The organism is Hymenobacter setariae, assembly GCF_007713685.1.
Lineage (GTDB): Bacteria > Bacteroidota > Bacteroidia > Cytophagales > Hymenobacteraceae > Hymenobacter > Hymenobacter setariae.
On sequence record NZ_VMRJ01000002.1, the window covers coordinates 749,727 to 863,808 of the forward strand.

The 114,082-nt window shown below is 55.1% G+C and carries 112 protein-coding genes and 4 tRNA genes (2 of these 116 only partly in view); 80 read left to right on the top strand and 36 right to left on the bottom strand.

The annotated features are described in order from the left end of the window. Positions 1–277: the beginning of an SDR family NAD(P)-dependent oxidoreductase gene (locus FNT36_RS09470; protein WP_144846772.1), read on the bottom strand. It extends 593 nt beyond the left edge of the window; 277 of the gene's 870 nt are visible here — the first part of the coding sequence; it begins with the start codon at positions 275–277; its stop codon lies off the left edge, out of view. 69 nt (positions 278–346) lie between these two features. Beyond that, positions 347–1,099, bottom strand: coding sequence for a hypothetical protein (locus FNT36_RS09475; protein ID WP_233635811.1), 753 nt, complete (start codon positions 1,097–1,099; stop codon positions 347–349). Positions 1,100–1,196: 97 nt separating this feature from the next. Here FNT36_RS09475 and FNT36_RS09480 point away from each other — a divergent pair, with 97 nt between their 5' ends. The 6 genes from FNT36_RS09480 (at position 1,197) to nadD (ending at position 5,504) form a co-directional block, all read left to right on the top strand. Beyond that, positions 1,197–1,964, top strand: a complete 768-nt coding sequence (locus FNT36_RS09480; protein ID WP_144846778.1) for a glycosyltransferase family 2 protein — start codon at positions 1,197–1,199, stop codon at positions 1,962–1,964. After that, positions 1,961–3,001 carry a glycosyltransferase family 9 protein gene (locus FNT36_RS09485; protein ID WP_144846781.1) on the top strand — a complete coding sequence of 347 codons (1,041 nt, stop codon included), beginning with the start codon at positions 1,961–1,963 and terminating at the stop codon, positions 2,999–3,001. Before FNT36_RS09480 ends, FNT36_RS09485 begins: the two co-directional genes overlap by 4 nt. Before the next feature lie 315 nt (positions 3,002–3,316). Then, positions 3,317–3,967 carry a sigma-70 family RNA polymerase sigma factor gene (locus FNT36_RS09490; protein WP_144846784.1) on the top strand — a complete coding sequence of 217 codons (651 nt, stop codon included), beginning with the start codon at positions 3,317–3,319 and terminating at the stop codon, positions 3,965–3,967. 47 nt (positions 3,968–4,014) lie between these two features. Then, positions 4,015–4,311, top strand: coding sequence for a hypothetical protein (locus FNT36_RS09495; protein WP_144846787.1), 297 nt, complete (start codon positions 4,015–4,017; stop codon positions 4,309–4,311). Positions 4,312–4,323: 12 nt separating this feature from the next. Continuing rightward, positions 4,324–4,914 carry a guanylate kinase gene (gene gmk, locus FNT36_RS09500; protein ID WP_144846790.1) on the top strand — a complete coding sequence of 197 codons (591 nt, stop codon included), beginning with the start codon at positions 4,324–4,326 and terminating at the stop codon, positions 4,912–4,914. After that, complete coding sequence (gene nadD / locus FNT36_RS09505) at positions 4,911–5,504, top strand: nicotinate (nicotinamide) nucleotide adenylyltransferase (protein WP_144846793.1); 594 nt, start codon at positions 4,911–4,913, stop codon at positions 5,502–5,504. The genes gmk and nadD overlap by 4 nt, the downstream gene beginning before the upstream one ends. Before the next feature lie 52 nt (positions 5,505–5,556). Here nadD and frr read toward each other — a convergent pair whose 3' ends face one another. From frr to FNT36_RS09520, 3 genes are all read right to left on the bottom strand, one after another. Next, a complete protein-coding gene (frr, locus tag FNT36_RS09510; RefSeq protein WP_144846796.1) occupies positions 5,557–6,120 on the bottom strand; it encodes a ribosome recycling factor in 564 nt (187 codons plus the stop codon). Between the two features lie 92 nt (positions 6,121–6,212). Beyond that, positions 6,213–6,938, bottom strand: coding sequence for a UMP kinase (gene pyrH, locus FNT36_RS09515; protein WP_144846799.1), 726 nt, complete (start codon positions 6,936–6,938; stop codon positions 6,213–6,215). Between the two features lie 88 nt (positions 6,939–7,026). Further along, positions 7,027–7,530 (bottom strand): biotin/lipoyl-containing protein, encoded by a 504-nt coding sequence (locus tag FNT36_RS09520; RefSeq protein ID WP_144846802.1) that lies wholly within the window; start codon positions 7,528–7,530, stop codon positions 7,027–7,029. Between the two features lie 316 nt (positions 7,531–7,846). On the opposite strand from FNT36_RS09520, the gene FNT36_RS09525 reads away from it, so the two are divergent. From FNT36_RS09525 to rpsN, 33 genes are all read left to right on the top strand, one after another. Then, on the top strand, positions 7,847–10,210 hold the full coding sequence (locus tag FNT36_RS09525) for a M1 family metallopeptidase (RefSeq protein ID WP_233635812.1): 2,364 nt from the start codon (positions 7,847–7,849) through the stop codon (positions 10,208–10,210). 150 nt (positions 10,211–10,360) lie between these two features. Continuing rightward, positions 10,361–10,440: transfer RNA gene (locus tag FNT36_RS09530), tRNA-Tyr, on the top strand. 23 nt (positions 10,441–10,463) lie between these two features. Next, positions 10,464–10,536, top strand: a tRNA-Gly gene (locus FNT36_RS09535). A gap of 18 nt (positions 10,537–10,554) precedes the next feature. After that, positions 10,555–10,626 (top strand) — tRNA-Thr (locus FNT36_RS09540). A 175-nt stretch (positions 10,627–10,801) separates the two neighbouring features. Continuing rightward, positions 10,802–11,989 carry an elongation factor Tu gene (gene tuf / locus FNT36_RS09545; protein WP_144846808.1) on the top strand — a complete coding sequence of 396 codons (1,188 nt, stop codon included), beginning with the start codon at positions 10,802–10,804 and terminating at the stop codon, positions 11,987–11,989. Positions 11,990–12,211: 222 nt separating this feature from the next. Then, positions 12,212–12,285: transfer RNA gene (locus FNT36_RS09550), tRNA-Trp, on the top strand. A 55-nt stretch (positions 12,286–12,340) separates the two neighbouring features. Further along, complete coding sequence (gene secE, locus FNT36_RS09555) at positions 12,341–12,538, top strand: preprotein translocase subunit SecE (RefSeq protein ID WP_144846811.1); 198 nt, start codon at positions 12,341–12,343, stop codon at positions 12,536–12,538. A 12-nt stretch (positions 12,539–12,550) separates the two neighbouring features. Then, complete coding sequence (gene nusG / locus FNT36_RS09560) at positions 12,551–13,108, top strand: transcription termination/antitermination protein NusG (RefSeq protein ID WP_144846814.1); 558 nt, start codon at positions 12,551–12,553, stop codon at positions 13,106–13,108. A 115-nt stretch (positions 13,109–13,223) separates the two neighbouring features. Continuing rightward, entirely contained in the window at positions 13,224–13,667 is a 444-nt protein-coding gene (gene rplK, locus FNT36_RS09565; RefSeq protein ID WP_144846817.1) for a 50S ribosomal protein L11, read from the top strand. A 20-nt stretch (positions 13,668–13,687) separates the two neighbouring features. Further along, positions 13,688–14,386 (top strand): 50S ribosomal protein L1, encoded by a 699-nt coding sequence (rplA, locus tag FNT36_RS09570; protein WP_144846820.1) that lies wholly within the window; start codon positions 13,688–13,690, stop codon positions 14,384–14,386. A 17-nt stretch (positions 14,387–14,403) separates the two neighbouring features. Then, positions 14,404–14,958 (top strand): 50S ribosomal protein L10, encoded by a 555-nt coding sequence (gene rplJ, locus FNT36_RS09575; RefSeq protein WP_144846823.1) that lies wholly within the window; start codon positions 14,404–14,406, stop codon positions 14,956–14,958. 62 nt (positions 14,959–15,020) lie between these two features. After that, positions 15,021–15,401 (top strand): 50S ribosomal protein L7/L12, encoded by a 381-nt coding sequence (gene rplL / locus FNT36_RS09580; RefSeq protein WP_144846826.1) that lies wholly within the window; start codon positions 15,021–15,023, stop codon positions 15,399–15,401. Between the two features lie 420 nt (positions 15,402–15,821). Continuing rightward, positions 15,822–19,688 carry a DNA-directed RNA polymerase subunit beta gene (gene rpoB / locus FNT36_RS09585; protein WP_144847496.1) on the top strand — a complete coding sequence of 1,289 codons (3,867 nt, stop codon included), beginning with the start codon at positions 15,822–15,824 and terminating at the stop codon, positions 19,686–19,688. A gap of 298 nt (positions 19,689–19,986) precedes the next feature. Beyond that, the gene (gene rpoC, locus FNT36_RS09590) at positions 19,987–24,339 is read left to right on the top strand and encodes a DNA-directed RNA polymerase subunit beta' (protein ID WP_144846829.1); all 4,353 of its coding nucleotides are present in this window, start codon (positions 19,987–19,989) and stop codon (positions 24,337–24,339) included. A gap of 327 nt (positions 24,340–24,666) precedes the next feature. Continuing rightward, positions 24,667–24,993: a DUF3467 domain-containing protein gene (locus FNT36_RS09595; RefSeq protein ID WP_144846832.1), complete on the top strand. Its 327-nt coding sequence runs from the start codon at positions 24,667–24,669 to the stop codon at positions 24,991–24,993. A 132-nt stretch (positions 24,994–25,125) separates the two neighbouring features. Then, on the top strand, positions 25,126–25,554 hold the full coding sequence (gene rpsL / locus FNT36_RS09600; RefSeq protein ID WP_144846834.1) for a 30S ribosomal protein S12: 429 nt from the start codon (positions 25,126–25,128) through the stop codon (positions 25,552–25,554). Between the two features lie 99 nt (positions 25,555–25,653). Further along, on the top strand, positions 25,654–26,121 hold the full coding sequence (gene rpsG / locus FNT36_RS09605; protein WP_144846837.1) for a 30S ribosomal protein S7: 468 nt from the start codon (positions 25,654–25,656) through the stop codon (positions 26,119–26,121). A gap of 110 nt (positions 26,122–26,231) precedes the next feature. Further along, entirely contained in the window at positions 26,232–28,373 is a 2,142-nt protein-coding gene (gene fusA / locus FNT36_RS09610; protein ID WP_144846840.1) for an elongation factor G, read from the top strand. Positions 28,374–28,419: 46 nt separating this feature from the next. Continuing rightward, complete coding sequence (gene rpsJ / locus FNT36_RS09615; RefSeq protein ID WP_144846844.1) at positions 28,420–28,725, top strand: 30S ribosomal protein S10; 306 nt, start codon at positions 28,420–28,422, stop codon at positions 28,723–28,725. Between the two features lie 227 nt (positions 28,726–28,952). Continuing rightward, positions 28,953–29,573, top strand: a complete 621-nt coding sequence (gene rplC / locus FNT36_RS09620; protein ID WP_144846847.1) for a 50S ribosomal protein L3 — start codon at positions 28,953–28,955, stop codon at positions 29,571–29,573. 19 nt (positions 29,574–29,592) lie between these two features. Further along, positions 29,593–30,240, top strand: a complete 648-nt coding sequence (gene rplD / locus FNT36_RS09625) for a 50S ribosomal protein L4 (protein WP_144846850.1) — start codon at positions 29,593–29,595, stop codon at positions 30,238–30,240. Beyond that, a complete protein-coding gene (gene rplW / locus FNT36_RS09630; RefSeq protein ID WP_144846853.1) occupies positions 30,240–30,527 on the top strand; it encodes a 50S ribosomal protein L23 in 288 nt (95 codons plus the stop codon). The genes rplD and rplW overlap by 1 nt, the downstream gene beginning before the upstream one ends. 33 nt (positions 30,528–30,560) lie before the next feature. Next, a complete protein-coding gene (rplB, locus tag FNT36_RS09635) occupies positions 30,561–31,388 on the top strand; it encodes a 50S ribosomal protein L2 (RefSeq protein WP_144846856.1) in 828 nt (275 codons plus the stop codon). 3 nt (positions 31,389–31,391) lie between these two features. Then, complete coding sequence (gene rpsS, locus FNT36_RS09640) at positions 31,392–31,670, top strand: 30S ribosomal protein S19 (protein ID WP_068340444.1); 279 nt, start codon at positions 31,392–31,394, stop codon at positions 31,668–31,670. A gap of 1 nt (position 31,671) precedes the next feature. Next, positions 31,672–32,109 carry a 50S ribosomal protein L22 gene (rplV, locus tag FNT36_RS09645; protein ID WP_144846859.1) on the top strand — a complete coding sequence of 146 codons (438 nt, stop codon included), beginning with the start codon at positions 31,672–31,674 and terminating at the stop codon, positions 32,107–32,109. A 6-nt stretch (positions 32,110–32,115) separates the two neighbouring features. Beyond that, on the top strand, positions 32,116–33,000 hold the full coding sequence (gene rpsC / locus FNT36_RS09650) for a 30S ribosomal protein S3 (protein ID WP_144846862.1): 885 nt from the start codon (positions 32,116–32,118) through the stop codon (positions 32,998–33,000). A gap of 94 nt (positions 33,001–33,094) precedes the next feature. Continuing rightward, positions 33,095–33,523, top strand: a complete 429-nt coding sequence (gene rplP, locus FNT36_RS09655) for a 50S ribosomal protein L16 (RefSeq protein ID WP_144846865.1) — start codon at positions 33,095–33,097, stop codon at positions 33,521–33,523. 4 nt (positions 33,524–33,527) lie between these two features. After that, the gene (rpmC, locus tag FNT36_RS09660) at positions 33,528–33,737 is read left to right on the top strand and encodes a 50S ribosomal protein L29 (RefSeq protein ID WP_144846869.1); all 210 of its coding nucleotides are present in this window, start codon (positions 33,528–33,530) and stop codon (positions 33,735–33,737) included. Positions 33,738–33,739: 2 nt separating this feature from the next. After that, positions 33,740–34,039, top strand: coding sequence for a 30S ribosomal protein S17 (gene rpsQ, locus FNT36_RS09665; RefSeq protein WP_144846872.1), 300 nt, complete (start codon positions 33,740–33,742; stop codon positions 34,037–34,039). 9 nt (positions 34,040–34,048) lie between these two features. Further along, positions 34,049–34,417, top strand: a complete 369-nt coding sequence (gene rplN, locus FNT36_RS09670; protein ID WP_068340463.1) for a 50S ribosomal protein L14 — start codon at positions 34,049–34,051, stop codon at positions 34,415–34,417. Between the two features lie 3 nt (positions 34,418–34,420). After that, on the top strand, positions 34,421–34,684 hold the full coding sequence (rplX, locus tag FNT36_RS09675) for a 50S ribosomal protein L24 (protein WP_144846875.1): 264 nt from the start codon (positions 34,421–34,423) through the stop codon (positions 34,682–34,684). Between the two features lie 12 nt (positions 34,685–34,696). Further along, complete coding sequence (gene rplE, locus FNT36_RS09680) at positions 34,697–35,254, top strand: 50S ribosomal protein L5 (RefSeq protein WP_144846878.1); 558 nt, start codon at positions 34,697–34,699, stop codon at positions 35,252–35,254. Then, positions 35,254–35,523, top strand: a complete 270-nt coding sequence (rpsN, locus tag FNT36_RS09685) for a 30S ribosomal protein S14 (RefSeq protein ID WP_144846881.1) — start codon at positions 35,254–35,256, stop codon at positions 35,521–35,523. The genes rplE and rpsN overlap by 1 nt, the downstream gene beginning before the upstream one ends. A gap of 535 nt (positions 35,524–36,058) precedes the next feature. Here the strand turns inward: rpsN and FNT36_RS09690 are convergent. The 5 genes from FNT36_RS09690 to FNT36_RS09710 form a co-directional block, all read right to left on the bottom strand. After that, entirely contained in the window at positions 36,059–37,171 is a 1,113-nt protein-coding gene (locus tag FNT36_RS09690; protein ID WP_144846884.1) for an efflux RND transporter periplasmic adaptor subunit, read from the bottom strand. A 49-nt stretch (positions 37,172–37,220) separates the two neighbouring features. Further along, on the bottom strand, positions 37,221–40,460 hold the full coding sequence (locus FNT36_RS09695; protein WP_144846887.1) for an efflux RND transporter permease subunit: 3,240 nt from the start codon (positions 40,458–40,460) through the stop codon (positions 37,221–37,223). An 84-nt stretch (positions 40,461–40,544) separates the two neighbouring features. Further along, positions 40,545–41,942, bottom strand: coding sequence for a TolC family protein (locus FNT36_RS09700; protein WP_144846890.1), 1,398 nt, complete (start codon positions 41,940–41,942; stop codon positions 40,545–40,547). Between the two features lie 58 nt (positions 41,943–42,000). Next, positions 42,001–43,389, bottom strand: coding sequence for a sensor histidine kinase (locus FNT36_RS09705; protein WP_144846893.1), 1,389 nt, complete (start codon positions 43,387–43,389; stop codon positions 42,001–42,003). A gap of 30 nt (positions 43,390–43,419) precedes the next feature. Continuing rightward, on the bottom strand, positions 43,420–44,094 hold the full coding sequence (locus tag FNT36_RS09710; protein ID WP_144846896.1) for a response regulator transcription factor: 675 nt from the start codon (positions 44,092–44,094) through the stop codon (positions 43,420–43,422). A gap of 323 nt (positions 44,095–44,417) precedes the next feature. Between FNT36_RS09710 and rpsH the strand changes: the two genes are divergently transcribed. The 23 genes from rpsH (at position 44,418) to FNT36_RS09825 (ending at position 64,547) form a co-directional block, all read left to right on the top strand. Next, positions 44,418–44,816 carry a 30S ribosomal protein S8 gene (gene rpsH / locus FNT36_RS09715; protein WP_144846899.1) on the top strand — a complete coding sequence of 133 codons (399 nt, stop codon included), beginning with the start codon at positions 44,418–44,420 and terminating at the stop codon, positions 44,814–44,816. Between the two features lie 23 nt (positions 44,817–44,839). Beyond that, on the top strand, positions 44,840–45,397 hold the full coding sequence (gene rplF / locus FNT36_RS09720) for a 50S ribosomal protein L6 (RefSeq protein ID WP_144846902.1): 558 nt from the start codon (positions 44,840–44,842) through the stop codon (positions 45,395–45,397). 9 nt (positions 45,398–45,406) lie between these two features. Continuing rightward, entirely contained in the window at positions 45,407–45,757 is a 351-nt protein-coding gene (gene rplR, locus FNT36_RS09725; RefSeq protein ID WP_144846905.1) for a 50S ribosomal protein L18, read from the top strand. Between the two features lie 6 nt (positions 45,758–45,763). Further along, positions 45,764–46,381: a 30S ribosomal protein S5 gene (gene rpsE, locus FNT36_RS09730; RefSeq protein WP_144846908.1), complete on the top strand. Its 618-nt coding sequence runs from the start codon at positions 45,764–45,766 to the stop codon at positions 46,379–46,381. 6 nt (positions 46,382–46,387) lie between these two features. After that, complete coding sequence (gene rpmD / locus FNT36_RS09735; RefSeq protein ID WP_144846911.1) at positions 46,388–46,567, top strand: 50S ribosomal protein L30; 180 nt, start codon at positions 46,388–46,390, stop codon at positions 46,565–46,567. 15 nt (positions 46,568–46,582) lie between these two features. After that, positions 46,583–47,029 (top strand): 50S ribosomal protein L15, encoded by a 447-nt coding sequence (gene rplO, locus FNT36_RS09740; protein WP_144846913.1) that lies wholly within the window; start codon positions 46,583–46,585, stop codon positions 47,027–47,029. Between the two features lie 22 nt (positions 47,030–47,051). Then, complete coding sequence (gene secY, locus FNT36_RS09745; protein WP_144846916.1) at positions 47,052–48,368, top strand: preprotein translocase subunit SecY; 1,317 nt, start codon at positions 47,052–47,054, stop codon at positions 48,366–48,368. Positions 48,369–48,377: 9 nt separating this feature from the next. Further along, positions 48,378–49,160 (top strand): type I methionyl aminopeptidase, encoded by a 783-nt coding sequence (gene map / locus FNT36_RS09750; protein ID WP_144846919.1) that lies wholly within the window; start codon positions 48,378–48,380, stop codon positions 49,158–49,160. A gap of 5 nt (positions 49,161–49,165) precedes the next feature. Then, the gene (gene infA, locus FNT36_RS09755; protein WP_035567874.1) at positions 49,166–49,384 is read left to right on the top strand and encodes a translation initiation factor IF-1; all 219 of its coding nucleotides are present in this window, start codon (positions 49,166–49,168) and stop codon (positions 49,382–49,384) included. 23 nt (positions 49,385–49,407) lie between these two features. Beyond that, positions 49,408–49,524, top strand: a complete 117-nt coding sequence (rpmJ, locus tag FNT36_RS09760) for a 50S ribosomal protein L36 (RefSeq protein ID WP_068340511.1) — start codon at positions 49,408–49,410, stop codon at positions 49,522–49,524. Between the two features lie 116 nt (positions 49,525–49,640). Continuing rightward, entirely contained in the window at positions 49,641–50,018 is a 378-nt protein-coding gene (gene rpsM, locus FNT36_RS09765; protein ID WP_144846922.1) for a 30S ribosomal protein S13, read from the top strand. A gap of 84 nt (positions 50,019–50,102) precedes the next feature. After that, on the top strand, positions 50,103–50,495 hold the full coding sequence (gene rpsK / locus FNT36_RS09770; protein WP_144846925.1) for a 30S ribosomal protein S11: 393 nt from the start codon (positions 50,103–50,105) through the stop codon (positions 50,493–50,495). A 26-nt stretch (positions 50,496–50,521) separates the two neighbouring features. Beyond that, entirely contained in the window at positions 50,522–51,127 is a 606-nt protein-coding gene (rpsD, locus tag FNT36_RS09775; protein WP_144846928.1) for a 30S ribosomal protein S4, read from the top strand. Between the two features lie 184 nt (positions 51,128–51,311). Then, positions 51,312–52,301: a DNA-directed RNA polymerase subunit alpha gene (locus FNT36_RS09780; RefSeq protein WP_144846931.1), complete on the top strand. Its 990-nt coding sequence runs from the start codon at positions 51,312–51,314 to the stop codon at positions 52,299–52,301. Between the two features lie 173 nt (positions 52,302–52,474). Beyond that, a complete protein-coding gene (gene rplQ, locus FNT36_RS09785) occupies positions 52,475–53,053 on the top strand; it encodes a 50S ribosomal protein L17 (RefSeq protein ID WP_144846935.1) in 579 nt (192 codons plus the stop codon). A gap of 189 nt (positions 53,054–53,242) precedes the next feature. Beyond that, positions 53,243–53,818, top strand: a complete 576-nt coding sequence (locus tag FNT36_RS09790; protein ID WP_144846938.1) for an RNA polymerase sigma factor — start codon at positions 53,243–53,245, stop codon at positions 53,816–53,818. A 140-nt stretch (positions 53,819–53,958) separates the two neighbouring features. Then, on the top strand, positions 53,959–54,753 hold the full coding sequence (locus FNT36_RS09795; protein ID WP_144846941.1) for a hypothetical protein: 795 nt from the start codon (positions 53,959–53,961) through the stop codon (positions 54,751–54,753). Next, positions 54,743–55,966: a hypothetical protein gene (locus FNT36_RS09800; RefSeq protein ID WP_144846944.1), complete on the top strand. Its 1,224-nt coding sequence runs from the start codon at positions 54,743–54,745 to the stop codon at positions 55,964–55,966. The genes FNT36_RS09795 and FNT36_RS09800 overlap by 11 nt, the downstream gene beginning before the upstream one ends. A 110-nt stretch (positions 55,967–56,076) precedes the next feature. Continuing rightward, entirely contained in the window at positions 56,077–59,391 is a 3,315-nt protein-coding gene (locus FNT36_RS09805; protein WP_144846946.1) for a toxin-antitoxin system YwqK family antitoxin, read from the top strand. A 93-nt stretch (positions 59,392–59,484) separates the two neighbouring features. Next, positions 59,485–61,437, top strand: coding sequence for a DUF3857 domain-containing protein (locus tag FNT36_RS09810; protein ID WP_144846949.1), 1,953 nt, complete (start codon positions 59,485–59,487; stop codon positions 61,435–61,437). Between the two features lie 59 nt (positions 61,438–61,496). Beyond that, positions 61,497–63,503 (top strand): DUF3857 domain-containing protein, encoded by a 2,007-nt coding sequence (locus FNT36_RS09815; protein ID WP_144846952.1) that lies wholly within the window; start codon positions 61,497–61,499, stop codon positions 63,501–63,503. A 65-nt stretch (positions 63,504–63,568) separates the two neighbouring features. Further along, positions 63,569–64,012 carry a PPC domain-containing DNA-binding protein gene (locus FNT36_RS09820; protein WP_233635813.1) on the top strand — a complete coding sequence of 148 codons (444 nt, stop codon included), beginning with the start codon at positions 63,569–63,571 and terminating at the stop codon, positions 64,010–64,012. A 46-nt stretch (positions 64,013–64,058) separates the two neighbouring features. After that, the gene (locus FNT36_RS09825) at positions 64,059–64,547 is read left to right on the top strand and encodes a DUF4442 domain-containing protein (protein ID WP_233635814.1); all 489 of its coding nucleotides are present in this window, start codon (positions 64,059–64,061) and stop codon (positions 64,545–64,547) included. An 18-nt stretch (positions 64,548–64,565) separates the two neighbouring features. On the opposite strand, the gene FNT36_RS09830 is transcribed toward FNT36_RS09825, so the two are convergent. Together FNT36_RS09830 and FNT36_RS09835 are read right to left on the bottom strand one after the other, a co-directional pair. Next, positions 64,566–66,143 (bottom strand): diadenylate cyclase, encoded by a 1,578-nt coding sequence (locus FNT36_RS09830; RefSeq protein ID WP_144846954.1) that lies wholly within the window; start codon positions 66,141–66,143, stop codon positions 64,566–64,568. A 94-nt stretch (positions 66,144–66,237) separates the two neighbouring features. Further along, positions 66,238–67,089, bottom strand: coding sequence for an energy transducer TonB (locus FNT36_RS09835; RefSeq protein WP_144846957.1), 852 nt, complete (start codon positions 67,087–67,089; stop codon positions 66,238–66,240). Between the two features lie 196 nt (positions 67,090–67,285). Here FNT36_RS09835 and FNT36_RS09840 point away from each other — a divergent pair, with 196 nt between their 5' ends. Continuing rightward, positions 67,286–68,248, top strand: a complete 963-nt coding sequence (locus FNT36_RS09840) for a bestrophin family protein (protein WP_144846959.1) — start codon at positions 67,286–67,288, stop codon at positions 68,246–68,248. Positions 68,249–68,389: 141 nt separating this feature from the next. After that, complete coding sequence (locus FNT36_RS09845; RefSeq protein ID WP_233635815.1) at positions 68,390–69,139, top strand: MlaE family ABC transporter permease; 750 nt, start codon at positions 68,390–68,392, stop codon at positions 69,137–69,139. Between the two features lie 104 nt (positions 69,140–69,243). Here FNT36_RS09845 and FNT36_RS09850 read toward each other — a convergent pair whose 3' ends face one another. Genes FNT36_RS09850 through FNT36_RS09860 form a run of 3 tightly spaced genes read right to left on the bottom strand, consistent with a single transcriptional unit; the run spans position 69,244 to position 72,490 of the window. After that, complete coding sequence (locus FNT36_RS09850; protein WP_144846961.1) at positions 69,244–70,638, bottom strand: ammonium transporter; 1,395 nt, start codon at positions 70,636–70,638, stop codon at positions 69,244–69,246. Positions 70,639–70,695: 57 nt separating this feature from the next. Next, positions 70,696–71,259 (bottom strand): DUF4468 domain-containing protein, encoded by a 564-nt coding sequence (locus tag FNT36_RS09855; protein WP_144846963.1) that lies wholly within the window; start codon positions 71,257–71,259, stop codon positions 70,696–70,698. A gap of 31 nt (positions 71,260–71,290) precedes the next feature. Further along, a complete protein-coding gene (locus FNT36_RS09860; RefSeq protein WP_144846964.1) occupies positions 71,291–72,490 on the bottom strand; it encodes an outer membrane beta-barrel protein in 1,200 nt (399 codons plus the stop codon). 675 nt (positions 72,491–73,165) lie between these two features. Between FNT36_RS09860 and FNT36_RS09865 the strand changes: the two genes are divergently transcribed. The 3 genes from FNT36_RS09865 (at position 73,166) to FNT36_RS09875 (ending at position 79,115) form a co-directional block, all read left to right on the top strand. Continuing rightward, positions 73,166–75,355, top strand: a complete 2,190-nt coding sequence (locus FNT36_RS09865; RefSeq protein WP_144846966.1) for a glutamine synthetase III family protein — start codon at positions 73,166–73,168, stop codon at positions 75,353–75,355. Between the two features lie 133 nt (positions 75,356–75,488). Continuing rightward, positions 75,489–77,657, top strand: a complete 2,169-nt coding sequence (locus FNT36_RS09870; protein ID WP_144846968.1) for an FUSC family protein — start codon at positions 75,489–75,491, stop codon at positions 77,655–77,657. A 138-nt stretch (positions 77,658–77,795) separates the two neighbouring features. After that, the gene (locus FNT36_RS09875; protein ID WP_144846970.1) at positions 77,796–79,115 is read left to right on the top strand and encodes an MFS transporter; all 1,320 of its coding nucleotides are present in this window, start codon (positions 77,796–77,798) and stop codon (positions 79,113–79,115) included. An 18-nt stretch (positions 79,116–79,133) separates the two neighbouring features. Here the strand turns inward: FNT36_RS09875 and FNT36_RS09880 are convergent, their stop codons facing one another. After that, the gene (locus tag FNT36_RS09880) at positions 79,134–79,313 is read right to left on the bottom strand and encodes a hypothetical protein (protein ID WP_144846972.1); all 180 of its coding nucleotides are present in this window, start codon (positions 79,311–79,313) and stop codon (positions 79,134–79,136) included. A gap of 175 nt (positions 79,314–79,488) precedes the next feature. Here FNT36_RS09880 and FNT36_RS09885 point away from each other — a divergent pair, with 175 nt between their 5' ends. From FNT36_RS09885 to FNT36_RS09895, 3 genes are read left to right on the top strand one after another with little or no spacing between them, the layout of a single operon-like run. Then, positions 79,489–79,749: a hypothetical protein gene (locus tag FNT36_RS09885; protein WP_144846974.1), complete on the top strand. Its 261-nt coding sequence runs from the start codon at positions 79,489–79,491 to the stop codon at positions 79,747–79,749. A gap of 40 nt (positions 79,750–79,789) precedes the next feature. Next, a complete protein-coding gene (locus FNT36_RS09890) occupies positions 79,790–80,521 on the top strand; it encodes a hypothetical protein (RefSeq protein WP_144846977.1) in 732 nt (243 codons plus the stop codon). 29 nt (positions 80,522–80,550) lie between these two features. Then, positions 80,551–81,258, top strand: coding sequence for an SHOCT domain-containing protein (locus FNT36_RS09895; protein ID WP_144846979.1), 708 nt, complete (start codon positions 80,551–80,553; stop codon positions 81,256–81,258). Positions 81,259–81,360: 102 nt separating this feature from the next. Here the strand turns inward: FNT36_RS09895 and tsf are convergent, their stop codons facing one another. The 9 genes from tsf to recA all read right to left on the bottom strand — a co-directional run bounded on the left by tsf (position 81,361) and on the right by recA (position 89,003). Next, the gene (tsf, locus tag FNT36_RS09900) at positions 81,361–82,197 is read right to left on the bottom strand and encodes a translation elongation factor Ts (protein ID WP_144846981.1); all 837 of its coding nucleotides are present in this window, start codon (positions 82,195–82,197) and stop codon (positions 81,361–81,363) included. Positions 82,198–82,355: 158 nt separating this feature from the next. Continuing rightward, positions 82,356–83,129 carry a 30S ribosomal protein S2 gene (rpsB, locus tag FNT36_RS09905; RefSeq protein ID WP_144846983.1) on the bottom strand — a complete coding sequence of 258 codons (774 nt, stop codon included), beginning with the start codon at positions 83,127–83,129 and terminating at the stop codon, positions 82,356–82,358. A gap of 21 nt (positions 83,130–83,150) precedes the next feature. Next, positions 83,151–83,537, bottom strand: a complete 387-nt coding sequence (rpsI, locus tag FNT36_RS09910; protein WP_144846985.1) for a 30S ribosomal protein S9 — start codon at positions 83,535–83,537, stop codon at positions 83,151–83,153. 46 nt (positions 83,538–83,583) lie between these two features. Then, positions 83,584–84,036, bottom strand: a complete 453-nt coding sequence (rplM, locus tag FNT36_RS09915) for a 50S ribosomal protein L13 (RefSeq protein WP_144846987.1) — start codon at positions 84,034–84,036, stop codon at positions 83,584–83,586. Between the two features lie 130 nt (positions 84,037–84,166). Beyond that, positions 84,167–84,880, bottom strand: a complete 714-nt coding sequence (locus tag FNT36_RS09920; protein WP_144846989.1) for an RluA family pseudouridine synthase — start codon at positions 84,878–84,880, stop codon at positions 84,167–84,169. 35 nt (positions 84,881–84,915) lie between these two features. Next, on the bottom strand, positions 84,916–86,079 hold the full coding sequence (locus tag FNT36_RS09925; protein ID WP_144846991.1) for a sensor histidine kinase: 1,164 nt from the start codon (positions 86,077–86,079) through the stop codon (positions 84,916–84,918). 30 nt (positions 86,080–86,109) lie between these two features. After that, on the bottom strand, positions 86,110–86,829 hold the full coding sequence (locus FNT36_RS09930; RefSeq protein ID WP_233635816.1) for a response regulator: 720 nt from the start codon (positions 86,827–86,829) through the stop codon (positions 86,110–86,112). Positions 86,830–86,940: 111 nt separating this feature from the next. Further along, a complete protein-coding gene (locus tag FNT36_RS09935) occupies positions 86,941–87,762 on the bottom strand; it encodes a DUF3108 domain-containing protein (RefSeq protein ID WP_144846993.1) in 822 nt (273 codons plus the stop codon). Between the two features lie 152 nt (positions 87,763–87,914). Continuing rightward, positions 87,915–89,003: a recombinase RecA gene (recA, locus tag FNT36_RS09940; protein ID WP_144846995.1), complete on the bottom strand. Its 1,089-nt coding sequence runs from the start codon at positions 89,001–89,003 to the stop codon at positions 87,915–87,917. A 452-nt stretch (positions 89,004–89,455) separates the two neighbouring features. Here recA and FNT36_RS09945 point away from each other — a divergent pair, with 452 nt between their 5' ends. Next, a complete protein-coding gene (locus tag FNT36_RS09945) occupies positions 89,456–90,427 on the top strand; it encodes a hypothetical protein (protein ID WP_144846997.1) in 972 nt (323 codons plus the stop codon). 32 nt (positions 90,428–90,459) lie between these two features. Here the strand turns inward: FNT36_RS09945 and FNT36_RS09950 are convergent, their stop codons facing one another. Then, the gene (locus FNT36_RS09950; protein ID WP_144846999.1) at positions 90,460–91,053 is read right to left on the bottom strand and encodes a GNAT family N-acetyltransferase; all 594 of its coding nucleotides are present in this window, start codon (positions 91,051–91,053) and stop codon (positions 90,460–90,462) included. A gap of 71 nt (positions 91,054–91,124) precedes the next feature. Here FNT36_RS09950 and FNT36_RS09955 point away from each other — a divergent pair, with 71 nt between their 5' ends. Continuing rightward, positions 91,125–92,012 (top strand): SDR family NAD(P)-dependent oxidoreductase, encoded by an 888-nt coding sequence (locus FNT36_RS09955; protein ID WP_144847001.1) that lies wholly within the window; start codon positions 91,125–91,127, stop codon positions 92,010–92,012. 120 nt (positions 92,013–92,132) lie between these two features. On the opposite strand, the gene FNT36_RS09960 is transcribed toward FNT36_RS09955, so the two are convergent. The 8 genes from FNT36_RS09960 to guaB all read right to left on the bottom strand — a co-directional run bounded on the left by FNT36_RS09960 (position 92,133) and on the right by guaB (position 102,351). Further along, the gene (locus tag FNT36_RS09960; RefSeq protein WP_144847003.1) at positions 92,133–92,549 is read right to left on the bottom strand and encodes a hypothetical protein; all 417 of its coding nucleotides are present in this window, start codon (positions 92,547–92,549) and stop codon (positions 92,133–92,135) included. Between the two features lie 83 nt (positions 92,550–92,632). Further along, the gene (locus tag FNT36_RS09965) at positions 92,633–93,598 is read right to left on the bottom strand and encodes an AAA family ATPase (RefSeq protein WP_144847005.1); all 966 of its coding nucleotides are present in this window, start codon (positions 93,596–93,598) and stop codon (positions 92,633–92,635) included. Between the two features lie 85 nt (positions 93,599–93,683). Continuing rightward, positions 93,684–95,075, bottom strand: a complete 1,392-nt coding sequence (locus FNT36_RS09970) for a peptidylprolyl isomerase (protein WP_144847007.1) — start codon at positions 95,073–95,075, stop codon at positions 93,684–93,686. A gap of 122 nt (positions 95,076–95,197) precedes the next feature. Beyond that, positions 95,198–97,573, bottom strand: a complete 2,376-nt coding sequence (locus tag FNT36_RS09975) for a peptidylprolyl isomerase (protein WP_144847009.1) — start codon at positions 97,571–97,573, stop codon at positions 95,198–95,200. Positions 97,574–97,765: 192 nt separating this feature from the next. Further along, positions 97,766–98,182, bottom strand: coding sequence for an ATP-binding protein (locus FNT36_RS09980; RefSeq protein ID WP_144847011.1), 417 nt, complete (start codon positions 98,180–98,182; stop codon positions 97,766–97,768). Between the two features lie 97 nt (positions 98,183–98,279). Continuing rightward, complete coding sequence (locus FNT36_RS09985) at positions 98,280–98,609, bottom strand: STAS domain-containing protein (protein ID WP_144847013.1); 330 nt, start codon at positions 98,607–98,609, stop codon at positions 98,280–98,282. Between the two features lie 21 nt (positions 98,610–98,630). Further along, entirely contained in the window at positions 98,631–100,739 is a 2,109-nt protein-coding gene (locus FNT36_RS09990) for a PP2C family protein-serine/threonine phosphatase (RefSeq protein WP_233635817.1), read from the bottom strand. Positions 100,740–100,872: 133 nt separating this feature from the next. Beyond that, entirely contained in the window at positions 100,873–102,351 is a 1,479-nt protein-coding gene (gene guaB / locus FNT36_RS09995) for an IMP dehydrogenase (protein ID WP_144847017.1), read from the bottom strand. Positions 102,352–102,520: 169 nt separating this feature from the next. On the opposite strand from guaB, the gene FNT36_RS10000 reads away from it, so the two are divergent. Then, positions 102,521–102,700: a hypothetical protein gene (locus FNT36_RS10000; RefSeq protein ID WP_144847019.1), complete on the top strand. Its 180-nt coding sequence runs from the start codon at positions 102,521–102,523 to the stop codon at positions 102,698–102,700. An 83-nt stretch (positions 102,701–102,783) separates the two neighbouring features. On the opposite strand, the gene FNT36_RS10005 is transcribed toward FNT36_RS10000, so the two are convergent. Next, entirely contained in the window at positions 102,784–103,635 is an 852-nt protein-coding gene (locus FNT36_RS10005; protein ID WP_144847021.1) for an FRG domain-containing protein, read from the bottom strand. 114 nt (positions 103,636–103,749) lie between these two features. Between FNT36_RS10005 and FNT36_RS10010 the strand changes: the two genes are divergently transcribed. The 6 genes from FNT36_RS10010 (at position 103,750) to FNT36_RS10035 (ending at position 111,992) form a co-directional block, all read left to right on the top strand. Continuing rightward, on the top strand, positions 103,750–104,430 hold the full coding sequence (locus FNT36_RS10010; protein WP_144847023.1) for a response regulator transcription factor: 681 nt from the start codon (positions 103,750–103,752) through the stop codon (positions 104,428–104,430). Next, entirely contained in the window at positions 104,430–105,701 is a 1,272-nt protein-coding gene (locus tag FNT36_RS10015; RefSeq protein ID WP_144847025.1) for a sensor histidine kinase, read from the top strand. Before FNT36_RS10010 ends, FNT36_RS10015 begins: the two co-directional genes overlap by 1 nt. Before the next feature lie 177 nt (positions 105,702–105,878). Next, on the top strand, positions 105,879–107,216 hold the full coding sequence (locus tag FNT36_RS10020; protein ID WP_233635818.1) for an MFS transporter: 1,338 nt from the start codon (positions 105,879–105,881) through the stop codon (positions 107,214–107,216). A gap of 95 nt (positions 107,217–107,311) precedes the next feature. Further along, positions 107,312–108,937: a phosphoenolpyruvate carboxykinase (ATP) gene (gene pckA / locus FNT36_RS10025; protein ID WP_144847027.1), complete on the top strand. Its 1,626-nt coding sequence runs from the start codon at positions 107,312–107,314 to the stop codon at positions 108,935–108,937. Between the two features lie 133 nt (positions 108,938–109,070). Further along, positions 109,071–110,402 carry a dicarboxylate/amino acid:cation symporter gene (locus FNT36_RS10030; protein ID WP_144847029.1) on the top strand — a complete coding sequence of 444 codons (1,332 nt, stop codon included), beginning with the start codon at positions 109,071–109,073 and terminating at the stop codon, positions 110,400–110,402. 132 nt (positions 110,403–110,534) lie between these two features. Beyond that, positions 110,535–111,992, top strand: a complete 1,458-nt coding sequence (locus FNT36_RS10035; RefSeq protein ID WP_144847031.1) for a hypothetical protein — start codon at positions 110,535–110,537, stop codon at positions 111,990–111,992. 104 nt (positions 111,993–112,096) lie between these two features. Here FNT36_RS10035 and FNT36_RS10040 read toward each other — a convergent pair whose 3' ends face one another. Then, entirely contained in the window at positions 112,097–112,930 is an 834-nt protein-coding gene (locus FNT36_RS10040) for an oxidoreductase (RefSeq protein ID WP_144847033.1), read from the bottom strand. A 654-nt stretch (positions 112,931–113,584) separates the two neighbouring features. Between FNT36_RS10040 and FNT36_RS10045 the strand changes: the two genes are divergently transcribed. Further along, a protein-coding gene (locus tag FNT36_RS10045; RefSeq protein WP_144847035.1) for a PA14 domain-containing protein crosses the window boundary here: on the top strand, positions 113,585–114,082 show its 5' end (the start). Its footprint extends 702 nt past the window's final position; the window shows 498 of its 1,200 coding nt (coding positions 1–498); the start codon lies at positions 113,585–113,587; its stop codon lies off the right edge, out of view.

A 114,082-nucleotide genomic window follows, 5' to 3' on the forward strand; every position in this document is an offset into this window, starting at 1 on the left:
CGTTATTTATCAGTACATCGAGACGTGGATACTTGGCATGGATTTCTGCAGCTATATCCCGTACCTGTTGTAGCACCGAGAGGTCCGCCAGCACAGTATCGACTCGCTCATTGCCGGTAGCAGCTATAATAGCTTGCTGTGTGCGTTGCGCTTTTTGCGCATTGCGCGCTAAAATGATAATGTGGGCGCCTTGCTGGGCCAGCTCACGGGCTGTAACCTCGCCAATGCCAGAAGTGGCACCCGTCACGAGGATGATTTTGTCTTGTAAGTCAGGCATAAAACAGAGGAATTAAGCGTGGTTATACGTGCGCTCAATAGCACTCGACGGAAATGCGGCATGCTTATTTTACCGTGACTTGGTTGGTGACCGTTGTTGCTGGCGCTTGGGCTTAGGCAGTGCTGCTAAATATTGCTTAACATACCGGTTTTTGGGAAAGAAGTGTAGCGTGCGCTGCCCAAAGTAGCGGCATAACTTTGAGTTGTGTAGATTAGCAAAGCACTCAGTCTGGTATTGTAAAATCTGTTCGCGTAATAGAGCATTTTGGGCCGCCGCATTAGGCATTGTTTGTAAAGCTGCCGCAGCGCGCGATAGGTTATAAGATGCTGCTTCCCATTGCTGTGCATCGAGTTGCAGCGTAGCCAGCTTGAAATAAGCCTCTAGAAAAGGTAGATATACTGTGACCGTATACGCATTCTCGCGACCATACATATCGAGTAGCGCAATAAGCCGGTGATATACTGGGTAACTCTGTTCTCTAGTGTCATTATCCCGATACAAAGCGCGGGCGTAACAGTAAAGCACAGTGGGGTCAGCTGGCTCTAGTTTAGCTACTTCGGCCACAGCCGCTATGGCATCGGCCAGCCGCCCGTCACTATAGGCGCGTTCCGACTCCGCCACTTCGATGGGATGCGGTGTGGCCACTAATGAAGGCGGCTGCTGGCTGGGCGGTGGCACGCTTACAGGTCTTCCTGCTAAGTCTGTGCCGGCAAAATCAGTATCTTTTAGCGGCTTGTCGTCACCTACATAGTGAAAGTTGTGCTTGGCAGCTGGAAAAGCAGTGTCGTCTTTGGCTTGGTATGATTGCGCACTGCAAAGCATAGGTAGCGCCAGTGTTAGCAAGAGTAGCCTTGTTTTCATACCGGAATATATCGTGTGTAGCTCGCTCTAGCAGGAGCTGCCTAGCTTTGCGGCTGCTATGCTTGCGCTCTCCGTCGTCATCATCACCTTCAATGAGGAAGCTAATATTGCCCGCTGCCTAGCAGCGTTGGGCGACATAGCCGATGAAGTGCTGGTAGTTGATTCCTTCTCTACCGATGCCACCGTCGACATCTGCCGGCAGCACGGGGCCCGCGTAGTGCAAAACGCGTTTGCGGGCTACGTAGAGCAAAAAAACTTTGCCACTGACCAAGCACACTTCGACCATGTGCTTCAACTCGATGCAGATGAAGTACTCACCGACGAATTGCGCCAGAGCATTCGCGAAGCCAAGCAAAACTGGCAGCATGCCGCCTATTCGCTGGCTCGCCTCACCAACTACTGCGGCAACTGGGTGCGCAACGGCGGCTGGTACCCCGACCGCAAGCTGCGCCTCTACGACCGGCGCCTAGGTCGGTGGGAGGGCTTGCTACTGCACGAACACTATGAAGTGCGGCTTGGCCAGAGCACTGGCCAGCTACACGGCGATGCGCTACATTATTCCTATCACTCTATTGCGCAGCACGTCAGCCAACTTAATAAGTTCACCAGCATCACAGCGCAGGAATTGGCGCTGCGGGGTAAAACCCGCGTTACGTGGTTTCACTTGGTACTGAAGCCACTTTGGAAGTTTGTGCATGGCTATGTATTCCGGCTGGGCTTTCTAGATGGTTTTGCGGGGCTGAGCATTGCCGTTATCTCTGCCCTAGGTGTGTTTTTAAAGTTTGCGAAGCTAAAAACCCGTACCCAAGACGCGCCTACGCCATGAGCCAGACTTTTCTCGTCTCGCGTACCGATGCCATTGGCGATGTAGTGCTAACGCTCCCCGTATGTGGCATGCTTAAGCAGCTGCATCCTGGCTGCCGGGTCGTGCTCATTGGGCGCAGCTATACCGCGGCCGTAGCCGCCGCCTGCCCTTGGATTGATGATTTTGTAGAGTTACAAGCAGATGCATCAGTAGCAGCACTAGCGGCGCAGTTGCGCCCCTACGCCGCCGCGGCCATTATCCACGTTTTCCCAAATAAAATGGTGGCTAATGCTGCAAAGCAGGCACACATTCCTGTTCGCATTGGCACTCGCAATCGGCTGTTTCATTGGCTAACCTGCAACCGGCTGGTAGCCCTCAGCCGACGCCACTCGCCGCTGCACGAGGCCCAGCTCAATTTGCATTTGTTGCGGCCACTCGGCTACACACAGGTGCCGCCACTACCCACTGTGGCGGAGTTAGTGCGCTTGGTGCCTACCGCACCGTTGCCACCCCACGCCCAGCAACTGCTCGCTGCTCGGCGGCCAGAACAGCTAAATGTGGTCTTGCACCCACGTAGCCGAGGCAGCGCCCGCGAATGGGGCTTGCCTCACTTCGGTCAGTTAGCGCGCTTGCTTCATACAGCAGGGCATCGGGTTTTTGTTACCGGTACCAAAGAGGAGGGAGCTGAGTTAGCTGCTGCCGATTGGCTACAAGAGCATAAGCCCTACTTGGCCGCCGACCTCACCGGCGAATTTGCATTACCTGAATTTATTGCGTTCATTTCAGCGGCCGATGGACTGGTGGCCGGTAGCACCGGGCCGCTACACCTAGCTGCTGCGCTAGGCCGCCATGCGCTAGGGCTGTATCCACCTATTCGGCCCATGCACCCCGGGCGCTGGGGTCCCCTAGGGCCGTGGGCTGAGTACTTGGTATTTGACCGGCCCAACTGCCAAGACTGTCGCAATCAGCCTGCCCAATGTACATGTATTAAAGCCATCGAGGCTGGGGCTGTAGCTGCTCATGTAGCTAGTTGGCAGCCGCTGCCGGTAGCTCATTAGCAAACCCAGCTACAACCTTACCCTAGGGCCATAAGTTAATACTTCTATAAGCAACGGTGCAACCCGTATGGCGCTGAAATCCGTACCTACGGCAGTTTGTGCTTATTTCGGACATTACCCTACTCGTTGATTTGCCGCTGAAGCTACCGATTGGCCACAAGCTAACAAGGATTCGCGGAAAATGACGGGTAGTGGTGAGGTGCGTTAAGCCTAGCTAACTACCGATATGGCTTTATCCTCCTGCGTTACTTTTGCCCAGTACCAGGCGGCTTTTTTAGCCAATCGGCTTCCATCATTCTGCCCAAAACACCTATCATGAGCGACTCTCCCGAACGGGTAAAGCTGAGCAAAGAGGAAAAAGACCGGCGCTTTCAGGCCGAGCTGATGCCGGTGCTCGACCCGCTCTACAACTTCGCCTACCGCCTCACCCTCGACGAGGATGATGCCAACGACCTCGTACAGGAGACCTACCTCAAGGCCTACCGCTTCTTCGAGTACTTCGAGCCCGGCACCAATGCAAAGGCATGGCTCTTTCGCATTCTGAAGAACTCGTTTATCAACGATTTTCGGAAAAAAAGTAAGCAGCCTGCTAAGGTTGATTACAGCGAAGTAGAAGGCTATTATAATCCCGATGAAGTAGAAGGTGATGCTGAAACCGGAGCTTCTTCTTCCGATTTGCGTCAGCAGTCAACTCGCGACCTTATTGGCGATGAAGTAGCGAGCGCTTTGAATTCGCTACCTGTTGATTTTCGGACAGTTATAATTCTATGTGACCTCGAAGGGTTTACCTACGAGGAGATGGCTAAAGTGCTGGACATTCCTATCGGCACAGTGCGCTCGCGCCTGCACCGAGCACGTAATTTCCTAAAAGAGAAGCTCGAAAAATATGCATCCTCGATGGGCTACGGGAACGATGATGTTAATTCGGCCGTTGATGCCGCCGACAAGGACGAAGACGATGAATAAGTCTTCGGCCGTATTTTTCACCTTCTAACCCCCCTCTTTTGACCCTCATGGAAGCTACCGCTACTACAACCAATCTGTTGGCCCCCCTTGCCGCTACCCCCGACAACGGCGCCGACTGCGACCGCGTGAATATTGTATTGGACCAGCTTTTGGAGGGCCGGGTGCTCGCCGAAGAAGATGAGGATTACCTCATCGACCACGCCGAAGATTGCTCGCCTTGCTTCGAGGATATCAAGAAGCAACGGGTATTCGTCAGCTTTCTAAAGCAGAAAGTGAACAGCAAAGCTGCTCCTTCGACCCTGCCGCATGCCATCATGGCGCGCTTGCACGCCGAAATGGCCTAGCTTTGCAGCCCTATGCAGGGCAAAATCATTGTATTCTCGGCGCCATCAGGTGCTGGTAAAACGACTATCGTGCACCGACTCATGGAGTTGCTGCCGGAACTGAGCTTTTCTATCTCAGCTTGCACCCGCGACCGCCGGGGGCGCGCTGAGGTAAACGGCAAGGATTACCATTTTATTTCGGTAGCCGAGTTCCAAGAAAAAATCCGCCACGACGAATTTGTCGAATGGGAGGAGGTTTACGAAGGCGCGTTTTATGGTACGCTCAAGTCAGAAATTGAGCGTATTTGGTCCCTAGGTAAGCACGCTATCCTTGACGTTGACGTGAAGGGTGGGCTTAGCATTAAGGACTTCTACAAAGACCGGGCGTTAGCAATCTTCGTGCGGCCCCCGTCTATTGAAGCCTTGGCACAGCGTCTCACGGCTCGCGCTACCGACTCTACCTCTAGTATTTCTTCGCGGGTCTACAAGGCTACTTTCGAGCTAGCTTTCGAAGATAAATTTGACGAGGTAGTAGTAAACGATGACCTAGAGGAAGCAGTAGCACATGCCGAGCAGCTGGTACGCAGCTTTATTACGCCCGCTGCTACCGACGAAGCTTTATGAGCCAGCCCGATGCCTCGAAGCGAGTAGGCCTACTATTTGGCTCATTCAACCCGGTGCATAGTGGCCATCTTATTCTGGCTGAATACTTCGCAACTCGCACCGACTTGGCCGAGGTATGGCTGGTGGTGTCTCCCCAGAGCCCTTTCAAAGTAGGAGAGGAGCTTCTATCTGATACTGCGCGCCTGGCGCTGCTACAACTAGCAGTGGTAGATAACCCCCATCTGCGTGCGGAGTCTATTGAGCTTAGGTTGCCGCGCCCAAGCTACACGATTGCCACTCTCGATGCGTTGCGCACGCAGCATCCTACTTACGAGTTTGTGCTGTTGATGGGAGCCGATAACCTCGCGGGCTTACCACGATGGCAGGCTGCTGACCGCATAATGCGAGAGCTTGACCTGTACGTGTATCCACGGCCGGGAGCAACATTACCTGACTTAGCCGCCTTTCCACGCGCACGAGTCGTACAAGCTCCTTTGCTGGATATATCGGCCACTTTCATTCGAGCCAGCATTCAAACGGGTCAAAGTATTCGCTATCTAGTGCCCGCGGCAGTAGAGCAGGAAATACTAACTCAGCGCTATTATCAATAAAAAAGGGCGGCTTCACACGAAGCCGCCCTTTTTTATTGACCTAATAGTCAAATCAGATAGTCATAATTTCCGACTCTTTCTTCGTCAGAAGCTTCTCAACTTCTACAATGTGGGCGTCGGTATACTTCTGAACTTTAGCTTCGGCATCCTTCACGGCGTCTTCGGCAGCACCATCTTTCTGCAGTTTACGTAGCGCGTCATTCACATCCTTGCGGATGCCACGCACGCGCACTTTGCCAGCTTCGGCCTCGTTTTTGGCTTGCTTTACAAGGTCACGGCGGCGCTCTTCAGTCATGGGCGGAATGTTGAGTCGCACCCCGTCAGCATCCGACATCGGATTCAGCCCTAGGTCGCTGTTTTTGATAGCTTTCACAATCTCAGCCACCATATTCTTTTCCCAAGGCTTGATGTGCAGCGAGCGAGCATCAGGAGCCGATACGTTGGCTACCTGCGACACAGGCGTGGGCGTGCCATAATAGTCTACTTTCAGGCTGTCAAGCATGGCTGGTGAGGCTTTACCGGCCCGAATGCGGGCCATTTCTACCCCTACGTGGGCCACCGCCTTACCCATAGATTCTTCGGCGTCGCTCAAATAAAACTGAATTTCTTCGTCCATCTGCTGGAAAGTTAAATTTTATAAATCGGCTGATAAATGCCTATTACGTAAGAGAGGAAAGCAAAATTCGCTCCCAAACAAGTTGTGCTCGTTTAGCGCTCGTTCTGACCGCTTCTATTCACGAGCGTGCCCAACGGCTCGCCACCTAGGAGGCGCTTTAGGTTGCCTTCTGTGTTCATATCGAACACAATAATGGGTAGGTTATTCTCTTTGCAAAGCGTAAAGGCCGTCATATCCATGACATTCAAGTTCTTCTCAATTACCTCATCAAAGGAAATCTCATTGAACTTAACAGCATTGGGGTCTTTTTCAGGGTCAGCGGTGTAGATACCGTCTACGCGCGTACCCTTAAGCACCACATCGGCTTCAATCTCAATAGCACGTAGCGAAGCTGCCGAGTCAGTAGTGAAATAAGGTGAGCCAATGCCTGCACCAAAAATAACCACCCGGCCCTTCTCTAGGTGCCGCACCGCCCGCCGACGGATGTAGGGCTCGCACACCTGCTGAATCGTAAGGCCCGACAGCAAGCGGGTACTCACATCTATTTTCTCAAGCGCGCTTTGCAGGGCCATCGAATTGATAACCGTGGCCAGCATACCCATGTAATCGCCTTGCACCCGGTCGAGGCCGAAAGCAGCTGCCTGCACGCCACGGAAGATATTGCCTCCGCCAATCACGACAGCTACCTGCACTCCATTAGCGGCGACGGCTTTAATCTCGTTGGCATATTGCATGAGGCGCTCTGCGTCGATGCCGTACTGCTGCTGGCCCATCAGGGCCTCGCCGCTGAGCTTAAGTAGAATTCGTTGGTAAGTCAAAGCGAAAGAAGTTGTTATGTATTTGTAACTAATTATTCAAGAGAGTACCCCACTAAGCACTAGGTTGCTAGGGAGCTAAGTATTAGCGCTAGGTAAACTGAACCAGCACTTGCCCCTTCGTCACATTCGCGCGTAAGTCCACGAGAATACTACCCACAGTACCTTCAGCAGGAGCCTTCAAGATATTTTCCATCTTCATCGCCTCTAGTACTAGCAAAGGGTCACCCTTTTGCACCGTCTGGCCGGGTTGCACCCGTATGTCTACAATGAGGCCGGGCATGGGAGCTTTTAACTCATTCACCTTTGTGGCGGCGGCGTTGCTCAAGCCCATTCGTTCGAGCAATTGGTCAAAGCGGTCCTTTGCCTGCAACTCAACGCGCTGTCCATTAAGGCGCAATACGAAAGTTTTTGCTTCGTAGTCGGCAGCCAGTAATTCCGCGTTGTACGATTTGCCTTGGTACAATATGTGATAGCGACCATCACCTAGGGAGGCGATATCCCAGGCAAAAGGCTGGCCGTTAAGGGTAATGGAGTCGGTGGCACGGAAGTCCACCTCCCAGCCATGGGCCGGGCCAATGCTTATTTGGAGCATAAAGGAACCGGCCAAGTGAGCCGAAGCGGGGTTAAAGGTAAGTTAAATCGCTGTTTCATGCGGAACTTGCTGCTGCGTTTCCGCTCTAGGTATTTATATGAAACATACGTTTAGTGTTAATTTTCTGTGGCTTTGCCTAGTGAGTTTCACTGTAGTTGGCCAGGCAACTGGCAATAAAAGCAAAGCATCCGATAAGGCTGATAAAAAGAATGCAACCGCTAGCACGGAGAGTGCCCCTATGTCGGGGAGCATCACTGTTCCCTCATGGCTGCCGCCCGAGACCCCAGTGCATCTAGCGGCGCCGCTACTTAGTGATGTGGTAAACACAAAGCTTGATGTGCGCTTTGATTGGGCCAAGCAATACCTCCTAGGTACAGCTGTCCTAACGTTGCGCCCGCATTTCTACCCTCAGAGCAATGTGCTGCTCGACGCCCGAGGCTTCGATATCAAAACAGTGCAGCTGGTAGGGGAGAAGGGCGACAAAAACCTTACGTATAAGTACGATAAGGCGCAACTCAGCATCACGCTCGACCGTCCTTATACCCGCGACCAAACGTATCAGGTGCGCATTGCCTATGTGGCCAAGCCAAATGAGCTACCCCAAGGTGGTGGCAGCGCAGCTATTACCTCTGACAAGGGGTTGTACTTTATCAACCCCCTAGGGCAAGACCCTAAGAAGCCACGTCAAATCTGGACACAAGGCGAGACACAGGCCAATTCGTGCTGGTTTCCTACCATCGACCATCCCAATCAACGGATGACGCAGGAGATAGCAATGACGGTCGATAACCAATACAAGACCTTATCTAATGGATTGCTTGTCTCCTCGCGTAAAAACTCCGATGGCACCCGCACCGACACGTGGCGGCAGACTCTAGCCGCTGCGCCTTACCTCACGATGATGGCCGTGGGTGATTTTGCGGTAGTATCTGATACTTGGCGAGGCAAAGCGGTGGATTACTACGTTGAGCCCCGCTATAAGAACACTGCTAAAGCGGTATTTGGCCATACCCCCGAGATGATGGAGTTCTACTCTAAGCGCCTAGGTATCGATTTTCCGTGGGAGAAGTATGCTCAAATAGCAGTGCGTGACTATGTGAGCGGTGCAATGGAGAATACTACAGCTACCGTGCACGGCAATACCATCCAGGCCACTAGCCGCGAGCTCCTCGACGCGCAGTATGAGGGAGCGGAATCTACCATTACCCACGAACTCTTCCACCATTGGTTCGGCGACCTAGTAACCTGTGAGTCGTGGAGCAATTTGCCCCTAAACGAAAGCTTTGCCAACTACGCCCAATACCTGTGGGCCGAGCACAAGTATGGAGCCGACCAGGCAGCTCTAGTGCAGCAGCACGACCTAGCAGCCTACCTAGAAGAGGCCAATGACAAGCGCGAACCGCTTATTCGCTACCACTATGCCAGCCAAGAAGATATGTTCGACCGCCACTCCTATGAGAAAGGTGGCCGGGTACTGCATATGCTGCGCAAGTATATGGGAGACGATGCCTTTTTCACAGCTCTCAATCATTACCTGACGAAGAATAAGTTTACTGCTGTCGAAATCAGCAAGCTACGCACTGCCTTTGAAGAAACGACCGGCGAGGACCTGACTTGGTTTTTTGACCAATGGTTTATGCAGCGCGGGCATCCCGAGTTGAAGGTGACCCACTCGTACACAAATGGCCAGGTGCTGCTACGCGTGCAGCAAACACAAGACACCTTATTTCAGCCTATTTATCGCTTGCCTGTAACAGTTACCATTTGGCAAAAAGAAAAGGCTATTGACCACCGCATTACAATTACTAAAACTGACCAAACCTTTTCATTTCTGGCTGCCGACCGTCCTAGCTTAGTAAAATTTGACAGCGAGTCTCAGTTACTCGCTCAAATCGACGAGGACCGCACTTCTGACGAGCTAGTGTTTCAGTTCTATCATGCTCGCAACTATCTGCAACGCTACGAGCCCCTAGAGATGCTACACAATAAAGCCGCCGACGTAGGAGTGAGCGGTATGTACCGCAACGCCTTGCAGGATAATTTTTACGCCATTCGTCGCACCGCGCTCGACCACTTGCGTGCCTACCGCGGTTCGTCTCCGACTGCTGTACGCAGCGAAATCCAACATTTCGCCACCGCCGACCCTAACAGCTCAGTGCGCGCTCAAGCTATTACTACGTTGGCTTCATTCGCTGGCGAAAACTACACGAGCATCTACCAAGCAGGCCTGCGTGATAGCTCTTATTTAGTAGAAGCCGCTGCCGTAGCGGCCATTGCTAAATCACCTACACCAGCATCTTACCAACAAATTGCAGCTCTCGAAAACACAGGTAGTTCAGCGCTCTTAGTAGCTATTGCTGATTTTTACGCTAAGGGAGGGACTATCGAGCAATATGGTTGGTTTTTGCGTCGCCTTACTGACGTCAGCGATATCGACCTTTACACCTACTTGCAGTCTTTTGGTACCTTCATGGTGCGAATGCCCGTCATCGAACGCGAGAAAGGTGTGAAGACACTAGAGACGCTAGCTCGCACTCATTCTCAGTATTACGTGCGCCTTGGGGCCTATAAAGGGCTACTCACCTTGGTGCCTAGCACTCCAGCACTCAAAGAAATCTTGCGTGATATTCGTGATAAAGAAAAAGATGAGCGCCTTAAGGCTTACTACGGTTTGATTTAATTATCAAAATGTTACCGAAGAAGGTACTTGGGCAAGCTAGGAGTACTGAAAAAAAGTAGAAGACTTTTTATTTCGTACTCCTTGCATCTTTCAAAAAAAGCAGTACTTTTGCGTCTCAATTCCGGCAAGCGGCTGGAAAAGACCAAAAATGGGGGTATCGCATAGCGGCAATTGCGGGTGACTGTAACTCACCTCCTTCGGGTTCATAGGTTCGAGTCCTGTTACCCCCACATTTTTAAAATGAGTACCATCTGCGGGAGTAGCTCAGTTGGTAGAGCGGCAGCCTTCCAAGCTGCAGGTCGCGGGTTCGAACCTCGTCTCCCGCTCATTTTAAGGTAGAATAAGCCGTTTTAGCTCAGTGGTAGAGCACTTCCTTGGTAAGGAAGAGGTCATGGGTTCAAATCCCATAAATGGCTCAGCAAATACGGAACTGCTTATCTTTGCGATAGGTTAGAACCGGGTCAGCAAATCAAAAGCGATACGCAGCACTCAAGCCTGAATTGGCCCAAGCTGGGTTTCGCTTTTCTTGTGATAGGCCCTTTCTAGTTGCTTTTCAGTTTTTAATTCCCTCTTTTTTCTCAACTCTTTACAATGGCTAAAGAAAATTTCGACCGGTCGAAGCCGCACGTAAACATCGGCACCATCGGCCACGTTGACCACGGCAAGACTACCCTGACCGCGGCTATCACCACGGTTCTGGCTAACCAAGGTCTGGCCGAAAAGCGCGACTTCTCCTCGATTGACAACGCGCCCGAGGAAAAAGAGCGTGGTATCACCATCAACACCGCTCACGTAGAGTACGCTACCGCTAACCGTCACTACGCTCACGTTGATTGCCCCGGTCACGCTGACTATGTGAAGAACATGGTAACTGGTGCTGCTCAAATGGACGGCGCTATCCTCGTGGTAGCTGCTACCGACGGCCCGATGCCCCAGACTCGTGAGCACATCCTACTCGCTCGTCAGGTAGGTGTTCCTCAGCTGGTTGTGTTCATGAACAAAGTGGACATGGTGGATGACCCCGAGCTGCTCGAGCTCGTGGAAATGGAAATCCGCGAACTGCTGTCGTTCTATAACTTCGATGGTGACAACATCCCCGTTATCCAGGGTTCGGCTCTAGGTGGCCTGAATGGCGACGCTAACTGGGTTCCCAAAATCAACGAGCTGATGGACGCAGTTGACTCGTTCATTCCGATTCCTGCTCGTCTGACCGACCTGCCCTTCCTGATGCCGGTAGAGGACGTGTTCTCGATTACTGGCCGTGGCACCGTAGCCACCGGTCGTATCGAGCGCGGTATCATCAACTCGGGTGAGCAAGTTGATATCCTCGGTATGGGTGCTGAAGGCCTGAAGTCGACGGTAACGGGTGTGGAAATGTTCCGCAAAATCCTTGACCGTGGCGAAGCTGGTGACAACGTAGGTCTGCTGCTCCGTGGTATTGAAAAAGAAGCCATCCGTCGTGGTATGGTTATCTGCAAGCCCGGCTCGGTTAAGCCCCACCAGAAATTCAAGGCTGAGGTGTACGTTCTCTCGAAAGAGGAAGGCGGCCGCCACACCCCATTCTTCAACAACTACCGTCCGCAGTTCTACCTGCGTACCACCGACGTTACTGGTATCATCACCCTCCCAGAAGGCGTTGAGATGGTAATGCCTGGCGACAACATCACCATCACGGTTGAGCTCATCAACAAGGTGGCAATGGAGAAAGGCCTCCGCTTCGCTATCCGTGAGGGTGGCCGTACGGTAGGTGCCGGTCAGGTAACCGAAATCCTCGACTAATTTTAGCGGTAACGCTATATAAAAAACGCCCCCGAGCAATCGGGGGCGTTTTTTATGTTTTAAAGCCTTTGAAAAACTAAAACAAGGCTATCTGCTCGGTTTATCTTGTTAAAAAATAAAGAGTATTCATAACTGATTTTTTGAAGCAAGGTTTGCATTCTATAAAATATATTGTACCTTTGCACTCCCATTGACAAACAATGTCAAATAGGAACCACATACACGAGTGTAGTTCAAGGGTAGAATAGAGGTCTCCAAAACCTTTGATGGGAGTTCGAATCTCTCCACTCGTGCCACCTAGGGCCGCCGCTTGGCGGCTCTTTTTTACGCCGGTACCGGCTTGATTGCGACATGGCTAAGCTGAACAACTATTTCCGCGATACTATCGAGGAAATGCGTTACAACGTAACGTGGCCCTCGACCACCGAGCTGCAAAAGAGCGCAGGTCTGGTGCTTATTGGCTCCTTGGTATTTGCTGCCGTAGTGGGCTTGATGGATGTGAGTTTCAACTCTGCCCTCAATGCGTTCTATCAGTCTTTCGCTCGCTAGGTTTTGTAAATAATGGCAGAGCTAAAATGGTACGTGGTTCGCTCAGTGAGCGGCCAAGAAAAGAAGGCAAAGACCTACATGGAAACCGAGATTGGGCGGCACAACTTGCAAGAGTTGCTCCCGCAAGTGCTGATTCCGGTTGAGAAGGTTTTTGAGATGCGTAATGGTAAAAAGCGCGTTCGGGAGCGGAATTTGTACCCAGGCTATATTATTATTCACTCAGACGTTACGCACGGCGAAGTGCTGAATATTATCACTTCTACCCCAGGTGTAATTGGGTTCTTAGGTGATAAAGAAGGCAAGAATACAAATGCCAAGCCTGTACCGCTCTCGCTAAACGAAGTAAATCGCTTATTAGGTGTCGTAGATGAGGCAGAAGAAAAAACTGCCGAGCTAGAAACTCCTTTCACTGTTGGCGAACTGGTTAAAGTGATTGATGGTCCCTTTAATGGCTTTAGCGGCAATGTTAACGAAGTGTTTGAAGAGCGCAAAAAGCTGAACGTTATCGTGAAGATTTTTGGCCGTGCTCAACCAGTAGAATTAAGCTACACGCAAGTAGAGAAAGAATAGTTAAGTTATATACGTCGCCTGATATCCACTCCGATTAGGCGGGGCTTCCACTAGGAGTTTTTTTTACTGAGGTTGGCGCGAGTTACGTCACGGCAGCCGCAGCTTTACACACCAAATGGCCAAAGAAATTAGAGGTTACCTGAAACTTCAGGTAAAGGGAGGCGCGGCGAATCCTGCCCCGCCAATTGGACCTGCGCTTGGTAGTAAAGGCTTGAACATCATGGAGTTTTGCAAGCAGTTTAATGCGCGCACCCAAGATAAAGCCGGCCAAGTTTGCCCTGTCCTGATTACGATGTACACGGATAAGTCTTTTGATTTTGTCATCAAGACTCCTCCGGTACCTGTTCTCCTCATGGATGCCGCTAAGTTGCAGAACGGTTCGAAAGAGCCAAATCGTAACAAAGTTGGCTCGGTGACTTGGGACCAGGTTCGTACCATCGCCGAAACCAAAATGCCCGACCTAAACGCTTTCAAAGTGGAGTCGGCCATGAAGCAAGTAGCCGGTACGGCTCGCAGCATGGGTATCACCGTGAAAGGCGACTCGCCTTTTGCTGAATAACTAACCGGAGGACATACACAATGGCAGCAATCAGCAAAAAGCGCAAGGAAGCCCTTGCAAAACACGACCTGACGCAGGTGCGCAGCCTGCTCGAAGCCGCACAAGTAGTGAAGGACATCACCTTCACTAAATTTGATGCTTCGGTTGACATCGACGTACGCCTCGGCGTAGACCCCCGTAAAGCCGACCAAATGGTACGCGGTGTAGCCACTCTGCCCCACGGCACTGGCAAAACCGTTCGCGTTCTGGCCTTGGTAACTCCTGACAAGGAGGCCGAAGCTACCGCCGCTGGTGCTGACTTCGTGGGTTTGGACGACTACATCTCGAAAATCGAGAAAGGTTGGACTGATATCGATGTAATCATCACCATGCCTTCGGTAATGGCCAAAGTTGGTCGTCTAGGTCGTGTGTTGGGTCCCCGTGGCCTGATGCCGAACCCTAAGTCGGGCACCGTAACCACTGATGTAGCTAAGGCTGTACAAGAAGTGAAAGCTGGTAAAATCGACTTCAAAGTTGATAAGACTGGTATCATTCACTGCTCGGTAGGTAAAGTATCGTTCGAGCCCAGCAAACTTGCTGAGAACGCGCTAGAAGTAATCCAGACGCTTGGTCGCCTGAAACCTTCTTCGTCGAAAGGTACCTATATCCGCAGCATTACCTTGAGCAGCACTATGTCGCCTGGTGTTCCGGTTGACAGCACGGTTTCTTCCGCTAACTAAATTAATAGCAACCAACCATGATTCGGGAAGATAAACAAGCCCTCGTGGATGAGTTGAGCGAGAAGTTTCAGTCGCACAACGCATTCTATATCGCCGATGCCTCGGGCATGTCGGTAGCAAAAATCAATGAGTTCCGTCGCCTCTGCTTCAACCGTGGCATGGAATTCAAGGTTTACAAAAACTCGTTCATCCGCAAGGCTCTCGACACCCTAGGTGGTGATACCAGCGAAATGGACGCAGCGCTGAAAGGCCAGTCGGGCGTATTGTTCTCGAAAGAGAGCGGCAATGCTCCCGCCAAGCTGCTGAAAGACTTCTACAAGGCGCAGGCTTACCCCCGTGGTGTAGAGCCCAAGCCCGCGCTGAAAGGTGCCTACATCGACGCTAGCATCTTCATTGGTGCTAATCAGCTCGAAGGCCTCACCACAATCAAAGGCAAGCAGGAACTGCTCGGCGAGCTCGTCGGCCTGCTGCAATCGCCCGCCAAAAATGTTATCTCTGCTCTATCGAGCGGCGGAAACAAGCTGGCTGGTATCCTCAAAACGCTTTCCGAAAAAGAAGAAGCTGCAGGCTAACCGCTGCTCATCCTTTTCAACTTTCAATTTTCAATACAACCTTTTTTTAATAATCTACAGAAATGGCAGATTTGAAAGCCTTCGCTGAGCAGCTTGTTAGCCTCACCGTTAAAGAAGTAAACGAACTCGCAGGCATCCTGAAGGATGAGTACGGCATTGAGCCCGCTGCTGCTGCTCCTGTAATGGTAGCTGGTGGTGGTGCTGGCGCTGCTGCTGAGGCTCCCGAAGAGAAGACCTCGTTCGACGTAATCCTGAAAGCTGCTGGTGGCCAGAAGCTGGCAGTAGTTAAGCTGGTGAAAGACCTGACCGGCCTGGGCCTGAAAGAGGCCAAGGAGCTGGTTGACGGCGCTCCCAAGCCCCTGAAAGAAGGCATCGCTAAAGACGAAGCTGAAGCTCTGAAGAAGCAGCTTGAAGAAGCTGGTGCTGAAGTAGAAGTTAAGTAGGTTCGCCTACGGGCTTGCTCCCGCAACGGATTAGGCCTGGCACTTAGCCAGGTCTTTTCCTGTTTCTAGAGAATAAGTTACCTTTTGCAACTCAAAGCCGTTGGTTTTGGTTGTCTTACGCTAGCAGTTTTCTTCTGTCATCCTGCATTGGAGCAACGCAAAATGAAGGACCTTATCACGTTAGAAGTCGCCAGAGTTTCGAACTCAGTTGACAAACAAACGTGGTAAGGTCCTTTGCTGCGCTCATAATGTCTGAGTTTGTCTGAAGGCTTTTTACCGTAGGTGCAGGTGTAGAAAGCAAACTTCCAATCTCAGCTTAACAGTAAGTTAACTCGCGTAACTATAATAGCTTACGTGTACATTTTAAAATCTTTCCAATTGGCTACACCGCAAGCAACTGAGGCCGCCGAAGTCAAACACCTGACTGGGGCCAGTGAGCGAATCAATTTCGCCAAGATTAAGAAAGTTATCGAGTATCCGGACTTTCTGGACGTGCAAGTGCAGTCGTTCCAGGAGTTCTTTCAGCTCGAAACTGCCGCCGCGAGCCGCACCAATGAAGGTTTGTTCAAGGTATTTGCCGAGAACTTCCCGATTTCGGATTCGCGCGAAAACTTCGTGCTGAATTTTATCGACTACCACGTTGACCCACCGAAATACACGGTGGATGAGTGCATCGACCGCGGCCTGACTTATGCAGTGCCGCTGAAGGCCAAACTGCAGCTCATTTGCAACGACAAGGATAACGAGGACTTCCAGACGATTGAGCAGGAAGTTTTCTTGGGCAACATTCCGTACATGACGGAAAAAGGCTCTTTTGTTATCAACGGCGCCGAGCGTGTTATCGTATCGCAGCTGCACCGCTCGCCGGGCGTTTTCTTCGCCCAGAGCAAGCACACCAACGGTACGAAGTTGTATTCGGCTCGCATTATCCCGTTCAAAGGCTCGTGGATTGAGTTTGCCACGGACGTGAACAACGTGATGTACGCATACATCGACCGGAAGAAGAAGTTTCCGGTTACTACGCTGCTACGTGCCATCGGTTACGGTACGGATAAGGACATTCTGGACTTATTCGGCCTGAGCGAGGAGCTGAAAGCGGATAAAAAGACCCTCAAGAAGGCCGTTGGCCGTAAGCTAGCCGCCCGCGTGCTTCGCACTTGGACGGAAGACTTTGTGGACGAGGACACTGGTGAAGTAGTTTCTATCGACCGTAACGAAGTGTTGCTGGAGCGTGACTCGGTTATCGAGGAAGCTGACATCGACACTATCGTAGATGCCGGTGCAAAGTCAGTTATTCTACACAAGGAGAATGTAAACATTGCGGACTTCGCAATCATTTACAACACCTTGCAGAAGGATAACTCGAACTCGGAGAAAGAAGCCGTTGAGCAGATTTACCGTCAGCTCCGTAACACGGAGGCACCTGACGAAGAAACCGCTCGTGACATCATCCAGAAGCTGTTCTTCTCTGACAAGCGCTATGACCTCGGAGAGGTAGGCCGCTACCGGATTAACAAAAAGCTTCAAATTGGTATGGAGCAAGAGTCGCGGGTATTGACTAATCAGGATATTGTGCTGATTGTGAAATACCTGATTGGCTTGATTAACTCGAAGGCCATTGTCGATGACATTGACCACTTGAGCAATCGCCGCGTGCGCACGGTAGGGGAGCAGCTCTACGCTCAGTTTGGCGTAGGTCTGGCCCGTATGGCTCGTACCATCAAAGAGCGCATGAACGTGCGCGACAATGAGGACTTCAAGCCGGTTGACCTGATTAACGCCCGTACGCTTTCGAGCGTAATTAACTCGTTCTTCGGCACCAACCAGCTGTCGCAGTTCATGGACCAAACTAACCCGCTAGCCGAGGTGACGCACAAGCGTCGTGTATCGGCCCTAGGGCCAGGAGGTCTATCGCGTGAGCGCGCTGGCTTCGAGGTGCGTGACGTACACTACACGCACTATGGTCGTCTCTGCACCATCGAAACGCCGGAAGGCCCGAACATCGGACTGATTTCATCGCTGTGCGTACACGCTCGCGTTAACTCGATGGGCTTCATCGAGACGCCTTACCGCACGGTAAGCGCCGGCACGGTGGACATGACCGAGAACGTGAAGTTCTTGACTGCTGAAGAAGAGGATACGCACCACATTGCACAGGCCAACTCGCTGCTAAGCAATGAGGGTAAGCTGACGCAGGAGCTGGTGAAAGGCCGCTTCGAAGGCGACTTCCCAGTAGTAGGCCCGGAGGAATATTCCTACATGGACGTAGCTCCGAACCAGATTGTATCGGTAGCTGCTTCGTTGATTCCGTTCCTGGAGCACGACGACGCCAACCGTGCGCTCATGGGCTCGAACATGCAACGCCAGGCAGTACCGCTGCTCCGCCCGCAGGCCCCGATTGTGGGCACGGGTCTGGAAGGCCGCACGGCTATAGACTCGCGCGCGCTCATCATCGCTGAAGGCGATGGCGTGGTGGACTCGGTAGATGCTAACCGCATCATCATCAAGTACGACCTGAGCGACGACGAGCTATCGGTAAGCTTTGATGCCGACCGTAAGACGTACAGCCTCATCAAGTTCCGCCGCACCAACCAGGACACCTGCCTCAACCTCACGCCGCTGGTGAAAAACGGCGAGCGTGTGACCAAAGGCCAGGTGCTGTGCGAAGGCTACGGTACCAACCGCGGTGAGCTGGCCCTAGGTCGCAACATGCAGGTAGCGTTCATGCCGTGGCAGGGCTACAACTTCGAGGATGCTATCGTTATCTCGGAGCGCGTAGTTCGCGACGACATTTTCACGTCGATTCACATCGAGGAGTTTGAATTGGAAGTGCGCGAGACCAAGCGCGGCGAAGAAGAGCTGACGTCGGAGATTCCGAACGTGAGCGAAGAAGCCGTGCGCAACCTCGACGACAACGGCATCATCCGCCTAGGTGCTGAAGTTCGCGAAGGCGATATCCTCATCGGTAAGATTACGCCAAAGGGCGAAACCGACCCGACCCCGGAGGAGAAACTGCTCCGCGCCATCTTCGGCGACAAAGCTGGTGACGTGAAGGATGCCTCGCTCAAAGCGCCGCCCTCCCTGAACGGCGTAGTTATTGGCACCAAGCTATTCTCGCGTCCTAAGAAGGACAAGAACCTACGGGCTAAGTCTAAGAAAGAAGTTGAAGACTTGAAGGAAGGCTATGCCCGTGAGCTTCGCGGGGTAAAAGCTATCATGATTGATAAGCTGGTAGCCTTACTTGAGGGCAAAACTTCGCAAGGCATCAAGCACCGTTTTGGTGACGAAGTACTGGCGAAAGGCGTAAAGTTTGGCCGGAAGAACATAAGCGAAGCATTGTTCCCCGACAAGAACGCCTATCGTGACGAGAGTAATTATGCGGTACCAGAAGAGGTAAACCTCTTTAAGGACCTGCAGCTTGAGGGATGGACGGCCGACGCTCGCGTGAATGAGATGCTGCAGCAGCTTATCAAGAATTACGCAAAGCGTCGTAATACTATCACTGCTCGCTTCAAGCGCGACCGCTTTACGCTGGAGGTTGGTGATGAACTGCCCGCTGGCATTGTGCAGCTCGCCAAAGTGTATATCGCCAAAAAGCGCAAGCTGAAGGTAGGTGATAAAATGGCCGGTCGTCACGGTAACAAAGGGGTAGTAGCCCGCATCGTGCGCGATGAGGATATGCCCTTCCTGCCTGACGGCACCCCAATGGACATCGTCTTGAACCCCCTAGGTGTACCAAGCCGCATGAACATCGGTCAGATTTATGAGACTGTACTGGGCTGGGCTGGTCTCAAGCTAGGCCGTACCTACGCTACGCCCATTTTTGATGGTGCTACGGAGGACGAAGTATCACGTGAACTGACCGAGGCTGGCTTGCCCGACTGGGGCCGTGCTTACCTGCATGATGGTCTGACGGGTGACCGCTTTGACCAGCCGGTGACCGTGGGTGTGATTTACATGCTCAAGCTCGGTCACTTGGTTGACGACAAGATGCACGCTCGCTCCATCGGGCCATACTCGCTCATTACGCAGCAGCCGCTGGGTGGTAAAGCGCAGTTCGGTGGCCAGCGCTTCGGCGAGATGGAAGTGTGGGCGTTGGAGGCCTTCGGTGCTTCCAACGTACTGCAAGAAATCCTGACCATCAAATCGGACGACGTGGTAGGCCGCGCTAAGGCATACGAAGCCATTGTAAAAGGCGACATTCTGCCCAAGCCGAATATCCCCGAGTCGTTCAACGTACTTATCCACGAGCTCCGTGGTCTGGCGTTGGAGATTTCGCTTGACTAGGTTGATTGAATAGGTTGGTTGTCGGTGCGCGAGTGCCGATAACCAACTTTCAGTTACTTCGCCTACAATAGAAATAAACAATAGATAGCCCCGCTGCAAAGCGCCCCGCTCACGATACTACTGCCCCGAGACAGGTCAGGGTAGCACAAGGTGGGAAGCGCGGCTGCAGAGGGGCAAAAACAAGACCTAGCGAAAACCTACTGCGTGGCGTACCTGTCCGACCCGCAGAGCACTTTTCGTAGCGTCGCACTGTTATGGCTCGCTATAACAGCAGAAATCAACCGCTAAAACCATTAGAATGGCTTTCGCAAAAAATAAGAAGTTAGTACAAGACTTCTCAAAGGTGACTATCTCGCTGGCCTCTCCCGAAGGTATCCTGGAGCGGAGCACGGGCGAAGTAGTGAAACCAGAAACGATTAACTACCGCACCTACAAGCCCGAAATGGGCGGCTTGTTCTGCGAGCGCATTTTCGGTCCGGTGAAGGACTGGGAATGCCACTGCGGCAAATACAAGCGCATCCGCTATAAGGGCATCATCTGCGACCGTTGCGGCGTGGAGGTTACCGAGAAGAAGGTGCGTCGCGAGCGCATGGGCCACATCGAACTGGTGGTGCCCGTAGCGCACATCTGGTATTTCAAGAGCTTGCCGAATAAAATTGGCTATCTGCTGGGCCTGCCCACTAAGAAGCTCGACCAGATTATCTACTACGAGCGCTACGTAGTAGTGCAGCCCGGCGTGCAAGCCGAAGAAGGTGTACAGCAACTCGACTTCCTCACCGAGGACGAGTACCTGGACATCATCGACAAGCTGCCCCGCGAAAATCAGATGCTGCCCAACGATGACCCTCAGAAGTTCATCGCCAAAATGGGTGCCGACGCGCTGCAAATGCTGCTCGAGCGCATTAATCTTGATGAGCTAAGCTACTCGCTCCGCGACTCGGCTGCGCACGAAACCTCGCAGCAGCGTAAGGCTGAAGCGCTGAAGCGCCTACGTGTAGTAGAAGCTTTCCGCGACGCCGCTACCCGCGTAGAGAATAAGCCTGAGTGGATGGTTATCCGCATGGTGCCGGTTATCCCGCCCGAACTGCGTCCGCTGGTGCCGCTAGATGGTGGTCGCTTCGCGACTTCCGACTTGAATGACCTGTATCGTCGCGTTATCATCCGCAACAACCGCCTCAAGCGCCTGATTGAAATCAAAGCGCCCGAGGTGATTCTGCGTAACGAGAAGCGCATGCTGCAAGAAGCAGTGGACTCGCTGTTCGACAACTCGCGTAAGGTGAATGCCGTGCGCGCCGAAGGCAACCGCGCTCTGAAGTCGCTGTCTGATATGCTGAAAGGCAAACAGGGCCGCTTCCGTCAGAACCTGCTCGGTAAGCGTGTTGACTATTCAGGTCGTTCGGTAATCGTAGTTGGTCCTGAGTTGAAACTGCACGAGTGCGGCCTGCCCAAGAACATGGCTGCTGAGCTGTTCAAGCCGTTCATCATCCGTAAGCTCATTGAGCGTGGTATTGTGAAGACGGTTAAATCGGCTAAAAAGATTGTGGACCGTAAGGATGCCGTAGTATGGGATATCTTGGAGAATGTGCTGAAGGGTCACCCTGTGCTCCTCAACCGTGCTCCTACGCTGCACCGTCTAGGTATTCAGGCGTTCCAGCCGCGCCTCATTGAGGGCAAGGCTATTCAGCTGCATCCGCTCGTATGTACGGCCTTTAACGCTGACTTTGACGGTGACCAGATGGCTGTGCACGTGCCCCTAGGGCCGGCTGCTATCTTAGAAGCCTCCATGCTGATGCTGGCCTCGCACAACATCCTGAACCCGGCTAACGGCGCACCTATTGCCGTACCGAGCCAGGACATGGTATTGGGCCTGTACTACGTAACCAAGGGCAAGCGCTCAACTGAAGACGAGAAGATTCAAGGTGAAGGCCGCACGTTCTACTCGGATGAGGAAGTGGTAATTGCTCTCAACGAGAAGCAGCTCTCGAAACACGCTTACATCAAGGTGAAAACCATGGTGCGTGATGAGAACGATGACCTTGTGCCCCGCATTATCGAAACCGTAGCTGGCCGCGTGCTCTTCAACCAGCTCGTGCCGAAGGAAGTAGGTTTCGTAGATGAGCTGTTGACTAAGAAGAAGCTCCAGCAAATTATCTCGCTAGTGTTTAAGCGCACGGGTATGGCCCGCACCGCGCAATTCTTGGACGACATCAAGACCCTAGGGTTCCAGTCTGCCTACAAAGGTGGTCTGAGCATGGGTCTGGGTGACATCAACATCCCGGCCGAGAAAGATAAGCTCATTGCTCAAGCTCAAGCTGATGTAGCTGCCGTAACGCAGAACTACCAGATGGGTCTGATTACGAACAACGAGCGTTACAACCAGGTAATCGATATCTGGACGCGTATCAACTCGCAGATTACAGAGACGCTGATGGGTCGCCTTGAAAAGGAGAACCAAGGCTTCAATTCTATCTACATGATGATGCACTCGGGCGCACGTGGTTCGCGCGAGCAGATTCGTCAGCTAGGCGGTATGCGTGGTCTGATGGCCAAGCCGCAGAAGTCGCTACAAGGCTCGGTAGGCGAGATTATCGAGAACCCAATTCTGTCGAACTTCAAAGAAGGCCTCGACGTAATCGAGTACTTCATCTCGACGCACGGTGCTCGTAAAGGTCTGGCCGACACAGCTATGAAGACTGCTGACGCCGGCTATCTGACTCGTCGTCTAGTTGACGTATCGCAGGACGTTATCGTGAACGAACCCGATTGCGGTACGCTTCGCGGTACCGAAACCTTCGCTCTGAAGGACAACGAGGATATTGTAGAGCCGTTGGCCGAGCGTATCCTAGGTCGTACCGCGGTGCATGATATTATCGACCCGCTGACTGACGAGTTGATTTTGGCCGCTGGTGAGCAAATCACGGAGGAAACTACTCGCCGCATTGATGCTACTAGCATCGAGTCGGTTGAGATTCGTTCGGTGCTGACTTGCGAAAGCAAGCGTGGTATCTGCGCCAAGTGCTACGGCCGTAACCTGGCTACTGGCCGCATGGTGCAAAAGGGCGAGGCTGTAGGTGTTATTGCTGCCCAGTCAATTGGTGAGCCTGGTACGCAGTTGACGCTCCGCACATTCCACGTAGGTGGTACGGCTTCTAACATTGCAGTAGAGGCTAACATCCGCGCTAAGTTCAACGGTGTGATTGAGTTCGAAGACATCCGCACCGTAGCTGGTACCAACGCCGAAGGCGCTGAAACCAACGTGGTGATGGGTCGTTCAGGCGAAATCCGTATCGTGGAAAAAGGCACCGGTAAAGTGTTCATTTCTAACCACGTGCCTTACGGCTCGTTCCTGCTCGTTAAAGAAGGACAAGAGGTAGAGAAAGGTCAGGAGCTCGTAAACTGGGACCCTTACAACGCCGTTATTTTGGCTGAGTTCGATGGTACCATCCAGTACGATGCTATTACTGAGGGCATCACTTACCGTGAAGAAGCTGACGAACAAACTGGTTTCCGCGAGAAGGTAATCACTGAATCAAAGGATAAGGCGCAAAACCCGTCCATTATCCTGATTCCGGCCAAAGGTGCTGATGCCGATGCCAACAAGTCGTACTCGATGCCAGTGGGTGCTCACCTTAACGTCGAGAATGGCACGAAAGTGAAAGCCGGCCACATTCTAGCGAAGATTCCCCGCGCCGTGGGTAAAACCCGCGATATCACGGGTGGTCTGCCTCGTGTAGTAGAGTTGTTCGAAGCTCGTAACCCGTCGAATCCAGCAGTAGTGTCGGAAATCGATGGTGTTATCACCTACGGTTCAGTGAAGCGTGGTAACCGCGAAATTTTCGTAGAGTCGAAAGACGGTGTGAAGCGGAAGTACATGGTACCACTGTCGAAGTTCATCCTTGTACAGGATAACGACTTCGTGCGGGCTGGTGCGCCGCTTTCGGATGGTGCCATCACTCCGAATGATATCCTGAACATTCAGGGTCCGGGCGCAGTGCAGGAGTACCTCGTGAACGAGATTCAGGAAGTTTACCGCTTGCAGGGTGTAAAAATCAATGACAAGCACATTGAAGTTATCGTCCGTCAGATGATGCAGAAGGTGCTTGTGATGGACGCTGGCGACACGAGCTTCCTCGAAAATCAGCTCGTAGACAAGGTTTCGTTGATGGAAGAAAACGACATCATCATCGACATGAAAGTCGTGACTGATGCTGGTGATTCGACTGAACTGCGTCCTGGTCAAATAATTTCTTCTCGCAAGCTGCGTGACGAAAATTCGTCGCTCCGCCGCCGTGACCTGAAACTAGCTGAAGTACGCGACGCTCAACCCGCCGTGTCTAAGCCCACATTGCAGGGCATTACGCAAGCTTCGTTGGGTACGGCTTCATTCATCTCGGCTGCCTCCTTCCAGGAAACGACCAAGGTGCTGAGTGAGGCTGCCATTCGTGGTAAAGCGGATGAACTGCTCGGTCTGAAAGAGAACGTGATTGTCGGTCACCTCATTCCGGCTGGTACTGGTCTGCGCGAGTACCAAGGCATCGAGGTTTCGTCAAAAGAGGATTTGGCTGCGCGTCAAAACGCTGCTGCTGCCGAGCCGGCTGCTCCCACCAAGCGCGCTTCGCGTGCTAAGCGTGAGACGACCGTGCAAGACTAACGATTGATGTAGGTTTGTAGTAAAAGCCCCGGCTAGCTGATGCTAGTCGGGGCTTTTTGTTTCTTTGCTAATATGAAAGTTTAATAATACTTAAACTTTGCTATTAGGACCATGGTTAGCACGGCCGTAATATGAGGTTGTAGTTATCTATTGCTAGTATCAAGTCTATACTTATCTAGTGGAGTGTCATATTCTACGTAGTTAAAAGGCTTTACTTGGTTGTTATGATTAGTTTATTGGCTTATGATTGTGCTAATATCTATATCTGTTCTCTATATAATAATTCGCTCAATAAGTAATCATTGTAAATTCAGACCATTCTACTAAATGCAACCATCCCAACCCCAAAACCCGGACCCAAACGCGCTCAACATTGAGCTAAGCGAAGAAATTGCCGAAGGCGAATACGCTAATCTTGCCCTAATTGCTCATAGCACCAGCGAGTTTGTGGTTGACTTCATTCGCATGATGCCCGGTGTGCCTAAGGCCAAAGTGAAAGCTCGTATCGTGCTTACACCTGAACACGCGAAGCGGTTGCTATCGGCACTAGAAGAAAATATTCAACGTTTCGAGCAGAGTTATGGTCCTATCAAGCTGCACCAAGAAACACCGAGCTACCCGATGAACTTTGGTGGTGCGGTAGGGGAAGCATAGAGGAAGTACGCTAGCAACTGTGCGCACGGAAGATTAACTTTTTCAGCAAGTTTGCTATTGCCAAACTAATTTCTTACCTTTGCAGGCCTGAAAATTCTGGGGGCAAACGGCTCCCGTTCAACTAATCGCTAAATGCCAACCATTAACCAACTCGTACGGAAAGGCCGTGAGGCTTTGACTACCAAGTCGAAGTCACCCGCCCTTGATTCGTGCCCGCAGCGTCGGGGCGTGTGCACCCGTGTGTACACCACCACGCCTAAGAAGCCGAACTCGGCTATGCGCAAAGTGGCCCGTGTGCGCCTTACTAACGGTAAGGAAGTAAACGCATACATTCCCGGTGAAGGCCACAACCTCCAAGAGCACAGCATCGTGCTTATTCGTGGAGGCCGGGTAAAAGACCTGCCTGGCGTTCGTTACCACATCATTCGTGGTGCTCTCGACACGGCTGGTGTTAATGGTCGTCTCCAGCGCCGCTCAAAGTACGGTGCTAAGCGTCCGAAGCCGGGCCAAGCTGCCGCGGCTGGCAAAGGTGGTAAACCAGCACCTGGTAAGAAGAAGTAATTTATTAGTTGTCAGTTGTTAGTTGTCGGCTGCCTAGGTTGTGTAAACCTGCTAAAGCAGCTGACAACTAACAACTAACAACTGGCAACTATATAAACCATGCGCAAGTCAAAACCAAAAAAGCGTATCCTCCTGCCGGACCCCAAGTTCAAGGAGACGCTCGTAACCCGCTTCGTCAATTATATGATGTATGACGGGAAGAAGAACTTGGCCTACACTATCTTCTACGATGCCGTAGAGCAAGTGGAGACCCGTACCAAAGAGAACGGCCTCGAAATGTGGCGCAAAGCGTTGAACAACGTGATGCCGACCGTAGAGGTAAAGAGCCGCCGCGTAGGTGGTGCTACGTTCCAGGTGCCGATTGAAGTGCGTGCCGACCGCCGCATTGCTGTTGGTTCGAAGTGGCTGATTCAGTATGCTCGTCGCCGTGGTGAGAAAACCATGAAAGACAAGCTGGCTGGCGAAATCATCGCTGCTGCCAAAGGTGAAGGTGCTGCCGTTAAGAAGAAGGACGACACCCACCGTATGGCCGAAGCCAACAAGGCCTTCTCGCACTTCCGTTTCTAATATATCGGGCGTTTAGCGGGTTGTTGAGTTTAGAATGAATGTTTAGCCAGCTTTGGTTGTCTTCCTCTCTGAACTCAACAATCCGCTAACGCGCTATTTAACCTACCGTAATGGCAGTCAATAAAGACCTTCAGTACCTGCGCAACATTGGTATCATGGCCCACATCGATGCGGGCAAGACTACCACTTCGGAGCGCATTCTCTACTACACGGGTAAAACCCATAAAATCGGGGAGGTACACGATGGTGCCGCCACGATGGACTGGATGGAGCAGGAGCAGGAGCGTGGTATTACTATCACCTCGGCTGCTACCACTACCTTCTGGAACTATCCCACCGACGCAAAGGGCAACCAGACCGGCGAGACTAAGCAGTACAAGATTAACCTCATTGATACCCCCGGTCACGTTGACTTTACGGTAGAAGTAGAGCGTTCGTTGCGTGTACTTGATGGTGCCGTAGCCCTTTTCTGCGCCGTATCAGGCGTAGAGCCGCAGTCAGAAACTGTATGGCGTCAGGCTGACAAGTACAGCGTACCCCGCATATGCTTCGTCAACAAGATGGACCGTGCTGGTGCTGACTTCTTCAAAGCTGTTAATGAAATTAAGGACAAGCTGGGCGCTAACCCTGTGCCGCTGCAAATCCCGATTGGCGCTGAAGATACTTTTAAAGGTGTAGTTGACCTGCTGACTGGCAAAGCCATCGTATGGGACGACAAAACCGAAGGCAAATCGTACGATGAGATTCCCGTTCCCGAGGACCTCGTTGATACTGTAGCCGAGTGGCGCGAGAAGCTCATTGAGAGCGTAGCTGAGTACGACGATACCTTGATGGAGAAATTCTTCGAGGACCCAGAAAGCATTACCCGCGAAGAAATGATGGTCGTTATCCGCAAAGCGGTTATCGACATGAAGTTCTCGCCCGTACTGTGCGGCTCGGCCTTCAAAAATAAAGGTGTGCAAACGATGCTGGATGCTGTAATGGCGTACCTGCCTTCGCCACTTGACATGCCTGCCATCGAGGGTACCAACCCTGAGACTGGCGAGCCGGTAGAGCGTCACCCCGACAACTCGGAGCCTTTCACCGCCCTAGCGTTCAAAATTGCTACCGACCCCTATGTAGGTCGTCTGTGCTTCTTCCGTTGCTATAGCGGCCAGCTCGACGGTGGTTCGTATGTACTAAACAACCGCACCGGCAAGAAAGAGCGTATCTCGCGCCTCATGCAGATGCACTCCAACAAGCAAAACCCGATTGAAAAAATCCAGGCGGGTGATATTGCTGCTGGCGTTGGCTTCAAAGATATCAAAACAGGTGACACGCTGACCGACGAAAAGAACCCCGTTGTTCTAGAGTCGATGAGCTTCCCTGAGCCAGTAATCGGTTACGCCATCGAGCCTAAGACGCAAGCTGACGTGGACAAGATGGGTATGGCTATTGCCAAGCTCATCGAGGAAGACCCCACCTTGCGTGTTAACACCGATGAGGAAACCGGCCAGACCATTCTGCGTGGTATGGGTGAATTGCACCTTGAAATTATCATCGACCGTATGCGTCGGGAATTCAAAGTAGAAATCAATCAGGGTGCTCCCCAGGTTGCCTACAAAGAAATCCTTACTAAGAAGGTTGAGCACCGCGAAACCTACAAGAAGCAAACCGGTGGCCGTGGTAAATTCGGCGACATCGTGTTTGAACTTGGTCCGAAAGAGGCTGAGCCGGAGAAACCCGGTTTGGAGTTTGATAACGCTATCGTTGGTGGTGTTATCCCTCGCGAATTCATTCAGCCCATCCAGAAGGGTTTTGAAGAAGCTATGAAGCGTGGACCGCTGGCTGGCTTCCCCATCGAAACGATGAAGGTGCGCCTGTTCCACGGTTCGTACCACGACGTTGACTCGGACGCCCTGTCATTCGAACTCGCTGCTCGTGACGGCTTCCGCGAAGCTGCTCGCAAGGCTGGTCCGAAACTGCTTGAGCCCATCATGGCTGTTGAAGTAGTTTGCCCCGACGAATACACGGGTCCAGTAACCGGTGATTTGAACCGTCGTCGTGGTCTTATGAAAGGCATGGACACCAAAGGTGGTGCTCAGGTTATCAAAGCTGACGTTCCGCTGTCGGAACTGTTCGGCTACGTAACCGACCTGCGCACGCTGTCTTCGGGCCGTGCCTCGGCTTCGCTCACCTTCTCACACTACGAGCAGGTGCCCACCAACATGGCTGATGCCATCGTTGCTAAGACTAAAGGCACTCGCGCCTAATATTAATTCAGCTTGTCAACCCTAGGGCAATCGGCCCTAACCAACCATGAACCAAAAAATCAGAATCAAGCTGAAAAGCTACGACCACAACCTGGTCGACAAGTCTTCCGAAAAAATCGTGAAGGCAGTAAAAGCTACTGGTGCCATCGTAAGCGGCCCTATTCCGTTGCCCACGGAAAAAGAGAAGTACACGGTGCTGCGCTCGCCCCACGTGAACAAGAAGAGCCGGGAGCAATTCCAACTCTGCACCTATAAGCGTCTGGTTGACATTTTCTCGACCAGCAGCAAGACAGTAGATGCGTTGATGAAACTGGAACTGCCCAGCGGTGTAGACGTTGAAATCAAAGTCTGAGCTTAGCGCTTAATATGAAAGCCCCGTCGGTCTATAACCGGCGGGGCTTTTTGTATTAGCAGCTTGCTAGACCCATCTAGGAGCGGGAACGAGAGCTAAATGCCTCACTGCTAAATTTATTTACCAACTACTCTGGTTTTTCTCAGAAAAAACCCCTACCTTTGCACTCCCTTAGCGAAAAGGCCACTCGGGCCTTTTCTTTTTGTGTCATTTAATATCCACACAGAATGCCTGGCATCATCGGTAAAAAAATCGGTATGACAAGCCTCTTCACTCCGGACGGGAAGAACATTCCTTGCACGCTTATCGAAGCGGGTCCGTGCGTAGTGACGCAGGTTAAGACTGTCGAGAACGACGGTTACAACGCTGTTCAAATCGCCTATGGCGAGAAGAAAGCGAAGAATACCACTAAGGCACTGGCTGGCCACTTCGCCAAAGCCGGCACCACCCCCAAGAAGCGTTTGGTAGAGTTCCGTACGGAAGACATCGCCACCTTTACTCTCGGCAGCACGGTTGAAACCTCGCTGTTCGAAGAAGGTGAGTTTGTTGACGTAGTTGGCACCTCAAAAGGTAAAGGCTTTCAGGGTGTTGTAAAGCGCTACAACTTCCAAGGTGTGGGTGGTCAAACCCACGGTCAGCACAACCGTCTGCGTCACCCCGGTTCTATCGGTGCTTGCTCGTGGCCTTCGCGCGTATTCAAAGGAATGCGCATGGGTGGCCGCATGGGCACCGACCGCGTCAAGATTCAGAACCTGAAGGTGATGCGTATTGTAGCTGACAAGAACCTGATTCTGGTAAGTGGCTCAGTGCCCGGTGCCAAGAATGGCTACGTGGTTCTAGAGAAATAACCTGCTAAGCTTACTAGAGATGGAACTGTCCGTATTCAATAGCAAAGGCGAAGACACCGGCCGCAAGGTTACGCTGTCCGACGCCGTGTTCGGCCATGAGCCGAACGAGCACGTCATGTACCTCGACGTGAAGCAGTACCTGGCCAACCAGCGCCAGGGTACGCACAAATCGAAGCAGCGTGCCGAAGTGGCTCGCACCACTAAGAAATTGAAGAAGCAGAAAGGCACCGGTGGTGCCCGTGCTGGCTCAATGAAATCAGGTGTATTCGTAGGTGGTGGCCGTATGTTCGGCCCACAGCCCCGCGATTATAGCTTCAAACTGAATAAGAAAACCAAGCGTGTTGCTCGTCTGTCGGCTCTATCGGTGCTGGCTCGTGAAGGCAAAGTAGCCTTGGTTGAAAATCTCACGCTGAGTGCTCCTAAGACCAAAGAGTTTGTTGCTATCCTCGACGGTTTGAAGCTCAACAATGGCCGTAAGACCTTGTATGTAGCTGCTGAGGCTGACAAGAACTTGTTGCTGAGCGCTCGTAACGTGCAGAAGGTGAAAATCGCTACCCCTGTAGCCCTTAACACCCACGATTTGCTGAACACTGACACCCTGCTGCTAAGCGAGGATGGTCTGCGTTCGCTGGAGCAATTGTACACCGCTAATAACTCCGCCGAATAATGAGCACGCTGAAACGCCCCATTATCACCGAGAAGGCTACTAGCCTCACTGAAAAAGGCCGTTACGTGTTCGAAGTAGAACGCACGGCTAATAAGGTGCAGATTAAGAAGGACATCGAGCAACTTTACGGTGTGACCGTGCTAGGCATTAACACGATGCGCACGATTGGCAAAGTAAAGTCGAAGTTCACCAAAGGTGGCCAAGTTTCGGGTCGTCGCTCGCACGGTAAAAAAGCCGTTGTGACCCTGAAAGATGGTGACATCATTGATTTCTACGGCAATCTCTAATTGCCTTCGCCGCAAAAGCCCAACTAGCTAGTAATGGCACTTAAAAAACTCAGACCAACCACGCCAGGCCAACGCTTCCGCGTGGCCCCGGCCTTCGACGAGCTTACCTCGTCGACGCCGGAGAAGTCGTTGCTGACCTCGCTCAAAAAGAGCGGCGGTCGTAACTCTTCGGGTAAAATGTCGAACCGCTACATCGGCGGTGGACACAAGACCCAGTATCGTATCGTTGACTTCAAGCGTGACAAGAACGGTGTTCCTGCTACGGTGAAAACCATCGAGTACGACCCTAACCGTACCGCTCGTATTGCTTTGCTGCACTACGCCGATGGCGAGAAGCGCTACATCATCGCCCCCGCTGGCCTGAATGTAGATACTATTATCGTATCGGGCCCCGGTGTAGCTCCTGAAGTTGGCAATGCTTTGCCGCTCCGCGAAATGCCCCTAGGTACTATCGTTCACAACATCGAGTTGCAGCCCGGTCAGGGTGCCGCTATCGCTCGCTCGGCTGGCACTTATGCTCAGCTTGTAGCCCGTGAGGAGCGTTATGCTACTCTCAAGCTGCCTTCCGGCGAGATGCGCATGGTACTTGTTACCTGCACCGCCACGGTTGGTACAGTATCTAACGGTGACCACATGAATGTTGTGATGGGCAAAGCCGGTCGCAACCGTTGGGCTGGTCGTCGTCCCCGCGTTCGTGGTGTAGCTATGAACCCTGTTGACCACCCAATGGGTGGTGGTGAAGGTAAATCGTCGGGTGGTCACCCACGTAGCCGTAACGGCATCTTCGCTAAGGGCCAGAAGACCCGCAACAAGAATAAGTACTCAGAAAACCTGATTGTCAGCCGCAAAGGCAAGAAGTAATATATGGCACGTTCACTCAAAAAAGGGCCGTACATTGACTTCCGGCTCGAGAAAAAGGTAGAAGCGCTAGAAAGCGCTGGCAAGAAGTCAGTGGTAAAGACTTGGTCGCGCCGCTCGATGATTTCGCCCGACTTCGTAGGCCACACCTTCGCAGTCCACAACGGGAATAAGTTCATCCCGGTCTATGTAACTGAAAACATGGTCGGCCACAAGCTCGGCGAGTTTGCGCCCACGCGCAACTTCCGCGGCCACGTCGCCAAAAAAGATAAAGGCAAGCGTTAAGATGGAAGCAGTAGCCAAACTCCGTAACGTGCCTACCTCGCCGCGCAAAATGCGCCTGGTAGCCAATCTGGTACGCGGCAAGCGCGTAACCCAGGCCCTCGGCCTGCTCCGCTTTGAGGCTAACTCGGGTGCTGAGCGCGTTGAGAAACTGCTCTTGTCGGCTCTGGCCAACTGGCAGCAGAAGAACGCTGATGAGCGCATTGAAGACGCTAACCTTTACGTAACCGAAATCTCGGTAGATGAAGGACGTCAGTTAAAGCGCTTGCGCCCCGCCCCCCAGGGCCGTGGTCACCGCATCCGTAAGCGTTCGAACCATATTACGCTGACGGTTGGTCCGCAGCGTGAGTCGCAGATGTCGAAGAAAGAGCTGAATGCGCTGAACCGCGCTATCTCTACTATTGACGCGGCAACTTCAACCGAAACCCCCGCTAACGCCTAATCTACCATGGGACAAAAAGTAAATCCGGTTGGCTTTCGACTCGGCGTTATCAAAGGCTGGGACTCCAACTGGTACGGCGGCAAAGACTTCGCCGATAAACTAGTTGAGGACGAGAAAATCCGCAAGTATATCAATGCCCGTATCCAAAAGGGTGGTATCTCGCGCATTGTTATCGAGCGTACTCTGAAGCGCATTACCATCACTATCAATACGGCTCGTCCGGGTGTGGTAATTGGTAAGGGCGGTCAAGAGGTTGATAAGATTAAGGACGAACTCAAGGAAATTACCAAGAAGGACGTTCAAATCAACATCTTCGAGATTAAGCGTCCTGAACTGGATGCCCGCCTAGTAGGTGAGAGCATCGCTCAGCAACTGGCTGCTCGTATCTCTTTCCGTCGTGCGATGAAAATGTCGATTCAGGCCGCGCTTCGCGCTGGTGCTGAAGGCATCAAGATTCAGTGCGGTGGCCGCCTAGGTGGTGCTGAAATCGCTCGCTCGGAGCAATATAAAGAAGGTCGTACTCCGCTGCACACGTTGCGCGCTGACATCGACTATGCCCTGTCGGAAGCCCAAACGGTGTACGGCAAAATCGGCATCAAAGTGTGGGTAATGCGTGGTGAAGTGTTCGGCAAGCCTGACTTGTCGCCTAACCAAGCTCCTGCTGGTGGCCAAGGCGGCGACGAGCGCGGCGGTCGTAACGACCGTGGCCCACGCAACGACCGTGGTGGTGACCGTGGCCCGCGTCGCGATGGCGACCGTGGTGGTGACCGTGGCCCGCGTCGTGATGGCCAAGGTGGCGGTGCTAACCGTGGTGGTCAAGGCGGTGGCAACCGCGGTGGCCAAGGTGGCGGCGCTAACCGTGGCGGCCAAGGTGGCGGCCCCCGTCGCTAAACTTTAGTTGACAGTCTAGACCGTATCCTGAATTATTCTTTTCAGGGTACGGTTTAACGCTAATAATTTTTCAAGTTTTCTTTTTTTACTCAAGATGTTACAACCGAAAAGGACCAAGTATCGCAAGATGCAAAAGGGTCGCGTAACAGGCCTAGCCTATCGCGGCAGCTCCATAGACTTCGGTTCGTTCGCGCTTAAGTCACTGGAAATCTCTTGGATTACGGCTCGCCAGATTGAGGCTGCTCGTATTGCCATGACCCGTGCCATGAAACGCGAAGGGCAAGTATGGATTCGCATTTTCCCCGACAAGCCAATTACCAAGAAGCCTGCTGAAGTGCGGATGGGTAAGGGTAAAGGTTCTCCCGAATATTGGGTGGCCTGCGTGAAGCCCGGCCAAATCATGTTTGAATCGGATGGCGTGAGCCTCGAAGTTGCTAAAGAGTCGCTGCGTTTGGCTGCTCAGAAGCTGCCGGTTCGTACCTCATTTGTAGTTCGTCGCGACTACGTAGAAGCCGCTGCTTAATTCGATGAAAAACGAAGAAATCCGCGCCCTGTCCATCGAGGACCTGCGCAATCAGATTAAAACCGAGCAAACCAATGGCCAGCAGCTGCGCTTTGCGCACGCTATCAGCCCGCTCGAAAATCCTGGCCGTCTGAAGGTCAACCGCAAAACCGTTGCTCGCCTGCAAACGGAGCTTTCGCGTCGGAACAATGAGCAGGCTTCTACTAAAGCCTAATCATGGAACCGACTCAAGAAAACCTGCTGCCTGCGCACGAAGCTGGTTCTGACCGCAACATGCGGAAAGAAATCATTGGCAAGGTGACTAGCAATAAGATGGACAAATCCATCACGGTTGCAGTAGTTGCTAAGCACCAGCACCCGATTTACGGCAAGTTCGTGAGCAAAACCACCAAGTTCCACGCCCACGACGAGAAAAACGAGTGTGGTGAAGGTGACCTGGTGCGCATCATGAGCACCCGCCCCCTGAGCAAGACTAAGCGCTGGCGCTTGGTTGAAATTGTTGAACGTGCTAAGTAATCCTGAACGATGATACAGCAAGAATCCCGCCTCACGGTAGCCGACAACAGCGGCGCCAAGGAAGTGCTCTGCATCCGCGTACTGGGTGGCACGGGCAAGAAATATGCTACAGTTGGCGATAAAATCGTGGTAGCTATCAAATCGGCTATCCCCTCGGGTAACGCCAAGAAGGGTACGGTTAGCAAAGCCGTTATCGTACGTGTAAAGAAAGAAATCCGTCGTAAAGACGGTTCTTATATCCGCTTCGATGACAACGCTGCTGTACTGCTCAACAACAACGACGAGCCCCGCGGCACGCGCATTTTCGGGCCAGTGGCTCGTGAGCTGCGCGAGAAGCAGTTTATGAAAATCGTATCGCTAGCCCCCGAAGTAATCTAAGCTATGGCGACGAAACAGAAAGCAGCCCCCGTTCAGCTGCACGTGAAAACGGGCGACAACGTACTCGTAATTGCCGGCGACGAGAAGGGCAAGCGTGGCGTTATTAAGTCGGTGAACCGCTCTACCCAGCGCGTCATCGTGGAAGGCCTTAACCTGGTGACTAAGCACAACAAGCCTAGCGCGAAAAACCCCCAGGGCGGCATCACTAAAATCGAAGCCCCGATTCACGTTTCCAATGTGAAGAAGGTTGATTCGGCCAACGCTTAATCCGCTACGACAATGGCCCGACTGAAAGATAAATACGAGAAAGAAGTAGTACCAGCGCTTCAGGAGAAATTCCAGTATAAGAGCGTAATGCAGGTACCACGCATCACCAAAATCTGCATCAACCGTGGCATCGGTGCCGCTGTTGCTGACAAGAAACTGGTGGACAACGGGGTTGAAGAGCTAACGACCATCACTGGTCAGAAAGCCGTTCCCACCATCGCTAAGCGTTCGGTGTCGAACTTCAAGCTCCGTGAGGGTATGCCGATTGGCGCACGCGTAACGCTGCGTGGTGAGCGCATGTACGAGTTCATGGACCGTCTGCTGACGGTAGCCCTGCCCCGCGTACGTGACTTCAAAGGCATCAACGATAAAGGCTTCGACGGCCGGGGTAATTACACCCTAGGTGTGAAAGAGCAGATTATCTTCCCTGAGATTTCGATTGACAAAATCAAAGGCATCTCCGGTATGGATATCACTTTCGTGACTACCGCCGAAAACGACGAGCAGAGCTACGAGCTGCTCCGCGCCTTCGGGATGCCCTTCGCTAACGCTAAAAAGGACGCTCAATAATGGCTAAAGAATCCATCAAAGCCCGGGCTCGCAAGCGCGTTGCCCTGGTAGCCCGCTACGCTGAGAAGCGCAAGGCACTGAAAGCTGCCGGTGACTACGCTGGCCTTGACAAGCTGCCCCGCAACGCGTCGCCCGTGCGCCTGCACAACCGCGACATGATTGACGGCCGCCCCCGTGGCTATATGCGCAAGTTTGGCATCAGCCGCGTTCGTTTCCGCGAAATGGCACTGGCTGGTAAGATTCCCGGTGTGACGAAGTCGAGCTGGTAGCCTACCAACTGCTATAATTTAAAAGCCCAATGTAATCAAATTACATTGGGCTTTTTCGTGTGCAAATAGGCCTACTTAATCATCTAGGTTTTGTCTTGTCATTTGAATAAACTCAACTTAGTGTGGAATGTAGGATTAAAACTCTATTGCTGCTATTGATTATTTATTGTGTGTCTTGTAATCACAAAAAGCCAGCTAACCTTCAATGAAGGCTTGTCGGAGAATGGCAGATTAGGGTTTGAGTCAAAAGGCTCGAACCCTAATCTGATAATTTATCCGCTTAGTGATGGTGGCCTGTTTGCTTATGACGATTTATAAGGTCGCTGGCGCAGTTATTCTGCTTGTCTGTCTAAAGACCGTGATAAACTACTAGGAAGGCAGGGGTGTACAACGCAATACTCATTTCGCCTAGTGTATCTATCAGAGCAGGATAGATTGATAGTAAACGACACGCTAGTGCTAGAGCATAGTCGGCTTATTCCACGACAGACATAGTAATAAATACACTGGTAATTGGTGTGAAAAGCTCAAGCCTTTACTTCACTGCTACTTGTACTGCCTGTTGCTCGGCTACGTCTTCGGTGCCAGTATGCAGTACCACGTCTCCAGCCTTAAGCTTGCCAAACACTTGCACTTGGCCATTATTTTCATCACCTTGCTGGATGTCAACTAAGCTGGCATGGCCCTGCGCTATGCGAATGACGTAAGTGCGCTCGGCCGTAGTGACAATGGACGACTTAGGCACGAAGATGCTGCTTTGGGGGCGGGTGATAGGCAAGCTGGCTGAGGCGAACATACCAGGCTTCAAGTCTTCCTTAGCATTGGGAATATCAATCTCTATCTGCTCGGAGCGAGTGGCAGCCTGCACACTGCCCGCAATGCGCGTGATGCGGCCCACGAAAATGCGGCCAGGAAAAGGCTTTACCGAAAACTCGACTGGGCTACCTTGGTGCACCTCGGCTACGTAGGCTTCGGGCACGGCCACGCGTAGGCGCAGTCGGCTAAGCTGGCGCAGCTTGAATAGCGGTAGAGAGCCGGGGCCACCCGTGCCTACAGCCGCGCCTGGCGACAAATTACGCTCGGTGATGACACCGGCGAAGGGTGCGGTGAGGTGCAGGTAATTGGTCATTTGCTTGGCCGCATTGTAGTGCGACTGCGCGGCAGCCACGTTCAGGCTGTCGGTGATGACCTGCGTGCGGGCCTGAGCTAGTTGGAGTGGTGCAATAGCCCCGGCGGTGCGGGCAGTTTGGCGGAGGCGGTGATAGGTGCCGCGGCTGGACTGCAACACAGCCTCGGCCGCTTTCTGCTTAGAGGCGGCTTCGTTGAGGGCAGCGGTTAGCTCAGGGGCATCTAGGTCGGCTAGTACCTGCCCTTGGCGCACATGGTCGCCGATGTCAGCGTGCAGACGCAGCACATAAGCACTCACGCGGGGCGAGATATCGGTTTGAAAGTAGCTTTCTAACTCGCCCGGCAAGCTTAGCGACTGAGCAGGCTGGGTGGCTGTAACATACACAGCATCGAGCTGTGAGTTAGCGGGCACTTCGCTTTCGGGCTTATCAGAAGCAGTATCGGAAGAGCTGGCCGACGAACAGCCGGCTAGGAGCCCAGCCGCGCCGATAATTGGGTACAAAAAAGAACGAGCACGCATAAAGCAAATAGCAGAGAAGTGAATAAAAAAGATGGGAGCAGCGCCTAGGTTAGTGCGCCGTTACTAGCTCGGGCTCTTTGGCCAGAGCAGACTGGCCATCATACACGGGGCTGTGCTGGTCGTCGGGGTCGAGTGAAACCGAATCAAAGCCTGTTTTGCGCTGCACCGCGGCAAATGCGATGGGCAGGATGAAGAGCGCTGCCACCGTAGAGGCTAGAAGGCCGCCGATAACGGCGCGCCCTAGGGGGGCAGTTTGCTCGCCGCTTTCACCCAGGCCCGAGGCCATCGGGAGCATGCCGGCAATCATGGCAATGCTGGTCATGAGGATGGGGCGCAGGCGGGCCGCGCCGGCTGTGCGGGCGGCGGCTACGGCATCGCGGTAGCGCAGGCGTAGGGTTTCGGCATTGGTGACGACCAGTACCGCATTGGCCACCGACACGCCCACCGACATGATGAGGCCCATGTACGATTGTAGATTAAGTGTCTGGCCGGTGGCTAACAGTAGGGCCAGCGAACCTGCTAGCACGGCGGGTACCGTTACGAGTACTACGCCGGCTACTTTGAATGACTGATAGTTGGCCGCAAGCAGCAGGAAAATGACCACCACGGCCAACCCTAGGCCGGTTTGTAGGCTACCTAGGGTTTCTTGCAGCAGCTGGGCCAAGCCGCGCAGTTCAACTGACGAGCCTTTAGGCGGCGTGCCCGCTTCTTTGATAGCCTGCTGCACGGCTTGAGTAGCAGTACCTAGGTCTTGCCCCGCAATGTTGGCCGACACCGTGATGATGCGGCGCGGCCCGATGCGGTCGTACTCGCCAGGGATAGTAGTGGAGCGCAGCGTGGCTACGTCGCCGAGGGTAGGGCGCAACTGGCCCGGTATCATAGGCACGCTCAGCATGTCAGCCTTGGAGGTCATGTCGCGGGCTGAAAGCTGCACCTGCACTTGGTAGGAAAAGCCTTTGCTTTGGTCGAGCCACAGGTTTTTAGCTGTGAAACGGCTGCTCGATGTAGCTGCCACCAATGAGCGCGAAATCTGGTCGGGCGTGAGGCCAAACTGGGCGGCGCGCTCGCGGTCTACTTCCACTTGCACGGTGGGGTAGCGCAACGGCTGGTTAAGGCGCACGTCGCGCAAGTACGGAATCTTGCGCAGGCGGTCGGCTAGCCGGTCAGCGTAAGCCTGACCTTCGGTTAGGTCTTTGCCACCCACTAGTACTTCGATGGGAGTCTGAGCGCCCTGGCTCATTATTTTATCAGTAAGCTCAATTGGCTCAAAGCTGATTTGCACGTCGGGCACCCGCTTGGCTACGGTTTGGCGAATCTGGTCTTTGAGGGCGTCGAGGTTTTTGACTTCGTAGTCTTCGGCGAGATTGACTTGCAAATCGGCCTCGTGTGGGCCAGCGTTGAATACGTACAACGCACTGGTGCCGTAGCTGCTGGGCGTCATACCCACGAAGGCCGAGGTAATGGCTACATTTTTAGGTCCTACTAACTGCCCGATGATGTTGATGACCTGCTTGGTGCGAGCCTCAGTGCGCTCGATGCGTAGGCCCTGCGGCGCGATGATGCGCAATTGAAACTGCCGCCCGTGCGTGATTTTGGGCATCATATCCTGCCCAATGAGGTAGAAGCAGCCACCAATCAGGACCGCGCACACCACGCCGTAAGCCGCGAGCACGAGTGCACGGTGGGCTAACAAGTGGTCAAGCAGGCGGAGGTAACCCAATTTTACGCGCTCGAAGCCGGTGGCTTTTTCGTCGGGGGTAGGAGCGGGCTCAGTATCGTTGAGGTCGTCGGTTTCGGACCTAGGTGCGACGTGGTGCGGTTCGTCTTTCAGCCACCAATTGGCCAGCACCGGCACGAAGCTCTGTGAGAGTAAGTACGAGACGATAATCGAGAAGCCTACCGACAAGGACAGTGGTATAAACATGCCCCTAGGTACCCCCGTCATTAGAAATGAAGGCGCAAACACCGCCAGAATACTAAGCGTGATGAGCAGCAGCGGAAATGATACCTCCTGACTGGCATCCAAAATGGCGCGGGCCTTGGTTTTGCCCAGCTCCAGGTGTTGGTGAATGTTCTCAATTACTACTGTGGCCTGGTCCACCAGAATGCCGATGGCCAGCGACAGTCCCGACAGTGTCATCAAATTGATGGTCTGTCCGGTAAGCTGCAACAGCAGAATGGCCGCCAGAATGGACGCCGGAATAGTAAGAATAACGATGAGCGATGAGCGCAAATCGCGCAGGAAAAGCAGTACTACCAAGCCCGTGAGTAGTGCCCCTAGGCCACCCTCGAAGGCCAAGCTATGCACAGCCTGCGTCACGTACACCGATTGGTCAAACTCATAGCTCAGATGGATATTATCGGGCAATAGGGCTTGCATCTCAGGCAACTTGGCCCGTAGAGCCTTCACCACGCTCATGGTAGAGGCGTCGGCCGATTTTGTAACTGGGATGTATACCGAACGCTTGCCGTTGATAAGGGCATAGCCCACTGGTGTATCGGTGGCGTCTTCCACGCGGGCTACATCGCGCACAAATACTGTCGGCCCCACACCCTGGCGCAGCGGAATGTTCAAGAAATCGGGAATGCGGTTGATAGTGGCGTTGCTGGGCGTGAGTACCGTGTAGTCGCCCATACTCACCGCCCCGGCCGGCGATACTTGGTTATTGCGCACAATAGCTGCCACGATTTCATCGGGCGTAAGCTGGTAGCTTTTCATGCGCTCGGGGTCTACGCGCACTACCACTGTGCGCTCGTTACCGCCAAACGGTGATGGTGCTGATGCTCCTGGAATCTGCGAAAACAGAGGGCGCACTCGTGTCGAGGCTAGGTCCTGCATTTGCCCTAGGGTAGCCGTGGGGCTACTAAATACCAGTTGCCCCACTGGCAGCGACGAAGCATCGAAGCGCACCACAATGGGTGGCACCGTGCCAGGCGGGAAATAATTGAGCACCCGGCTTACCTGCGAGGCCACTTCCCCCGCCGCTTGGGCCATGTTGGTGTCTTCGTAAAACACGCATTTTACCAGGCAAAGCCCCTGGATGTTCTTCACCTCCACGTTCTTGATGCCCGAAACATAGAGCATCTGGTTTTGGTAGCGCGTGGCAATAAAGCCTTCCATCTGGGCTGGCGTCATGCCACCGTAAGGCTGCGCAATGTAGATGGTGGGTAGATTCAGCCGCGGGAAAATATCGACTGGAATGCGCCCTAGGGCCAGCCCCGCAAACACGAGGATGCCCACCAGGGCCACCAACACGGCAATGGGTTTGGCAAGAGCGGCTTTTAGCATGGTATATGGAATAGTTTCTAATAAAGAATTTGGCTTGTCGTTGCGAACACTAGCGAAGCAATGACAAAAGCGTGGCCCAGCGCCCTAGGGTAGCTGCCCAGTAAAATCTGAGAGGGTGCCGCTAGTAGCGGCGCGCAGCAGCAGTGCCCGCCACACGTTGTTGATGGCAATGGCCTGGTCAGTTTCGGCGCGGTTGAGTACCAGTGTGGCCTGGGTAAGCACTACTAGGTTATCAAGGCCAGCATTGTAGCGCGCCTGGGCCTGGGTATAGGCCCGTTGAGCAGCGTCGAGCTGGGCGGGCGCGGCTTGTGCGCTCTGGCGAGCTAGGTCGAGCTGGCTACGGGCGTTTTGCTGCTCGGTGCGGAGTAGCAGCTCTTGTTGGCTATACTCGGCGCGAGCCTGCTCGGAGCGGGCCAACTGAGCTGTGGCGGCGCGCCGGCTGTGCAGCAGCTCGGTCACACGCCAGGTGAGCGCCGCGCCTACCGCGTAGTTGTAAACCTTAAAAGGCAGGCCCGCGCCTAACGATGGGTTGATGTTAAATGACCCATCGGGGCTGGCTGCAGAGGCCGCGCCCGAGCCTCGGCCCCAAGTGGCACCTACTAGCGATAGGGTTGGCCGATTGTTAGAAGCCAAATACTTAGCTGCTGCATCGCTCGCCGCCACGCGCTGCCGATAAGCCAATAGGGTAGGGTGGCGCAGTAAGCTACCGCTATCGGGTGCGGCCGGCAAAGCTGGCAGGCGGGTAAAGAATAAAGACGAGTCGGCCGGCGCCAACTGCTGCGTAGGCACCCCTAATAACCCCGCCAACCGCACGCGTTGTTGCTCAGCCTGTTGGCGGCTTACTAGCAATTGGAGTTGTGCCCGCGCATTTTCGGCGTTGGCCGTCGAGCTATCAATGCCGGCCTGAATACCAGCCTGCGTGGCCGCCAGAATTACTCGCCGCAGGCTTTGCGTGCGGCGCAGGTTGGCTGTTTGCAGTGCCACAGCCTTTTGTGCTGCCAAAGCCAGTAAGTAGGCATCAGCCACTTGTACCTGGTGTTGAAATAACTCTTGTTCGTAGTCGGCCTGAGCTTGGCTCACGCCGGCCTCGGCGCGCTGCACATCAGCTCGGTAGCGGCCGAAGGTCACAGCTGGCCAATCGATGAACAGCATTCCCTGACTAGCCCAAGACGCCTGACTACTGGTATAATCGCGCACCCCCGACACATTGGGGCCAATGCCACCTAGTAGCGCCCCCCGCGCCTGGTTAGATGTGCCATTGAGGGCTTGCGCCTGCGCCGTGAGTTGCGGCAGATAAGTGGCGCGTAGTGTGCGCACATCGGCCGTAGCCGCGGCAATACCTGCTTGACGAGCGCGAAGTGACGGATAGTTGGTGCGGGCCAACTCTAGCGCCTGCGGTAGCGTGAGTGGCGCGGCCGCCTGGCCCCAGCCGGCCAGCGGCAGCCCAATGAATACTAGCCAAAGAATACGAAATGCGGACATGATGCCGCAAACCTCTCCCCGGCTTATTAGACTGGTATTAAGGTCAGATTAGAAGTTATTAGAGACCCGCCGGACCTGCTTCTCGCACCAATGGTAGCTCTACCTCAGCTACCGTGCCGCCACCCGACCTAGGCCGTAGCCACAGCTGCCCCTGATGCAGCTGCACTATTTGCCGGGCCAACGTGAGGCCAATGCCAAAGCCGCTGACCTGCTGGCTATTGCTACCTCGTGTCAGTGACTGAAAAATACGTTCAGCATCGGTTGACGCAATACCAATGCCTCGGTCCTCAATAGCAAGCCGAATGGCTAAGTCGGTATGCATCTCAAGACGAAGAGACACAGGCTGGCCGTCGGAATATTTACATGCGTTATCGACCAGATTAGTAATAGCAGTGCGCAGCAAGTGACTGTTGCCTAATACTACAGGCGCGCTAGGCTGCTGCTGCACGCCTTCGCCCACGGCCAGGGCCAAGCGCTGGGCTGGGCGTTGGTGCTGAACCGTGTCAATAACGTCAAGCAGTAAGTCTATTAGCTCCAGGGGTTGGCGCTCTAGGCGCGTACCTAGGCCTTCGAGGTGGGCTAGGTGTAGGAGGCCATTAGCCAAAGCAGTGAGCTTGTCGAGCTCCTGCGCGGCTTGCCGCATGCCCTCTCGCAGGCTACCAGCATCAGCATCATAGGTCAGTGAAGTTTCCAGCCATCCCTTGATAGTAGTAAGTGGCGTGCGTAGCTCGTGTGAAGCCTGCGCGATGAATGCTTGCTGGCTCTGGGCTAATGCCTCTTGCCGGGCAAGCAGGCCATTGAAGGCAGCAGCTAGCTCTCCGGCTTCATCGTGCTGGTGCAGTGGCTGCAAGCGAAAGGGCTGCATTAATCCCGGCCGTCGCAGCTGGCTAATAAGGCGATTAAATGGCAGTAGTGCCCACCGTGCAAACACCAGGCCCAGCCCCGCCACTAGCACCACCGCTCCTAGGTAGCCGTAAAGCAAGGTGCGCAGCAATGTGTGCTCACGGGTAAAGCCGGCGTTATCATAAGCCGTTACAATGGCTAAGTAGCGCCCTGGCTCAGGTGGCCGCCGAAAGGTAAGAGCCACGCCCTCCTTCGGATAAATATGGTTGGGGCTAGTAAAGTCGAATGCTACTCGGTCCTGTTGCCGTACCTCTGCTAAGAACTCTGCTGAGGGATGATAGTCACCCGCGTTAGGGCTAGCGTAAACCAACTGGTCGGTGGGGCTATAGATATAGCCTGCTTGCTCAGGGAGCGTCGCCAGTGCCTCATTTACTCGCGCATCGTCGAGCACTTGGTATAGCAGTTCAGCCTTGCGTACCAACCGCTGTTCGAAGCCCTGCGTCCGAAACTCGGCGTAGCTCCAGTACACATAAGCCGAAAATGCCAGGAGCAGCACGCTCACTAGCCCCGCAAACCAGAGAAGCAGCTTATGGCGAATTTGCATAGCAAGTCAGGGTAGAGGTTAGGCAATCGCCTATCCTTGTAGCATGTAGCCCCGCCCTACAATGGTATGCAGCAGCTTAGGCTCAAATTTCTTATCAATCTTATTACGCAAGTAATTGATATATACGTCTATGACATTGGTATTTGTATCAAAGTGTAAATCCCAAACCTTCTCGGCAATATCAATGCGGCTGACACTCTTGCCCTTATTTACCAGTAAGTATTCAAGGAGCGAATACTCGCGGGTCGTAAGCTCAATGCGTTGGCCGGCCCGGTGTACCAGCCGGGTATCAGTATCCATCTCTAGGTCAGCCACACGCAGTATAGTATGCTGGCCCGCATAGGCGATGCTACGCCGGGCCAGCGCCCGAATGCGCAGTAGCAATTCCCGAAACTCAAACGGCTTGACCAAGTAGTCGTCGGCTCCCGCCCCAAAGCCGCTTTCTTTATCCTGCAAGCCATCAAGTGCTGTTAGCAGTAATACCGCTTGGTGCGCCGAGTGCTGCTTGATATAGCGACACAACTCAAAGCCATTCATACCCGGCAAGTTCACGTCGAGCACCACCACGTCAAACGGCTGCTGGTCAAACAACCGTTGGCCCATCGTGCCATCATAGGCCACGCGTAGCTCGTAGCCCTCCGCCACCATGCCCTTTTGAATAAAAGAGGCTAGGCTAGCCTCATCCTCTACCAATAAAATCTTCATGCGAAAGGTAAAATAACGCTATACCAGCTGGTGGTGCTAGGTACGCGACTGACTAAGGAATACAAGCCGCTTACTTATGTTCATAAATTTTTACGCTTAGTCAGTTGCATAAGTCTCAGACCTCGACGTACCTTTGCAGCCCGAAACAGAATACCTGTGGGCTTGCCCACCCGATATTTGGCAGGTTGCCGAAAGAAACCATGGGCCGCGCCCCGAAAGCCGAGCCCAGTAGTCTTAACTGAAATTTCGCTGTAGGGCTGCTAGCTACTGCTGCGAAATTTTCTTATCTTTGCGGCCCCAAGTTGTGGGCCAATTACAACCAAATGAATACTGACCCGATTGCTGATTACCTGACCCGGTTGCGCAACGCCATCAAGGCGAACCACCGGGTAGTGGAAATCCCGGCCAGCAACATCAAAAAGGAAATCACGAAAGTGCTCTATCACAAGGGCTACATTCAGAGCTACCGTTTTGATGATACCTCGGCACAAGGCGTGATTAAAATCGCCCTCAAGTACAACCCCACCACCAAAGCCCCAGCTATCACCAAGCTGGAGCGGGTAAGCACTCCCGGCCTGCGCCAGTATCGGCATGTCGAGAACCTGCCCCGCGTGCTGAGCGGCCTAGGTGTTGCTATCCTGTCGACCTCGAAAGGGGTAATGACCGAAAAGGAGGCTAAAAACGAGAACGTGGGCGGCGAGGTGCTGTGCTACGTGTACTAACCTGCTAAGCACTAGTATTCTATATGTCCCGCATTGGTAAATTGCCGATTAGCCTGCCCAGCGGTGTGCAGGTTTCGGTTGACAACGACAACACCGTAACGGTGAAAGGCCCCAAGGGCACGCTAACCCAGCAAGTAGACCGTGACATCGCGGTATCTACCGAAGATGGCAGTGTGGTAGTAACCCGCCCCACCGACCAGAAGCGTCACAAGGCTATGCACGGCCTCTACCGCGCCCTCATCAACAACATGATTACTGGCGTAAGCGCTGGCTACGAGCACAAGCTCGAGCTGGTAGGTGTAGGTTACAAAGCTGCCCTCAACGGCAAAGCTTTGGAACTGTCGCTCGGCTACTCGCACAACGTGTACCTGGCTATGCCTCCCGAAGTATCGGCTACCGCCGTTACCGAAAAAGGTAAGAACCCCATCGTTACCCTGACCAGCATTGACAAACAGCTTGTTGGCCAAGTAGCCGCTAAAATCCGCTCACTGCGCAAAGTGGAGCCTTACAAAGGCAAAGGTGTTCGCTTCGTGGGTGAAATCGTTCGTCGTAAAGCCGGCAAGACTGCCGCTAAAAAGTAATCTAGTATCATGGCTTTCGATAAAGCATCTCGCCGGAAGCGCATTCAGCGCATCATCCGCACGAAAGTGTCCGGCACGCCGGAGCGCCCGCGCCTGTCGGTGTTCCGCTCCAACACGGGCATCTACGCCCAGATTATCGACGACACGGCTGGCCGCACGCTGGCTGCCGCTTCGTCGAAAAAGGTAACCGCCGAAGGCGGTAACGGCGTGGCCCTAGCCGCCGCCGTAGGCCGCGAAATCGCCGCTAAGGCGCAAGAAGCTGGCATTACCAAAGTAGTGTTCGACCGCTCGGGTTACCTCTATCACGGTCGCGTTAAATCATTGGCAGAAGGAGCCCGCGAAGGCGGCCTCAATTTCTAAGGCATCATGGCAGAGTATAACAACAACAACCGTGGTGGCGGTGCCGGTGGCAACGACCGTGGGGGTAACAACCGGGGCGGCAACGACCGTCGCGGTAACGACCGCGGTGGCCGCGGCAACAACGATAACGCCGTACAAGGCGATTCGGATTTCAAAGAGAAAGTAGTAGCTATCAATCGTGTAGCCAAGGTGGTGAAAGGTGGTCGTCGCTTCAGCTTCTCGGCTATCGTAGTGGTAGGCGACGGCAAAGGCAACGTAGGCTATGGCCTAGGCAAAGCCAACGAGGTAACCGACGCCATTGCTAAAGGCATTGACGACGCTCGTAAAAATGTGGTAAAAGTGCCGCTGTATAAGCACACTGTTCCCCACGTAATGGAAGGTCGCTACGGTGGAGGTTTCGTACTTGTGCAGCCCGCTGCAGCTGGTACGGGCGTAATCGCCGGTGGTGCTATGCGTGCCGTGTTCGAATCTGCCGGTATCAAAGACGTACTAGCTAAGTCGAAAGGCTCGTCGAACCCCCACAACGTAGTAAAGGCTACCTTTGCTGCTCTCGCTAAAATGCGCGACCCGATGCAAATCGCTCAGGCGCGCGGCATTTCTCTCGCTCGCGTTTTTAACGGTTAATTGACCATGCCACAGATTCAAGTAAAGCTCGTGCGCAGCGCCATCGACCGCCCCGAGCGTCAGAAGCGCACCGTACAGGCCCTAGGCCTGAATAAATTGAACAGCACCGCTACTCACGAAGCCAACCCCAGCGTATTGGGCATGGTGAACGCTGTGAAGCACCTGCTGGAAGTAACCGAACTGTAAGCGTTTATCCCAGTCATGAATCTATCTAATCTCAGACCCGCCGCCGGCTCCACGCGCAATAACAAGCGCCTAGGTCGTGGTGAAGGTTCAGGCGGTGGTGGTACCGCTACCCGTGGCCACAAGGGTGCCAAGTCGCGCTCGGGCTACTCGCGCAAGTCGGGTTTCGAAGGTGGTCAAATGCCACTTCAGCGCCGCGTGCCTAAATTCGGCTTCAAGAACATCAACCGTGTTGAGTACAAAGGCATCAACCTAGATGTGCTCCAAGGCCTGTTTGAAGCCAACAACTCGGCTACGATGGCTGCCGGCTACTTCACCGAAGCTGGCCTGGCGTCAAAGAATGCCAAAATCAAAGTACTTGGCCGTGGCGAAATTAACGCCGCTATCGAGGTACACGCCCACGCTTTTTCGAAATCAGCTATTGAAGCTATCGAAAAAGCTGGTGGCAAAGTAGTTACGCTGTAGCTTATATTGTTATCGATTAGCAATGAATAAGTTTATCAACACGATAAAAAATATTTTTGCGATTGAGGATTTGCGCACGCGAATCCTCAATACGCTATTTTTCATTGCTATCTACCGGCTAGGCTGCTACGTAGTCCTACCTGGTGTAGACCCCACGCAACTAAAGCAAGGCACTGGCGGCGTATTCGGTATTCTGGATACGCTGCTCGGTGGGGCATTTAGCCACGCATCTATTTTCGCGCTGGGTATCATGCCGTATATCTCGGCATCTATCGTGCTGCAATTGCTCACGATTGCCGTGCCATACTTCCAAAAACTGCAGAAAGAAGGCGAGTCGGGCCGGAAGAAAATTAACCAGTATACCCGTGTGCTCACCATTCCGATTGTGATGGCACAGTCGGTTGGCTTCCTAGCGACCATTAATGCTGAGGCTATTATTACGCCGGGTACTTTCTTCACTATCTCTACGATGCTCATCATCACGGCTGGAACGCTGTTTTGCATGTGGCTAGGGGAGAAAATTACTGACAAAGGCATCGGCAATGGTATCTCCATGATTATCATGATTGGTATCGTGTCGCGCCTCCCCGGCGCTCTCATCGGCGAAGCAGCCGCCAAGGGTGTAAACAAGTCGCTGATTTTCTTGCTAGAATTGGTAGTGCTGTTTCTAGTAGTAATGGCCGTTATCGTGCTCACGCAAGCTGTCCGTCGCATTCCGGTGCAGTATGCCAAGCAGGTAGGTGGTGCTACGCAACTCGACGCTCAGCGCCAGTTTATCCCCTTGAAGGTTAACGCTGCTGGCGTTATGCCTATCATCTTCGCTCAGTCGCTGATGTTTGTACCGAGCATCGCAGCTTCTGCCTGGGACAAGAATAGTGACTTAGCAGCTACTATTGCAGCGTATTTTTCACCTGAACATTGGGTATATAATACAGTATTCGCACTGCTGATTGTCATCTTCACATACTTCTACACTGCTATCAGCGTCAACCCAAATCAAATTGCGGACGACCTCAAGCGAAGTGGTGGTTTCGTACCAGGTGTAAAGCCGGGCCGGGACACGTCGGAATTCATTGATGAAATTCTGACTCGCGTAACGTTACCAGGTGCTGTTGCATTGGCGCTCATCGCCATCTTCCCAACTCTAGCATTGCTACTAGGTGTTACTCGTCCACTGTCTCTGTTCTACGGAGGTACTTCGCTTATCATCATGGTGGGTGTAGTACTAGATACGCTCAATCAAGTAGAAAGCTATTTATTGATGCGTCATTACGACGGCATGATGAAATCAGGCAAATTGCGCGGTCGGCCTTCACAGCCAATTGCTATTGCCTCTTAATCAGCGCTAATGGCTACTGGTGTTATTCAGTATAAGACTGAAGAAGAAATAGATTTAATGCGTGCTGCCGGGCAACTGTTGGCACGCGCCCACGGCGAGGTAGCTGCGCTGGTGCGAGAAGGGGCCACGACGCGGCAGTTAGACCGCCGCGCCGAGGAATTCATTCGCGACCACGGGGCTACCCCTTCGTTCAAAGGATTGTATGGTTTTCCCCACAGCTGCTGCTTGAGTCCTAACTCAGTAGTAGTACATGGGTTTGCTACAGATGAGCCGCTACAAAGCGGTGATATTCTGACTGTGGACTGCGGTGTGTTTCTTAATGGTTATCACGCTGATAGTGCTTATACCTACTCTATCGGAGAGGTGACGCCAGAAGTGCAACGTCTATTGGATGAAACCAAAGCATCGTTGTATAAAGGCATTGAGCAAGCCATAGCTGGCAACCGTGTTGGCGATATCAGTTACGCCATTCAAAACTACGTGTCGCCTAAGGGCTATGGCGTAGTGCGTGAGTTGGTTGGGCACGGGGTAGGGGCTAAGTTGCATGAAAAACCCGAGGTGCCTAACTACGGTAAGCGGGGCTCTGGGCCACTACTGCAAACAGGTATGACCCTTGCTATCGAGCCTATGATTACCCTAGGTAAGAAGGATGTGGTACAGGAAAAAGATGGTTGGACCATCCGAACCCGTGATAAGAAGCCAGCGGCGCACTTTGAGCACACCGTTGTTGTTAGAAAAGACAAGGCAGAGATTCTGACCTCCTTTGACTACATAGAAAAAGCACTGCAATAGCCCTTATGGCAAAACAAGCCTCCATCGAGCAGGACGGTACCATCCTCGAAGCCCTTTCCAACGCCATGTTTCGCGTGGAATTGGAAAATGGCCACCAGCTGATTGCCCATATCTCGGGCAAGATGCGGATGCACTACATTAAGATTCTGCCCGGCGACAAGGTAAAGCTCGAAATGTCGCCTTACGACCTATCGAAAGGCCGCATTAAGTATCGTTACAAATAAATTTTTTCGTTCTTTTCAAGGTCATGAAAGTAAAAACCTCGGTGAAGAAACGTAGCGTTGATTGCAAAATCATCCGCCGCAATGGCAAGCTCTACGTTATCAACAAGAAGAACCCCCGCTTCAAACAGCGTCAGGGCTAAATTAATTTTTCAGAAGCCCGGAGTCTTGGGTACTGACTAGTTTGAACTTTTATTCAGCTAGTCGCCTTCCAAGCCGCTGCCGGGCTTTCTGGTCCGCAAACATCTAACCAACCAATATGGCTCGTATCGCAGGGGTTGACATCCCGGACAACAAGCGCGGCGAAATCGCCCTGACTTACATTTTCGGCATTGGCCGGAGCAACTCGGTTAAAATTCTTACCAAAGCTGGCATCGATGTCAACAAAAAGGTTAAAGATTGGACCGAGGCTGAAGCTGGCGAAATCCGCGCCATTATCGCTGCTGAGCATAAGACCGAAGGCGTACTGCGCTCGGAAATTCAGCTCAACATCAAGCGTCTGATGGACATTGGCTGCTACCGCGGCCTCCGTCACCGCAAAGGTCTTCCCGTTCGTGGTCAGCGCACCAAGAATAACTCGCGTACCCGTAAGGGCAAGCGTAAGACCGTGGCCGGCAAGAAGAAAGCAACGAAATAACCCGTAGCGGCAATCGGCTCTGCTTAGTGCTCTTCATGAGTGTTAGGCGGAGCCAACACCTGCCGCGTTTATAGCGATAACCAAATGGCACAAAAAAGAAAAGACAAAGCCAAAAAGCGGCTTGTCGTGGTGGAGCAGGTGGGCCAGGTCCACATCCGCGCCTCCTTCAACAACATCATTATCTCGGTAACCAACTCGAACGGCCAAGTAATCTCTTGGGCTTCGGCAGGTAAGATGGGTTTCCGTGGTTCGAAGAAAAACACGCCTTATGCTGCCCAGATGGCAGCTAGCGACTGCGGCAAAGTAGCCCATGACCTGGGCATGCGCAAAGCCGAGGTGTTCGTGAAAGGCCCAGGCGCTGGCCGTGAGTCGGCTATCCGTGCCCTAGGTAACATTGGTATCGAAGTGACGACCATCCGCGACGTGACGCCGCTGCCGCACAATGGCTGCCGCCCGCCCAAGCGTCGCCGCGTTTGATTTTTCATTTCTGATATTTCCCTACTATGGCACGTTATACTGGCCCTACCGCCAAAATCGCCCGTCGCTTTTCGGAGCCGATTTTCGGCCCGAGCAAAGCGCTCAATAAAAAGAATTACCCCCCCGGCCAGCATGGCCGTGGCCGTCGCAAGAAGCAGTCGGAATATGCTGTCCAGCTAATGGAGAAGCAGAAGGTGAAATACCTGTACGGCGTGCTCGAGAAGCAGTTTGAAAACCTATTCCATAAGGCTGCTGTGTTGCCCGGTATTACCGGTGACAACCTGCTTGGTCTGCTGGAGTCGCGCCTCGACAACGTAGTTTACCGTCTTGGTATTGCTAGCACCCGTCGTGCTGCTCGCCAGCTGGTGTCGCATAAGCACATCACGGTAAACGGTGAGGTAGTAAACATTCCTTCGTACAAACTCCGCGCTGGCGACCAAGTTGGCGTACGTGAGAAGTCGAAGTCGCTCGAAGCCATCACGACTTCGCTGACCGTGCGTAACGCACGTCAGTTCTCGTGGCTGGAGTGGGATGGCAAAGAGATGGTGGGTAAGTTCACCAATATGCCGTCGCGTGACCTGATTCCGGAAAAGATTACGGAGCAGCTCATCGTCGAATTGTATTCGAAGTAATAGTGGCACTTGGTGCGGCCCGGACGCTGTTCGGGCCGCACTTATGCTGAGCCGGTGCTACTATCCTGCTGCTATTGAGCGCGGAAGGGCACAAAAACGACCGAATGGTGGTTTTGGTTGGCTACCCAAAATTGAGCAAGCCTAGGCTTGCTTTTCCTGTTACAATAAATTAACTGCCCCACATATGTCAATCTTAGCTTTTCAGATGCCGGAGAAGGTGGTAATGGAGAAATCCGACGACTTTACCGGGACGTTTGAATTCAAGCCTCTGGAGAAGGGCTACGGCGTTACGATTGGGAACGCGCTGCGGCGCATTCTGCTTTCGTCGCTAGAGGGCTTCGCCATCACGTCGGTGCGCACGACTTCGGTGCTGCACGAGTTTTCGACGATTGAGGGGGTGATTGAGGACATGTCCGAAATCATCCTAAACCTCAAGCAGGTGCGCTTCAAAAAAATCAGCGACGCCATTGAGGACAAGATTACGGTGCGCGTAAGCGGGCAGGATTCCTTCACCGCTGGCGACATTGGCAAGTTTGCTGTAGGCTTCCAGATTCTGAATCCGAAGCTGGTTATCTGCAACCTCGACCCCGCTAAAGAGCTGGAGTTTGAGTTGACGGTAGCTCGCGGCCGTGGCTATGTGCCCGCCGATGAGAACAAGCCCGCTGACCAGGTTTTCGGTCAGATTGCTATCGATGCTATTTACACGCCTATTAAAAACGTGAAATACAGCATCGAGAACACTCGTGTAGAGCAGAAGACTGACTACGAGCGTTTGCTGATTGAAATCTCTACTGACGGTTCGATTCACCCCGAAGAGGCACTGAAAGGGGCTGCCAACATCCTTATTCAGCACTTCATGTTGTTCTCGGACAGCACGATGCAGCTGAGCGGCAACCGCCCTGCGGCTGCTGAACCTATAGATGAAGAAACCCTCGCTATGCGTAAGGTGCTCAAAACCTCGCTTGGTGAAATGGACCTTTCGGTACGTGCTTATAACTGCTTGAAGGCGGCTGACATTAAGACCCTAGGCGAGCTAGTACAGCTCGACATGGCCGACATGATGAAGTTCCGCAACTTCGGTAAGAAGAGCCTCACCGAACTGGAAAACCTAGTGGAAGAGAAGGGCCTGCATTTTGGCATGGACCTGAGCAAGTACCGCTTGGACGAAGACTAAAAGTAGATTGCCTTGCTGGCTGCTAACTCCTTGTCGAGAGGAATTGGCAGCCAGCAATTTTTTGTCATTATTTATTCAACCCGCTACGCCCTAGGGATTAGGGTTCTAATGAGGTTCCTCGCGACCCGCCGTGGTCCTGGTCCGCAAGCGTAGCATTTACCCAAAACTGTCCGATGCGACACGGTAAAAAAATCAACCACTTGGGCCGCACTGCCGCCCACCGCAACGCGATGCTGTCGAACATGGCTTCGTCGCTCATTATCTCGAAGCGCGTAACTACTACTGTTGCTAAAGCCAAAGCTCTGCGTCAGTTTGTAGAGCCGCTGCTAACCAAGGCTAAGGATGACACCACGCACTCGCGCCGTACCGTATTTGCTACCCTGCAAAACAAGGAAAGCCTGAAAGAGCTATATGGTTCGGTAGCTGAGAAAATTGCTAACCGTCCCGGTGGCTATACCCGCATCCTGAAGCTGAGCGCTAACCGTGCCGGTGACAATGCTGATATGTGCATCATCGAGCTGGTTGACTTCAACGAAACGCTGCTCGAAGCCAAAAACGCTTCGGAGGCCAAAGCCACTACTACCCGTCGTTCGCGTCGCCGCGGTGGCAAGGGCGGTGCCGAGGCTACTAGCAACGAAGCCGGCACGTCGGCTGCTGTAGTAGCTGAAGAAGCTCCTGCAACTTCGGCTACCGAAGCTGAGGCTACTACGCTGGATGCTCCGGCTGACGAAAAGCAGACGCCTGAGGCTTAATTGTCCTAGGTATTTTGGAAAAGGGCTGCACCTATTGGTGCGGCCCTTTTTTTGTGTTTACAATATCTTGACCTAGATGTAAAGAAGCTTTCCCACAAGGGAGTGCAACCTAGGCAGCTTAAGTGTTGTCTGTTGGGTTGTAAGCGGAAAGCTATTGACCTTTGCGTCTTACCCCAGCTGAGTGAGCCTATGGAAGCCGTTGCTTATATCGACATTAATGCCCCACTAGTAGAGCGGTGCCGGGTAAACGACCGGCAAGCGCAAGCTGAACTGTATCGGCGCTACTCAAAGGCCATGTTCAATGCTGCTTTGCGTATTACGGGCGACTATGCCGAGGCGGAAGATGTGCTACAAGAATCGTTCTTGAGTGCATTCCGTGAGTTAAGCGGCTATAAAGGTGATTCATCCTTCGGCGCTTGGCTTAAGCGCATTGTAGTTAATAAAAGTATTAATTGCTTGCGGCAGCGACGCCTGCAATTGGTGTCACTGGAAGATTTTCACCACGAGGCGACCCCCGCAGAAACTTCTGCTTCTCATACAGGGGAGGAAGCAGAAGAACTTCAATACCGGGCCGACGTATTGCGGCGTTGTATTCAGGAGCTGCCTGACGGCTACCGGGTTGTATTGTCGCTGTATTTGCTAGAAGGCTATGACCATTTAGAAATCGCCGGCATCTTAGGTATCACCGAATCGACGTCTAAATCGCAATACAGCCGTGCACGGCAACGGCTACGTGAGCTGGCTATGCAGCGCGGCCTTAGCTAGCCGAACGCAAGGTATTGGCTACTACAACCTTCTGTTTTTATTCTTTCTTTCCCGCACATTTCTGCTGGCTTTCGCTATCCAGCACCGTATTAGCAACGGGTAGCGGCCTTATTGCCAACAGCTTTTTAGAGCTATTTACCATGAACTATAGTAAGCAAGACCAGCTTGAAGCGTGCGTAGAACGGCATCGGGCTGATTTCGACCTGCACGAACCCCGACCCGAACTGTGGGCGGCTTTGGAAAAGCAATTACATGACTCAAGCGGTGAGCATACGGCCTCGGTAATGAGTGTAGTCGGGGCATCGGCAGATGAGAGCCCACAGCTGCCAGCTGTGCCCCTAGAGCAACCAGCTCCTCGCAAACAATGGGCTTGGGCCGAGTACTATAGCATTGCGGCGGCACTAGCAGTATTGATACTAGCCGCAGGCTTGGGCGAGGCTTGGAAGTCAGGCCAAGTGACAAAAGAACGTGCAGTTGCTAATGCAGCCGCTGAGCTGCCAACGAACGCTGAAGCCGACGCGGCGCTCTACCTAGGGCAATCGGGCGAGCTAATGGCCAGCGAAGTGAGCCACAACACAAATGCCCGGCTTGATACGGCAGTGCGTGGTATGGAAACCTATTACGTTGGCCAGCTAGCCGACCGCAAAGCAGAGCTGGGTCAGCTATCGCCCGAAGCGGTTGCTGAATGCAGCCGTGAACTGGTGGACCTAGATTCACTTTACCAGCAGCTAAAGCGTGAGCTACCTAGCCATCCTCAGCCTGAAGTGGTGCTCACAGCCATGAATCGTAACCTGCAATACCGACTCGATATTCTAAATCGGCAATTAGAACTACGCAATCCTACCCAAGCGGGCCTGGTCAATGAAACGCGCGGCGAATATGCGCTGGCCGATAGTCGCCGCGCTTCTGCTAGCATTCTGCACCATGACCACTAATCGGGCTTTACTGAGCGGATTGCTGGTGCTATTGAGCTGGCTAGGACTATTTGGGTCGGTGCGAGCCACATCTATCGCTACGAAGCTACCTAGGGTAGCGCTCACAGTGATGAATGGGCAGGATGGTCCTGCACAGTCAGGAGCCACTCAACAAGGGCCTACCGAGCAAGTAGACAACGACCAGAGCCTGCCACCTATTGAGCAGCGCCGCCACCTGAGCCGTCGGTTTCCGGTGAGCAAAGCCGGACAGTCATTTGCGCTGGATACGCGCTACGGCCGGGTCCAAATCAGCGCTTGGAACAAGCAAGAGATAAAAGTAGAAACTGACCTAGTAGCGCGAGCCGAAACGCCGGTGGCGGCGGCTCAAATACTCGACGCACTCAGCGTACAATACCTCGCCTACGATGCCAACACTGGGGGCACTAGCGTAAGCTCACAGTTTGGGTCTACCCTGCGGGGCAAATGTGGGGGCGGGCGCCGCTACGAGGTAAACTATACCATTTGGCTGCCGCGCACTTTGGCGTTGCGCGTGGCTGCTTCGTTTGCCGACGTAACGATAGCCAGCGATTGGCAAGGCTCAACTCAGTTGAACGTTGATTATGGTAATCTGCACACGGCTCGGCTGACTGGCGTCCGCAATGTAGTGCGCATTGCCAACGGCGAAGCAACTATACCCTACGTAAAGCAAGCCAGCCTCGAAGCTAACTATGCGCGCCTGCGCCTCACAGAGGGCGAGCAAGTAGAACTGCGTACTAACTACGCCGATGTGGATATGGCTACTGTGCAAGACCTTACTGTGCACAGCAAATACGGCGACGTAGCTCTAGGAAAGGTGCGCAACCTGCGTGGTTCGTCGGGCTACTCCCGCTTTAGCGTCGATAAGCTGAGTGAGGGACTGGACATGGCCGTGCGCTACTGCCCCGACTTTGAGGTGCGTGATATGGGTGCCAGCTTTCGCCAAATAAACTTGGATGGCGGCTATAGCACTATTCGCCTAGGCTTTGCTGAAGAAACGCCTAGCTTCCAATTTGATGTCAGCACCGAGCAAGGACAATTGCTAGTTGATAAAAAGTTAGTGCGAGTGTTGTCGGCTGACGAGCATGGCCAAGGCATCGCCGACGTCCTAGGGGTATATGGTGGGCGAGTGCCGGCCCGCGGCGCGGGCAGTGTCAATATCAAGGTGCGGTACGGAACGGTGCGGTTCAGCAAATAAAAAATTGCAGGCTACCTGGAATTACTGAAAACCTGTTAGATAAAGCCTTATACTTGCGCGCTTATTTAGAATAGGCTGCGCGCAGCAGCTGGAATAAGCTTCTTTCCAGTATGCATTTGCGACACTATGGGGCAGCCGCTGCCCTGCTGGCACTGCCTGGCCTAGGCCGCGCCCAAACAACTCCAGCAACCACTTATACCGAGGCGGCAACCCTCATCAAAGAAGGCGTTGCCTTACACGACGCTGACAAATATGACGAGGCAGCTGCGCGCTACCAGCTGGTGACGCCCGGCGATAGCGCCTACGCACAGGCTCAGGCCGAGCTAGCTCTGAGCCTGCTAGCGGCCGAAAAGTATCAAGCCAGTATAGAGGCTGCCCGGCGCTCGATGGCAATCGAGCCATTTGAACCTGAGCTGTACAGCACGCTAGGTAGTGCCCATGAAGGCCTGAAGCAATTAGCTGAAGCTCGCCAGGCCTACGCGGCGGGGCTCAAGCTGTTTCCATACAATGAAAATCTGTGGGTTAACCAAGGGGTTTTTGAGTTGAACCAACAGCAGACCGCCGCGGCGATGGCGAGCCTGCAGCGCTCGATAGAGCTGCGGCCGGCCAAGGCAAGCGGGCACCGGCTCCTAGGTATCTTGGCGGCGCGGCAGGGCCAAACGACCCATGCCATGCTAAGCCTGCTGTTATTTCTGGCTATCGAGCCCGAAGGGCCGCGCAGCAACGCCGTATTGGTTGACCTAGAGCGCTTGTCGCAGGGCGTTGCTATTATTGGTAAAGAAGACCAAACCGCCCCTGTAGCGCCCAATGCGGCATTTGAGGAGCTCGACCAGTTGATAACGAGCAAAGTGGCGCTGAATGCAGGCTACACCACGAAGGTGAAGTTTAAAGCGGCCATCGTGAAGCAGCTGCAATTGCTAGTAGAGAAGTTTCCGCTGGATGCCGACCCAGCCAGTGACTTCTGGCTGCGGGCCTACGGGCCGGTCGTGAAAGCGCTACGGCAAGACGATAACTTAACGACTTTTACGTACCTCATCCTTAGCTCGGCCGATGATAAAATCGCGCAGCAGTGGCTGAAGAGCAATAAAAGTCGCCTCGAAAAGCTGACTACTGCCGTAAGCCAGCCGTTGCTAGCGCTACATAGCCAGCAGCCTCGGCCCACGGGCCCCGGCCAAGTAGCGGCGTGGTTTGATGGCCCCTACCTCGATGGCCTAGGTGCCGGCCAGCGCGATGCCAAAGGCGAAGTGCAGCCTACAGGCGATTGGCTGCTGATAGCTCAGAATGGAAATATCAGGCAGCGTGGTGCGTTTTCGGCAGCCAGCGAGCGAACGGGTAAGTGGCTGGTGCTGCGCCCCGATGGCAGCACTGAAACAGAGCAGTACTATGGCGCCAAGGGTGAGCGTGATGGTCCGAGTCGCTATTACTACCCCAGCGGCCAGCTGCAAAGCGAAGCCACTTACCGGCAGGGTAAGCTGGAAGGCGGCAGCAAAACCTTTACCGAAAGCGGGCAATTGAGTGAAACGCGGCAGTTTGTGGGCAACGACTACGAAGGCGACGCCGTGGACTATGCCCCGGGTGGCGCGGTTACTTTCCGAGCCAAGATGCACGCCGACAAACGCGATGGGCTACTCGAGCGATTTTATGCCGATGGCACGCCCGAAGTGCGCTCGTTTTATGCCCAGGGTAAGGCGCAGGGCGAGTTAGTAGTCTACTACCCCGACAAAACGGTAGAAAAGAAGGCTAATTTCGACCAAGACGAGTTACACGGCCCCTACATCACTTACTTCCCCAATGGCAAGGTGCGCGAAACCGGGCAGTACACCCACGGCAAGCGCACGGGCCCCTGGAAAGAGTACTTTGCCAATGGCAAGCTCAGCGTAGAAGAAACCTACGATGCGACCGGTGAGCTGCACGGGCCTTACGTTGACTACGACATCCAAGGCCGCCACTACGCCACTACGCTGTACGAGCATGGCCGCATGGTGCGCCTAACCAACCTCGACGCGCAGGGCAAGCAGCTTGCCGACACCCCTTTAAAAAAAGGACGCACGGCCGTGAAAACCTATACGGCTGAGGGACAGCTTAAGGGCAGCGGTGCAGTAGAAAACGGGCACTTGGTAGGAGAGTGGAAAACGTACTACCCCGACGGTACCCTGCACGAAGTGCAGCATTACGATGCCACTGGCACACGCACGGGTGTAGGTGAAGTGTACTACGCCAACGGCCAACTGCACCAGCGCCGCCACTATGGAGCGGGCGGCGTAGCCGACGGAGCTTTTGAGCAATACTATGCCAATGGCAAGCCCCTGCAAGTAGGATGGCAGCGCCAGGGCAAAGAGGAAGGCGTTTGGAAGTCATATTACCCTAGTGGCCAGCTAAGCCAGGAGCGAGAATACTTCCGGGGCGAGTCGAGTGGCCTGCTACGAATGTATGAGCCAGGGGGGAAGCTGGCTGAGGAGCGTCTCTTCGCCTTTGGTAAGCTACGCCAGCTCACTGCATATGACTCGACGGGCAAAGTAATCGACCACTATGAATTGACACCGGCGGTTAAAGAGCTAGTGCTACACTACACCGGCACTAGTAAAAAGGTATTGAACCGGGCTACTGTTACAGATGGCCGCTACGAAGGCCCGACCACTTGGCTGCGGCCTGATGGCCAGCCCGAGTCGGTGACTACGCTGCGCGGCGGCCAGCGCTACGGCGCCTACCGCAGTCAGTATGCCAACGGCCAGACTCAAACGGAAGGCCAGTACCTAGATGGCAAGCTCTATGGGCAGTTCAGCACCTATTACCCCGATGGCACGCTGCGTAGCCGCGGCCGCTACCTCGACGACGAGCCAGTAGGGGAGTGGGTGTACAACTTCTCTAATGGCAAGCCCCAGCGTGTGCAGGCCTACAACGACGAAGGCGAACTCGACGGCATCAGCCGCTACTATAACCCCGCAGGCGAGCTGCTGCTGGAGCGGCGCTACGAGCAAGACCGTCTGGTAGGCTTTGCCGGGCCGGGTGCGCAGAGCAGTGCCAGCAACAGTCAGGCGCTACCAGCCGCGGGCGGAGCCATCAAAACAATGTTCGCCAATGGAAAACCTGCCGCGGAGGAAGCCTACGCGCACAATTATCCGGGGAGCAATTTTACGTATTACTACTCCTCGGGGCAGGTATTCAGGCGGGTAGCCCACCAGCAAGGCTTGCGCCATGGGCTACAAGTAAGCTACTGGCCTAGCGGCAAGCTCATGGAAGAAGAGTCTTACCAAAACGGTGAGCTGCACGGCCGCTGCCGCTACTACCGCCCCGATGGCACCCTAGAGCGGGAAGAAACCTACCGAGCCGGCGAGCACTCGGGCCCAAGCATTGCTTACGATGCCCAGGGCCGCCCGCAGAGCACCGAGCAGTACTGGAATAACTCGGTCTATAACCCGCGCTAGTGCGCCCGGACCTGGGCTTGCTTAGGAGGCAGCAGACAAAATCTAGATTGCCTTTTTAGAGCGTATATTTTCGAGGTTAATCTACTTATTGCTATGAAATTACTCACTACTATTGCCTTGCTACTGGTTGGCTTGGCGGCAGCTACGGCGCAAGGCCAAGCGCTGCCGCCGCTAGCCGAGCTGCAGCGCCAGTATCCAGGCCAGCAGGCGGCGTACGTAACGCTACGTACCGACCTCACGGTCGAAATTCGCCACGACTCGGTGCAAGTACTGGCGCACCATTTGCACGATATGGCGCACCTAGGAGACCATTCGGCGCCTTATGCGCTCGACCAGGTGTATAGCTCGCATTTTAGCAAGCTACAGAAGCTGGAGGCGCGCACGCTGGTGCCCGTGCCCGGCGCGGCCGATAAGTATAAGCCCCTGCGGGTAACGGCCTTCAAGGATAAGTTTGACATGCAGGAGGGCGTATTTTTTGACGATACACGCGCTACTTCGTTCAGCTTTCCGGCCGTGGCCCCGGGCGCCCGCACCATCACCGACTACACCATTCGCCACCCCGATGGGCGGTTTCTGATGCCGTTTTACTTTGGCTCGTACGTGCCCGTGCGGCACGCCGAAGTCACCATTACGGCCCCTAAAAGCGTGCAGCTCAATTATAAGCTGTTTAATGCCGAGCAATTGGCCATTAAGTTTTCCAAGCAGGAGCAAGGTAGTAACGTAGTCTACCGCTGGACGGCCGACAACCTGCCCGCCGCCCCGCGCGATGCCGATGCTCCTAAAGCTGCTTACTACCTGCCGCACCTGGTGTACTACATCGAGCAGGCCACCGTGGCCGGGCGCCAGCAGCAGTTCCTAGGGGGCGTGCCGCAGCTTTATAACATGTACGCCGACTTTGTGCGGCGTATTCAGCCCCACGAAAGCCCAGCTTTGAAGCACCGCGTCGATTCGCTAGTGGCTGGCGCTGCCACACCCGAAGAAAAGGCCCGTCGCATCTACTACTGGGTGCAGGATAATGTGCGCTACATTGCTTTTGAGCAGGGTATGCGGGGCTTTGTGCCCCACGCCGCAGGGCTGGTATACGAGCGCCGCTATGGCGACTGCAAGGATATGGCCAACCTCACCACCGAAATGCTGCGCTTGGCAGGCCTCAAGTCCTACCTCACGTGGGTGGGTACTCGCGACCTGCCCTACAAGTATGGCGAACTGGCGACGCCTGGCGTGGATAACCACATGATTTCGACCTGCGAGCTTAGCCCTGGTCAATACACCTTCCTCGACGCTACTAGCAACCACACGCCGTTTGGCATGCCGTCGGCCTTTATCCAGGGTAAGGAAGGCTTGCTGGCCCTCGATGGGCAGCAGAGCAAGGTAGTGCCTATTCCGGTGGTGGCGCCGGCCCGCAACGGGGCCACCGACCGCTCGGTGGTGACTCTCGACGGCACTGGCTTGCGCGGTACTGGCGAGTTGGCCTTTATGGGATATGCCAAGGTAAACCAGAGCTACGCCCTAGGTGGCCTCGACCGGGTGCAGGAACCTAAGTACGTGAAAGCCCTGCTGGAGCGCGGCAGCAATAAGTTCTTCGTAGATAAATACGCCTTGCAAAACCTGGAGGCCCGCGACCAGCCCCTACGCCTCACCTACGACTACCGCCTGCAAGACTATGTGCAGAAGCTCGACGACGAGCTTTACATCAACCTGAACCTAGAGCGCCCACTGGCCCACGACCGGCTCGACTCACTGACGCGCCGCCTGCCTCGCGCCAATGAGTTTGCGCACACCGACCGCACTCGCACCGAACTGGTAGTGCCCGCTGGCTACGAGGTGAGCTACCTGCCGCCCGCCGCCCAGGCCGGCGATGCAGCTGGCCCGCTGGCCTTCCGCATCAGCTACGAGCGCCAGGACGACCGCATCATTCAAGACCGCGAGTTGACGGTAAACTATTTGCTGCTGCCTACCAAGCAATTTAAGCAGTGGAATGGTGTGGTGGATAAGCTAGGCGCCGCCTACCGCGAGATGGTGATTCTGAAAAAGAAGAAGACCTAGGGTATCGACTAAGCGATTGAGTAATAAGAGTAATAAGCGCTATAATTAGTATCTGCTTCGTGCCTACTTCTCCCTATTTCCGCAGCGTGTTGCTGCTCAGTGCCCTACTACCAGCGCGCTTTGCGTTGGCGCAAAAGAAAACCAGCCAAGCGCTGCCCAGCCAGCTGCACTACGCCGCCTACCACTGGGATGAAACGCGCCACCAGCGCCTACCCGTGTCGGCCGAGGAGGCCACGCTGCCTGCTGTGGTACTCAAAGACTTCACTGCCACCGAGTTCTACTTTGACCCGGTGCGCAAGGGCATGCGTGAGTTCACGACCGAGCACCGCATTGTGCGCGTGAACACGGCCGACGGCATCGAGCAGTACAACAAGCTAGCCGTGCCCGTGCTGCCAGGGGGCGCCACCGTAGCGGTACGAGCACGCACCATCAGCCCCAAGGGCGTGGTGGTGGAAGTGCAGCCCGAAAGCATGAAGGAACTCAAGAATGAGGCGGGCGCAGGCGATTACCGGATTTTTGCCCTCGAAGGCGTCGAGAACGGCAGCGAGGTAGAGTACTACTACACCCGCGAACGTGGCATGAGCCACTTTGGTCGCGAGGTTTTGCAGGGCGGCACGCCCGAGCACGATGTGGCGTTTGAGCTCATTGCGCCCACGACGCTCACCTTCGAGGCCAAGGTTTATAACTCGACGGCCAAGGTGCAAACCGATACTCTAACGGCGGGTAAGCGCATTTTGCGCGTGCAGGTGCCCGCGCTCGAGGCGCTGCACAACGAGGCCTTTGCCGAGCCCAAGGCGCACCGCGCCCGCGTCGAATACAAGCTGGCCTACGTGGCCAACAAGGGCGACGCTCGCCAGTTTACCTGGGCCGATGCCAGCCAGACCATGCACCAAGTAGTGTATACGCTGAGCAAGGACGAAGCCAAGGCCGTGAGCACCGTGCTGAAAGCTGCCAACGCGCCTGCCGGGGCCAGCCTGCCCGAGCGCATAGCAGCGGTAGAAAGCTATGTGAAGCTCAATTACAACCTAGACCCCAGCGCAGAGTCCGCTCTCACTCGCGTGGTGGCTACGCACAATGCGCCCGAGCTAGGGTTTGTGCGCCTGCTCGGGGCTTTGTACAAAGCCCTAGGGATAGAGCACGAGCTAGTGGTGAACACTGACCGAAGCGAAGTGCCCTTCGATGGCAGCTTCGACACCTGGGGCTACCTCGACAACTTTTTCTTCTATTTTCCGGCTACCAAGCAGTACTTAGCGCCGAGCCGACCCGATTTCCGCCTCGGTATGGTACCTCCCGGCTGGACGGGCACGCCTGCGTTATTCATCAAAACCATAACCCTAGGCAGCATAGAATCGGCAGTGGGTACGGTGCGCGAGGTGGCAGCCCTGCCCGCCACCGCCAGCCCGCACAATATGGCCGTGCAAGTGAGCTTTGCGCCCACGCTGGACAAGGCAACTGTGCACCTGCACCAGGAGTTTGGCGGCTACCACGGCGCCCAGCTGCAGGCCATCTACCCACTGGTGCCTGCCGACAAGCAAACCGAGCTACTGCTGGAGCTGCAAAAGCCAGTAGTGCCCGACGGTACTTTCCTCAAAACCACGGCCAAAAACGGCGAGCGTGGCCTCAACATTCTCACTAAACCGTTCACGGTCGATTCGGACCTCGAAAGCGCGAGTCTGCTCGACAAGGCGGGGCCGCGGTACTTATTCAAAATCGGCACGCTCATCGGGCCTCAGACCGAGCTCTACCAGCAGGAAGCCCGGCAGTTTGACGTAGAGAATGACTTCAACCGCGAGTATAGCCGCCAACTAGTGGTGGAGCTGCCCGCCGGCTACTCGGTGCGCAACCTACAAGACCTCAACATGGAAGTGAAAGCTGGGGCCGACCCGGCAGCGCCCGTTTATTTCTTTCGCTCGGCCTACACGCAGCAGGGCCAAAAGCTAACGGTAACTTCTACCGAGGCTTACCATCAAATTTATTGGCCTAAGAAAGATTTCGAGGCTTACCGCTCCGTCGTCAATGCCTCGGCCAATTTCAATAAGATAGTGTTGGTGCTAGAGAAGAAATGAGCGGAAACCTTGCTACCTATTGGCCGCTACTTTTGCTTTTAGTGCTACTAAATGGCCTCCCAACAATGGCCCAGTCTACCAAGCCTGCCCCAGCTCTCACCTCACCTATGCAAGCGCATGCGCTGCGGCTACGCCCCGGCGACGACTTGCGCGAGGCCTTGCTGGCCTATGTGACGCAGCACCACCTAGGCGCGGGGGCGGTGCTCACGTGCGTAGGCAGCCTCACCGTGGCCACGCTACGGCTAGCCAACCAAGAAGGCCCAACCGAGTACCGGGGTCACTTCGAGATAGTGTCGCTGGTAGGAACGGTTTCGGCCACGGGCGGCTCGCACCTGCACTTGTCGGTAGCTGATAGCACGGGGCGCACCCTAGGTGGGCACTTGCTGGCCGGCTGCCGCGTGTACACCACTGCCGAGATTGTACTGGCGGCGCTGCCCAACTTAGAATTTACCCGTGAAACCGACCCCACGTTTGGGTATAAGGAACTGGTAGTAAAGCCTAAGAAGTAGAGTTTTGCGACAGTAAAGCCGGAGGAAAAAAATTTCCTAAAAAGCTATGCCTACCGATACGCTCGCCATGCAGGCTTTCCGCCGCCAGGTGCTCAGTCCGCACAAGCTTCGGCTATTTATGCTGCGCAAGCTGCCACTGGCGTGGCTGGCTGGCCTGCGCCTCACAGCCCTCACATCTGAGGTAGCTACGGTTACGATTCGCTACAAGTATCTTACTCAGAACCCGTTTCGCAGTATCTACTTCGCGGCGCTGGCCATGGCAGCCGAGCTAGCCTCGGGTATTCAGGCAATGATGCACACGCAGGGCGGCGGGCCAGTGTCGATGTTGGTAGTGGGCTTGCAAGCCGAGTTCAGCAAAAAAGCCGTGGGCCTCATCGCTTTCACTTGCCCCGATGGCGATGCCATTGCGGCTGCCATAGCCGAAAGCCGCGCCACGGGCGAGGGGCGCACCGTGGTGTGCACCAGCACTGGGCGCGACGAAGCCGGCGATATAGTAGCCGTCTTTCGGATAACGTGGTCGTTTAAGGCGAAATGAGGTTGCGCACGCGCGTCCCTAGCCCCGGCTTTCGGCCAGGTTCTCTTTGGTAATCACGTCCACCATACCGTCTTCGCTCACCACGACTACCAGGGTAGGGAAGGCCGAGCTTTCGACATAGCGAATGGCCGAGTTGTAGCGCGCGCCGCGGGTGCTATTGCCCCGGCCGCTGGCCTTGCCATCCAGGATAACACCGATAGAGTAGCAGTAACCCTGCGGGTCGAGCATCACGGCTCCGTCGATGGCCGTGACGAGCTGCGTGATAGTGGGGGTGAGCACTACTGGCTCAATAAGCGTGCATTGCAGCTTGAGGCGGTCGGCTTCGGCCAATGCTTCGGTGGTGATAACCAGCAGAGTGCCCTTGGGCTGGTGGCTGGCTTCGAGTACTACCTGCCATAGCCGCTCTAGCTGCTCTGCCTTGGGCTGGCCAAAAGTGCGTTTGTACTCGCGCTTGAAGGCCATGCGGTTGAGGCGCGGGCGAGCTAGCCCTGGCAGGCCGTAGCGGCAGCGTAGCAGTGTGTCGCCGGCGTGGCTTAGCTCCCAGGTATAGTAGGTTACGAAGTGGAAGGCAAACAGGTCTTCGCGGCTGGCATCGTACTGGCCTATCTCGCGCCCTAGGGCATACACCTTGTCAGCATCGGCCAACAAGTGGATGTTAGGGTTGGTCATTTCCAGAAGCTTGCGCACGGCCCGGTAGTCGGTGAGGTCTACCGGGCAGGTCAGGGCAAATACTTCCTCTAGGTTGGGGTGGCCGCGGCGGGCTAGCAGCAGGCAGCCCACGCCTTCGGCACCCTCGTAGCGCAGGCTTGAAATGGTGTTAATAATGTAAAACAGCCGCTCGGCGCCGGGGCCGGTGCTGCTGCCGCGGTCGAGACGCTCGCCGCTGCTCCAGTCGGCCGAGCCCACGGCCAGGGCGGGCGCGTCGAGCAAGCTGCGGCCCGCGGCGCGCAGCAGCTCTTCGGTATCGCGGGGGCGGTAAAGCAGGCCCGCGCCTGGCTCAGGCTCGGTCAGGGTCTTCACCGTTTCTTCGTTGAAGCGTGCCATTGCCGCCACCAGTAGCGAGTTGGGTAGCGGGCGGCCATCGGTGTAGGCGCGGGCGGGCTGGAGGGCCGGGTAAGCCTGCATGGGCTTGCGCTGCATGCGCAGGATGGTGCAGATGTAGTAGTTGTTGAGCACAACCGGCCAAGTCGAGAAATAGGCGTAGTCGGTGCCTTCCGCTAGGTCGTCCAGTATCGGCTGTAGGGCCAGGCGCACCCCTTTCCGCTCTAGGCGGTCGCGCACATCGGCCGGGTCAAGTAGCGTATCAATGGGCGTGGTGCCCACGGGTACATGGCCTGCCAAGGCCATGGTTCGGCCCCGCTCAGCTACATCGGTCAGTAGTTCGTCTGGCAGCTCGGTGCTATCGGGGCCTAGCTCCTGCACAATGGGCTGGCTGGCATCTTGGGGTAGGCACAGCACCTGCACCTGCGGCAGCAGCTCATCGTCGAGCGCGTCGAACAACGCCTGTGCAATCGCCTGGGCAGCGTTGCGGTAGCGCCGCTCGTGCGGCCAGATGCGGAACGTAACGGGGACAGTAGCAACTTCGACGTAAGACATGGGGGCAGGAAAAAGGGCTCCAGATAAGTAGACGTATAAGCCCGCTGAATACTCAACGCACCAGCTTAAAGAAAGTGCGCCCGCCCAACGTGGCCTACAACTGAAATAAAACAGGCAAAGCCATCTTTTGCTTTATCGGCTTACCTTGATATAGGGCCGGCTCCCACTTGGGGGCCGCTTTGATGAGGCGCACAGCTTCTTCATCAAGCCCTGAGCCGTGCTTTTGCACCACGCGTACATCAGTGAGCGAGCCATCGGGCTGTACCGTAAACTCCACAGGCACTTTGCCTTGAATCTTACGCTTGCGAGCTAGGTCAGGATATTTCTGGTTGGCCGCAATCCAGGCAAAAAATGCGGCGTTGCCACCCACTGGCTGGGCCGATTTCTCGGGCCGGATGATGGCCGCACCGTTTGGCGCGGTGCCTACTACCGAGGTAGTGCCCGGCGTGGCTGCTACGGCGCCAGGGGGCAGTGGTTGGCCGGGCTTGGTGGCACCCGCGGCGGGCACTTCTACCACTTCGCCCGAGCCTTCTGCTAGTACAAAGCTTACGGGCACCGTCACGCGCTGGCGCACCACTTTGCCTTTTTGGTGGGCCGGCGTCCACTTGGGAGCGCTTTTAATTACCCGGATGGCTTCGGCATCGAGCAGCGGCGCTACGGGTTGTTTTACTTCTACTTCCCCAATGCTGCCGCTTTTCTCTACCACAAATGTCACCATTACGGTGCCCTCTTGTTTGGCCTGCATGGCGGCCGTAGGGTACTTCTGGTGGCTGGCTAGGTAGTCGGCGTAGCCTTGCGGGCCACCTTTAGGTACAGCAGGCTGCTCCACCGCATCGTACACGCGGCTGTTGTCGTCGGTCGGATACTTTAGCTTGGCTGGCTTTTGGGCTAGAGCTGGGGTAGTGGCGGCTAGCAAGAAGATAGCAAACAGCTTAGGGAACCTCATGAAGTAAAAATGAACGTAAGTTGATAGTGACTATGTGCGCATTAGCACCGTAAAGAACGAAAGGCCGCGGCAAAACCGTGCCACCTACCTCCCGAGTGGTCTTTATTTTGTAGGGCCGCCGGCTAATGGCGTCCTCGCGTTGGCTTTGGTTGGCTGAGGCTTAGCCCGTCAGAAGACTTGTAAAATTTCCTTTTCTATGCATATCGAACGAAACCTGCGGCCCAGCTTTATCTGGCAGAAATATGGCTGGCGCCCGCTGCTAGTCTTCATGGTTTATGACGCCCTGATTGGTTTCATGTATGGGCCGCTCGATTTTCACTGGCTCGATATTCCGTGGCAGCCGGTGGCTACCCTAGGTACGGCCGTGGCATTTTACATTGGCTTTAAGAGCAATGCCTCGTATTCGCGCTTTTGGGAAGCGCGCCAGCTGTGGGGTTCGGTCGTGAACTCGTCGCGCACCTGGACCGGGCGGGTACTTGATTTTGTGCGAACCCCCGACGACAACTTTGGCTACGACAGCGTCGAAGCTGAGGCTCACCGCCGGCTGGTGTACCGCCACATTGCCTGGGTCAATGCCCTGCGCCTGCACTTGCGCCGCCAAACGGCCGAACTGTGGCAAACGGAAGTAGTACCCTTCTTGCTCGACCCCGCCGACCATGCCCTAGGTCAGACCAACAACCCACCCGCTCAGCTAGTAGTGCGCCAAGGCAATGACTTGCGCCAGCTCAGCTTCGATGGCATGCTGACGGAATTTCGTGAAGTATCGATGGCCGAGACCCTGCGCGAGCTCAACAACCACCAGGGCGCCTGCGAGCGCATTAAGAATACGCCATTTCCGCGGCAATACGCGTTTTTTAGCTACGTTTTCGTCATTGTGTTTGCGGTGCTGCTGCCCCTAGGTCTGGTCGAGGAATTCGATAGCCGCGTGGCCCTAGGTCCCTACCACGTGTGGCTGATGGTGCCCTTCGCTACACTGGTGAGCTGGGTGTTTCATACCATCGAGAAGGTGGGGCACAACAGCGAAAACCCCTTCGAGAACGGTGAGAATGACGTGTCTATGTCCTCGATTTGCCGCAGTATCGAGATAGACTTGCGCCAAATGTTGGCCGAAACCAACGTGCCCGCACCGTTGAAGCCTATCAACGACGTGCTGTATTAAAGTTTAAAGTATTCTGCTGGCTTATCCGTCTACCTAATGCAGGCCGATTTGGTGTGCACCCGTGTGCGTGCCCGACTAGCCTAGGATGGCGCTCCCGCGGGGGAGGGTCGTACCTTTGTAGCGTAGTATATAGCTAGTGAGATGTATCGTTATCCCCGGCCGGTTTCGGCTTTTGGTCGCTTCGTGTTGTTGATGAGTGAGATGGTGGTGCGGCCCGAGCGCCTCGCCGTTATCTGGCGGCGTACACTAGAGGAGGCCGTGCTCATTGGCACTGACTCGGTGTTTATCGTGGGACTGGTGGCCACGTTTATTGGTGCTGTTACGTGCGTTCAGATTGCCTATAACCTGGTAAACCCGCTCATTCCGCAGTCGATGGTGGGGTACATGGTGCGCGAAATGACCATTTTGGAGCTCGCCCCCACCATTATTTCGATAGTGCTGGCGGGTAAGGTGGGCTCCTCCATTGCGGGGGTGCTGGGTACTATGCGTATTACCGAGCAAATTTCGGCGCTCGATGCCATGGGCATTAATTCGGCGTCCTACTTGGTGCTACCGCGTATTCTGGCGGCCATGTTCGTGTTTCCGATGCTAGTCATTCTGGCTATGAACTTGAGCATCCTAGGTGGCTTCGTGGCCTCGCAGGTGTCGGGTATCATGTCGGCTGCCGATTATATCGAGGGTATTCGCTTCGATTTTAAGCCTTATACCGTGCTATTTGCGCTGATAAAGTCGGTTGTGTTTGCCTTCTTAGTGACAGCTACTTCGGCTTATAAGGGTTACTCGGTGCACGGTGGCGCCCTTGAAGTAGGTGCTGCTGGCACTGCCGCCGTTACTAATTCCATCATCGCCATTCTGCTCGCCGACTACGCGCTGGCCGCCGTGCTGCTGTAGCCCTCGAAAATGACCATCTAGGAACCTGTAAAACAATAAAAAAGGCCAGCGCATTAGCGCCGGCCTTTTTTATATATAATCTGAGGGGTACACTAAGCTGTGACCTAGGCGTTGGCAAACACTTGCTCCTCATGCTGGCTGGCAGTCGGGGCTTGTGCGGCACGAGCCGACTGCTCAGCGGCAAATAGCTGCTCTTCGTGCTGGCTCATGTCGAGGCCCAACATTTCCTCCTCAGCCGATACGCGCAGCGGGATGATGAGGTCAGTCAGCTTCAGCAGGGCAAACGAGCCCACGAAAGCGAAAGCCGATACCAGCACCAGCGCCATCAAGTGGGTTACGAACAAATGTGTACCACCATAAGCCAGGCCATCTACCGCAGCCGAGTTCACGGCCTTGCTGGCGAAAATGCCCGTCATTATCATGCCAACCATGCCCCCGATGCCGTGGCACGGAAACACATCAAGCGTATCGTCGATGCGCGACTTCGAGCGCAGGTGGGCGAAGAAGTTGCTGGTAGCGCCAGCTACGATGCCGATGAAGATGCTTACGGGCACCGTAACGAAGCCCGATGCTGGCGTGATGGCTACCAGCCCTACCACTGCCCCGATGCAGAAGCCTAGTGCTGATAGCTTGCGGCCCCGCGCCACATCAAACAAAATCCAGGAAATGCCAGCGGCGGCAGCAGCGATGTTAGTAGTAGCAAAGGCGCTCACGGCAAGCGGATTGGCGCCTACTGCCGACCCAGCATTGAACCCAAACCAGCCAAACCACAGCAGGCCCGTACCTAGGAGCACAAATGGAATGTTAGCGGGTGGTAGCACCTCGGTGGTGCCGTAGGTTTTGCGCGGCTTCAGGTATAGGGCCGAGGCCAGGGCGGCCCAGCCGGCCGACATGTGCACTACCGTGCCGCCTGCAAAATCGAGCACACCTAGCTTAAACAAGAAGCCATCGGGGTGCCAGGTCCAGTGAGCCAGGGGCGTATACACGATGAGGCTAAAGAGCACAATAAAAAGCACATACGACTTGAAGTTGATGCGCTCAGCAAACGAGCCCGTAATAAGGGCCGGCGTGATAATGGCAAACTTCATCTGGAAGAAAGCGAACAGCGCCAGCGGAATAGTAGCAGCCAGCGACCAGGGCTTGCCATCAAGCACACCTTTGAATAGAAAGAACGTGCGCGGGTCGCCGATAAAGCCCCCGATAGAATCGCCAAAAGCCAAGCTAAAGCCTACTACTACCCACAGTAAGCTCACGACGCCCATCGCCACGAAGCTCTGCAACATGGTCGAAATCACGTTTTTAGAATTCACCATGCCGCCGTAGAAAAAGGCTAGCCCAGGCGTCATGAACAGCACGAGGGCCGTGGCGCACAGCATCCAGGCGGTATCGCCGGTGTTAATGCCTTCGGTCACTATTTTGGTAGGCAAGGCAGGCATGAAGACAGCCAGAAGCCCCAGTGCCAGCAGCAGGATGAGGGGAACAACGTTAGGTTTCTGCATGATTAGTAAAAAGTAAGGGTTTGATTATAAGAAAATTATAAAGTGAAGCAGCTAGGCCTACCAATTGGCCGAGCGAGTGGGCGAGGGGAGAGCAGTGGGCTTGGGCACTGTGAGCATGGCCGTTTTGAGTTCGGCTTGTAGAGCCGTAATGCCGACTAGCGTATCGTGGCGGTGGTGCTGCCAGAGCTTTTGCCAGCCCGCGGCCAGCGACTCTTCCAGCGGCTTGGCCTTGCCGGTGGGCACTAGGCGATAGGCGCGGTCTTCGTGGTAATAGTCAAATACGAAGTCGTCGCACTGCACCCGGTAGCGGCCGTCTTTTACTTCTAGCGTGAGCTGGTAGCGCACTTTGCCGTGCAGTTTCTTAGTGAGGTAGCCGCGGTCGTACATGGCGAGTGCCTGTGTTGCCACTAGCCGGCCAGCCACCGAGTCTGTTGTGCTCAGGGTATAGCCGTACTGGTGCAGCCAGTGCTTAGCATGCGTATAGAGCGTGCCTGCCCGCAGCGAGTCGGCGCGCACCACCTCGTAGAAGCTTACTTTGCCTTGGTTATCAAGGGGTAGCTCTTGGCTGCGGCCCGGAAGGGCGGCCAGCAGCACACACAAAAGGGCTAGGAGCAGACGCATAAAGCACAGGTAGGCTGCGGAAACCAGCCAGCTAGTATTTGTAGATAAAAGCGACGCCTAGGGTAGACTGCCGGTCGGTGCCCACGCCAAGCGAGTTTTCGTAGTAAGCGCCGGGCGCTACGTCGAGCCGAAACTCGGGCTTTACCTGGAGCTTACCTGCCGCCAGCGTGACAGGAGCCGTGATAGTCAGCGAGTTGTTGGACGTATGCAGGTAGCGTACCCCGTGTTTGTCGTTGAAATACTCGTAGCGCACCCCTAGGCCAAATACATCGGTGAAGGCGTAGTTGGAGTAGAGCGCCGCGCCTCCCCAACTGGGCGAAGTGCTATCAAACAGCGTCGAAATAGCTTGCTCGGCGCCAGCTTCTTTGAAATTGTACCACCCATAGGCCGCATTGAGCCCTAGGTAGAACTTAGGCGTGACCTGGTAGGTGGTAGTCAGGTCGAATAGGTTGCGCTGGTAGTTGTTGCACGCGGCAGGTAGCGTGCCCGCATCTACTAGGTTCGAGAGGTAGGCGTCGTCGCCGTAGCCGCCTATCCAGTTCACGTATACTGCCCAGGTATTGAGCGGCTTAAAGGAGAACTGGCCAATCAGCGACTTCTGCTTGTTGTTGTCCGTCAGGTTGTCCCAGTTATTTACCACGCCCAGCATCAGCGAGGTCTTGTCGTTGAACGCGTAGGCAGCCTTGAGGCCGATGTGATAGAAGGGCCCGTTATTAAATAGGTTGGAGAGCGAGTAATTGTAGTTGAGCGGCGCATCAATGACCTCGTAGCCGATGTGCGTACCAAACTGCCCAATCGTGACACTCAGCTTAGGCACAATGCGATACGTGAAGTACGCCTGCTTGATAGCCGCTGAAGTACCATAGAGGGCCGCTACGTAGGGCGAAGCTGGCCGGTAGAGGTTAAGGGCCCCGCTGGTATTACCAAAGTTGCCTAGGTCGGCATTGGGCCCGAAGGTGAGGTCAATGACTAAGTCAGACTTGCGGCTAGAGTACCCCAGCTTAGCCTGCACCAGCCCAAGGGCAAACTGGTCGGGTAGGCGGTCGAAGGCGCGCCCAGCAAGTTGGTCTGTGCCTAGCAGGTTGCCCGATTTGGGCCGATTGAAGGCTGTGAGATAATAGGAGTCGATATAACCTGAGACCGTGAGCTTGCCGGTGTCAGTAGAATCTGTCTGCGCGTGCGCAACTAAGCTTAAGGCTGCTAGCGCGAGCGTAGGTAAAAGTTTTGTCATTGGTATTTCGGTTAGTGAAAAGTCAGTAATAAGCGAGGTTACAAAAACAGAGAGATGACCCAAATCTGTAAAAACCTTGCCTTCTGTTTAGAAGGCATTATTGCTAAAGTGACTAATATTTATAGCGAAATGACCTATGATTTTATAGGGTTTTATCTTATAAAGGGTGTAATTATAGAAAACTGCCCTATGATATAGGGGTTGAATATTGATGATATTGAAGCCGTTCAAAAGTAGTAATAGTTAGCTCATTTGCAAATGGTATCTTCTTTTGAGGGGCTGTTTTGGGAGCGTCCCACGCCTTCATCGGCTGTATGACAAGCCTAGTGAGCTCACGGAAGTAGCTAAGCATGGATAGCAGAATGAGCGCCTCTATACAGGCGATACCACACCATATTAGACCATAAGTTGGGTGGCCCTAGGTTGCCCGCAAAGGAGAAAAACAAGGATTATGAGTTGAAAACGCCCTTAAGTAGGTGCCTTTCATTTGGAAGGGTAATAGCCCGAAAAATATAGTTTTTTAGCTAAGGGGAGGTATGGCAATAAGGGGGATGCTAGCTAAAAAAATATTTTTTATAAAAAGGGCTATATTTTTTTGTAGTCATCTAAAAAATATACTTTTGCTTCTACATTTACCCAGCCTAAAAAGTATAGCCTCACCTTTTTACCAGTATTATGGCAATTCTTCGCTTCAATGCTCTCGAGCTTGTAGACCACCGTCAGCCTCTGCCAGTAGCGCCCGCCAAACACCGCCGCTCCGATGCATTCGGGCAGAATGTGTTTAACCTAGAAGCGATGCGGACCAACATGTCCGGCGAATATTTCAAGAAGCTACAAGCCGCCATCAAGCACGGCACGTCGGTAGAGCGCTCGGTAGCGGACGCCGTTGCCTCGGCCATGAAAACGTGGGCCATGGCCAAGGGAGCCACGCACTACACGCACTGGTTCCAGCCCCTGACCGGGGCCACGGCCGAGAAGCATGACTCGTTCTTCGACCTCAACTCGGACGGCCGGCCAATTGAAAACTTCAAAGGCTCGGCGCTGGTGCAGCAGGAGCCCGATGCTTCGTCGTTCCCCAACGGCGGTATCCGCAACACGTTCGAGGCCCGCGGCTACACGGCCTGGGACCCGACTTCGCCCGCCTTCATCATCGAAACGGTAGGCGCCAAGACGCTGTGTATTCCTACCATCTTTGTGGCATACACTGGTGAGGCGCTCGACTACAAGGCCCCGCTGCTCAAGTCGCTGGCCGTGCTAGAAAAAGCTGCCGTGGATGTGTGTCAGTATTTCGACAAGGACGTGCAGCGTGTGCACACCACCCTGGGTATCGAGCAGGAATACTTCCTGGTGGACAAGGCCCTCTACGATGCGCGCCCCGACCTGGTGATGACCGGCCGCACCCTGTTTGGCCACGCCTCGGCCAAGGGCCAGCAGCTCGAAGACCACTACTTCGGCTCGATTCCGCCCCGCGTGCACGCGTTCATGCTCGAGTTTGAGGAAGAAGCCAACGCCCTCGGTATTCCGCTGCGCACCCGTCACAACGAAGTAGCGCCCAATCAGTTTGAGTGCGCCCCCACCTTCGAGGATGCTAACCTGGCCATCGACCACAACCAGCTCTTGATGGACGTGATGGACCGCGTGGGCCTCAAGCACAACTTCAAGGTGCTGCTGCACGAGAAGCCCTTTGCCGGCGTCAACGGCTCAGGCAAGCATAACAACTGGGCCATGAGCACCGACACGGGCGTGAACCTGCTCGCCCCCGGCCGCCGGCCGAAGGAGAACCTGCAGTTCCTGGCTTTCTTCATTACTACCGTCAAGGCCGTGCATCGCTACGGCGACTTGCTGCGCGCCAGCATTGCCTCGGCCAGCAACGACCACCGCCTCGGGGCCAACGAAGCCCCGCCGGCCATTATGTCCGTGTTCCTGGGCTCGATGCTCGATGGCGTGCTCGATGAACTCGAGCGCACGGCCAAGCTGCCGCTCGACAAGGGCGACAACATCTACCTCAAGCTGGGCATTGACAAGATTCCGGCCATCCTGCTCGACAACACCGACCGCAACCGCACCTCGCCCTTCGCCTTCACCGGCAACAAGTTTGAGCTGCGCGCCGTGGGGTCGAGCGCCAACTGCTCGTCGGCCATGACCACGCTCAACGCCATCGTGGCCGACCAGCTGATTGCCTTCAAGGAGCAAGTTGACGCGCTTATCAACCAAGGTAAGAAGAAAGAAGTGGCCATCGTTGACGTGCTGCGCGAGTACGTTATCTCGTCCAAGAACATTCGCTTCGAGGGCAACGGTTACTCGGACGAGTGGCGCGACGAGGCGGCCCGCCGCGGCCTGGCCAACGTGCCTACCACCCCCCAGGCTCTCGACGCGCTGGTGCGCGACGACGCGGCCGAGCTGTTTGCTCGCCACGGTATTCTTTCGGAGACGGAGTTGCACGCCCGCCACGAGATTCTGCTCGACGAGTACATCAAGAAAATTCAGATTGAAAGCCGCGTCCTAGGTGACCTCGCCGTCAATCAAGTCATTCCGACCGCATTGGCCTATCAGACCAAGCTAATCAGCAATGTGTGCGGCCTACGCGAGCTGGGCCTCGACGATGAGAATAGCCAGGTAACGGTAGAAATGATTAAGTCGATTTCGGGCTACGTATCAACTATTAAGAGCACGGTTGACGCCATGATTGAGGCCCGCAAGGTGGCCAACCGCCTCGAGGACGCCCGCGAGCGCGCAGTAGCCTATTGCGACACGGTCAAAGAGAAATTTGCGGTAATTCGCCGCGCCGCCGACAAGCTCGAACTGCTTGTGGCGGATGAGGACTGGCCCCTGGTGAAGTACCGCGAATTGTTGTTCCGGCACTAGTCGCACTGAGCGCCTGTAACTGCTACCTAGGGTAGTCAGCCCCAAACAAATGGCCAAGCGTGAGTAATATCACGCTTGGCCATTTGTTTGGGGCCTAAACTCAACCGGATGCAGACCGTATTTGCCGGTACCCATGTTGCCCTCGCTCCCGCACGTATCTCGCCGCGACTTATCGTATTTCTTCTTTAGCCAGCACTTCTCCGATGGGCTGCGCACCACGCTGGCCATTCTGCTGCCGGCGCTGGTAGGGGCGCAGTGGGGCAATTTTGAGGCGGGCATCACCATCTCAACAGGGGCGGTGTGCGTGAGCGCCACCGATACGCCAGGCCCCGCCAAGCATAAGCGCAATGGTATGCTGGCCGGCCTAGGACTGGTGTTTGTGGTATCTATTCTGACGGGGGTAGTGGCGCCCTACCGCTGGCTATTAGGCTTGGAAGTGGTAGGAATGGCCTTTGCCCTCACCATGCTGCTAGTGTGGGGCGCCCGGGCTGGCTCGGTAGGCTCGGCCACGCTGCTGGCCATGGTGCTTATGCTGGCCCACCCGCCCGCGCTGCCTCAGGTGCTGCCTCATGCGCTGCTACTGCTGCTAGGGGGTGGCTGGTACCTAGTACTGGCGCTGCTGCAACAGCAGTTGCAGCCCTATCGGCCCGCCCAGCAGGCCTTAGGCGAGTGCTTGCACGCCATGGCCGGCTTTCTGCAGTTGAAAGCCGATTTCTACCAAGAGTCAACCAATCTTGAAGAGGACTACCGCCGCCTTGTAGCCCAGCAAGTGACAGTCAATGATAAGCAAGAGGCTGTGCGCGAGGTGCTGTTTCGCTCGCGCCAGCTCGTGAATGAAAGCACCAGCACCAGCCGGCGCCTCGTGCTCACGTTTGTGGAAGCGGTGGACCTGTACGAGCACATCACAGCGGGCTACTACGACTATGCAGCCCTGCGGCGCGACTTTGGCCGCACTGGCCTGCTGGCCGACATCGCGGCCCTGATAAGCCGCCTGGCCACTGACCTCGACTACCTAGGTAGCGCCATTCAGGCCAACCGTGCCTACGGTAGTCCAGCTCCCGACCGCACCGCCGAGTGGAGCCGGCTGCAAGCTCGCATTGCGGCCACGCCCGCCGATGCTGCCGACAGCAGCCCTAGGGTGCTCCTGAAAATATTGGTGAACCTGCGTGACCTTATCCGGCGCATCACTAATCTGCGCCGCTATTTCGACGAAAGCCTGCTCGAAGAAGCCCCGCCTGAGCCTAGTCGCGCTGCTACGCACTTGCAGTTTGTGGCTCAGCAGGAGTTACACTTCTCTGCTTTCACCCAAAACCTAACGCTTAACTCGTCAGTGTTTCGGCACGCTATCCGCATGACGGTAGCCTGCGCCGTGGCCTTTGTGTTGGCTGAAAGCCTGTGGCACGGCCAGCACAACTACTGGGTGCTCATGACCGTGACCATCATGCTCAAGCCGGGCTTTAGTCTCACACGCCAGCGCAACATCGAGCGTATTATCGGCACATTGGTAGGCGGTGTGCTGGGAACGCTTATCCTCAAGACGGTAGCTAGCGGCGATGTGCGCTTCGCTTTTCTGGTAGTGTTTATGGTGGTGGCTTACAGTTTTCAGCGCACCAAGTACATTATAACAGTCATCTTTCTGACGGCCTACCTGCTCATTATGTTCACCTTCTTGGGGGCGGGATACCTAGGTATTATCGAAGAGCGGGTGACTGATACGCTGCTGGGGTGCGCCATCGCATTCAGTGCGGGCTACTTGCTGTTTCCGAGTTGGGAAAGCGACCAATTGCGCGACCTGATGGCTGCCACCCTGCGTGCCAACCTCGCCTATCTGCGCCAACTGGCCGACCGCCTGGCGGGCCGCGAAGTAACGGCCACGGCCTACCGGCTGCGGCGCAAAGATGTGTACGTAGCCTCGGCCAACCTAGCGGCCGCGTTTCAGCGCATGCTCTCCGAGCCCAAAAGCAAGCGCCGCCACCCCACTGAAATACACCAGTTTGTGGTGCTTAATCACATTCTGTCGTCCAATATCGCGGCGCTCACGGCCACGCTGCAAGACACGGCCACGCCCACCCCGCCGCCATCGCCCGAAAGCCGGCGCGCCCTTACCAGCGCCCAGGCGGCCCTTACGCGTAGCCTCACGCGTCTAGCCCCCGAAACACTGCTCGAAGAAAGCGCGCCCGCTCCTGAAGTGCGCTCCGAAGTGCCCGCCGCTCCTGCCGACCGGCCTCTATTGGAGCAACTGGGCTTTCTGCAAAAAGTAAGTACCGACCTCAGTAAAGTAACAGAAGTGCTAACTGCCTAGGGCGCTGCTGAGTACTGTGCCGTCGGCAAATAGACCTGGGCCAAAGCTCGGCAGTAATTGCCCAGCTGGTGGCGGCTACATTTGGTAGGGGCTCTTGCCAGCCCTTGTCGGCTCACGTCTCTTTCTTCCCCACCTGCTTTGAAAAGCCTTGTACTGCGCGATAGTGCCCGCCTGCGCTATTTTACGTTTTTCTACCTGTACGTGATGCAGGGTATCCCATCGGGGTTTGCGCTCACGGCGGTCTATAATTTTCTGATAGGGCAGGGGCTTTCGGCGCGAGCGGTGGGTTCGTTTGCCGCCACGGTGGGCCTGCCCTGGACGTTTCAGTTCGTGTGGGGGCCACTCATCGACAAGTATCAATACTCCATCATTGGGCACCGCAAGCAGTGGGTGGTGCTCACGCAGCTGGTAGCGGTGCTGGCCTCGCTATCGTTGCTGCTTGTGCACGACCCCGTGCACGAGTTAACCCTGCTGGGGGCAGTGTTTTTTGTGCATAGCGTGTTTGCCTCTATTCAGGATGCTAGTGTCGATGCCATTGCTATTTCGGTAGTGCCGGTGGCCGAGCGCGGGCGCGTCAACGCATTTATGCGGGCTGGCTCGCTGGCGGGCTGGGCGGTGGGTGGCGCGGCGCTTTCATACTTGCTGCACCACGGCGGCTTTGGGCGCGCGGCCTGGGTGCAGTCGTTGGTGCTGCTGGCATTCACGGTGCTCACGTTTTTCATCAAGCTCGAGCGCACCGACCGCTTGCTGCCGCAGTTTGGCGCTGCTCAGCGCACCGACCGCCCTGTGCTCACAGAAGAAGAAAACCCCTCCCTAGGTTGGCTTTTTCGTGAGCTAGGCCGCAGCATAGCTGAGAAGCACAGTCTGCGCGCATTTGCCATCATTATTTTGAGCTACCTAGCAGCTTCGCTATTTGGCAATGCCTACGTTTATCATCTCATCCACAGCTTGCGGTGGGCCGATACCCAAGTCTCCGTCTTGCAAGGCACGTGGGGCAGCTTGCTTTCCTTCGCCGTGCTCATGGGCGGCGGCGTGCTAGTCGACCGCCTAGGTGCGGGCCGCTTGCAGTGGTGGGTACTAGTTTTTATGGCTTCCTTTCTGCTATTATTCAACTGCATGGCTACCGAGTGGGACGCATATGCAGTTGGCTTTGCTGGCCTAGCGATGGTGAACCTCGCTGACCCGCTGCTAAGTGTATCGGCCATGCCCCTCCTGATGGCCTACTGCCGCCCTAAAATTGAGGGCTCGCAGTTTACTACCTACATGGCCCTAGTTAATCTATGCACCGTGACAGCTAGCTACCTCAACGGCTGGCTGCTAGAGGTCACCACCGCGCCTCGCATTGGGCTGGGCTGCGGCGTGCTGCTCATGGGGCTATTGCTGGCCCTCTACTACCTCAACCCCAATAGCAAGGCCGCGGCGCAGGCGCAGCTTACTGCACCGGCGGCCGCGGCCTAAAGGAGGGGGCGAGGAACACTAATGCTTGCGGCCCGAGCCGCCGGGCTTCTTGCCCCCGCCATCTTGCTTGTTAACGGTGGCCCAAGCACGGGCCTCAGCCTCATCTTCGGGCACACCTTTTTTCTCATAGCCTTCCTCGATATGCTCGGCCTGGCGTTTTTGCTTGTCCGTGTACTTGGACTTATCTCCTTGTGGCATAGTAGTAGAAGTTAAAGGGTGGGTAGCGGCCGTATCGCGGGCGACTGGCTTGGTTTTGGTACGGCAAGGGCCCAGCTGCGGTTAACGCGCAGCTTACCTAGGCCCACTCACGTAGCCTTATCTTCGCCCCACTATTGCTTGCCGCTATAGTGAGGTTTTTCCTTCGCAAGATGCTATGCGCCACGTCGCCGATATCCCGTATCCTCAGGTCAAAATCACGCTGCTTGCCTGGAACGGCAAGTATTTACTTAAGCTAGAGCAAGGTCCCATCGAGCAAACCTATAAGGTAGCCGAGCTAGACCTGAGTGGTATCGAGCCACCCGATATCGAGATTCGGCAGCTGCTCGATGACGAGTTTCTAGCGGCAGCCGTGGCCCGCTTCCAAGCCATGCAGCAGGATATGCGCGCCGCCTTTGCCCGCCATGACCTGCGCTAGGATTCTGCGTAAACCAACCTTCTGTTCTTCCCTTCGCCTTATGCTTAAATTTTGCTTCGCTTTAATCGTCAGTCTTTTCGTGCTGTCAGCGCCCGTGCGCGCCCAACTCTACCAAGTAAGTAGCGGTGTGACTACCCACGATAAGCGCGACCGCGACGCGCTGTTGCTGCAAGTTGATGGTTCCGTTGAGACCACCCGCGAGTTTTGGCAAGATTATATGAAAGATACCTATGGCATCCGCTTCAAGAGTGGCGCGTTGGCCACCCTAGGTATCAAGGGTAAGAAAGACGAGTTAGCGGCCCAAGAGGTATCAAACGTTGGCATTTCGAGCCGGCCCATAACGCTGTATGTTAATCTGAGTGCGGTGAATGATTCGACTACTGAAATTGCCTTCTTCGGCGGTTTTGGTGATAAAACGTATTTCGAGCCTACGCGCACCGTGTCTGAGTTTAAGGGCCTGCGGAAGATTATAGACAGGTTTGCTGTTGCAGCCCGCGCCAATGCTTACCAAGTACAAGTGAAAGAGGCCGAGCGCGATGTAACGGCCGCCGACAAAGAGCAAGACAAGCTAAATCGCAGCATCCAAGCTGCCCAAAGCAACACTGCCGCCAACCTGAAACGCATCGACGAGCTAACCAATAAAAACCGTTCTAACGCGCTGCAGATGCACCAGGATAGTCTACAACTCACCACCAATGCGCAGCTGCGCGAAACGACGCGTGCCCGCCTGCAACGTCGCCGCGAGCGCCTAGCCACCGTCGATAAAAAATAACCGGCTGCCCAGCCGCTAGCTTCTTCCGCATGAATCCGTCCGATGCCAATTCAGCGCTTGCTACCCTGCGCCAGCTCAAAGAAATGCTCGACGCTGGCACGCTTACGCCCCAAGAGTTTGAGGCGCTGAAGCAAAAGCTAGTGTTTGGCCAGGAGGCCGGGCCAGTTCCCGACTTGGCTCCCGCCCCCGCCCTAGGTTCGCCGCTGTCAAGCCCCGTGCCCGCTGCCGAACCTGTAGCGCCAACTCAGGTAGAGCTACCTCCAGCGTCTGCTACGCCCCAGGGCACCGATTGGCTTACGGCAGCAGCCCCCGTCCTTGTAGAAGACACGCCGGCCAACCCTTCTATTGAGGCACCCGAGGAGCGCCGTAATCCGCTCACGCTGGTCTTCATCATCGGTGGGGCGCTCGTGTTATTAGCCACAGTCCTCTACTTGACTTTGGGTAGCAGTGCTCCCGACGAGCACCTCACCAGTACCAGCCAAACCGCTGCCGACTCGGCGCGTGTAGCTCCCGAAGTTGGCCCCCAGGCCGAGCAACTCACGCTGCCGCCCGCCGTTCCCGAAACCATACGGGTAGCGCCCGTAGTAGCGCCCGCCCCAGTAGCCAAGCCTGCGGCCACCCAGTTTCAGGCAGATTCAGCCACCGCTCCTACTACTACCAGCCCAGCAGTGACACCTGCCAAGCCAGTTGCTAAGCCTGCCCCAGCCACGACTATAGCCGCAGACACCGCTATCTAGAGCATGGCTTAAGCAGAAAAAAGCGTCTTAAATGCTTTATAAAAAAAGCCCGCTGGCGTATTGCCAGCGGGCTTTTTTTATAAAGCAACCTAGGGGCGCTAATTAAGCACCGATTGCTACACGCTTGAAGTCCGATACCGTCATGCCTTTCGACTCTTTGTCGAGCAATTGAGCGATGGTCAGCGAGTTGTCTTTTACAAATTCCTGGTTCAGAAGAGTATTCTCCTTGTAGAATTTGTTGAGTTTGCCTTGAGCGATTTTCTCCAGCATCGCCTCGGGCTTGCCTTCGGCACGTGCCTGCTCTTTGCCGATTTCGATTTCGCGCTCTACCGTAGCCGAGTCCACACCGTCTTTGTCAACAGCAACGGGCTTCATGGCCACGATTTGCATAGCCACGTCGCGGCCAATGGCGGCTACGTCGGCGCTGCCCACGTTTTTCAGGCCCACGAGTACGCCCTTCTTGTTGTCTGAGTGGATGTACGAAGCTACTTTCTCAGCGCTTAGGGTGGTGTAGGTGAGGTCGAGTTTCTCGCCGATTTTGCCAGTCAGCTCAGTGATGTGCTCCTGCACGGTGCGGCCATCTTCTTCTTTAGCAGCCAGCAGGTCTTCCTTGGTGCCCACGTTCGTTTTCACGGCCGTGTCTAGGATTTGCTGCACCAGCGTGCGGAAGTCAGCTACTTTGGCTACCGATTCGGTTTCGCAAGCGAGAGCTACCAGTTTGCCCTGGGTACCGTCGGCGCTAACGTTCACGAGCACGAGGCCTTCCGAGGTGGCGTTGTCAGCGCGCTTGTCAGCAATTTTCTGGCCCTGCTTACGCAGGATGTCGCGGGCGGCTTCAAAGTCGCCATCGGCTTCGGTCAGAGCCTTTTTGCAATCCATCATGCCCGCGCCGGTCATGGTGCGGAGCTTGTTTACGTCTGCGGCGGTGATAGCGGCCATAGTTGTAGCGCGGACGTTCAGTCCGCGAGTTGGGGGTGAATGGAGTGTTATTCCTAGGTCGTGAGCTGCAAAGCCCACGCAACTGTAAAATGAAAAAGGGAACCGCCAAGCAATTGCCTCGACCGTTCCCTTTTTGTCAAGCTATAAAAGCGAGCGGCTTAGCCTTCGTTGTCAGCTTCGGTTTTCTCCGCAATGGCAGCCTCATCGGCTTCTTTGCGGTCGGCATCCTCTTTGTCAACTTTACGCTCCGACAGGCCGTCTTCGATAGCCTTACCCATTACGTTCATAATGAGTTGGATAGACTTCGAAGCGTCGTCGTTAGCCGGAATCGGGAACTGCACCAGCTCAGGGTTCGAGTTGGTATCTACGATAGCAAATACCGGAATGCCGAGCTTTTGGGCTTCTTTCACGGCAATGTGCTCGCGCTTCACGTCTACCACAAAGAGGGCAGCGGGTAGGCGGCTCAGGTCGGCGATGCCACCCATTACGCGCTCCAGCTTCTCACGCTCGCGGGTCAGCATCAGCTTCTCACGCTTAGCAAGGGCAGCGTAGGCAGTGTTTTCTTTCACCATCTTGTCGATGGTGCTCATTTTCTTCAAGCTCTTGCGGATGGTGGCGAAGTTCGTCAGCATCCCGCCCAGCCAGCGGTCCGTTACATAGGGCATCTTGAGGCGCTGAGCCTCCGTCTGCACAATCTCTTGGGCCTGCTTTTTGGTAGCTACGAACATGATTTTACGGCCGCTCTTCGCGATGTTGCGAATAGCATTGGCAGCGTAATCAAGCGAAGCCAGCGTCTTGTTGAGGTCGATAATATGGATGCCGTTCTTCTCCATGAAGATGTACGGCGCCATTTTCGGGTCCCACTTGCGCGTGAGGTGGCCAAAGTGGGCACCTGCGTCAAGCAGCTCTTTATAAGTGGTGGACTGAGCCATGATATTCCTACGGTTAAACGATTAGCGCTTAGAGAACTGGAACGAGCGACGAGCTTTGCGCTTGCCGAACTTTTTCCGCTCGACCATGCGGGGGTCGCGGGTCACGAAACCTTCCTTGCGGAGGGCCGACTTCACTTCCGCATTGTCGCTTACCAAGGCTTTCGCGATGGCGAGGCGGATAGCCTCAGCCTGGCCGGCGATGCCGCCGCCACTCACGTTCACCTTGATGTCGTACTGGCCCACCTGCTCGAGGGTAGCCAACGGCTGGTTCACGATGTTCTCCAACAGTTCGTTGGCGAAGTAGGACTTCATGTCCCGGTTGTTGATAGTGATATTCCCTTGCCCGGCTTGCATGTATACGCGAGCCACCGAGGTTTTTCTTCTACCAGAGGTGTTAGTAGCTGCCATTTAGTGGAAAAATAATGCGGCCAAAATCGGCCGTAAAAGCAATGATTTACAGGTTCTTCAGCTCGTATACTTTGGGCTGCTGCGCCTCGTGGGGGTGCTCGCTGCCAGCGTATACGTACAGGTTGCGGAACTGCTCGGCACCTAGGCGGTTGCCTTGCAGCATGCCTTTCACAGCGTGCTCGATAGCCTTACGCGAGTCGCGGTTCATCTGCTCGCGCAGGGTGCGCTGCTTCTGGCCACCGGGGTAGCCCGAGTGCGAGATGTATACCTTCTCGGTCATTTTCTTGCCCGTTACACGCAGCTTGTCAGCGTTGATAACAATCACGTTATCGCCGCAGTCCGAGTTGGGAGTGAACGAAGGCTTGTGCTTGCCACGCAGAACGTTAGCAATTTGGCTGCACACGCGGCCCAGCGGGGCCACGCTGGCGTCGATGATAACCCAGCTTTTCTGGGCGTTGGCCTTGTTGACGTGGGTCGTCTTGAAGCTCAGGTGGTCCATGAGGATTGGTAAAAATTACCGGCTAAACAATTGACAATAAACCCCAAGCCGAACGGGCTTGGGGAAAAACGGTCACAAAGGTACGGGTTTTAAGGGAGAATAACAAGGGTGTGTCAGCTAATTGGTTGAATTAGCGATACTGCCGCAGTGTCTCAACCAGCACACGAAAGTCCTTGGGATAGGGTGCATCAACTTTAATCACCTCACCAGCTAGCCCCGTAAAGCCTAGTTCCACGGCGTGGAGCGCAAAGCGCTTGATGAATGGCTGCTCGGTCTCGCCCTCCTTGAGGTTGAATTTCTTTTTGAGTGACGACAGATAAAAATCCTCACCGCCGTAAAGATGGTCGCCCACAATAGGCGTCTGCACATACGCTAGGTGCAGGCGAATCTGGTGCATTCGGCCGGTCACAGGCTCGCACTGCACTAGGGCGTGTTGGGCGTAGGTTTCGAGAGTAGTGAAGCGCGTTTCGGCGGGCTTTCCTTTAAAGGCTAGGCGTGCTTTACCGCTCTTAGTGGTCTCGATATTGCGCTCTACCACAAACTTCTCCAGCGGAGGAGCACCGTTAGTGACAGCGTGGTAGATTTTATTCACCTCGCGGTTTTCGAACTGCATAGCGAGGTTGCGATAAGCCTCAGGATGCTTAGCCAAGGCTAGTGCGCCGCTAGTATCGCGGTCGAGGCGGTGGCCTACCTGGGCGTCGTCGGCGTACTCGCGAGCCAAGCGCAGGAGGCTAGGGGCTACGCCAATGCGCTCGTCGAGCGTGGCCAAGAAGGGCGGTTTGTTGACGACGATATAATCGTCGTTCTCAAACAAGATAAGGTCTTTGAACTTAGGTGGCTTCATGCGAAGTACAAAGGTACGACCGCTTTGGCCGCCCGTTATTTTACTTCCTTGGGCCTAGGTAGCTTGAACTCCATGGCGGTGCCCTCACCTACGACGCTCTTGATGCGAATGCTAGACTTGTGGGCTTCGACAATATGCTTGCTAATGGCCAGCCCTAGGCCAGTGCCACCCGCAGCCCGGGTACGGCTTTTCTCAACGCGATAAAACCGCTCGAACACGCGCGCCTGGTGCTCGGGGGCAATGCCCGCGCCGTTGTCGCGCACCGTCACGCGCACGCTCTCGCGGCCCACCACAAGCGACACAACGACCTGACCACCCACTTCGCGGCCATATTTAATGGCATTGTCAATCAAGTTGATGAGTACTTGGCGTATGCGATTGCGGTCGGCTACTACAGGCAGTCCGGTTTCGGGCAACTGAGCGGGGTAGAGGGTGAGGGCGGCACCTCGCTGTTGTGCCTGCTGCTCCAATAGCTCAAATATTTCCTGCACGAGGGCCGCTAGGTCGAAGCGCTGGCGGCGCATGCGCACTACCCCTTTCTCGAGCTGTGAAATAGTGACTAGGTCCTGCACCAGCGTGTCGAGGGCATCGAGGCTGCTGGCGGCTTTCTGCAAGAACTTGCGCCGAGTGGCGGGGTCCATACCGTCCTCGTCGTCTACTTCTTCGTCGAGGATAGTATGCACAAAGCCTTGTGCTGCAAAGAGTGGCGTTTTTAACTCGTGCGAAACGTCGGCCAAAAATTCACGGCGTAGCACTTGCAGTCGCTTCAACTCTTCAAACTCCTGTTGGCGACGCTCGGCCGTTTCCAGAATCTCATCGCGCAGGCGCTTGAGGGGCTCGGGGCGAAATAAAAATCGGTTGCTGAGCTTCCTGAACTCTTTGCGCTTAATGTGCTCAAGTCCAGCGTATATGCCGTTTATTTCGCGAAAAATAAGCGCCTCAAAAGCTAGGTATACCAGTAGAAAGCAGGCAGCTATGGTAACACCACCCGCTAAAAAGGCCTGCCGTACCGGCAGGCCTGGTCCTAGGTAGGCAAACGTAGTAAGAACGCTTGCTACCAGTAGGGCAATAAGCAGGGCAATCGTGCGTGAGGAAATCTCCACCGTTTTATACCGGGCCGAATGAGTGAGATAGACGAGGCGAGACAGCCAGGAAGTACTCCGCCGCAGTCCTCGTACTATCCAGCGCCATTGGCTCATAGGGGCCGCTGCGAGCTGATAGGTAGCTCGCTAGTCGGCGTTAAATTTATAGCCTACACCCTTAATAGTTTGGATGTGGTGGTCGCCCACCTTTTCGCGCACTTTGCGCACGTGCACATCCACGGTGCGGGCCAGCACAAAGACATCATTACCCCAGATGTTTTGGAGCAGTTCGTCGCGGCTAAACACCTTATGTGGTGCGGCTGCTAGGAAAGCTAGCAGTTCAAACTCTTTCTTCGGCAGGGTAATTTTGCGGCCTTCTTGGTACACGGCAAACGCCGTGCGGTCGATGCGCAGACCATTTATATCGATGGCTTCTACACCAGCGTGGGGGTCTTGGTCGCGGCGCACCACGGCGGCTAGGCGGCTCAGCAGCGCCCTAGGCTTGATGGGCTTGGCAATAAAGTCATCAGCACCTGCCTCAAAGGCGGCTACTTCCGAAAACTCCTCGGACCGGGCCGTGAGCACCATAATGTAGGTATCCTTTAAGCGGGGCTGCTCGCGAAGCAGGCGGCACGTGGCAATGCCATCGAGCTGCGGCATCATTACATCGAGCAAAATGATGTCGGGCACAAAATCTTGGGCCACAGCCAGAGCGCGGCGGCCATCGGCGGCCGAGGCAGTGAGGTAGCCTTCCTTTTTGAGGTTGAATTCAAGTAGCTCGACAATATCAGGGTCGTCGTCAACTACTAGAATTTTGTAGGTCATCGTTTTTGCTGATGCAGCCCGTGGGGCAACGGAAGCAGCCATGGCAACTGGGCGAAAGGGGGAAGGACTTTCGCAGTGCAAAAATACCCGCTAGCCACCCAGTCGCATGTTACGGTTATGTGACGCATTGCCCGGTGGCTTGATGCTAGCTACTTATTGAGCTGTTACGAGGTTGAGCTTGCTTTTCAAACCGTCGTATTTATACATGTCAACCTTCACTGACCCCACAAATAGCTCAGCCTGAAATAGTACCGGAATCTTGTTGCGGTCGTCGGATAGGTAAACCTTAATGGCGTCTTCGCCCCGAAATATCTTGTTATTGGGCAGTTTGGGCACCAGTTTTAGCGCATGCACGGTACCTGCCTTGGTTTCAACTAGCTCGCGGCCTTTGAAGGCAACTTCCAGATTGAAGGACGATTCATCGAAAAAGCCGGGCATTTTAATGACATCGCCGGGCTTCATATGTTCGTAATGTAGCGTGCGCAAATAATAGAAGCCACTCACTAACTCCTGCGCATTGTTAGGGATTTTGTAAGCAGTGCGGGTAGGATTTTCCCGGTCGTGGATTTGCACATCAGCAATATCGCGCCGATGGTCGAAGTCAACAGTTTCTTTTTTGTGGTAGCCCTTCTCAGTGATGTCGCGCGTGGCCCGCAGCGGCAGAATACTGGTGGTGTCAATATAGGAGCGCCACTGGTCGCGAATGTGCAGGAAGAAATCGAAGGAGCCCGTAGTGTGGCCGCTCACGGTAGCACGGTAGCAGGGCCGCTCGGCCACACGGTCGAGTGCGCCCGAGGTCTCAACTACTGCCTCAGCAGCGTTGATTAACCCGTAGTGTACTTTATAACGAATAGTCTCGCCGGCCTGAAAGCTTGGATTGGGCCACACGCGCACCGGCTCGGCCGAGCCAGTGGGCTGCACCCAGGCCGTGCAGGCCAGCAAAAACGGAAGAGAGAGTAACCAGCGACGGGTCATAAAGCGGATAGATGTAACGCGATACCTAGAAAATAATTACAAACAGAGTGCCAAGACAAAAATAGGATAGAAGCAATAAGCTAGCTTGCCCTAGGTCATAAAAAAAGCCCGCTACCATTCGGTAGCGGGCCTTGCTCTTAAAGTGCCGTGACTTACAGCGTATCGTCGCCGTCTTCGGGGCCACTCATATCTACAGGGATGACATCGGCATCGCCCTTGGCAAGAGTACGAATCTTAGCTTCGATTTGCTCGGCTAGCTCGGGGTTGTCGAGCAGCAAGGTCTTCACAGCCTCGCGGCCCTGGCCAATCTTGCTGTCGCCGTAGCTGAACCACGAGCCTGACTTGGCAATGATGCCCATGTCAACACCTAGGTCCACAATCTCACCTACTTTCGAAATGCCTTGGCCGTAGATGATGTCAAACTCAACTACTTTGAAGGGCGGCGCAACCTTGTTTTTCACCACTTTTACTTTGGTGCGGTTGCCGGTCACGTTGTCTTTGTCCTCCTTAATCTGGCCGATGCGGCGGATGTCGAGGCGTACCGAGGCGTAGAATTTCAGGGCGTTACCACCAGTAGTAGTTTCGGGCGAGCCGAACATAACGCCGATTTTCTCACGCAGCTGGTTGATGAAGATGCAGAGGCAGTTCGTCTTGTTGATAGTGCCGGTGAGCTTACGTAGGGCTTGGCTCATGAGGCGGGCGTGCAGACCCACTTTCGAGTCACCCATGTCACCTTCGAGTTCGCCTTTGGGCACAAGGGCTGCTACCGAGTCAATAACGATAATGTCGATAGCGCCCGAGCTGATAAGCTGGTCGGCAATCTCGAGGGCTTGCTCGCCGTTGTCGGGCTGGGCAATGAGAAGATTATCTACGTCGATACCTAGCTTCCGAGCGTAGGTGGGGTCGAAGGCGTGCTCGGCGTCGATGAAAGCCGCAATGCCACCAGCCTTCTGAGCTTCGGCAATGGCGTGCATCGTCAGCGTCGTCTTACCGCTCGATTCAGGACCGTAGATTTCAATGACCCGGCCGCGGGGCAGGCCGCCAATGCCAAGGGCAATATCCAGCGAGAGTGAACCCGTGCTGATAGCCGGAATGTCGTTGACCTTCTGGTCCGACAGCTTCATCACGGTGCCTTTGCCAAAGGCTTTGTCGAGCTTGTCCATCGTCAGCTGAAGCGCTTTGGCTTTCTCAGCGGCGGGGTTGGCGGCGTTTTTCTCGGCTTTGTCAGTTGCAACTGCCATGTCGGGGAAATTGGGTAAAAAAGTAGTTAGTTTGGTGCTTTTATCGAATTGACCTTCTTGTGCAAGGCCCGAAGAAGCGGCTGGTAAACCGTGCTTCGGCCGTTCTCAGGCGGCTTTTTCTAACACAGCGACCCTAGGTTTTGTGCCGTTGAGAGCGGAAATATATGAGGAATTTTCTAAAATTTTTGGGATGGCTTGGGGCTGTGCTAATTACGGCCAGTCCGGTGCATGCGCAACTAGATAATTCGGCATTTACTTCGCCTGCACCCGGATACTATAGGAAGTTTTATCATCTTATAGATGGTCGCGAAGAAGAATTCAAGCGTAACCGCGCCCGAACAGATTCGATTCATGCGACCGATAGTCTGCTAACAAGTCATGAAAAAGGCGACCTGCGCCTTTCTCTCAACTCCTTTACCTTCTTCAAAGATAACGAGTATTTTAACGATATCGTGCAGGGTTACACACTGTTTGGCACACAGTTAAATCCTCAGCTAGTCTATTATCCCATCAAAGACCTACGCCTCGAAGCGGGAGTATTTCTATGGAAGGATTTCGGCAATTCGCAACTCCGGCAAGTGCGCCCCACCTTCCGGGCTACCTGGACGAAAGGTAACCAACAATTCATCTTTGGTAATATTCGTCCGCACCTCAACCATAACTATATCGAGCCATTACTTGATTTTGAGCAAGTAATACTAAAGCCATTAGAAGAGGGCCTCCAATATCGCCTAAATAGTAAGCGGGTTTTCCTAGACGTGTGGGTTGATTGGCTGCGGCAGGAGTACCCCGGCTCCAACTACCAGGAGCAGATAGCCGGTGGCCTCAGCAGCAGCTTCCAGCTGACGGGCGACAATAGCCCGGTGCAAGTTTCCATTCCGCTCCAATTCACGGCGCGGCACGCAGGTGGGCAGATTGATACGCTGCATGCGCCTATCCAGACGCTGTTTAACTACGCCGGTGGCGTGGTGGCGCGCCTGCCGCTACGGGGCCGCGTATTGCAAGCCGTGCGACTGAATGCGTATGGCTTGCTATTCGACGACCACTCGATGGGCAACTACCGGCTGCCGTTTCAGAATGGCAACGGCTTGTACCTCAATGGTACGCTCGAAATGCGCTATGCCGACCTCATGCTGAGCTACTGGCAGGGGCACCGCTTCTACGCGCCCCTAGGTGGCAATTATTACCAGTCGGTGGCCGCACGCGAGGGCACGCCAGGCTACACCGACCCCGAGCGCCGGCTGCTACTGGTGCGGCTGCTGCGCGACTTCCGCATCTCGGACGCGGCGGCCGTGACGGTGCGCGTGGAGCCGGTGTATGATTTCAACGCTAAACTGCTAGATTTCTCGTTCGGCGTGTACTTCAACTTTCGGCAAGAATGGCTGCTGGGTAACGTAGGGCGCCGCGTACGGGTAGGACAATAGCGGGCCCAATCAAAGCGGCCCTAGGTGCTTGACTAGCAGCGCGCCAGCGTAAAGTGTAGGATGGCTGGCAGGGGCGGGCTTGTATCCCACAGATTGAATCGAAACCACGAGCGGCTCTCAGAGGCTGGCTCCTCGCCTAGCAGTCGAAAGCCGTGCGCACGGGCTACTTGCTGGGCCCGCACATTGTCCACGAAGCACCGGATGAGCAAGTGCGTCGCGCCTATTTGCTCAAACCCGAACCGAATGATGGCACCTAGGGCTTCGCGGGCGTAGCCGTGGCCCTCGGCCTCGGCGGCCAAGTAGTAGCCTATTTCGGCTTGCCCGCCGCGCTGGGGCATTAGGCAAATGTCGCCGAGGTAAGCCTGGGTCTGCTGGTGCCAGATGCCAAATACATAGAAGCGGCCGGTGCGCCAGTCGTGGGCGAAAGTTGCAAGCTGGCCAGGTGCCTCAGCCAGCGTGGGCACCGACCGGAGGCGGTCGGGAAATGACAGGCGCAAACGGTCGCGGCTCTCATCGAGTACCCGAAAGAATGCCGCCGCATCGCTGGCTTCGTAGGGGCGCAGGCGTAGCCGCGCCGTGTCGAGCACGCATAGTTTGGAGCCTAGGGGAGGAGAAGCAGCGAACATGGAATAATGAATAACCCTCCGGCTAGGAAGCCAGTAAAGAAGCAAACTTCTCGTTTTTTTCTTTATTTCCTATGAACAGACTACAAGGTAAAGTAGCCATCGTGACCGGAGGCGGCGCGGGCATCGGCGAGGCTATCGCCAAAAAATTTGCTAAAGAAGGTGCATCTGTGGTTGTAGCCGGCTTTCCGGAAGACCCCGTGCAGGCGGTAGTGAAGGAGATAACGGCGGCTGGTGGCCGTGCGACGGCCTTCGAAGGTGATTTATCGAGCCAAGCGGTGGCGGAGGCCTGCGTGCAAACTGCTGTAGGGCAGTTTGGGCAGCTCGATATTTTGATAAACAACGCTGGCGCTTTCCCGGCGGCTACCGAGCTTGATGAGTATCCGGTAGAAGCTTTTGAATACATGGTAAAGAATAACATCTATACTACGTTTCATATGAGCCGGGCCGCGCTACCCGAACTAAAGAAAACTCGCGGCAACATCGTAACGGCGGGCTCGGAAGCCGGGCATATGGGCGAGCCCATGAACACGCCCTACGGCGGCACTAAAGGCTTTAACCATGCCTTCACCAAGGGCATTGCCACCGAGCAAGCAAAGTATGGCGTGCGGGCCAACTGCGTAGGGCCTGGCCCTATCGACACGGCCTGGACCCACAAGGAAACCGGCCCCATGACTTCTCAAATGGAGAAGCAAACAGTAGAAGGGGTACCTATGGGCCGCCGTGGTACTACCGAAGAGGTAGCTAACGTGTACCTATTCCTAGCTTCTGATGAGGCGAGCTACGTGACGGGGGCCATCTATTTTGTGGATGGGGGCGTTACCATTTCTAAGAGCAGCTCGGGTGCCCAAGTACCCGCTGACCTTAAAAAGGAGCCGGCTGGCGAACTCGATATTCAGCACAGCAAAGACGGCCACACCGAGATACGGCACGATGATGCAGGTAAAATGGTAGGTCATTAATCGACTAAGTTGCTGAGTTGATAAGATAGAAAAAGGCCACCCTGCTGGGTGGCCTTTTTTAGTTTGCAGTAGGAACGTAGCGTTTTCAACATGCGCTTAATCCAAACGCCCTTAGTTAGTTTAGACTGCGTATTGGCGGGGGCTACCTAGAGCCTGCTGTGTGCGCATAACATTGACTTGCCGGGCAGCTTCGTTGAAATACTCTAGTCGGCGAATTAGCATCTCCTTGGTGAGGACGCGGCCTTCGGGGGTGCGCATAATGGCGTGCTTGTCGGCCAAGATGCGCTGCATGGCAGCGAGCGTTTGGTCTTCGTGGCGCATAAACTGCTGCTGAAACTCGGCTAGGCGTGCCACGCCAGTTGCCGACAGCGTGAAGTGCTCGCCCGCGCCTTGGTTAAGCACCTCGCACAGCACGTACACTTCCAGCGGCAGGCTGGTTTCGAGGGTAGTGGTGCGCAGGTCGAGGCCCGCGGCCAAGGCATCGAGAATGATGCGCACATTGCGCTCAAATTGTTGGTAGTAGGCTTGGGCTTCCATGATGGGTGCTTGGTGTCAGCTACTTATGGCCTAGGTTGGTAAAATGATTTTCGCCAAGCACTAAAGCTCTAAGCATTGCGCACTTATAATAATTCTTTCACTATTTGCTCTATCGTCACACCTTCGGCTTCGGCCTTGAAGTTGCGTACGAGGCGGTGGCGGAGAATAGGCAAAGCTACGGCCCGCACGTCTTCGATATCGGGCGAGTATTTGCCAGTGAGCAGCGCGTTGCACTTGGCAGCCACAATAAGGTACTGGCTGGCCCTAGGTCCGGCGCCCCACTCCAGGAGTTGCTTGGCGCGCGGCGCAGCGCGCTCCCCGTTGGGGCGCGTTTTGTGCACAAGGCTTACTGCGTATTCCACTACGTTATCGGCCACGGGCACGCGGCGCACCAAGGCTTGGTAGGCCTGGATATCATCGGAATGCAACACCTTGCTCACTACTGGCTTGCGGTCCGAAGTGGTGTTCTTCACGATGTTCAACTCCTCCTGGTAGCTCGGGTAGCCTAGCTCAATGTTGAACATAAAGCGGTCGAGCTGCGCTTCGGGTAGCGGGTACGTACCTTCTTGCTCAATTGGGTTTTGGGTAGCCAGCACAAAGAATGGGCGTGCCAGTGGGTAGCGTTGCCCGGCTACCGTCACGGCATATTCCTGCATGCTTTCCAGCAGCGCCGCCTGAGTCTTGGGCGGGGTGCGGTTGATTTCGTCGGCCAGAATGATATTGGAGAATATCGGCCCTTTTACAAATTGAAAGTCACGCTGCTGCGTCAGCGTTTCCGAGCCCACAATATCAGAGGGCATCAGGTCAGGCGTGAACTGAATGCGGTTGAAGGAAAGGTCGAGCGAGTCGGCAATCGTCTGGATAAGCAGCGTTTTGGCGAGCCCTGGCACTCCTACTAGCAAGCAGTGGCCTTGTGCGAACACGGCCGTGAGTACTAGCCGCACCACTTCTTCTTGCCCTACAATTACTTTCCCAATTTCTTGGCGCAGCTGCTGATAAGCACGGGTGAGCGAGTCGGCAGCTTCTTTATCGTTTTGAAATTGAGCCATTAGCTAAAATACTTCTGGTAAATGAGGTAGTGCCCCTAGGTCACTCGATACAGGAGCAAGCGACCTAGGAGCACTATAAGGTTTGTTACTCGGTGCTGGCAGTCAAAACTTTGCACGAGTCGTATTCTGGTGCTACCTCCAGGTATACGGTATTTCGGTTCTTATCGTACCACTCATCCAAGGCCCGGCTTTTCTTCTGAGCCAGCGCCGCCTGCGAAATTTTTTGATAGTCGTCGGTCAGGTTAGCTTGGTGCGGCGGAATGTTCGACTTGAGGTAGAGAATGCGCATGGCGTCCTTGCCGTCGTCGGTGCGGTAGGGGAGGGGCGGGGTGATATGGCCCACCTTCATGGTGTCGATAGTGAAGAAGATGGCCGGGTCGAGCTTATCGAGCGGGAGGCGCGAGCCGCCGTCTTGACGGTTGGCCAGCAGGCCACCGTTGGCGCTGCTCATCTTATCGTCGCTATACTCCTTGGCTGCTTTGGCAAACGAGATGCTGTCGCTCAAAATCTGGCGGCGAATCTTAGCCAGCTTAGCAGCCGAGGCGCTTACATCGGTAGTGCCAGTAGCTGGCTTCAGCAAAATGTGGCGTGTGGAGTAAGACTCACCTTTGCGCTCGATGAGCTGAATGAGGTGGAAGCCGAATTGCGACTCGACTACTGGCGATAGTTGGCCAGGCTCGAGCTTGCGGGCAGCAGCTTCATAAGGTGGCACTAGCTCGCCACGTTTAAAGAAGCCTAGGTAGCCACCTTCCACGGCAGAGCCGGGGTCTTGCGAAAACTCTTTAGCCAGTGTCTCAAATTTTTCGCCGGCCAAAATGCGAGCCCGCAGGTCGTTGAGCTTGGCGATAGCTGCCTGCTTGGCCTCATCGTTTACCTGGGCAGGTATAACTATCTGACCTACTTCTACTTCAGTGGAAAAATAAGGTACGCTATCCTTAGGTACCTTCTCGAAATACTCTTTTACTTCGCGCGGCGTCACGGCTACCTTGCCCGCAATCTTGTCTTGCATTTCCTGCTGCACCAGCTGGTCGCGCACTTGGCCGCGGAGGTCTTCCTTAAGCGCACGTACCGATTTATTGTACAGCTCTTCCAGCTTCTTCTCAGAGCCTATTTGCTGCACGAAGTAAGCCATGCGGCGGTCTAGCTCCGAATTTACCCGCTGGTCGGTTACGGTAACGGAGTCAACCTCGGCCCGTGCAAGCATGAGACGATTCAGCACCAGGCTCTGCAAAATTTTGCATTTCAAGTCGGGTGGGAGTGGCTTGCCCTGAGCACGCGCTACTTCCTGGCCATAAATATTTTCGACCTCTGAGCGCAGCACTATCTGGTTGTCTACCTTCACAATAATGCCATCTACCAGCTCTTGGCCGCGCGGGCGGCTAATGCCAAGCTGGGCCTGGCTGGTGTGCGGCACCGCTAGCAGGGAGAATAAAGCCAGAATAGCGAGCGTAGGCAGACGCTTAAGGATGAGTTGCATAAACTAAAGAGCCACAGAAGGGGCAAATGGTTGCCGGGTGTGCGGCCGTAACGCGAGTGAGCGGTAAGAAAATCCGTTTCGTTCTTGAAATTAACAAGAAGCAAAACGACAGAACTAATCTTTTATTTGGTAACCAGTTTATTGACCTCTGCCTCGTTGACTTGCACTGGATATTGCTGACGGAGTTGTTCAATCCACTGCTTTTCGAGGTAGTTCTGGTAATCGCTAGTGGCTTGGCCACGGGCATCGCTAAGGGCCTTGGGGCCAGCGGGTAACGATTGCTGTACCACAACAGCATAGTAGCGGCCATCGCGTTGCATCGTGTAGGTGCCGGCTGGGCGCGTGAGGTAGTCGTCCATCACCTTATTGTCACCCTTCTGGAACGTGCGCTGCTGAATTTGCACCGCCAATGGATTTTGAGCATTCAAGCTGGCCTCCAATACGTTCGTAGCACTACTATACAGCGCAATACGTGTGTCGCCATCAGCAGTGGCAGCGGTGGCGGGTGCTACCGATACGCGGCGGCGCTCTAGTTTACCGGTTTTCACTAGGTAGTCTACAGTGGCAGCGGCGCGCTGGCGGGCTAGGGCTGGGCTCTCGCCACGCTTGATATGGCCGGCCACAGTAGCTGTGAGGGCGGTGTCTTGGTCCATGCGCTTCGCTAGGTCGCTAAGCACGGCTGTGCCATTGGTGCTTCCTAGGGTAGCAGTACCAGGCTTGAAATGTACCAGCGCTGTGCCGGCCCGTCCAGCTACGGGGTAGCGGCGGGTAGCCAGCTCGCGCTGAGCACGAGCCAACAGCTTAGGCGTAGCGGCCGAGATAACCGTACCTCGTGCCCGCTGCCCAAACTGATAGTTGGCTTGGTGGGCTAAAAAGAACTTGCGCAACCCAGTCGTGTCCTCAATGGCCTTGCTCCACACCTTCTCATCCATGAGCTGGAACAATAGAATACCATCGCGATACTCTTTTACGAGCATGCGATAGTCTTCATATTTGGTGTCAAGGCTGTTCTTCTCAAACTCGGTTAGGCTCTGGTCTACGTACTGGTCGTAGAGCTGCTGCATAGCAAACGCCGGCTGCGCTGTAGGACGCGGGCGCTGGTTTTGCTGTACGTAGGCAAGGAAATCGCTTACTAGGTAAGGCTTGCCCTTGATAGTAAATAGCGGCTGCTTATCGCTGGCTTTGGTAGCATTTTTTGAAGGCTTGGCAGTGCTAGCCATTAGGGCCGTAGGGTTGAATTTGAAGCGTCCTTTTACCAAGGCTGTATCGGCTTGGGCAAAAGCTAGATTCTTGCCGGCTGGGTTTTCCACAAACTGGTCTTCCTGGCGAATGCGCTTCAGGAACGCCGTGCGATTCAGCTCTGAGCGTGAGTCTTTAGCTACTTTGCTTTTAAGGGTGGGCTCTAGGGTAGCGAAAGAGGGTACTGGCTGCTTCTCCACTAGCCGGATGATGTGCCAGCCATAAGGAGTTTGCACTGGGGCCGAAATGTCGCCGGGCTTTTGCAGCTTGAATGCTACCTCCTCAAACGACGGAATCATGCGGCCCGTGCCAAAGGGCGGCAGCTCGCCACCATTGGCCGCCGAGCCCGCATCTTCCGAAAACTGCGCGACAAGCTTGTTCCAGTTCTCGCCCTTGCGCAGGCGGCCGTAGAGTTCGTTGATTTTTTTATGGGCGGTAGTCGAGTCAGCCTTAGGGGCCTGCGGCGTTACGCGTACCATGAGGTGCGCCACTTTAATCTCGCCCTGGGCTGCCCGGCGGTCGTTGACCTTAATGATGTGATAGCCAAAGCGCGTGCGAATAGGCTGGCTTACCTGGCCTACCGGCGTTAGGTAAGCAGCCGTTTCAAATGGATACACCATCTGCATCGACGTGAAGTAGCCGAGTTTGCCGCCGTTTTCTTTGGCCGAGGGGTCTTCGCTGGTGTTACTCGCTACAGTGCTAAAGTCCTCGCCGCCATTCGTGACGCGCTGCCGCAGCGTATTGATTTTCTGATACGCGATAACCGTATCGGTGGGGCTGGCATCGGGGGCCACCCGAATGAGAATGTGCGAGGCATTTACCTCCTGGCTCATGCGGCTGTAGGCTTCGCGCACCAGCTGGTCGGTCACACCCTTTTCGGTGAGGTAGGGCTGGGCGAGCTGCTGCCGGTAGCCGTCGAGCTCGCGACGGAAGGCCTGCGTAGTATCAAGACCACGCTTTTCCGCATCTAGCACCTTCAGCCGGAAGTTTGTGTAAAGCGTGAGGTAGTCGGTCACGCTTTGGCGAGTGCCATAGTCGGGCGCGGTTCCGTTGTTTTTCTTGTAGACGTACCCAAACTCACTAGCCGGAACCCGGTAAGTGCCTAGCGTTTCGATAGCGGGACCACTATCCTGCTGGGCGGCAGCCGAGCCAGTGAGTGCCGTAGTCGCAGCAGCAGTGGTAGGTTTGCTGGTCTGGCAAGCAGCCAGCTGCAACAGCGTGGCGGCAGCAGCGCCGGCCAGCGGAAGGCGTAAATGCATAGAAAGAGTAAGCGGAATCAGCCCAATAAGGTCAGAAGTTTGCTCCCAACGCAATGGACACAATGCTGGTGCAATTTTACGAAGAAAAAAGCGGGGATAGGCTGAAGCGGAGAATCGAATAAAAAATGGGGAGAATAAGTGAAAGATTTTCTTCTTCCCTTATTCTCCCCACCTAGGTGATAATAGCTTACGCTAGCCAAGCGTCTTGCTCAGGTGACAGACGGTATGGGCATCGCGCTCAAAAAACTCTACCTGGTCCATGATGCGCGATACCAGGGCCATGCCCATACCACCCCGGCGGCCTTGCCGGATGTACTCGCGCATATCAGGGTTGGGAGCTACCGAAGACGGAATGAAGATGGTGTGGCCTTGGTCCTCGATTTCTATATCGAGGCGGTGCTCAGTAAGGGCCAGCATCAGGTCCAAAAATTGGTTAGCGTCCTCCCCATTGGCATGGATGATGAAGTTAGCCACTACTTCATCTACGGCTAGCACTACCTGGTTAACAATAACATCGTTGCGATGCCCTGCCATCAGAAAACTGCGCACGAAGTCGCGCACCTGCTGGAGGTTGTGGCGCGAACAAGCAATGCGAAGGTGGCTAGTCATGGACGTTGATGATTAAGAATCAGGAGTAGAGAGTAAAGAGGTAAGAGGTGACCAAATGTCCATTCTTAACTCCCGACTCTCAACTCTTAATTTCTTACTAAGCGGCTTGGGCCTCTTGCTCGGTAGGAACAATATTCATTAACGAATCGAGGCCAAGAATCTCGAATACGTTGAACACCTTCTCTTGCATGTTGAAGAATACTAATTTCACGTCGGAATCTTGCAAGCGTTGCAGGTGCGAGATAAATACCCCTAGGCCTGCCGAGGAGATATAGCTCAGACGCTGGCAATCAACGAGTACCTTACGGTAGTTTAGTATCTCTGGCTTGTTAAGCTCAGCGTCGAGCACAACAGCAGAAGAGGCATCTAGCTCACCGTCAAGAACGAGGGTGAGGGTATCGGTGGTGGTGTGCGTCGTTACTTTCATAATAGAGCCCCATACGTAGGGTTAGGTGTGGGGTTGGGCCGCTTTGAACTTGATGACGAGTAGTGTTTGGTCGTCGTGCAAGGGCTGGCCGCTGCTAAACTCCTGCACATCGTGGCGCAAGTGTTCGTTGATTTCTTCGGCCGATTGGTAAAAGCAGGCTTCTAGCATCTGGCGCAGGCGTTCCTCGCCATACTCATTGCCCTCGCCATCGCGGGCTTCCACAATGCCATCGGTGTAAATAACCATGACATCGCCGGGATTATAATCCCAAAATTGATTTTTGACGTGCTTCTCGTAGCCCGCATCGCGAATGATACCTAGGCCCAGACCCTCCGTGCGAAAGTAGCTAACTTCTTCCTTAATGGAGTGGTAATAGAGCGTGTGGCAATGCCCAGCTCGTGCAAAACTGAAGCCTCCGGCTTGGTAATCAATCAGGTAAAAGGCAGCCGTGATAAACGACGAGCGCTCTAGGCAGTGCGTGAGGGCCTCATTAGCCTGCACCATAAAGCGGTGCGGGTCGGGGTAGCGGTCGCGCTCTTTTTTGGCCAATGGGTTGGCTTGCATCAGGGCGTGGAAGATGCCTTTCATCTGGGCGGTGTGGAAAGCCGCCGTAACCCCTTTGCCCGATACGTCACCGATGAGCACTGCTAGTTTTTGGCCCGGCAAGTGCAAAAAGTCGTAGAAGTCGCCACCTACTTCCTTGGCCGCCTGGGCATAGGTGCTGATTTCAAACCAGTCGTCGGTGGGCAGGCGCTTCGGAATGAGGCGCTCCTGCACCAGTGCCGCAATGCGGAGCTCGTCTTGCGTGCGCTGATTGCTGAGCGATTCTTGCGCAAGCTGTAGGTTTTCGAGACTAAGTACCGTTTGGGCCGTGAAGGTGTGCAGAATGCTAAGAACCTCCGAGTCAAACGCGTGCGGCTCCTTGTGCAGGAGCAGCAGCGAGCCGTAATTGTGCGTGGCACTCTGCAGCGGTAGCACTGCCATAGACCCGTAAGGCGTGCTAAGGGCTTCTAGGCGCTTAGAGCGCTCTAGGTTATTATCAATCAGCTCTGGCGCGCGCAGCGTACCTGGCAGCGGCGCGAGCAGTGGCGCTAACAGGGAGATATCATCGGCGGCAAACTGATAGCGCAATGGTGTGAGCGGCGACTTAGCTAACTCGCCAGGCTGGCGCTCGGGTAGCAAGACGGCCGCATTAGCCTTAATCGTTTGAATAGCCGAGTTGAATAGCATCTGGTAGATTTCAGGCGCTGATTGGCCACGCTGAATAATCTGACTCAGGTGCTGCAAGCCCAGAATTTCGGCCCGCCGCTGCTCAAAAACTTCGGCAATTGGGAGGTTGAACAACGTAATCAGCAAACCTGCAATGGCGTAGAAGCTGGCGAAAAACGAGCTCAGTACCAAAAAAGAAAGCTGCGTAGCGGGCGCTAGTAATACAGGGTCGGCCTGGGCATTGCGCAGGTAAAACAAAAACAGCAGGGTAAAGCCTAGAATGCCCAGTTGCAGTAAGATAGCCTGCCACTTCTGCGAATTGTTGAGGTAGGCTACCCAGCGCTGGTGCCCACTTAGGTACACCCCAAACAACGCCAGCCCAATGCCTATCCCAAGCCGTAAGCCCGGTGACATCTGCCACACGAGCAATTGCATTAGCAGAGCCAGCCCTAGGGTTAGCTCAAAAACCAGCCATTCGCGCCGCAGCTTGGCGCCACCTCGAAAGCTGACCAGCGAGCGCCAAGCATAAAGCGTTTGGGCCAGAAAGATGATGAATAGGGCCAGCGCAATGGTATACACCACGGCGGTGATAATGTTGCCGGGCAAGGGGAGTGCGTGCGCCGCCGCTGCGCGGTCAACCCCGATAAGCACCATAAGGGCCACGCTAAGTGTTAGTCCTCGGCGGAAAAGCACTCGCAGCAGCCCGATAAAATTTTGGCCAACCAGCGCATCGGGCTGCACCCGCATGTAAAGAAACACGCAAGCTGCAAAGCTTCCTTGCGCTACTAGCAGCACCCAACGTGGCCAGTCGGCTGACAGGCCTGGAATGGGTTGCCCTCGGCTTAAGGTGCTGAGTAGCAGCATGAGCCAGCACAAGCCGGCAGCTACCAGAAACCAAGCAGAATGGCGAATTTTGGGCATAAGAAGCGTGAAGGTAAACCCCATCGGCGCTAATATCCCGCTATTCTCCGCTGGCCGTTGGAAAAGCAAAAATACACCTTGAGCCAGTACCAACAGCGGCGGCCTACCCTAGGGCATGCCGCCGCTGTTAGAGTTAGCGACTCGAATAATTAGGCGCTTCTCGAGTAATCTGCACATCGTGCGGGTGGCTTTCGCGTAGGCCAGCCCCCGTGATGCGTACAAACTGGGCTGCTTGCAGGGCAGGCAAATCGGCGGCACCCACGTAGCCCATGCCGGCCCGTAGGCCCCCGGCCAATTGGTACAGAACCTCATTGACATCGCCCTTGAAGGGGACCCGGCCCACAATGCCTTCGGGTACTAGTTTCTTCACGTCGTCTTCCGCATCTTGGAAGTACCGGTCCTTCGAGCCGTCTTCCATGGCCTCGACTGAACCCATGCCGCGGTAGCTCTTGTACTTGCGGCCTTCATAGATGATGAGGTCGCCGGGGGCCTCCTCGGTGCCGGCTAGCAGCGAGCCCACCATCACGGCAGCCGCGCCACCCGCGAGGGCCTTCACGATATCACCTGAAAATTTAATGCCGCCGTCGGCCACTAGTGTAATGCCAGTACCTTCCAGGCCGCGGGCAGCTTCCATCACGGCCGATAGCTGCGGCACGCCAATGCCCGCAATAATGCGAGTGGTGCAGATGGAACCGGGGCCCACACCCACCTTCACGACATCGGCGCCGGCGTCGGCCAGGGCGCGTGCTCCGGCGGCGGTGGCTACGTTGCCGGCCATCACGTCTAGGTTCGGGTATTCTTTCTTGATGAGGCGCACGGCATCGAGCACGCCCTTGCTGTGGCCGTGGGCGGTGTCAACGCTGATGAGGTCGACGCCTGCCTCGTACAGAGCAGCCACGCGCTGGAGCAAATCGGCGGTGACGCCAACGGCCGCACCTACGCGCAGGCGCCCTAGGTGGTCTTTGCTGGCGTGCGGAGCCCGGCGGCGCTTGCGAATGTCCTTGTAGGTCATCAGGCCGGTGAGGCGACCCTGCTCATCCACGAGCGGCAGCTTGTCCACCTTCTTGTCTTGCAGCATATCCTCGGCCGCGCGCTGGTCGATGCCAGCCGGGGCAGCTACTAGGCGCGAAAGCGGAACCATGATAGTCGAAACCGGCGCCGTGAAATCTTTCTCGAAGCGTAGGTCGCGGCTGGTGATGATACCTACCAGGCGGCGGTCGTCTTCGATAATCGGAATACCCCCAATGTTGTGCTGGCGCATGAGGCTACGCGCATCGGCGAGAGTGGCGGTAGGCGGCAGAGTGAAGGGGTCCTGGATGAGGGCCGACTCGGAGCGCTTGACGCGGCGCACCTGATTGGCCTGGGCCTTCACACTCATGTTCTTGTGAATGATACCTAGGCCACCCTCCTGAGCTAGCGCAATAGCCATATCGGCCTCGGTCACGGTATCCATTGCGGCCGAGATGAGGGGCAGGTGCAGCCGAATGCGGGGGGTGAGTTGGGTGCTGGGGTCGCAGTCGCGAGGCAATACCTCTGAGTAAGCGGGCAGCAGCAGTACGTCGTCGTAGGTCAGAGCCTCGAAGGCGATTTTTGGGGTGGCGGGGTCGGCCATAGCAACAGGGGGTTTAGCAGGAAAACCGTATTGCCAGACAAATATACGTCAGATTGTGCCGACGTACCCAATGCGTATTTATACTGAGGGCTCATCTTTCTGGCACGGTCTTCGTTTAGGGATATACGTTCTCGATTTTCTCCAACCTTCCCTAAACAGACTTACTATTATGTTGTCGCTCCTTTTTCGTCGGGCTCTGCCCCTCCTAGTACTTGGAAGTATCACGCTGAGCTCGTGCGTAGTGCACGAACATGACCGGGGCCGTGGCTATGGCCGCCGAGGCTACGACCGTGGCCATGGCCACGGCCACCACGACCGGGGGTATGGCTATGGCTACGGCCGCCACTAATCTCTAGGTCAATAAAATAACCTTAACTTAACGCAAAGCGCCGCTGCCTACCTAGGCAGCGGCGCTTTGCGTTGGTGGTAGCTTTAGCCTGGTAGCTCGGCGCCTTCGCCCGTAATAGGCCGGCCCTGCGCCGACGAATAGTGCCGGTGCAGCCAGCGGCTGAGGCCTCCCAGCCCTGGCATGAGCACGCGCTCGGTGATATTAGCCTGGTCGAGCTTGTCGCGTACTTCCCACTTGAGGCGCGCCGGAATGCGAATGCGAAAGAAGAGCTCGGGTCGCTCGGCCAGCCAATTATGCAGCAGGGCCTGCGGGGTGCTCATGCACGAAAACAAGGCGTACTGATGTACGATGCGCGTGTCGAGGGAAGGCGGCTCCAGAAAAAGCACGAAGGGCTCTTCCTGGAGGTCTTGCAAGGCGGGGAGCGAAGGTGCGGCGGGCGACAGCAGCTCGGAGGTGAATACGTTGGAGCCCTCACGGGCCAACACGCCTTGCAGGGCGGGGGGCAGTTGGTCGGCGGCCTTCACGTAGTTGAGCGCCCAAATAATACCGTCCTGGTGGTAAGCGTGCAGGTCGTCGGTAGCGAAGTGCAGGGCCACGTAGGGCGAGTAAGTCCAGTCGAGCAGGCGCGTGGGCAGGCCGTGGTGCTGGGCCAGCGCCAGCCAGTCCCAGACGGTGGCGCTGGGCGGTGTAGTGGTATCGCGGGCGTATTTGCGGAAGTTGCGCAGCAGGTGGTGTTCTAGCTCGTGGTAATTGCCACCTAGGCGCTGCAAGCTGGTGCTGAGCGTGTAGCCAAAGCTGCGCATGCCGCGGTACACAAACGGCGAGCGGTAGCGACCGAGGCGCGCATCCCAGGTATCGCGGAAAACCAGGTCTTGCAGATGCTGCCAGCTCTGGGCTTCAAAGTCGTTGGCGGAGTAGGAGGGAGGTGCGGGCATGGGGCTAAGGTAAAAGCACGGGCCTGCTCTCTAGGCTAGCGCGCAGCTTACTGCCATAGGCGCGGCGGTGGGTTCGGTGTATTTTTGAAGCACTAAGCTTCTGCCCCACCCACCATGAAAATTTTGCTCGTTGAAGACCACGCCGAACTGGCGCGGAGCATTGCCAGCTACCTCGTGCAGGAGCACTACATCTGTGAGGTGGCGAGCACCTTCGACGAGGCGCGTGAAAAGCTGGCGCTGTTTAGCTACGATTGTGTGTTGCTCGATATTATGCTGCCCGATGGCAACGGCATCAACCTGCTCAAGCTACTGCGCAAGGAAGGCGTAGAAAGCAGCGTCGTTATTATCTCAGCCCAAAACGCGCTCGATTTTAAGCTCACTGGTCTCAGCGAAGGGGCCGACGACTACATCACGAAGCCGTTTCCGCTGCCAGAACTGCATGCGCGCATCAAGGCCATTATGCGCCGCCGCAGCCCGCACAAAAACAACATCGTCACGTTTCGCGACATCACCGCCGACCTAGAGTCGCTGGAGTGCCGGGTGGGCGGTAAGCTGCTGAATCTTACCCGCAAGGAAACCAACCTGCTGCTCTATTTCATCAATAATAAGGGCCGGATGCTGACGCGCCAGGCCATTGCGGCGCACCTCTGGGGCGACTACACCGACAACCTAGACAGTGTGGATTTTGTGTATCAACACGTCAAAAACCTGCGCAAGAAAATAACCGACGCGGGTGGCCAAGACTATATCAGCACAGTGTATGGTTTTGGGTATAAGCTAAATGCACCCGAGTAGTGAAGCTTAATTATCGCTACACCATCGCCTACGCGGTTATCACGTTTTTCGTGCTCAGCATCGGGTTTGCTATCGTGTATGCGGCTTTGTCGCGTAGCGTCACGCAGGCTACTATCGGCCGGCTCGAGCACTTGAATGAGGTAGTGGCCACCCGCCTGCTTAGCAGCCGCGACGCTGCTGGCGAGTTCGGACGTCCTAATGTGCGCGTTCAGCTGCTACCCGACACCCTAGGGCGGCCGCGCACGGTGCTAGTGCGCCCAGAGTGGGACCCGGCCCTGCAAGCGCGGGTGGTGGTGGTGCGCCTCACCACTTATCCGCTCGTCGGGCCATCGCGCTACGCCATCACCAGCCGCGCCTCGGTGATTGAGCCGAGTGACGTGTACCTCACGGGCTTGATATTGGTGTTTGCCTGGACGTTCGTATTCCTGCTAGCTCTGGTGGTGATACTGAGTGAGTTGATTTCCTGGCGTATTCTGCGGCCCTTCAATGCCACGCTGCGGGGCATCCAGCAGTTTCAGCTAGGGCAGAAAACGCCCATCGACCTGCCCCCTACTCGCACCGCCGAGTTTGAAGAACTTAATAGCTTTCTGGTGCGCATGACGGCCCGCGCCCAGCGTGACTACCAGGGCCTGCAAGAGTTTTCAGAAAATGCCTCGCACGAGCTCCAAACGCCCATCGCCAGTATCAAGGCCAAAATAGAGCTGCTGATGGATGCGGACGAGCTAGCTGAGAAGCAATTGCGCACACTTGCTGCAATGCACGACGAGCTAGAGCGCCTCGCCAAAATCAACCAGGCCCTCACGCTGCTCGCCAAGCTTGAACACTACGAGTCGCGTCCCAGCGACCTAGCCGACCTCAGCCAGTTGGTGCCGGCCACCGAAGCCGCTTTTGCCGACCTAGCTGAGATGAAGGGCCTCACCACTAGCCAGCACGTGGCGGCTGGAGTGCGCGTGCCTTTCGATGAATCGCTGGCGCAATTGCTGCTTAATAATCTATTTAGCAATGCCATCAGGCACAATGTGCCTGATGGCGAGGTGCGGGTAGAGCTGTCAGCCATAGAGCTGCTGCTAGCCAATACGGGGCTCGCGCCAACGGCCCCGGTTGAGGAGTTATTTGGGCGTTTTAAGAAAGGCAATGCGGCTCTTGATTCTATTGGGATTGGGCTGGCCATTGTTAGGCGCATCGGCGAGTTGTACGGGCACCAGGTCAGCTACGAGTATGCGGAGGGGTGGCACCGCTTGCGCGTGGTTTTTGGGGCGCTAGCGGAGTAGAAGAATTGGGGCGCGTGAAATTTCAAGTAAATCATAAGGTTTATTTGAAATTTCTATAAAATTGGGTTTCTCCTTTGTATCGTCTTCTAGGGTGAGTGAATACTTACTCCGGCAAGACATCCCACTCTCGCCCTTCCCAATTCCCACACTTCGGTGGCTCAACTGCTCTCGCCCGTTTTGCTTGCCCCCTCTGCTAGCGCGAAGCCCGCCCGGCCGGAAAATATTTCCAATCGCCGACTGCGGGCTATTCTAAGCGGTTCGGTGGGTAATCTAGTGGAGTGGTACGATTGGTACGTTTTCTCAGCATTCTCGCTGTACTTCTCGGGCTCCTTTTTTCCCTCTGACGACGCCACCGCGCAGTTGCTGCACACGGCTGGCATCTTCGCCCTAGGGTTCCTGATGCGGCCTATTGGGGGTTGGATGTTTGGGCGCATAGCCGACAAGGTGGGCCGCAAGCAGTCCATGACTTTGTCGGTGCTGCTCATGTCGCTGGGCTCCCTGCTCATTGCCCTTACGCCTACCTATCAAACGGTAGGCCTCGTCGCCCCGGTGATGCTGCTCACGGCCCGGCTGTTGCAGGGCCTGAGCGTAGGCGGTGAGTATGGCGTATCGGCCACGTATTTGGCTGAGATGGCGACGCCGCAGCGCCGGGGCTTCTATTCCAGCTTCTTGTATCTGACCCTTATAGTGGCGCAGTTGCTGGCCCTAGGTATCCAACTGGTGCTGCAAAAGTGGCTGCTCAGCGAGGTACAGTTGCTGGCCTGGGGCTGGCGTATTCCATTTGCCATTGGTGCGGCTTTGTCAGTGGTGGCGCTGCTGCTGCGCAGCAACCTCGACGAAACCAGCGATTTTGAAGCGCAGCGGCACACGCCCGAGGAGCGGCGCGGCAGCTTGCGGGTGCTGCGGCAGCATCCGCGTGCCGTGCTCACGGTGGTGGGGCTCACCATGGGCGGCACGCTGGCGTTTTACACCTTCACGGCCTACATGCCCAAGTTTTTGGTGAATACCACGCACATGAGCAAGTCGGCCGCGGCCAATATCTGCTTTCTGTCTTTGCTGGGGTTTGCGGCCTTGCAACCAGTGTTTGGGGCGCTATCCGACCGCATTGGGCGGCGGCCGCTGCTGCTGTTTTTCGGGGTGTTTGGGGCCTTGGGCACAGTGCCCCTGCTCATGGCGCTCAGCCACACCAGCAGTCCGTGGGCGGCGCTGGGGCTGCTGCTCGTGGCGCTCACCATTGTGAGCGGCTATAGCGGCATCAATGCCGTGGTGAAGGCTGAGCTGTTTCCGGTCGAAATCCGGGCCCTAGGTATCGGGTTGCCGCACGCGCTCACGGTAGCCGTATTTGGTGGCACGGCCGAGTACATCGCCCTGTGGTGCAAGGGCGCGGGCCACGAGGCCTACTTCTACTACTACATCGCAGGCTGCATTGGCATCTCGCTCCTGCTCTTCTTGACGATGGCCGAAACCCGGCCTACCCGGCCTACCCGGCCGCTCGGCCAGGCCGCAAGGCCCTAGGTGATTATCAACTACTTGCTGGATTTGAATCAGATAAGCTTCGCGCTGCTCGCGAGGGCTTCTGTAACTGCATTACCCTTTCCCACCCCACTCGTATGAATACTACCCTCACCGCCAACGCATTGCAACGTCTTCAGCCGCTAGGTATTAGCCAAGCCAGCGAGGTATGTCTGAACCTGCCGCCTGCCGCCTTAGTCGAATCTGCGCTGTGCCGCGGCGAGGCCGTGCTCACCGACACCGGTGCGCTCATGGCCGATACGGGTAAATTTACCGGCCGCTCGCCCAAGGACCGGTTTGTGGTGCGCGACGAAAAGACGGCGAGCAGCGTGTGGTGGGGCGAGGTAAACATCCCCTTCGAAGCGGACAAGTTTGACCAGCTGCACCAGAAAATGGTGGCCTACCTAGCCGACAAGACTCTATATGTGCGCGAAGGCTACGCCGGTGCCAACCCCGACTACCAGCTCAAATTGCGCGTGGTGAATGAGCTGGCCTGGCACAATCTGTTTGCCTATAACCTGTTTCTGCGCCCTGAGGCAGGTGCGGACACTACCTGGGCGGCCGATTTTAGCATTATCTGCGCGCCTGGCTTCGAGGCCGACCCAGCCGTGGATGGCACCCGGCAAGCCAATTTCGCCATACTCAACTTCACTAAGAAACTGATTCTCATTGGGGGCACGGCCTATGCCGGCGAAATGAAAAAGGGTATCTTTGGGGTGCTGAACTACCTGCTGCCCCATGAGCAGGACACGCTGCCCATGCATTGCTCGGCCAACGTGGGTGCCGACGGTGAAACGGCCATTTTCTTCGGCCTCTCGGGTACTGGCAAAACCACGCTGTCGGCCGACCCTAACCGTGGCCTCATTGGTGACGACGAGCACGGCTGGACCCCCGCGGCTGGCATCTTCAACTTCGAGGGCGGCTGCTACGCCAAGGTCATTGACCTAAGCCAGGAGAAGGAGCCCGAAATATGGCAGGCCATCAGGTTTGGCTCCATTGTCGAGAATACGCGCTTTGTGCCCGGCACCCGCACCGTGGACTATGCTAACACGAGCGTCACCGAAAATACCCGTACGGCCTATCCCCTAGGGTACATCGCCAATGCGGTGGAGCCCTCAGTGGGTGCCGCGCCCAAGCACATTTTTTTTCTCACTGCCGATGCGTTTGGCGTGCTGCCCCCCATTAGCAAGCTCGATAAGAGCCACGCCATGTACCACTTCATGAGCGGCTACACGGCCAAGGTAGCCGGCACCGAAATGGATATTACCGAGCCGCAAACCACGTTTTCGGCTTGCTTTGGGCAGGTGTTTCTGCCCTTGCATCCCACTCGCTACGCCGAAATGCTGGGCCAAAAGATGGACGAGCACCCTGAGGTAAGCGTGTGGCTGGTAAACACCGGCTGGACGGGCGGCAGCTATGGCACCGGCTCGCGCATGAAGCTGAGCTACACCCGCGCTATGATTACAGCTGCCCTCACTGGCCAACTCAACGAGGTCGATTTCCACCCGCATCCAGTGTTTGGGGTGCTGGTGCCGGCCGCCGTGCCTGGCGTGCCGACCCACCTGCTCGACCCGCGCCAAACCTGGGCCAATGCCGCCGCCTATGACGCTACGGCCGCCGACCTGGCTCAGAAATTCGTAGACAATTTCCAGAAGTACGCTGACTATGCCAGCGCCGACATCTTAGCTGGCGCGCCAAAGGTTGCTGCCGAGCAGCCCGTCTAGGTCGCTAGCTGCCCTTACTCGGCAATTGTCTTAAGGCTTCTGGCTTGGTAGGGCGTGGTCTTCAAAAAGCTTCACTGGGCCGTGCCTTAGCCTTACTACCGCTACATTCCCACCCTCTTCTCTTTGCTTTAGTATGAAACGCTGGTATTCTAACCTTACCGTGCAGGTGCTCACGGCCATTGCCCTAGGGGTAGTGGTGGGCGCGCTTTTTCCTAAGTTCGGCGCGGCACTCAAGCCAGTGGCCGACACGTTTATCAACCTCATCAAAATGTTGATTGCGCCCATCATTTTCCTGACTGTTGTGCTCGGCATTGCGGGCATGGGCAGCATGAAGAAAGTGGGCCGTGTGGGCGGTAAAGCTCTTCTTTACTTCGAAATAGTGACGACGCTGGCCCTGGCCATCGGCATCGGGGTGGCCAACCTGACCCATCCCGGCGCGGGGGTACAGGCCACCGCCCAGGCTGTGCTACACGACAGCAAGAAAGCTGAAGAAGCCGCTAAATTCACCGAGAAAGCGGGCGAGATGAACTGGGTTGAGTTCTTCACCCACATTGTGCCTAGCAACGTAGTCGAGGCCTTTGCCAAGGGCGACATTTTGCAAGTGCTACTGTTTGCGGTGCTTTTCGGCTTGGCGCTCAATCGTATGGGTCAGGTGGCTCAGCCATTGGTAAAGACTTTTGACCGGTTATCGCACGCCATGTTTGGGGTGCTGGCCATCGTGATGAAGTTGGCCCCGCTGGGCGCGTTTGGCGGCATGGCTTTCACTATTGGCAAGTATGGTATTGCCACGCTGCTGCCGCTAGGCAAGCTTATGCTGGTCGTGTACACGACGATGTTCCTCTTCATCTTCGTAGTGCTCAATCTCATCTTGCGCTACTATAAGTTGCGCCTAGGTCCCTATTTGCGCTTTATAAAAGAAGAAATCCTGCTGGTGCTCGGCACGTCGTCGTCGGAGTCGGCGCTGCCGCGCATGATAGATAAGATGGAGCGCCTAGGGTGCTCGCGTTCGGTGGCCGGGTTGGTTATTCCCACGGGCTATTCCTTTAACCTGGACGGCACTTCTATCTACCTGTCCATCGCGGTTATTTTTCTGGCCCAGGCCTTTAATATTCCGCTTTCCTTCACGCAGCAGCTCACGCTCATTGCTATTCTGATAGTTACGAGCAAGGGCGCGGCGGGCGTCACGGGCTCGGGCTTCATCGTATTGGCTTCTACGCTGGCGGCCACCAAGGTTATTCCGGTCGAGAGCGTAGCGCTGTTGCTGGGCGTCGACCGCTTCATGAGCGAGGCCCGCGCCATTACCAACGTTATCGGCAACGGCGTGGCGACGCTGGTGATTGCCAAGAGCGAGGGCGAGTTTGACGAGGCGCGCTACCAACTGGCCTTGCAAGGCAATTCGGTACCAGATGCGCGTGCCGCCGAGCCGGTGGCCGAGCTGCCGCTCGTGGAAATAGCGCGGCACTAGATTCCTCGCTGGGGTAAGTGTCTCTCACCCCAATAACAACACAATCGGGTACTGTCTTTTTTCGGCCTAGGTCGAAAGCGGGCCGCGCCTTGCTCTTTTTCTTTCATTCCCACCCACTTTACGTTATTGATAATGAGTGCTTTTTACGGCCGCCTGCTTGCCGCGAGCTTATTGCTGCTAGGTGCTACGGCCCAGGCCCAGGTAGTGGTGCCACCTTCTACGGGCAAGGCCCCCGACCCGGCCCCAGTGCAGCTACCCAAGCCCGCACCGGCCCCTACCAAGTCGGCGCCCTACGCGGGCGGCATGAAAATCAACCTCTCGCCCGACGGCTCCAAGTACGTGCGCGTGATGACGGCCCACCAGTTCTGGGCCAAGTACACCGAGAACAACTCTAACACTACTAATGCCACTGAGGAGCTGGCCTACGACCAAGTAGACTTTGGCATCCGGCGCTCGCGGGTGCTGCTGGTAGCCCAGCTCAATCCGCGCTTTCTTATTATTACTCAGCTGGGTATTAATGTGCAAACCACTATTTCGGGCGGTGCGCCCGGCGAGGCGACGGGTCCCGGCAAGAAACCGCTCTTCTTTTTGCACGACGCGCTGGTAGAGTATAAGATTAACAAATACCTCAACTTTGGCGGCGGCCTGCACTACGTCAACGGTATTTCGCGCCAGACTAGCTTCGCGGCCTTTTCGCTGCTCACGCTCGATGTGCCGGGTACGCAGTGGCCCGTCATCGACGCCATCGACCAGACCGGGCGCGGCCTAGGTATGTATGTGCGCGGCCGGGTCAAGAGCTTCGACTACAAGCTGTCGGTCAACGATGCCTTCCGCAGTAACCTCACTAGCACGCCGGCCACCCTTACCACGGGCGTGGCCCAGTTCAACCCGCGTGCCCGCGGCATGGTGTACCAGGGCTATTTTGACTGGGAGTTTCTGGATAAGGAAGCCAACCTCGTGCCCTTTCAGGTGGGCTGCTACCTAGGGGCGCGGCGGGTGCTCAACCTCGGCGCGGGCTTCTTATTCTACAAAGACGGTATGTACACGCGCACCGCGGCTAACCCCGCCACGTTGCCCACCAATGTCTGGACCATCCCTTACGAGAAGCAAAACACTAGCACCATTGCGGCCGACCTCTTCTACGACACGCCCGTGGACACGGCTCAGCAAACGGCCTTCACGCTGTATGCCGCCGCCTATCGCTACAACATGGGGTCCAACTTTGTGCGCTACGGCGGCACCATGAACCCCGGCACCGGCACGGCCACGCTGCGTGGCAACGCCGTGCCCCTGCTCGGCACCGGCACGGCCCAAACCATTCAGACCGGCTTTTTGCTGCCCAAAAAGCTGCTCGGCCCCAAGGTGCGTCTGCAGCCTTATGCCGACTACATCCACGGCCGCTACGAGGGCCTGCGCACGAGCGAGGGCAACATGCGGGATGTCCACGTTTTCGACGGCGGCGTGAACGTGCTGCTCGATGGCCACCAAGCCAAAATCACGCTTAACTACCGCGCCCGCCCCGATTTCACCAATGTCAACAACGTGCAGTACCGGCCCGAGATAACTACGCAGCTTCAAGTGATACTGTAGTAGAACGACCGTGAAGTGGTACCTAGGCGGCTTCGTCTGCACACACAAAACCCCGGCCTGTCAGGCCGGGGTTTTGTGTATTTAAGCAAAGGGAAACCAAGGAGCTAGCTCGGGAAATCGGCACCGTTGCCGATGTGAGCGTATTGCTCTACCTCCTTAGTAATGGTGGCAAACTTATCGAGCGCGCCTTTCACAGCAGCCTTGCCTAGGGGCAGGTGCAGCGGCGGGTTGTCCATGCGCACGAGGTCAAACATGGCTTGCGCGGCGCGCTCGGGGTCGCCGGGCTGCTGCCCGCTGTAGCCCTGGATGTCAGCCATGTTCTTGCCGGCCGTGGGGCGGTAATCTTCAATGGCCGGCTCGGTGAACGTGGCCGAGCGACCTGCCCAGTCGGTGCGGAAGCCACTGGGCTCCACATTAGTCACATGGATACCTAGGGGCGCTACTTGCTGGGCCAGGCTCTCACCGATGCCTTCCAGCGCAAACTTAGAGCCGTTGTAGATGCCCACCCCCGGGAACGCACGCAGCCCGCCGATGCTGGTAATGTTGAGGATATGGCCGCTTTTACGCTCGCGCAGGTGCGGCAGCACCGCCCGCAGCACCCGCAGGGGCCCAAATACATTGATGTCGAACTGCCGCTGCACTTCGGCATCGGGCACTTCCTCGATGGGGCCCATCGAACCGTAGCCGGCATTATTGACTACTACGTCGATGTAACCCAGCGCCGCAATGGCATCAGCCACGGCCTGCTTCACAGCGGCCTCGTCGGCCACATCGGCTACCAAACCCTTGCCATTGGCGCCGGCTTTGACCGAAAACTCATCGGCTTGCTCCTGCTTGCGGAAGGTGGCGGCTACTTTATCGCCCTGGGCCAAGGCCAACTCGGCCAGGTGCTTACCAAAACCGGTACTTACGCCGGTAATAAACCAGTTTTTAGACATACTGCTTAGCTAAAGAAAAGAACGTGGCTAAGACGGATGGCACGCTCAGAATGTTTAGGCGTGCCCAGCGGCCCTAGGTCTCTCACAGAGTCCGGCTTGGTACTAACCGGCCTGTATGCAGAAGAAAAAAGGAGCTGCTACCTGAAAAATAAAAAATGAGTGGTGTAACCCGTATTGCGCACTTAAAGTATAGAGGCGACTTACAGCAAAGTGGGGGTGAGAAATAGCGCTAGCCTAGTGGCAGTCAGTGTATAAAAAGCTATTACTACTGAATTGTAATTGAATTACATCAGGTATCTGCTTAATATGATGTTTTGCTTATATAAGCATTTGCATCTTAAGTGCAGAGCAATAGCTATCTACTTGCAAATTAGATAGCTTACATAACCACGTATTTGTATTTAAATAAAGGCTAAAGCCCAAGCGTAGCGTGGGTAGTGTGCTCGCTAATTGATTTTTTTGAAGTGAAAGAGAAATGAAATATTTATTGAAAACTGTGGTAATTCTGATTATTAATGAATAGCCAGAATTAAAAGCAAAAAATTATTCGTAAAAGAATAGACTTAATTGGATTGAATATTGCTCAGTAAAGAAAGAACTTTGCTTTTTTAAGAAAAACCATTTTTTCTTTCTTACGTCTGAAGGCAATAATCTATGATTCCACTTATCCTCACCATGCTATTTCTCTACATTCTTCGGGGGCGTTCTGGGCCCGTTTGTGGTAATAGTCAATTCCGTAATTGCTTTGCCCTGCTGCTAGGTATTAGCGTGCTGCTGTCATCTGTTGCGCGGGCACAATCGCCGCCAGTAGTAGGCTCGCCGGGTCTGTCGGCCGACTACTACCGAGGCTACTTCTACGACCAGGCCAGCTTCTTTACCACTAACACTCCAGCAATTCGCAACCGCCCGGTAGAGCAGCTAAACTTTGCCGAAGCGGAGGATGACAACTTCTACGTCGGAAACGTAGCGACTTACTACGCGCCCAATCGGCCCGACGAGTTTAGCGCCCGGTTCCAAGGACAGCTATACGTGACTACGACCGGCAGCTACACGTTTTACCTTGGCTCGGATGATGCGGCTTACCTCTGGCTTGATAACAACCCGCAGCCGATAGCTTTCAATAAAGGTGACTCCTTCCCTTATCGGGAAGTG

Coding starts and splice junctions, on each gene's coding strand:
- FNT36_RS10010 (WP_144847023.1), top strand. CDS start 103,750: ATGAAAATTTTGCTCGTTGAAGACCACGCCGAACTGGCGCGGAGCATT.
- rplV (WP_144846859.1), top strand. CDS start 31,672: ATGGAAGCAGTAGCCAAACTCCGTAACGTGCCTACCTCGCCGCGCAAA.
- FNT36_RS09475 (WP_233635811.1), bottom strand. CDS start 1,099: ATGCTTTGCAGTGCGCAATCATACCAAGCCAAAGACGACACTGCTTTT.
- FNT36_RS09835 (WP_144846957.1), bottom strand. CDS start 67,089: ATGAGGTTCCCTAAGCTGTTTGCTATCTTCTTGCTAGCCGCCACTACC.
- FNT36_RS09960 (WP_144847003.1), bottom strand. CDS start 92,549: ATGGAAGCCCAAGCCTACTACCAACAATTTGAGCGCAATGTGCGCATC.
- rplW (WP_144846853.1), top strand. CDS start 30,240: ATGAGCACGCTGAAACGCCCCATTATCACCGAGAAGGCTACTAGCCTC.
- rplF (WP_144846902.1), top strand. CDS start 44,840: ATGTCCCGCATTGGTAAATTGCCGATTAGCCTGCCCAGCGGTGTGCAG.
- FNT36_RS09695 (WP_144846887.1), bottom strand. CDS start 40,460: ATGCTAAAAGCCGCTCTTGCCAAACCCATTGCCGTGTTGGTGGCCCTG.
- FNT36_RS09965 (WP_144847005.1), bottom strand. CDS start 93,598: ATGGCTCAATTTCAAAACGATAAAGAAGCTGCCGACTCGCTCACCCGT.
- FNT36_RS09935 (WP_144846993.1), bottom strand. CDS start 87,762: ATGACCCGTCGCTGGTTACTCTCTCTTCCGTTTTTGCTGGCCTGCACG.
- FNT36_RS09795 (WP_144846941.1), top strand. CDS start 53,959: ATGAACTATAGTAAGCAAGACCAGCTTGAAGCGTGCGTAGAACGGCAT.
- FNT36_RS09850 (WP_144846961.1), bottom strand. CDS start 70,638: ATGCAGAAACCTAACGTTGTTCCCCTCATCCTGCTGCTGGCACTGGGG.
- rpsM (WP_144846922.1), top strand. CDS start 49,641: ATGGCTCGTATCGCAGGGGTTGACATCCCGGACAACAAGCGCGGCGAA.
- rplC (WP_144846847.1), top strand. CDS start 28,953: ATGCCTGGCATCATCGGTAAAAAAATCGGTATGACAAGCCTCTTCACT.
- rplN (WP_068340463.1), top strand. CDS start 34,049: ATGATACAGCAAGAATCCCGCCTCACGGTAGCCGACAACAGCGGCGCC.
- rplM (WP_144846987.1), bottom strand. CDS start 84,036: ATGGACCACCTGAGCTTCAAGACGACCCACGTCAACAAGGCCAACGCC.
- rplA (WP_144846820.1), top strand. CDS start 13,688: ATGGCAGCAATCAGCAAAAAGCGCAAGGAAGCCCTTGCAAAACACGAC.
- FNT36_RS09790 (WP_144846938.1), top strand. CDS start 53,243: ATGGAAGCCGTTGCTTATATCGACATTAATGCCCCACTAGTAGAGCGG.
- FNT36_RS10000 (WP_144847019.1), top strand. CDS start 102,521: ATGTTGTCGCTCCTTTTTCGTCGGGCTCTGCCCCTCCTAGTACTTGGA.
- rplX (WP_144846875.1), top strand. CDS start 34,421: ATGGCGACGAAACAGAAAGCAGCCCCCGTTCAGCTGCACGTGAAAACG.
- tuf (WP_144846808.1), top strand. CDS start 10,802: ATGGCTAAAGAAAATTTCGACCGGTCGAAGCCGCACGTAAACATCGGC.
- FNT36_RS09690 (WP_144846884.1), bottom strand. CDS start 37,171: ATGCGTGCTCGTTCTTTTTTGTACCCAATTATCGGCGCGGCTGGGCTC.
- FNT36_RS09930 (WP_233635816.1), bottom strand. CDS start 86,829: ATGGCTGCTTCCGTTGCCCCACGGGCTGCATCAGCAAAAACGATGACC.
- rpmC (WP_144846869.1), top strand. CDS start 33,528: ATGAAAAACGAAGAAATCCGCGCCCTGTCCATCGAGGACCTGCGCAAT.
- frr (WP_144846796.1), bottom strand. CDS start 6,120: ATGGACGAAGAAATTCAGTTTTATTTGAGCGACGCCGAAGAATCTATG.
- FNT36_RS09885 (WP_144846974.1), top strand. CDS start 79,489: ATGCGCCACGTCGCCGATATCCCGTATCCTCAGGTCAAAATCACGCTG.
- FNT36_RS09700 (WP_144846890.1), bottom strand. CDS start 41,942: ATGTCCGCATTTCGTATTCTTTGGCTAGTATTCATTGGGCTGCCGCTG.
- FNT36_RS09780 (WP_144846931.1), top strand. CDS start 51,312: ATGTCAATCTTAGCTTTTCAGATGCCGGAGAAGGTGGTAATGGAGAAA.
- FNT36_RS09950 (WP_144846999.1), bottom strand. CDS start 91,053: ATGTTCGCTGCTTCTCCTCCCCTAGGCTCCAAACTATGCGTGCTCGAC.
- rpmD (WP_144846911.1), top strand. CDS start 46,388: ATGCCACAGATTCAAGTAAAGCTCGTGCGCAGCGCCATCGACCGCCCC.
- secY (WP_144846916.1), top strand. CDS start 47,052: ATGAATAAGTTTATCAACACGATAAAAAATATTTTTGCGATTGAGGAT.
- rpsS (WP_068340444.1), top strand. CDS start 31,392: ATGGCACGTTCACTCAAAAAAGGGCCGTACATTGACTTCCGGCTCGAG.
- rpsN (WP_144846881.1), top strand. CDS start 35,254: ATGGCTAAAGAATCCATCAAAGCCCGGGCTCGCAAGCGCGTTGCCCTG.
- nadD (WP_144846793.1), top strand. CDS start 4,911: ATGAGCCAGCCCGATGCCTCGAAGCGAGTAGGCCTACTATTTGGCTCA.
- FNT36_RS09705 (WP_144846893.1), bottom strand. CDS start 43,389: ATGCAAATTCGCCATAAGCTGCTTCTCTGGTTTGCGGGGCTAGTGAGC.
- recA (WP_144846995.1), bottom strand. CDS start 89,003: ATGGCAGTTGCAACTGACAAAGCCGAGAAAAACGCCGCCAACCCCGCC.
- FNT36_RS09985 (WP_144847013.1), bottom strand. CDS start 98,609: ATGAAAGTAACGACGCACACCACCACCGATACCCTCACCCTCGTTCTT.
- rpsD (WP_144846928.1), top strand. CDS start 50,522: ATGGCACGTTATACTGGCCCTACCGCCAAAATCGCCCGTCGCTTTTCG.
- FNT36_RS09490 (WP_144846784.1), top strand. CDS start 3,317: ATGAGCGACTCTCCCGAACGGGTAAAGCTGAGCAAAGAGGAAAAAGAC.
- FNT36_RS09880 (WP_144846972.1), bottom strand. CDS start 79,313: ATGCCACAAGGAGATAAGTCCAAGTACACGGACAAGCAAAAACGCCAG.
- FNT36_RS09810 (WP_144846949.1), top strand. CDS start 59,485: ATGAAATTACTCACTACTATTGCCTTGCTACTGGTTGGCTTGGCGGCA.
- rplE (WP_144846878.1), top strand. CDS start 34,697: ATGGCCCGACTGAAAGATAAATACGAGAAAGAAGTAGTACCAGCGCTT.
- rplK (WP_144846817.1), top strand. CDS start 13,224: ATGGCCAAAGAAATTAGAGGTTACCTGAAACTTCAGGTAAAGGGAGGC.
- FNT36_RS09710 (WP_144846896.1), bottom strand. CDS start 44,094: ATGAAGATTTTATTGGTAGAGGATGAGGCTAGCCTAGCCTCTTTTATT.
- FNT36_RS09890 (WP_144846977.1), top strand. CDS start 79,790: ATGCTTAAATTTTGCTTCGCTTTAATCGTCAGTCTTTTCGTGCTGTCA.
- FNT36_RS09800 (WP_144846944.1), top strand. CDS start 54,743: ATGACCACTAATCGGGCTTTACTGAGCGGATTGCTGGTGCTATTGAGC.
- pckA (WP_144847027.1), top strand. CDS start 107,312: ATGAATACTACCCTCACCGCCAACGCATTGCAACGTCTTCAGCCGCTA.
- FNT36_RS09830 (WP_144846954.1), bottom strand. CDS start 66,143: ATGTCTTACGTCGAAGTTGCTACTGTCCCCGTTACGTTCCGCATCTGG.
- FNT36_RS09970 (WP_144847007.1), bottom strand. CDS start 95,075: ATGCAACTCATCCTTAAGCGTCTGCCTACGCTCGCTATTCTGGCTTTA.
- FNT36_RS09860 (WP_144846964.1), bottom strand. CDS start 72,490: ATGACAAAACTTTTACCTACGCTCGCGCTAGCAGCCTTAAGCTTAGTT.
- FNT36_RS09805 (WP_144846946.1), top strand. CDS start 56,077: ATGCATTTGCGACACTATGGGGCAGCCGCTGCCCTGCTGGCACTGCCT.
- rpmJ (WP_068340511.1), top strand. CDS start 49,408: ATGAAAGTAAAAACCTCGGTGAAGAAACGTAGCGTTGATTGCAAAATC.
- FNT36_RS09840 (WP_144846959.1), top strand. CDS start 67,286: ATGCATATCGAACGAAACCTGCGGCCCAGCTTTATCTGGCAGAAATAT.
- FNT36_RS09870 (WP_144846968.1), top strand. CDS start 75,489: ATGTTGCCCTCGCTCCCGCACGTATCTCGCCGCGACTTATCGTATTTC.
- FNT36_RS09845 (WP_233635815.1), top strand. CDS start 68,390: ATGTATCGTTATCCCCGGCCGGTTTCGGCTTTTGGTCGCTTCGTGTTG.
- rpsH (WP_144846899.1), top strand. CDS start 44,418: ATGAATACTGACCCGATTGCTGATTACCTGACCCGGTTGCGCAACGCC.
- gmk (WP_144846790.1), top strand. CDS start 4,324: ATGCAGGGCAAAATCATTGTATTCTCGGCGCCATCAGGTGCTGGTAAA.
- nusG (WP_144846814.1), top strand. CDS start 12,551: ATGGCAGAGCTAAAATGGTACGTGGTTCGCTCAGTGAGCGGCCAAGAA.
- FNT36_RS10030 (WP_144847029.1), top strand. CDS start 109,071: ATGAAACGCTGGTATTCTAACCTTACCGTGCAGGTGCTCACGGCCATT.
- rplR (WP_144846905.1), top strand. CDS start 45,407: ATGGCTTTCGATAAAGCATCTCGCCGGAAGCGCATTCAGCGCATCATC.
- rplO (WP_144846913.1), top strand. CDS start 46,583: ATGAATCTATCTAATCTCAGACCCGCCGCCGGCTCCACGCGCAATAAC.
- rplL (WP_144846826.1), top strand. CDS start 15,021: ATGGCAGATTTGAAAGCCTTCGCTGAGCAGCTTGTTAGCCTCACCGTT.
- rpsQ (WP_144846872.1), top strand. CDS start 33,740: ATGGAACCGACTCAAGAAAACCTGCTGCCTGCGCACGAAGCTGGTTCT.
- rpsC (WP_144846862.1), top strand. CDS start 32,116: ATGGGACAAAAAGTAAATCCGGTTGGCTTTCGACTCGGCGTTATCAAA.
- map (WP_144846919.1), top strand. CDS start 48,378: ATGGCTACTGGTGTTATTCAGTATAAGACTGAAGAAGAAATAGATTTA.
- rpsK (WP_144846925.1), top strand. CDS start 50,103: ATGGCACAAAAAAGAAAAGACAAAGCCAAAAAGCGGCTTGTCGTGGTG.
- FNT36_RS09980 (WP_144847011.1), bottom strand. CDS start 98,182: ATGACTAGCCACCTTCGCATTGCTTGTTCGCGCCACAACCTCCAGCAG.
- rplJ (WP_144846823.1), top strand. CDS start 14,404: ATGATTCGGGAAGATAAACAAGCCCTCGTGGATGAGTTGAGCGAGAAG.
- guaB (WP_144847017.1), bottom strand. CDS start 102,351: ATGGCCGACCCCGCCACCCCAAAAATCGCCTTCGAGGCTCTGACCTAC.
- FNT36_RS09920 (WP_144846989.1), bottom strand. CDS start 84,880: ATGAAGCCACCTAAGTTCAAAGACCTTATCTTGTTTGAGAACGACGAT.
- FNT36_RS10035 (WP_144847031.1), top strand. CDS start 110,535: ATGAGTGCTTTTTACGGCCGCCTGCTTGCCGCGAGCTTATTGCTGCTA.
- FNT36_RS09855 (WP_144846963.1), bottom strand. CDS start 71,259: ATGCGTCTGCTCCTAGCCCTTTTGTGTGTGCTGCTGGCCGCCCTTCCG.
- rplD (WP_144846850.1), top strand. CDS start 29,593: ATGGAACTGTCCGTATTCAATAGCAAAGGCGAAGACACCGGCCGCAAG.
- FNT36_RS09865 (WP_144846966.1), top strand. CDS start 73,166: ATGGCAATTCTTCGCTTCAATGCTCTCGAGCTTGTAGACCACCGTCAG.
- FNT36_RS09955 (WP_144847001.1), top strand. CDS start 91,125: ATGAACAGACTACAAGGTAAAGTAGCCATCGTGACCGGAGGCGGCGCG.
- infA (WP_035567874.1), top strand. CDS start 49,166: ATGGCAAAACAAGCCTCCATCGAGCAGGACGGTACCATCCTCGAAGCC.
- FNT36_RS09925 (WP_144846991.1), bottom strand. CDS start 86,079: ATGAGCCAATGGCGCTGGATAGTACGAGGACTGCGGCGGAGTACTTCC.
- rplB (WP_144846856.1), top strand. CDS start 30,561: ATGGCACTTAAAAAACTCAGACCAACCACGCCAGGCCAACGCTTCCGC.
- rpoC (WP_144846829.1), top strand. CDS start 19,987: ATGGCTTTCGCAAAAAATAAGAAGTTAGTACAAGACTTCTCAAAGGTG.
- FNT36_RS09520 (WP_144846802.1), bottom strand. CDS start 7,530: ATGCTCCAAATAAGCATTGGCCCGGCCCATGGCTGGGAGGTGGACTTC.
- tsf (WP_144846981.1), bottom strand. CDS start 82,197: ATGGCCGCTATCACCGCCGCAGACGTAAACAAGCTCCGCACCATGACC.
- rplQ (WP_144846935.1), top strand. CDS start 52,475: ATGCGACACGGTAAAAAAATCAACCACTTGGGCCGCACTGCCGCCCAC.
- FNT36_RS09480 (WP_144846778.1), top strand. CDS start 1,197: ATGCTTGCGCTCTCCGTCGTCATCATCACCTTCAATGAGGAAGCTAAT.
- FNT36_RS09895 (WP_144846979.1), top strand. CDS start 80,551: ATGAATCCGTCCGATGCCAATTCAGCGCTTGCTACCCTGCGCCAGCTC.
- FNT36_RS09975 (WP_144847009.1), bottom strand. CDS start 97,573: ATGCATTTACGCCTTCCGCTGGCCGGCGCTGCTGCCGCCACGCTGTTG.
- rpsL (WP_144846834.1), top strand. CDS start 25,126: ATGCCAACCATTAACCAACTCGTACGGAAAGGCCGTGAGGCTTTGACT.
- rpsG (WP_144846837.1), top strand. CDS start 25,654: ATGCGCAAGTCAAAACCAAAAAAGCGTATCCTCCTGCCGGACCCCAAG.
- FNT36_RS10005 (WP_144847021.1), bottom strand. CDS start 103,635: ATGCCCGCACCTCCCTCCTACTCCGCCAACGACTTTGAAGCCCAGAGC.
- FNT36_RS10040 (WP_144847033.1), bottom strand. CDS start 112,930: ATGTCTAAAAACTGGTTTATTACCGGCGTAAGTACCGGTTTTGGTAAG.
- rplP (WP_144846865.1), top strand. CDS start 33,095: ATGTTACAACCGAAAAGGACCAAGTATCGCAAGATGCAAAAGGGTCGC.
- FNT36_RS09595 (WP_144846832.1), top strand. CDS start 24,667: ATGCAACCATCCCAACCCCAAAACCCGGACCCAAACGCGCTCAACATT.
- FNT36_RS09820 (WP_233635813.1), top strand. CDS start 63,569: ATGGCCCAGTCTACCAAGCCTGCCCCAGCTCTCACCTCACCTATGCAA.
- FNT36_RS09990 (WP_233635817.1), bottom strand. CDS start 100,739: ATGCCCAAAATTCGCCATTCTGCTTGGTTTCTGGTAGCTGCCGGCTTG.
- rpsJ (WP_144846844.1), top strand. CDS start 28,420: ATGAACCAAAAAATCAGAATCAAGCTGAAAAGCTACGACCACAACCTG.
- FNT36_RS09485 (WP_144846781.1), top strand. CDS start 1,961: ATGAGCCAGACTTTTCTCGTCTCGCGTACCGATGCCATTGGCGATGTA.
- rpsB (WP_144846983.1), bottom strand. CDS start 83,129: ATGGCTCAGTCCACCACTTATAAAGAGCTGCTTGACGCAGGTGCCCAC.
- secE (WP_144846811.1), top strand. CDS start 12,341: ATGGCTAAGCTGAACAACTATTTCCGCGATACTATCGAGGAAATGCGT.
- fusA (WP_144846840.1), top strand. CDS start 26,232: ATGGCAGTCAATAAAGACCTTCAGTACCTGCGCAACATTGGTATCATG.
- rpsI (WP_144846985.1), bottom strand. CDS start 83,537: ATGGCAGCTACTAACACCTCTGGTAGAAGAAAAACCTCGGTGGCTCGC.
- FNT36_RS09825 (WP_233635814.1), top strand. CDS start 64,059: ATGCCTACCGATACGCTCGCCATGCAGGCTTTCCGCCGCCAGGTGCTC.
- FNT36_RS09495 (WP_144846787.1), top strand. CDS start 4,015: ATGGAAGCTACCGCTACTACAACCAATCTGTTGGCCCCCCTTGCCGCT.
- rpsE (WP_144846908.1), top strand. CDS start 45,764: ATGGCAGAGTATAACAACAACAACCGTGGTGGCGGTGCCGGTGGCAAC.